The organism is Methylorubrum rhodesianum, from assembly GCF_014199985.1.
Lineage (GTDB): Bacteria > Pseudomonadota > Alphaproteobacteria > Rhizobiales > Beijerinckiaceae > Methylobacterium > Methylobacterium rhodesianum.
Map to the genome: position 1 here is coordinate 148,454 of NZ_JACHOS010000003.1, position 113,457 is coordinate 261,910.

Sequence of the window (113,457 nt, forward strand, 5' to 3'; positions counted from 1 at the left end):
TACAGCCTTGGAGCCCTTGGCCTTGGAGCCCTTGGCCTTGGAGCCCTTGGCCTTGGAGCCCTTGGCCTTGGAGCCCTTGGCCTTGGAGCCCTTGGCCTTGGAGCCCTTGGCCTTGGTGCCGGATGCCGTCTTCGCCACGGAAAGCCTCCCCCGATACGCGATGGTGCGTCGGACGATCCGGCCGCATCGTCGGCCCCGGGGCCCGCAATCGTCGGGTCGGTGTTCAGGCCCCCGCGTGCCGGACTGTCAACCGCTCGCGGTCTGGTTGACGTGTCAGGGCCGCCGCGCCGTCAGCCTGCACAGGGACGGTCCGGCGCCGCGGGAGGATCAGAAGAGGGGGCGGATCAGAAGAACAGCGTCGTGTTGAGGTAGCCGTAGAAGGTGTCGCCCGTGTCCGGCGCGTTGGGGGCGTTGCGCAGGAAGTCGCCCTTGGCGAGGTAGGCGAGCCCGGTGTCGAGGATCATCTCGTTGGGAATGATCCAGTAGCGCAGGCGTCCCTCGATCTGGTGGCCGGCGAAGGTGCCGGAGCGGCCGGAGCGGTCGCGGATCAGGGTCGCGGCGAAGGTGTCGGTGGCGCTCTCGAGCCAGAGCGGGCGGTAGGCGACGAAGGCGTCCCACACCTTGCTCGGGGTGATCTCGGCGCGAATCGAGGGCGAGATCAGGTTGGCGCGCTGCACCGGGCCGTAGAGGCCGGTCGGGCCGTACTCGAAGCGCCGGGCACCGAACAGGGTGTCGAAGCGGGTGAACTTGCCGTCGTTGTTCCGGTCGCCGCTGGCGTGGTCGTAGTGCAGCGACAGCCTCGGCTTCCACGCGTGGTCGAGGGTGTAGCCGACCTCGGCATGGACGAAATAGGCTGAGACCGTGAGGTCGCGCAGGTCGGTGGCCGCCGCGGTCTCGCGGGCCAGACCGGTCTGGTAGATCGCCTCGAAATCGTAGTCGAACGCGCCGACCTGCGGCCGGCGGGCGAGGCGCATGCCGGGGGTGAACAGGCGCCGGTCGCGGGTCTGGACCGAGCGCAGGCCGGTGCCCGAATCCTGCTCGTAGAGGCCGTAGCCGTAGAGCTCGAACGTGCCGCCGAGGATGTCCGCGAAGGTGTAGGAGGCGCCGAACAGTTGCAGGTTCAGGCTCTCGCGGTCGAACTCGATGCCGTTGTCGAGGATGCCGTTGACGTCGTCGGGCAGGCGGGTGTGCGGCATCACCCACAGGGCGGTGAACTTGTCCCGGTTCGCGCCCTGCCAGTCATAGGTCAGGCCGGTATAGGCGTTGATGGTGTTGCGGAACTGCTGGCGCGAGACGAGGCGGCGCGAGCCGATGTTCTTGGTGAAGCGGCCGACCGTGAGGCTGCTCTTCGAGCCGTCGCCGCCGAGATCGCCCGTGTCGAAGTTCAGATAGGCCTGGCCCGGTTCGAGGGCGTTGATCTCCGTGGTGAAGGCGGAGGAGTTGCGCTGCTGGAAATAGCCGCGGCTGTCGAACAGCTCGACGCCGAGGCGCACCGGGCCCTTGATCCCGTACTCCACGTACAGGGTGGTGAGATACGAGTTCAGGATGTCGTTGGCGGCGAAGGTCGGCACCGGGCGGAACTGGTTGGCGATGCCCTCCACCCGCGGCCGGAACGAGCCGCTGATGCGCCAGTTCTCCGGCTCGCCGAGCGCCTTGTAGAGGACGTTCGGCGGCTGGGCCGGGGCGGCTGCGAAATACGGCCAAGATTGCGCCTTGGCCTTCGCGGCCGATGCCCGGGCGGTCTCCTTTTCCGTCGGGGCGGCGGGCACGGTTTGGGCACGGGCCGGGCCGGAGGGAACGGCGAGGAAGATTCCGGACAGCAGAGACGCGTACAGAACCGATCGTTTCACGGCGGTGCCCCTTGTTTTTGCGGAAATTCTTTCCGTTGAAGGATAAAAATCGCCCAATCTGGTATACAAGTGCAAGAAGGGCGGCAGTTGTTCGTGCGCTTTCTTGGCGGATGGTGAGGCCGTTCGGGCGGTCCGGGTTGGTTTTCCACATCGCGACCTGCGCTGAAAACGGCGTTTTATCAGAGGTTTGGCCGCCAATCGGTGCGGGCTTCGGCCGCCCCGGTCTTGTCCCTCCGCGGCAACGCCGGCGTAAATTATCAAGTATTGATGCCTCGGGCGGGATTAAAAGCGCCTCACTCAGCACCCGATCGCCGACGGGTCTCGCTCTGGCGGCGCCGTGCGGTTCGTGAGGCGCGACGCCGGAACGCCCCGCGCGACCGCTGCGAGCCGGGACGCGCCCTCTCTCGCGTCGAGTTGCCCCGTCCGCACGGTCGATGCGGCCGCGGCATCCCGACCGGCCGCATCGAGGGAGCGGACTGCGACCGAAAAGTCACAGGACGGCGCAGATCTGCGGCCGCGCGAGTTGACGCGTGACTTATCAAATGCAGGGCTTTATGATTTCAATATTGATGCCGATTTATCCAGGATTGCCTGAAGATAAATCAGATCCGCACAGCAGATATGCAAGTCTTTTCCGGGGCGACAGGCCGGGCCGCTTGGCGTTGCGAGGGGCCGGGACTGATGACGGAGGTCTGGTGGATGGGGCGGGTTGCGACGTCACTCCTCGCAGGAGCCACGGCCGCGGTCTCTGCCGCGATGGCCGTCGACGCCGCCCGGGCGGCTGACCTGCCCGTCAAGAAGGCGGTGCCCGTCGAGTACGTCCGGGTCTGCAGCGCGAGCGGTGCGGGCTTCTTCTATATCCCCGGTACCGATACCTGCCTGCGCGTTTCGGGCCGCGCCCGCTTCGAGGCCGGCTACATTCCGGTCCAGAACCGCGCCAACAGCTCGGGCGACCTGTCGCAGTACCGCGGGCTGATGCGCATGAACTTCGATGCGCGCACGCAGACCGGCTACGGGACCCTGCGCGCCTTCCTGCGCCTGGAGGCCGCGAGCCGCACCGGCGTGTTCATGGCCTCGGGCACGCAGCAGCGCGTCGGCAACGCCTTCCCGGCGCTCGGCCAGGACGCGTTCGGCCGGGTCCAGAACTTCATCGTGACCGAGAAGGCCTTCGTTCAGTTCGCCGGGCTGACCGCGGGCCGCGCCTCCTCGTTCTTCGACTTCTACGCCCACGATTACGAGCTGATCAGCTCGACGGCGGGCTCGGACGTGCCCTCCACCAACCTCCTCGCCTACACCCACAAGATCGGCGAGGGCTGGTCCGCGACGCTGTCGATGGAGGACCCGAACTTCCGCAAGAACCCGTTCTACGCCGCCGCGGTCGGCGCCACGGGGACCCTCCCCGGCCAGTCCGGCCTGAACACCGTCCTCGTCACGGCTCCCAGTCCCGTCATCCTCGGCACCAACGCCAGCGGCACCGCCAGCTCGGTCGTCTTCGTCGACACGGTGCAGCGCTCGCGCATGCCGGACTTCGTCGGCGCGCTGCGCCACGACGCCGCCTGGGGCTCGGCCCAGCTCTCGGCCGCCGTCAAGGACGTCAATCTCGGCGGCTTCATCGCCAATTCGGGCCTCTCCGCCCTGACGCCGGTGCCGGGCTCCGCCAGCGGGCCGGTGGGGGCCGGCACCGCCGCAGCGCTGCTCGCCGCCCGCGGCCTCACCTCCGGGTCGCAGACGGCCTATGGCTGGGCCGTGCAGGGCGGGCTCAAGCTCAACCTGCCCTGGATCGCCGCGGGCGACGGGCTCTACCTGCAGGGCGCCTACGGCGAGGGCGCGCTGATCTATACCGGCTTCTCGTACTTCACCGGTACCTATGCCAGCCAGCTCAACCCGGTTCAGGGCGCGCCCTTCGTGCACGCGCTCGCCGACGCGGTGGTCAACCCGCTGTCCGGCCGGATCGAGCTGTCGACGAGCTTCACGGCGACCGCCTCCCTCCTTCACTACTGGACGCCCGAATGGCGCTCCGCCTTCTTCGGGAGCTACGGCGAGATCGGGTTCAGGCGCGGCACCCGCGAGGCGTTCAGCCTCGTCAACGGTCTCGTGGGCGCCGCGGCGCCGCCGACCGGCGCCGCCTTCGCCTTCAGCCCGATCCTGCGCGACAATTACCAGATCATCGCCGGCACCAGCCTGATCTGGTCGCCGGTCAAGGATCTCGATATCGGCATCGAGGGAACCTATATCGGCACCGGCCCGCTCGGCGGGCGCGTCACGGACGCGAGCCGCCCCGTCACGGTGAACGGCCTGCCGGCCTATACCGAGAAGCGCTACGACACGACCCAGATCCGCATGCGGGTCCAGCGCGACTTCTGATCGGTCGCCTTTCTCTGCGCGAGGACGTCCCCGGCTTTCCGTCCCGCGGACGCACCCGCCGGCGGGCCCCGCGGAGAGTAACGCTTTGCGCCGATGGTACGGGCTTTGCCTCGGCGGGCCCGTCCGGATCGGATGACAAGCGCTTCTCTCGGCATCACTATGCGGTTCACGTCGCGTGCACGTCACGCGTGTCGTCCCGGCTGCAACGAGGCGGCCGTCATCAGAAGAAGGTCCGCCGTATGCACCTGAGCCACGCGCTTCTCCTCGCTGCCCTCGCGATTCCGGCGGCCACGGCACCGGTCGGCGCGCAGGAGTTGAGCGGAACCCTCAAGAAGGTGAAGGACACCGGCGCGATCACGATCGGCTATCGCGATTCCTCGGTGCCGTTCTCCTATCTCGACGGCAACCAGAAGCCGGTGGGCTACGCCTACGAGATCTGCCTCAAGATCGCCGATGCGGTCAAAGCGCAGCTGAAGCTCGACAAGCTGGAGGTGAAGCTCAATCCGGTCACCTCGGCGACACGCATCCCGCTGATCGCCAACGGCACGATCGACCTCGAATGCGGCTCGACCACCAACAACGCCGACCGCCAGAAGCAGGCCGCCTTCACCAACACCCACTTCCTCACCGCGACCCGCTACGTCGCTAAGAAGGAGAAGGGCCTCGACAAGACCGACGATCTCAAAGGCCGCACCGTGGTCTCGACCTCGGGCACGACCAACATCCGCCAGATCAACGAAATCAACGCGGCCCGCGGCCTCGGCATGCGGATCCTGCCGGCCAAGGACCATGCGGAGGCCTTCCTGATGGTCGAGACGGGCCGTGCCGATGCCTTCGTGATGGACGACGTGCTGCTCGCCGCCCTGGTGGCCGGGTCGAAGACGCCGGACGCCTACGCCATCTCCTCGGAGGCTCAGTCGAAGCCCGAGCCCTACGGGATCATGCTGCGCAAGGACGATGCGCCCTTCAAGGCGGTGGCCGACGCGGCGACTGCGGCGCTCTACAAGAGCCCGGAGGGCAAGGCGCTCTACGAGAAGTGGTTCACGCAAGCCATCCCGCCGCGGGGCATCAACCTCAAGCTCCCGCTGAGCGAGCCGATGCAGAAGGCTCTCGCCCATCCCAGCGACAGCGCGGACCCGGCCGCCTATTGATCCCTGACGCCAGGGGGCGGCCATGAACTACACCTGGAACTGGGGCATCTTCCAAGAGCCCTCGCCGGAGGGCGCCGGCACCTACGCCGACATGCTGCTCTCGGGCCTGTCCTGGACCATCGCCACGGCGCTCGCCTCCTGGGTCATCGCCTTCTCCCTCGGCTCGGTGATCGGGGTGATGCGCACGCTGCCCTCGCGCGCCGCCAACGCGGTCGGCGCCGCCTATGTCGAGCTGTTCCGCAACGTGCCGCTGCTGGTGCAGATGTTCCTCTGGTACTTCGTGCTGCCGGAACTCCTGCCCGCCGGCCTCGGCACGGCGGTGAAGCAGTTGCCCGACGCGCCGTTCTACACGGCGGTGCTGTGTCTCGGGTTCTTCACCGCCTCGCGGGTGGCCGAGCAGGTGCGGGCGGGCATCCAGTCGCTGCCGCGAGGCCAGCGGATGGCCGGCACGGCCATGGGCTTCACCACGGTCCAGACCTACCGCTACGTGCTGCTCCCCAACGCCTACCGGATCATCCTGCCGCCGCTCACCTCGGAATTTCTCAACAACCTCAAGAACACCTCGGTGGCGCTGACCATCGGCCTGCTCGAACTGACGGCCCGGGCGCGCTCGATGCAGGAATTCTCGTTCCAGGTGTTCGAGGCCTTCACGGCGGCCACGATCCTCTACCTCCTCCTCAACCTGGTTGTGATCGCGGGGGCGACCCTGCTGGAGCGGACCGTCGCCGTGCCGGGGGCGCGCTAGATGTTCGCGAATTTCGACTTCTCGGTCATCGGCGCCTCGCTGCCCTACCTGTTCGGGCAGGGCATGGTGTTCACGCTGACGCTGACCGCGCTCGCCGCCACCGGGGGCATCGTGTTCGGCACGCTTCTCGCCATGATGCGGCTGTCGAGCATCCCCGGCCTGACGCACGCGGCCAAGCTCTACGTCGAGCTGATGCGCTCGCTGCCGCTCGTGCTCGTCATCTTCTGGTTCTACTTCCTCGTCCCCTATATCGGCGCCTGGGCGACGGGCTCGGCCACGCCGATCCAGGTCGGCGCCTTCTCCTCGGCGCTGATCACCTTCACCCTGTTCGAGGCGGCCTACTTCGCCGAGATCATGCGCGCCGGGATCCAGTCGATCCCCAGGGGCCAGACCGCGGCGGCCCGGGCGCTCGGCATGAGCTACGCGCAGACCATGCGGCTCGTGGTGCTGCCGCAGGCGTTGCGCAACATGCTGCCGCTGCTGCTGACCCAGACGATCGTGCTCTTCCAAGACACCTCCCTCGTCTACGTGCTCTCGCTGACCGATTTCCTGGGCGCGGCCTCCAAGGTCGCACAGCGCGACGGGCGGCTCGTGGAAATGTATCTGTTCGCCGCGCTCGTCTACTTCGCCGTCTGCTTCACGGCCTCGCTGCTGGTGCGCCGGCTCCAAGCCCGTACGGCGATCGTCCGGTGAGGGGGAAACGCGATGAGGATGGGCCCATGACGACAGACCCCATGACTTCGGCGCCCATGACTTCGGCGCCCGTAACCTCGGCCCCGCAGCCGGCCGCCGCGGGCGGGTCGATGATCGCCATCGAGGCGGTGTCGAAGTGGTACGGCGAATTCCGTGTCCTGTCCGGCTGCTCCACCGCGGTGAGCCGGGGCGAGGTGGTGGTGGTCTGCGGCCCCTCGGGCTCGGGCAAGTCGACGCTGCTGAAATGCGTCAACGCCCTGGAGACGTTCCAGGAGGGGCAGATCACCGTCGACGGCACGCGGGTGCGGGACAGGGCCACCAACCTGCCGCGGCTGCGCGCGCGGGTCGGCATGGTGTTCCAGCATTTCGAGCTGTTCCCGCATCTGAGCGTCATCGACAACCTGACGCTCGCCCCGCGTAAGGTGCTCGGGCGCTCCAAGGAGGCGGCGACCAAGCGCGGCCTCGACCTCCTGGCGCGGGTCGGGCTCTCGGCCCATGCGCAGAAGCATCCCGGCCAACTCTCGGGCGGGCAGCAGCAGCGGGTGGCAATCGCCCGGGCGCTTGCCATGGACCCGGTGGTGATGCTGTTCGACGAGCCGACCTCGGCGCTCGACCCCGAGATGGTCGGCGAGGTGCTCGACGTGATGGTGGAACTGGCCCGCGACGGCATGACCATGATGGTCGTGACCCACGAGATGGGCTTCGCCCGCAAGGTGGCCGACCGGGTGGTCTTCATGGATCGCGGCGAGATTGTCGAGGACGTCGCCAAGGACACCTTCTTCGACCGGCCCCGCAGCGAGCGGGCCCAGCAATTCCTGTCGAAGATCCTCGCTCATTGAGCGGGATTGATTGGACGGGAATTGGTTGGACGCGGATTGATCGAAGCGAAATCGCGGTTCCGGCTCTCCCCGATCGCACGTCCCGGCTGTATGCTGGCGGCGCGGGCCGCTGAAACCGGCGCTGTTTCCTTCACGCTGCAGCGGCGTGGGGGCTCTGTCCGGCTCGGTTTCGAGAGGCACCGTCCGTGGGGCCGGTCCCGAGCTTGATCGAGACGGGTCCCGGTTATTTCACGCAACTTTCCTCGGATGCCGCGTTATTATTTCGACATCAACGACGGCACGTCCCTGAGGGACGAGGTGGGTCGCGAGATCCAAGACCCGCTCGCCCTGCGCCGCGAGGCTCTGCGGGTGATGACGACCCTGATGGCCGCGGAGGCCGAGGACAGCCAGGATTGCACGCTGGTCCTGACCGTCCGCAACGGCGACGGCGATGGCGTCATGACGATCCGCCTCGTCTGCCAGATCGACGACGGCTGATCCCGAGTCCACCCCGGCCGAAGCGGAGACCGGATCGGCCGGCCCGCGCGGCGCGCGGGTGAGGGCGGCCGTGATCACGGCCCATCCGCGCGCGCCGCCCGGGACCCGTCAACGGGCAGCCCTGCAGACGCCGCATCCGGCCGGAGATCCAGTGCGGGCCCTTCCGGAGGCGCTGCCGCGTGGCCGAGGTCGATCAGGAGCATGTCGAGGAGAACGCGGAGCCGGCGGAAGCCCGAGGCCGGAAGCTTCGCGCGGGCGGCCGCACACAGAGCGGCAATCTCAGCGGTGGCCTGGGCGTTGTCGGCCGGCATCGTCCTTCCCTGGCTGGTGCGTATTCGATGAAGTTGTGAGTCTGGTACGGTGAAGAGGCTAATCAATTCGCCGCATTTAGGCTTGAATATGCTCAATCGAAAACCAAATCAATAATACATCACCTTTAGTTATTGGATGCGACCGAATTTTCGGATCAAAATACCGTGTACTCGCCGGTGGTTGGCGAGACGGTGGGGCTTCAAGTCTATCGGAAAAGCATTGGCGGACTTGACGCGGTTCGCGACGCGTGTGCCGAGCTTTCGCAGGACATGATTTACCTCGATGTGGTCGTCGTCTCGCAGCGGTGCAAGTCTATCGAAAGATTTTCCCCAAGGCGCGGTGGTTCCATCGCGATCGGTCGGTCGGACGACCGGTCATGTCCTGGAATCGGATCCGACTGGATTGTGTGAGGTTGGCGTCTCCCGGTCCCCGTCTGGGGCGCATTCTTTCGTCCACTTTCGCCGAACCGAAATCCGCTTCGGTGGAGAGTGCTCCGGGAAGGGCGGCGCGCGGGCGAGGGGACGGGATAGTGCGCGAGCCCCGCCCTCTCCCGCCCGCCTCCGGCCGCGTCAGAACAGCGAGATGAGGACGATACCGGCCACCATCAGGGCGGCTCCGCCCAGCCGCGACGCGCCGGCCCGCACCCGCTTCATGCCGACCCAGCCGAAGTGATCCAGTGCCACCGAGGTCAGCAGGTTGGCGGTGATCAGCAGGCCGTTGAAGGCGCCGGCCCCGACCTTGTCGACGAACAGCAGGCCGGCGAACACGGCCACGGCCCCGGTGAGGCCGGCCAGCGGCATCCACCAGCGCACCCCTTCCAGGTCGGTCCGCCGCGGCAGCGGCTTCGGCCGCAGCAGGAAGACCAGCACGAAGACGAACACCACCGGCAGGAACGAGACCAGGGCCGCGAGCCAGGGGTTGACCAGGGCCCCGCGCAGCTGTGCGTTCCAGACCACGCCGACCGCCTGCAGCGCGCCCGCGACGACGATGAAGGGATAGAGCAGCCTTGGATTGAGGCCGTGGCCGGTCTCCTGGCTCGCGCCATCCCCGCTCGCGCCCTCCCTGCTCGCGTCCTGGCCGGGCGTGACGCGGGCGATGAACGTCACGCCGACGGCCATGAGCAGGCCGCCGAGCCAGGGCATCGGCTTGAATCCGCCGCCCGGCAGCCCGAACAGGCCCAGCGAATCCATCGCCAGCGAGGTCAGGATGTTGGCGGTCAGCGTCAGGCCGTTGAAGGGGCCGGCGCCGACCTTGTCGACGAAGGCGAGGCCGCCGAACACCGCCACCGCGCCGGCCACGCCCCCCAGGGGCGCGTACCAGGGCATGCCGCCGAGCGTGTCGAGGCCCGGCAGCGGCGTCGGCATCACGAGGAACAGCGTGGCGAAGACGAAGACGATCGGCAGGAAGGAGACCGACGCCGCCAGGAACGGGTTGACGAGCTGCCCGCGCAGCTGCGCGTTCATGGAATTGCCGAGCGCTTGGAGCGCGCCCGCCACGATGATGAAAGGGTAGAGCAGGGCGGCACTCACGCGGGTCGGCCTCCGGATCGACGAGGGGCGGGGGTCAGGCGAGGATCAGGGCCGCGAGCGCGAGCGCGAGCGCCGGGGGCATGACGAGGGCGCCGAGCTTCAGGAACGCCCAGGCGGAGACGTTCTCGCCCTCGCGGCGAATCGCGGTGAGCCAGAGGATCGTGGCGAGCGAGCCCGTGACCGAGAGGTTCGGCCCGAGATCGACGCCGATCAGGACCGCGCCCGCGACCGTCTCCGGGACGTGCGCCGCCTGCACCGCGGCGCCCGCCAGGAGGCCCGCCGGCAGGTTGTTCACGAGATTCGATCCGAAGGCGACGAGGGCGCCGCCGGCCCAGGCCGCGGCGGCGGGATCGCCCTGCGCGGCCTGGCCCAGGAGGTCGGCGAGCCGCGTGAGCAGGCCGGTGTTCTCCAGGGCCTCGACCAGGACGAAGAGCCCGGCGACCAGCGGCAGCACGCCCCAGGAAACGTCCCGGGCGACCGCGACGAATCCGCCCCGGTTGATCGCGAGCACGACGAGGGTGGTGGCGAGGCCGGCGAGGAAGGTCGGCAGGCCGAGCTCGATCCCGGCGGCCGAGGCGCCGATGAGGGCCGCGCCGGTGGCGACGATGCCGAGGCCCGCGACCATACCGCCGAGGCCCAGGGCCGGCGTCTCGACCGCGGTCGCGACCGTCTCGGCCCTCAGCCGCGCGTTCTGGGTCAGGCGAAGGACGATGTAGGTCGCGACGATCGCCAGCAGGGAGGGCAGGGTGAAGGTCGCGAGCCACTGTCCCAGCGGCGGCATGTGCTCGGCGAACACGACGAGGTTGGCCGGGTTCGAGATCGGCAGCACGAAGCTCGCCGCGTTGGCGATGAAGGCGCAGATGAACAGGTAGGGCAGGGGCTGCTTCACGCCGGCCGCCTTCGTCGCGGCGAAGACGGCCGGCGTCAGCACCACCGCGCAGGCATCGTTCGAGAGGAAGACCGTAACCACCGTGCCGACGAGGTAGACGAGTAGAAACAGCCGCGTCGCCGAGCCCTTCGCGGCCCTCACCGCGTGGGCGGCGAGCCAGTCGAACAGCCCTTCCTTCCGGGCGATTTCGGAGAGCAGCATCATCCCGACGAGGAAGAGGTAGACGTCCGTGCCCTTGGCCGTGCCCTCCAGGGCGGTCTGCCAGGGGATCAGGCCGAGAACGACGAGGAGCGCCGCACCGGCCACCGCCCAGACCGCCTCCGGCCAAGCGAAGGGGCGCAGGATCACGCCGAGCGTCGCCAGCGCGGCGATGCCCCAGGTCGCCGCGTTCGGGTTCTGGATCAGCGCGCCCATCGGCGTCGGGCTTCCTTCTGTCGGAGAACGTGACCGGGTTCGGATCGGAGCCGGGCCACCATTGCGGACCGCCGCCGGCATGGGCAGGGCGCGGATCGGGCTCCAGGACTCAAGCCCGAAGGCCCGAGGATCAAGACCCAATACCAAAGCCCTGCGATCCGCATCGACGCCGATCCTCGACGACCGCCGCTCAAGTTCCCTCGAGCGGCACCGTTCCAGCCTGATCCATCACAACAGCGCGATTTTCGAGTGGGGTGTGCGGGCGGGGCCGGCGTGGAGGGCGGCCGGACGCTTCGGACGAGGCGAGCCCCGGTGCGTCGGTGCTCCGTCCTGCCGGGCGCCGGAAAGGGAGGGGCGGAACAGCCTCCTGAAGCGCCGGTTTCCCGAGGGCACAGAGAACCGCCACTGGGAGATCCGCCATGAAGGCCCTGACCCTCGCTCTCGCGAGCACCCTCCTGCTCACGCCCGCCGCCTTCGCCGCCGAAGGTTCGGGCACCAGCCGCTCCGGTACCGCCAACAGCACGGGGCCGAACGATGCCGGGTCCGGCGCGTCGCCCGGGGCGGCCGGCAGCGGACCGACCTCCGGCGACAAGAGCCGCTCCGGCACCGCCAACAGCACGGGGGCCAACGATGCCGGGTCCGGCGCCTCACCCGGTGCCCAGGGCAAGGGCCACGACGCCCGCTAGGGCGCTGTCCGACGACCTGGATGCCGGTTCGTCGTGAGTACACGCGTTGAGACAAGAACCTGGAGTCGACGGTCTGGCGCGATCAGGTCGGACACGGCTCTAGCGTCTTTCGTCAAGGATGCCCGCGCCGCCGTCTGGCCCGGTGGCGGCCTTCGAAGGTGGGGAGGGGCGGGCCCGAAGGCCCATCCTCCGGGCCGCTCGCCCCGCGGCTCGGATGGGCACAAGAGATCGTCCGGATTCCGCACGGCTCCCGGACGATGCTTAGCGGCACCCGCCCGACCGCCTCCCATCACAGAAGGGGAGGCGGCCGAACCGTATCAGTCGTTCTTCACTGTGCCGTCCGGACCGACCTTGACCTCCTGCTCGCGGTCGGTGGCCGCCAGCTTGATCTCGTACTCGACCGAATTGCCCTCACGCTCGACCTCGGCCTCGTAGGCCTTGCTGCCGGGGACCTTCTGCTCGGCCAGGGCGATCGCGTCCTTCAGCGAGACCTTGGCGTTCTGGAAGTCGCTCGCCTTCAGGCGGGTGAAGTAGCGCTCGATCGGCTGGTTCTCGCTCTTGAAGAGTTCCCCCGTGTCGGCGTTGACGCCGTGCTCGACGAGCTTGCCGCTCGGGTACACGACCTTGATCGCGTAGCGCGCCGGGTTCTTGCCGTCGGCCTTCTCGAAATCGGCGTCGATCGCCCGGCCGCCCTTCTCCTCGCCCTCGGCCTTGCCCTCGGCGGTGGCGATGGCCTGGGCGAGGCCGACCTTGGCCGATTTGGCGACCTGCCACTCCTTGAGGTCGCTGTTGGACTTGGCGGCCTCCGTCGCGCTGGGCGCGCGGCCGGTGGTTTCCGGATTCTTGGTCAGGTCGGGGTTCTGGGCCGCAGCGACGCCCGTCATCAGGGCGAGGAGGCCGGTGGCGGCGGTCAGGCGCAGGATGTTCGTCTTCATGGCGGTCGTCTTCATGGCGGGTCTCCCGTTTTCGGGCTTGAGGACCCTCTGAACGGCCCTGACCGCCGCTTGGTTGCGGCGCGGCATGACGTTCGAGGCGCGATGGTACCCGCCGTCTCGCGCCTGCGGTCGCGCGCGCCGATGGCGGCCGCCGAACGGAACGGCGCGGGGCGTGTCATCTTCCGCCTTGACATATATCTAATATGAAAATAACTAATTCGCACTTCGGATATAAGGTGAGTCGGGAGCGCCCCATGAGTTCAGCCGAATCCGAGGCCGCCTTCCTGGCGCGCTACGATCCCGCCGATTACGCGCGGCCCGCCGTCGCCGTCGATCTGGTGCTGCTGGGGCTGTCCGGCGCCCGGCCCGCCATCCTGCTGCTGCAGCGCGATCGCCACCCGCATGCGGGGCGCCACGCGCTGCCCGGCGGCTTCGTCGGGATCGACGAGGCGCTGGAGGACGCCGCCGCGCGTGTCCTGCGCGAGAAGGCGGGGGGCGCGCGGGCGCATCTGGAGCAGCTCTACACCTTCGGCGCCGTGGAGCGCGATCCGCGCATGCGCATCATCACGGTCGCCTATCTCGCGCTCCTGACCGAGGCGGCCTTCGCCGAGGCGCTGGCCCGGGCTCCGGCCCTGCGTCTCGGCACGGTCGTGACGTCCGCAGGAGAGGAATCCGCGGGGGAGGAGCCCGTGACGGTCCGCGCGACCGACGGGGCGGCGCTTCCTCTCGCCTTCGACCACGCCGAGATCGTCGCCCTCGCCCTGCGGCGGCTGCGGGGCAAACTCGATTATTCGGAGGTCGGCTTCGCCCTGCTGCCGGAGCTGTTCACCCTGCGCCAGCTCCAGGACGTGCACGAGGCGATCCTCGGCACGCGCCTGAACAAGCCCGCCTTCCGCCGCCGGATGCTCGACCGCGGCTGGCTCGATCCCACCGGCCGGTTCGAGACGGGCACCTCCTACCGCCCGGCCGAGCTGTACCGCTTCCGTCCGGCGCCCTCGCAATCCCCCTCATAATTCCTCCTGCAATTCCCCTCCCCAATCCCCTCGAAAGGAGACTGACATGGCCACGATCCGCCGCTTCGGCGTCCTGTCCCAGCTTCGGAGCGAGGCGAGCCACTACGTCGTCCGCTTCCGCAACGGCCGCCCGCGCCAGAGCGGGCGCGGCCTCGTCTTCTGGTTCCGCCCGGAGACCGCGAGCATCAGCGAGCTGCCGATGGACGACCGCGAGATGACGCTGTTCGTCCGCGGCCGCAGCGCGGATTTCCAGGCGGTCGCGGTGCAGGGCAGCATCGGCTGGCACGTCGCCGATCCCGAGCGGCTCGCCGCCCGCGTCGACTTCTCCCTCGACCTGCGCACCGGGCGGCTCCAGGGCGAGCCGATCGAGCGGATCGAGGCGCGCATCGCCGGGCTCGCCAACCAGACCGTTCTGCAATTCCTCGGCAGCGCCCCCGTGCGCGCCCTGCTCGATGCCGGGCCGGAGGCCCTGCGGGCACAGGTGCAGGCGGCGCTCGGCACCGAGCCGTCGCTTGCCGAGATCGGCATCGCCGTGGTCTCGGTGCGGCTCACCAATCTCGCCCCGTCGAGCGAGCTGGAGCGCGCCTTGCAGACGCCGACCTACGAGGCGCTGCAGCAGAAGGCGGACGAGGCCACCTTCGCCCGCCGGGCGGTTGCCGTGGAGAAGGAGCGGGCGATCGCCGAGAACGAACTCGCCACCAGGACCGAACTCGCCCGGCGGGAGGCGCTGCTGATCGCCGAGGAGGCGCAGAACGCCCGCAACCGGGCGCAGGCCCGGGCCGAGGCGGAGGGGATCGAGGCCGGCGCGGAGGCCGAGCGCATCCGCGTGGTCGACGGGGCGCGCACCGAGGCCGAGCGGGCACGCGTGGCGATCTACCGCGACGTGGCGCCGGGCACCCTGCTCGGCCTCGCCGCCCAGTCGCTGGCGGGCAAGCTCGACACGATCGAGCACGTCAACGTCACGCCGGACCTCCTCGCCACCCTCCTCGGCGAATTCCGCCGGCCGACCGGCCTCCCGGCCCGCTGAGGGAGGGATTGATGGCCGCGCTCACCCCCCGGGCGGTCTTCGTCACCCGCGAGACCGATTACGAGCTCCTGATCGCCCGGCATGCCACCAGGGGCCAGGCCCGCTTCTTCCTGGAGAGCCGCGGCCAGGGGCTGGCGCAGGTCGAGGCGCGCCACGAGCGCTTCCACGCGGTGCTGGCCCGGGCCCGGGCCGCGGTGCCGGGCGCGTGGCGCCAGACCCTGGTGCGGCGGGCCGACCTCGACCGCTTCCTGTTCGCCGCGGACGACGTGGTCGTCGCCGTCGGGCAGGACGGGCTGATCGCCAATGTCGCGAAGTATCTGGGGGCGCAGCCGGTGATCGGGGTGAACCCGGACCCCGACCTCTACGACGGCGTGCTGGTCCGCAATCCCGTCGAGCGGCTCCCCCGGCTGCTGCCGGCGAGCGCCGCCGGGGCGGCCGGAATCGAGCGGCGCACCATGGTCGAGGCGGTGATCGACGGGGCCGAGCGCCTGTTCGCCCTCAACGAGATCTTCGTCGGGCACCGCAGCCACCAATCCGCCCGCTACCGGATCGAGGCCGGGGAGGAGGGGGAGGAGCATTCCTCCAGCGGTCTCATCGTCGCCTCCGGCACCGGGGCCACCGGCTGGGCCCGCTCCATCGCCGAGGCGACCCGGCTCGGCCTGTCGCTCGCCCCCGAGGAGCGGGCGGTGGGCTACTGGGTGCGCGAGCCGTTCCCGAGCGTCGCTACCGCCACGCGGCTGCGGGCCGGCAAGCTCACCGATGCACCGCTCCGCGTCACCTCGCGGATGAACGAGGGCGGCGTGGTCTTCGCCGACGGGATCGAGCAGGATTTCCTGGGCTTCGGCTGGGGCCGGCAGGTGCGGATCGCGCCGGCCGACCGGGCCCTGCACCTCGTGACTGGCTGAGACGGGCGGCGGGGTGCTCAGGAACACCGGTTTCCCGGCCGCCCATCCCGTATATGGAAGGCGGGCGGGACGTCCGGGCGGATGGCCGGACCACAATCATTTGTAGGGCGCGATCCTGTCGCAAAACCGCCAAGGGTGCCGATCATGGGGCTGGTGATCGCGCGCCGTGAGCGTCGGCGCGCGATTCGACCGATCCGGGAATGGGCAGCACGTGGAATCGGCAGCAGAGCATCGGATGGGCGGTCTCGTCGCGGCGGGGCACCACGACGAGGGGCCGGGCGGAAGCCTCGCCGGCCGGGCCGTCCTGCGCGGGCCCGCCCGCCCCGACCTGATCCGCCGGGAGACCCTGGCCGCCCTGTTCCGGGCGAGCGCGCGGGCGCGCGCCGACGCTCCCTGCCTGATCGATGCCGCCGAGCCCGCCTCGGACGGGCGCCGTCCGGTCCTGACCTACGCTGAGGTCGACGCCCGCTCCGACGCCCTCGCCGCTGGGCTTTCCGCCCGCGGCATCGGCCCCGGCGACGTCGTCGGCCTCTGGATGGCCCGCGGCACCGAGCTGCTGATCGCGCAGATCGGCATCACCAAGTCGGGCGCCGCCTGGCTCCCCTTCGACGCCGAGGCGCCCGCCGACCGGGTCGCGGTCTGCCTCGGCGATGCGGAGGCCCGGGCGCTCCTCGTCTCGGACGCCCTGCACCCGCAGGCGCCGGAGGGCACGCCCGCGCTCACGACCGCCGCGGTGTTGGCGGCGGGGCAGGGGGCCGCCGCCCCCGATCTCGATGCGGCCGGTCTCACCCCCGAGCACCCGGCCTACCTGATCTACACCTCGGGCTCGACCGGCGTGCCGAAGGGCATCGTCATCAGCCACGCCAACATCTGCCACTTCCTGCGCTCGGGCAACGCCGTCTACGGCATGCGCGCCGACGACGTGGTGTTCCAGGGCGCCTCCGTCGCCTTCGATCTCTCGATGGAGGAGATCTGGGTCCCCTATCTCGTCGGCGCCTGCCTGTTCGTGGCGAGCCCCGCCATGATGGGCGACGTGGAATCGCTGCCCGCGATCATCGCGGAAGCGGGCGTCACCGTGCTCGACACGGTGCCGACCCTGCTCGCGATGATCCCCGGCGACCTGCCGAGTGTCCGCCTCGTCCTGCTCGGGGGCGAGGCCCTGCCCGAGCCGCTGGTGGCGCGCTGGGCGACCGGCGAGCGGCGCCTGTTCAACACCTACGGCCCGACCGAGGCGACCGTGGTGGCGACCGCCGCCGAGATGCGGCCGGGCCGGCCCGTCACCATCGGCGGCCCGATCCCGAATTATTCGGTCTACGTCGCCGACGAGGCGCTGAACCTGCTCGGGCCCGGCGAGCCCGGCGAGTTGCTGATCGGCGGCCCCGGCGTGGCGGGCGGCTATCTCAAGCGACCCGAACTGACGGCGGAGAAATTCGTCGCCAATCCCTACCCGTCCGACGGGACCGATCCGGTGCTCTACCGCTCGGGCGATGCGGTCTCGATGACCGAGGCCGGCGACATCGCCTTCCACGGCCGCATCGACGATCAGGTCAAGATCCGCGGGTTCCGCGTGGAGCTCGGCGAGATCGAGGCTCGCATCCGGGGCGAGGCGGGCATCAATCAGGCGGCGGTGGTGCTGCGCCGCGACGACGAGGTCGACCGCCTCGTGGCCTTCCTCGTGCCCGAGCGCGGCGCCGAGTTCGACCGGGCGGCCTTGCGAAAGACTCTGGCGGCGCAGATGCCGCCCTACATGGTGCCCGGTCATTTCGAGACGGTCGAGACCCTGCCCCGTCTTACCTCGGGCAAGGTCGACCGCAAGGCCCTGCGGATCGCGCCGCTGACGGTCGCCGCGGCGGACGGCGAGCAGGAGATGCCCGACAACGAGACCGAGGCCGCCTTGCTGGCGGCGGCGAAGCGGGTGTTCGGCGACGGGCCGATCGGGCTCGAGGCCGACTTCTTCTCCGAACTCGGCGGCCACTCGCTCCTCGCCGCCCGCTTCGTCGGCGCGGTGCGCGAGACGCCGGCGCTCGCCGGCATCACCCTGCAGGACGTCTATGCCGGCCGCACGCTCCGGGCGATGGCCGCGGGTCTGATCGAGCGCTCCGGCGGCGTCGGCGCGCAGACCGCGATCCGGGATCTCGGCTTCACCCCGCCGCCGCTCCTGCGCCGGGCGCTGTGTGGGCTCGCCCAGGCGGCGGCCCTCCCCTTCGTGATCGCGCTCGCCACGGCGCAATGGCTCGGCATCTTCGTCACCTACCTGCTGCTCACCGGCGGCGGGCTCGGCTTCTGGGGCGAACTCGGCGTCCTCCTGCTCGTCTATATCGGCATCAATGCCGTGACGGCGTCGATCGCGATCGCCGCCAAGTGGCTGATCCTCGGGCGGACCAAGCCCGGCCGCTACCCGCTCTGGGGCGTCTACTATTACCGCTGGTGGCTGGCGCAGCGGCTGACGCCGCTGGTGCACATCAAGTGGCTCCAGGGCTCGCCCGCCATCGTCGCCTATCTGCGGCTGCTCGGCGCCAAGATCGGCGACGACGTGCTGGTCTCCGACCTCGACGTGGGGGCGGCCGATCTTCTCACCATCGGCCGCGGCTCCTCGCTCGGCGGTCGCCTCGTCATCGCCAATGCCGAGGTCGTCGGCAACGAACTCGTCATCGGCCGCGTCGAGATCGGCGAGGACGTCGCCATCGGCACCTCCTGCGTCATCGGCCCCGATACGGTCATCGGCGATCACGCCGAGATCGCCGATCTCACCACCGTGCCGGCCGGCACCGAGGTCGGCCCGGCCGAAGCCTGGGACGGCTCGCCCGGCCGCCGGGTCGGCACCGTGGACTTCTCCGCCCTGCCCGAGCCCGCCACCGCCTCGCCCGCCCGCCGGGCGGCCTTCGGCGCGGTCTACGCCTTCCTGCTCGCGGCGGTGCCGGCGGTCGGCCTGCTGCCGATCTTCCCGGCCTTCTACATCTTCGATCAGATCTCGGATCACCTCTCGGAGATCACCGACGTCGATTACCACGCCTACCTGCCGCTGCTGACCTGGCCCACCGCCATGCTGATGACGGCGGGCACGGTGCTGCTCATCGCCGCGATCCGCTGGGCGGTGCTGCCGCGGGCGACATCCGGCACCTACTCGATCTGGTCGGGCTTCTACCTGCGCAAATGGCTGGTGGCGCTCGCCTCCGAGGTGACGCTGGAGACGCTCTCCTCGCTGTTCGCCACCGTCTACATGCGGGCATGGTACCGGCTGATGGGCGCGCGGATGGGGCGCGGCGCCGAGATCTCGACCAATCTCGGCTCGCGTCACGACCTCGTCTCGGTCGGCGCCAACAACTTCATCGCCGACGAGGTGGTGGTCGGCGAGGAGGAGATCCGCCGCGGCTGGATGCACCTTCACACCGTCGAGACCGGTGCCCGCGTCTTCGTCGGCAATGACGGCGTGCTGCCGCCGGGCACGCGACTGCCCGACGACGTCCTGATCGGCATCAAGTCGAAGCCCCCGGCCAACGCGCAGATGGGACCGGGCGAGACGTGGTTCGGCTCGCCGCCGATCCGCCTGCCGGTGCGGCAGAAGGTCGATCTCGGTTCGCACGCGCAGACCTTCGAGCCGAGCGTGTGGGCCAAGCTGCGGCGCGGCCTGTTCGAGGCCTTCGCCACCTCGTTCTCGCCGATGCTCTACATCTCGCTCGCCATCTGCGCGATCGACTGGGTGTTCTACCCCGAGATCCTCGAGGGAGACTGGCTCGGGCTCGCCGTGGCCTTCGTGCTCGCGAGCGTCGTCATCGCCCTGATCCAGACGAGCAGCGTCATCGCCCTGAAATGGCTGCTGATGGGGATCTACCGCCCCGGCATGCGGCCGATGTGGTCGTGGTGGGCGATGCGCACCGAGGCGATCGCGGTGGCCTATTGGGGGCTGGCCGGCAAGGTGCTCCTGGAGCACCTGATGGGCACGCCCTTCCTGCCCTGGGTGCTGCGGCTGTTCGGCGTGAAGGTCGGCAAGGGCGCCTGCCTGCTGATGACCGACATCACCGAGTTCGACTGCGTCGAGATCGGCGACTACGCGGCCATCAACCGCTCGGCGGCGCTCCAGACCCACCTCTACGAGGATCGCATCATGAAGGTCGGCCGGGTCGTGGTCGGGCGCGGCGTCTCGGTCGGGGCGTTCTCGACGGTGCTCTACGACAGCCATGTCGGCGACTACGCGCGGCTGCGCCCGCTCACCATCGTGATGAAGGGCGAGTCGATCCCGGCCCATTCCGAGTGGGAGGGCGCGCCCGCCGTGCCGGTGGTGCACGCGGTCGCCGAGCCGGCGGCGAAGGCGGCGTGAAAGGCTTCGCAGTACTTGTGAATCGTACCAATAATGGTACGTTTTGCGGATGGCCGCTGCGACAGCCATCCCTCTGCTTTTCTATCGAAGTGCTCTCGGCCACGAGCCGGTTCGCGAGTGGCTGAGGGAATTGCCGCCGGAGGACAAGCGCGTCGTCGGCTTTGATGTTCGTCGGGTCCAACTGGGTTGGCCGATCGGGCTACCGGTCTGCCGACCGATGGCAGGCGGCTTGTTCGAGGTGCGTTCGACGCTGCCAAGCCGCCGCGAAGCCCGCCTTCTGTTCGGGTTCCATGAAGGTCGGCTGATCGCCCTGCATGCCTTCATCAAGAAGGCGCAGCGGACGCCAGCATCAGAGCTTGAATTGGCACGGAGGCGCTTGAAGGAGGTGATGAGATGAATGCGGACAACCCCCATATTGGATCGAGCTTCGAGAGCTGGCTGGAGGCCGAGGGCATCGCTGAAGAGGTCAAGGCAGCGGCGGCCAAGAGCATCATTGCCGAGCAGATCGCCCTGGAGATGAAGCGTCAGAAGATCAGCAAGGTTCGGATGGCCGAACTCATGCAGACGAGCCGCGCTCAGGTCGATCGCCTCCTCGATCCGTCGAATGGCGCCGCGACGTTGGAATCCCTGGTTCGCGCCGCCCGCGCGGTCGGGCGGGATTTGCGGGTCGAACTCGTATGACGATCGCCCGCTGGTCGAGCCAGCGGGCCGATGCCTGTCACGCCGCCTCGGTCTTCGCCCCGAGGCGCTTGTCGAGATAGGTGTCGACGGTCTGGGTCAGCTCGTCGACCTTGCCGTCGAAGAAGTGGTTGGCGCCCTCGACCATCTGGTGCTCGATGATGACGCCCTTCTGCGTCTTCACCTTCTCGATCACCGGGATCACCTCGCGGGCCGGCGCCACCCGGTCCTCCGAGCCGTGCACGAAAAGGCCGGAGGAAGGGCAGGGGGCCAGGAAGGTGAAGTCGTAGCGGTTGGCCATCGCGGCGATCGAGATGAAGCCCTCGATCTCCGGACGGCGCATCAGCAGCTGCATCCCGATCCACGAGCCGAACGACACGCCCGCGATCCAGCAGGATTTCGCCTCCGGGTTGACCGACTGCACCCAGTCGAGGGCGGCGGCCGCGTCCGAGAGCTCGCCCGAACCGTGATCGAACGCGCCCTGGCTGCGGCCGACCCCGCGGAAATTGAAACGCAGGGCTGCGAATCCGCGATTAGCGAAGGTGTAGAAAAGATTGTACACAATCTGATTGTTCATCGTGCCCCCGAACTGGGGGTGCGGGTGCAGCACGATCGCGATCGGCGCCCCCTTCTTCTTGGGAGCCTGGTAGCGGCCTTCCAGGCGGCCGGCGGGGCCGGAGAAAATGACTTCGGGCATGATGTCCTCGAGATGATCCGGCCCTCGCCCCCGATGCCCCCGCGAAGGCAGGGGGAGGCGAACCGGTCACGGCTTGACTCGTTGCGCGCGCCACCTACAAGCGCTCTTAGAATAATTCTAGGCGATTAGAACTATTCTAAACTGTTCGTCGGGCTTCGACCTGCGATGCAAGGGCGCGTTTCGCGCGGCTTAGCACGGGGGAGGGGGGCGAAATCAAGAAAATCAGGATTGGCAGGATGATACGGAGCGAAACGGCAGGATGACGTCAGGCGGGCGCAGCTATCTCGATCACAACGCGACATCTCCGGTGCGTCCGGAAGTCGCGGCGGCGGTCGCGCGCGCGCTCACGCTGCCGGGCAACCCGTCCTCGATCCATCAGGAGGGCCGCGCGGCGCGCCACGCGCTGCAGACGGCGCGGGCGCGGCTCGCCGCCCTGCTCGGCGCGAATGCTGAGCGCGTCACCTTCACCAGCGGCGGCACGGAAGCCGCCAATGCCGTGCTCTCCGGCGCGCTGCGGAAGACCGGCCTGCCTGCCCCGACCCGGCTGATGATCTCGGCCACCGAGCATTCCTGCGTCACGGCGGGTCACCGCTTCGCGCCGGAAGCGGTCGAGGTGCTGCCGGTGGACGCGGCCGGTCTGCTCAGGCTCGACAGCCTCGCGGCCCGGCTCGACGCCTGCCGGGACGAGACCGTGCTGATCTCGGTCCACGCGGCCAACAACGAGACCGGCGTGGTGCAGCCGCTGGCCGAGGTCGTGCGGCTCGCCCGCGCCCACGGACGGGTCCTGGTCCACAGCGACGCGGTCCAGGCGATCGGGAAGATCCCGCTCGACTTTTCCGCCCTCGGCCTCGACGCTCTGACGCTCTCCGGCCACAAGTTCGCCGCGCCGAAGGGGGTCGGCGCGATGGTGCTGGCCGAGGGCGTGAGCCTGGAGACGGCCCTCCTGCGCGGCGGCGGCCAGGAGGCGCGCCTGCGCTGCGGCACCGAGAATGTCTCAGGGATCGTCGGCATGGGCGAGGCTGCGGCGATCGCTCAGAGCGCCCTGGAGGTCGAGGCGGTGCGGCTCGCAGGGTTGCGCGACCTCCTCGAAGCGCGCCTGCGGTTGCTCGCTCCGGACCTGGTGGTGTTCGGCGAGGGCGCGCCGCGCCTGCCCAACACGTCGAGCTTCGCCGTGCCGGGCCTCGAAGCCTCCACGGCGCTGATCGCCCTCGATCTCGCCGGCCTGTCCGTCTCGTCGGGCTCGGCCTGCGCCTCGGGCAAGGTGGCCCGCTCCCCCGTGCTCGCGGCGATGGGCGTGAGCCCTGCGCTCGCTGCGGGGGCGCTGCGCGTCAGCTTCGGCTGGAATTCGTGCGCGGATGACCTGTCACGCTTCGCGACGGGGTTCGAACGGGTCGTTTCGTCCCTATATCAGCGGCGAGGGCAGGCAGCCTGAGCGCCGCCCGCCCAAGCCATTTTTTCGGCGGAACGCCCGCCGTGTCGTTGGAAACCCCCGGTCCTTGAAGCCGGAGTAGGTCAGGAGACGCTGAATGCCTGCAGTGCAGGAGACCATCGATCGGGTCCGTTCGATCGATATCGATCAGTACAAGTACGGTTTCGAGACCGTGATCGAGATGGAGAAGTCCGAGAAGGGCCTCTCCGAGGACGTGATCCGCTTCATCTCGGCCAAGAAGAACGAGCCGGAATGGATGCTCGAATGGCGCCTCGACGCCTACAAGCGCTGGCTCACCATGAAGGAGCCGGAATGGGCCCGCGTCGCCTACGACAAGGTCGACTATAACGACATCTACTACTACGCCGCGCCCAAGCGTAAGGGCCCTGAATCGCTCGACGAGATCGATCCCGAGATCCTGAAGACCTACGAGAAGCTCGGCATCCCGCTGCGCGAGGTCGAGGCGCTGGAGGGCATCGCCCCCGAGCGCCGCGTCGCGGTCGATGCGGTGTTCGACTCGGTTTCGGTGGCCACCACCTTCCGGAAGGAGCTGGAGAAGGCCGGCGTGATCTTCATGCCGATCTCAGAGGCGATCCGCGAGTACCCGGACCTCGTGAGGCAGTATCTCGGCTCGGTCGTGCCGGTGACCGACAACTTCTTCGCGACGCTCAACTCGGCCGTCTTCTCCGACGGCTCGTTCGTCTACATCCCGCCGGGCGTGCGCTGCCCGATGGAGCTGTCGACCTACTTCCGCATCAACGAGCGCGATACGGGGCAGTTCGAGCGCACCTTGATCATCGCCGACAAGGGGTCCTACGTCTCCTATCTCGAGGGCTGCACCGCGCCGAAGCGCGACGACAACCAGCTCCACGCTGCGGTGGTCGAGCTCGTCGCCCTGGAGGATGCCGAGATCAAGTACTCGACCGTCCAAAACTGGTATCCCGGCGACAACGAGGGGAAGGGCGGCATCTACAACTTCGTGACCAAGCGCGGCGATTGCCGCGGCGCCCGCTCGAAGATTTCGTGGACGCAGGTCGAGACCGGCTCGGCGATCACCTGGAAGTATCCGTCCTGCATCCTGCGCGGCGACGATTCCCGTGGCGAGTTCTACTCGATCGCGGTGTCGAACGGCATGCAGCAGGTCGATTCCGGCACCAAGATGATCCATCTCGGCAAGAACACGACCAGCCGGATCATCTCGAAGGGGATTTCCGCGGGCCGCTCGCAGAACACCTACCGGGGTCTCGTCTCGGCCCACAAGAAGGCCAAGGGCGCGCGCAACTTCACCAACTGCGACAGCTTGCTGATCGGCGATCAGTGCGGGGCGCACACCGTGCCCTACATCGAGTCGAAGAACGCGAGCGCGGTGTTCGAGCACGAGGCCACCACCTCGAAGATTTCCGAGGACCAGAAGTTCTACTGCCAGCAGCGCGGTCTCTCCGAGGAGGAGGCGACGGCGCTGATCGTCAACGGCTTCGTCCGCGACGTGCTGCAGCAGCTGCCGATGGAGTTCGCGGTGGAAGCCCAGAAGCTGATCTCGATCAGCCTCGAGGGCTCGGTGGGCTGACGACCTTCGACGCAGACGTGCCGCGCGCCGCCCACCGGCACAGCGCGCGGCACGCCGACGAGGTGAGAAGCAGCCCGCGCTGTGGCGGCTTCTATTGCCTGGAAATCTTCGCGCCGGACGAGATCGCGGAGTGGGTCGATAGGAACGCGACCGCTCTGTGCCCCCGGTGCGGCGTCGACGCAGGGATCGGTGAAATGTCCGGATATCCGGTTCAGAGCGCCGCCTTCCTGCAAGCGATGCATCAGGAATGGTTTTGAAGGACTTGGACGAACATGCTTGAGATCAAAAACCTCGTCGTGCAGATCGAGGACAACCGCATCCTCAACGGCCTGAACCTCACCGTGAACGACGGCGAGGTCGCCGCGATCATGGGCCCGAACGGGTCCGGCAAGTCGACGCTCTCCTACGTCATCGCCGGCAAGGAGGACTACGAGGTCCTCGACGGCGAGATCCTGCTCGACGGGCAGAACGTGCTGGAGATGGCAGCCGACGAGCGCGCCGCCGCCGGCATCTTCCTCGCCTTCCAGTACCCGCTGGAGATCCCGGGCGTGGGCACCATGACCTTCCTCAAGGCCTGCCTCAACGCGCAGCGCAAGGCGCGCGGCGAGGACGAGCTCTCGACCCCCGACTTCATCCGCGCGGTGAACGCGGCGGCCGACAAGCTCGAGATCAACAAGGAGATGCTCAAGCGCGCCCTCAACGTCGGCTTCTCCGGCGGTGAGAAGAAGCGCATGGAGATCCTCCAGATGGCGCTGCTGCAGCCGAAGTTCTGCGTCCTCGACGAGACCGATTCCGGTCTCGACATCGACGCGCTGCGCATCGTCTCCGAGGGCGTGAACGCGCTGCGCGCGCAGGGGCGCTCGTTCCTCGTCATCACCCACTACCAGCGGCTCCTCAACCACATCGTGCCCGACACCGTGCACGTCATGTCGAAGGGCCAGATCGTGAAGACCGGCGGCAAGGAGCTGGCCCTGGAGCTCGAGGCCTCCGGCTATGCCGAGTACCGCACGAGCGAGGCTGCGTAATGGCCGACGTGACCAATCTCCGCTCCCCCGCCGAGGCCGGCCTCTCGAAGCTGTTCGAGTCCTCGCGCAAGGCCTTCGCCAGCGACCAAGCGATCAGCCGCGAGGAGGCATTCCGCTTCTTCGAGGCGACCGGCCTGCCGAGCCGCCGGGTCGAGGCGTTCAAGTACACGGACCTGCGCGCCGCCATCACGGAAGCCGCCCCGCCCGCCGAGGCGCCGTCCGAGGACGCGGCCCGGGCCGCCGTCGCCGGGGTCAAGGGCTTCGCCGAGGTCGAGGCCGCGCGCCTCACCTTCGTCAACGGCCATCTCGTGGCGGCCCTGTCGGATCTCGACCGGATCCCCGAGGGCGTGACGGTAGCCCCGCTCAACGAGGCTCTGGCGCAGGGCGATGCCCGCCTGAAGCTGCTCGCCCCCGTCGAGCAGGTGCGCGAGAACCCGATCTACCAGCTCAACACCGCCTTCCTGGCGGACGGCGCGCTGATCTCGGTCGCTCCCGGCGCCAAGCCGCGGACGCCCGTGCATCTGCGCTTCGTCGGCACGGGCGCGACCGCGTTCTCGACCGCGACCCGCGTGCTGGTCGAGGTGGGGGCCGGGGCGGAGTTCTTCCTGCTGGAGAGCCACGAGGGTCCGGCCGGCCTCACCTACCAGCCCAACGATGCGCTGGACGTGCACATCGGCGAGGAGGCCGCCTTCCGCCACACCCGGCTCAACCGGGAAGGCGATGCAGCCATCGCCCTCTCGACCCTCTCGGTGCGGCTCGACGCCCGGGCGCAGCTCGAGACGGTCAACCTCGTCACCGGCGCCAAGCTCTCGCGCCACCAGATCTACCTGCACGTCGCGGGCGCGGACGCCAACGCGGTCGTCAACGGCGCGACGCTGCTCGGTCACGGCCAGCTCGCGGATTCGACCCTGCTCGCCGACCACGCGGCGACGGGCGGTGTCGGCCGCGAGATGTTCAAGACGGTGATCGACGGTGATTCCACAGGCGTGTTCCAGGGCAAGATCATCGTCCGCCAAGTCGCGCAGCAGACCGACGGCAAGATGAAGTCCGACTGTCTGCTCCTGACCGACGACGGTCAGATGATGAACAAGCCGGAACTGGAGATCTTCGCCGACGACGTCGCCTGCGGCCACGGTGCCACCTGCGGCGCGCCGGACGAGGACCTGCTGTTCTACCTCATGGCCCGCGGCCTGCCGCGCGCCACCGCCGAGAGCCTGCTGGTCCAGGCCTTCATCGGCGAGGCGGTGGAGACGGTCACGCACGAGGGCGCCCGCGACGCGCTGATCGGCGGGATCGAGGCTTGGCTGGCGGCGCGCGGCTGACCCTTCTGGCCGGTTCCCCCTGAGGGAGCCGGCCAAGCTCAGTGACGCCGAACCTGTTCCGGCGGGCGGCGATGGACCCGGACAGCACAGGATCCAAGGTCGCGAACATGAACGCACCCGTCCCCGCCACCCCCTACGACGTCGAGGCGATCCGGAAGCAATTCCCGATCCTCTCGGAAAAGGTCTACGGCAAGCCGCTGGTCTATCTCGACAACGCCGCCTCGACGCAGAAGCCGCGGGCGGTGATCGACGCGATGGTCTCCTGCATGGAGACCGGCTACGCCAACGTCCATCGCGGTCTGCACTACATGGCCAACGCCGCGACCGAAGGGTTCGAGGGCGCGCGCGAGACCACGCGCCAGTTCCTCAACGCGGCCTCCACAGACGAGATCATCTTCACCCGCAACGCGACCGAGGCCTACAACCTCGTGGCCTCCTCCATGGGCTGGGCGGGCCTGATCGGGGAGGGGGACGAGATCATCCTCTCGATCATGGAGCACCACTCCAACATCGTGCCCTGGCATTTTCTGCGCGAGCGGCGCGGAGCCGTCATCAAGTGGGCGCCGGTGGACGACGACGGCAACTTCCTGGTCGAGGACTACGAAAAGCTGTTCAGCCCGCGCACCAAGATGGTGGCGATCACCCACATGTCGAACGTGCTCGGCACGGTGACGCCGGCGGAAGAGATCGTACGCATCGCCCACGCACACGGCGTGCCGGTACTGCTCGACGGAGCGCAGAGCGCGGTGCATCGCCCGGTCGACGTGCGGGCGCTCGATTGCGACTTCTTCGTCTTCACCGGTCACAAGGTCTACGGTCCGACCGGCATCGGCGTGCTCTACGGCAAGAAGGAATGGCTCGACCGGCTGCCCCCCTATCAGGGCGGCGGCGAGATGATCCGCACGGTGAGCCAGGACGCGATCACCTACAACGATCCGCCCCACCGCTTCGAAGCGGGCACGCCGGCGATCATCGAGGCGGTCGGCCTCGGCGCGGCGCTGGAATTCATGATGAAGCTCGGCCGCGAGAACATCGCCGCGCACGAGGCGATGCTGACGGCCTACGCGCAGGAGCGCCTCGGCGCGATGAACGCGATCCGCCAGATCGGCAATTCCCGCGACAAGGGCGGCGTCATCGCCTTCGAGGTGAAGGGCGCGCATGCCCACGACATCGCGACCGTGATCGACCGCCAGGGCGTGGCCGTTCGGGCGGGCACGCACTGCGCCATGCCGCTTCTGACCCGCTTCGGCGTGACCTCGACCTGTCGCGCCTCGTTCGGCCTGTATAATACGACCCACGAGATCGACGTGCTCGCCGAGGCCCTGGCCAAGGCCGAGATGCTGTTCAGTTGAGTTTTCTGGAAAGAAGTTTCGGCTGTCGGATGCGGCGGCCGGAAGGAGTGATCCGATGAGCACCGACGCCACCATCACCGGCGGCACCAACACCCCCGCCCTCGCGGCGGCCTCCGCGATCCCGGCGGAGGAGATCGACCGGCTCACCGACGACATCGTCGCCGCGCTGAAGACCGTCTACGATCCGGAGATCCCCGCCGACATCTACGAACTCGGCCTGATCTACCGGGTGCAGATCGAGGACGACCGGCGGGTGCTGATCGACATGACGCTGACCGCCCCGGGCTGCCCCGTGGCCGGCGAGATGCCGGGCTGGGTCGAGAACGCGGTCTCGGCGGTCCCGGGCGTGCAGTCTTGCCAGGTCACGATGGTGTTCGACCCGCCATGGGATCAGAGCCGGATGTCCGACGAGGCCCGCGTCGCGCTCGACATGTGGTGAGGAACGGTTGCGTCAGCCGGTCCAGCGATCTTCGCAGAGTCGGCCTGACGCAGACGGTTTCCGGTTGATCGCCTCATTTGTCCTCTCGTCATCGCGAGGCGAGGCGCTCGCAATCCAGGGCTTCGCACCGTCCGGAAAGGTCGCGCCCTGGATCGGCTTCGCCTTGCGATGACAGAGAGACGCAAGACCCGAAGCGATCAAGCGGATGCCGTATCAGTCCCCCGGCGGAGTGTCGGCTGGATCCCATCGCGGTCCGAACGTCAATCCGTCGTAGATATCCGCTAGCGTCAACTGCGCGGCGATCTCGGGCAGATCGATGATCGCATCGAGGCCGTCGAACGCCTCGATCGCCCAGCCCTCGTCGTTGCGGCGATAGAGAAGAACCTGCGGCAGGACGGTCTCGACGAGGAGAATGCAGCGCAGGGTCGGATGGCGTTTGTACTCCTCCAGCTTGCGCGTTCGATCGACGGCGCTCGTCGAGGGGGAGGCGACCTCTACGACCAGCCGCGGTTCGCGGGCCTCGTAGGTGTCACGGACGAGTTCGGCACACTCGACCATCACATCGGGGCGTCGCAGGCCGTGAATGCCGGTTCGGATCGCGATGTCCGCCGTCATGGGCCGGCAGCCCGAGCCGCGTAGCTGCGTATGCAGCGAGGCGATGATGTTGACGGAGACCCGGTCGTGCTGCGTGCTGCTGCCGGTCATCATCCGGTGGCGACGAATCGGTAGACCGTCAACGAGTTCGTAGCGCTCCTCCTGATGGAGCTGCCATGCAAAGAATTCTTCCGGCGTCATCAGGCGCCGCGCGGGATCGGCCATCGCACCCTCCGTCACCGATTCAGCATAGCACGGCTGCAATCCGCGGGCGCGGCGGGCGCACCGGTGGACCCCTGCCCCGGGAGTGCTTATCTCTTGGATGACCCGAAAAGACTCACCCGCCCGGGCCTTGAACCCGGCCGCAGGAGAGAGACCACGATGTCAGGTTTCAAGGTGATCACGCTGACCGACCGCGCGGCGGATCGGCTGAAGGCGATCATGGCCGATGCGGACAAGCCGATCGCCGGTTTGCGCGTCGGCGTGAAGAACGGCGGCTGCGCCGGCATGTCCTACACGATGGAATATGCCGAGGCGCGCAAACCCGGCGAGGACGCGGTCGAGGACCGGGGCGTGACCGTGTTCATCGACCCCAAGGCGGTGCTGTTCCTGCTCGGCACCGAGATGGACTTCCAGACGACCAAGCTGTCGTCGCAGTTCGTGTTCAACAACCCGAACCAGACCTCGGCCTGCGGTTGCGGCGAGTCGGTGGCGATCACGCCCGCCAACCCGGAACTCCTGGCGGCCGGCGCTCCGGCCTGACGGGGCGGGCGGCGGACCGCCCGTCCGATCCTATGCCACGTCGCGCAGGGCCGCCGCCTCGGTCTCGTCGAGGGAGCGATTGCGGCCGGCGCGCTTGGCCGCGAACAGACAGGCATCCGCCCGCTCCAGCAACGAGACGGCATTGTCGTCCCCGCGGCGGGTCGCGACGCCGAGGGAGACGGTGACCTTGCCGAGCGATTCTCCCGTCGAGCGCTTGACGAGCTCGCGGCCGGTCACGCTGGTGCGCACCCGTTCTGCGACGGCGCGGGCCTCGGCCAAGTCCGTCTCCGGCAGGACGATGCCGAATTCCTCGCCGCCGAAGCGGGCGAGCGTCGCGCCCGGCTGTTCCACATGCTCGCGCATGACGACGGCGACGAGGCGCAGCACCTGATCTCCGGTCAGGTGGCCGTAGAGGTCGTTGAAGCGCTTGAAGTAGTCGATGTCGAGGACGATCAGGCTCGTCGGCCGGCGCCCGGCCTCCGGCGCGTCGCAGGCGCGGTGCAGCGCCGTCTCGAAGCTCTTGCGGTTGCCGAGGCCGGTCAGGGCATCGGTCAGGCTCTCCAGGCGGGCCGCCTCGAGCGTCTCGCGCAGACCCTCGATCTCGCTGCGGCTCTCGCGCATCCGCGCTTCGAGGGTGCGGTTGTTGGCGGTCACGTCGCGGGTGTTGGCGATGATCGTCGTGACGATCTCGCGCAGGCGGGTCCGGGTCGTGGCCGTGTTGGCGATGTCCTGGGACAGGGCCTGGAGAGACTCGCCGTACTGGGCGGTGGAGCGGATCGAGACCTCGATCATCTCCATGATGCCCTCGACTTCGGCGATCAGGCTCGAATTCATCCGGTCCACCTCGACGGCGAGCCGGCGCCCGTCGATATAGGTGTCGTACAATCCTTCGATGTCGGCGCTCGTCAGCGTGCCGTTCTGCGTCGTGAGCCGCTTGATCGCGTCGTTCATCAGCGGCTGCGTGCCCGACACGTAGAGGTACCACACCGCGTAGGCACGCGGAGTGGCGCAGGCGCAGTAGTCGCGCATCAGCTCGAAGCTGCGCTGCGCGAGCACGAAACTGCGATCACGGTCGAGATCGGGGCCGTGGCTCATCCGGTGACGTAGGCTCCTGCGGACGGGGCACGCCGCCCGGATCGTCCACTCCGCCGGAGTGTCGCCTCAGAACCTCGCCAGGACGTTAAGAGCGCCTCACAAAACGGCCGGCCGCGAGGCGCTCCCGCGACCGAAGCGCCGCGGGCCTTCCTCGCGAGCGGTCCGGGCGGGCCCGGGATGCGCCCGCCGCAGTCGCCGACCGAGGCCGGCTACTTGCTCTTCCCGAACCCGGTCGGCTTCAGCAGGAAGGCCGGCACGTGCGAGCCGAGGCCGACCGGCGTGTCGTCGTCCTCGTCGCGGCGCGGGGGGCGGCGCTCGGAGCGGGAGCGCTCGGGAGCGCTGCGGGCGGGCTCGCGGGCCGGGGAAACCGGCTCCGGCTCGCGGATCGACTCGCGACGGGTCTCCTCGCCGCGGCCACGGTCGGACGCCGCACGGCGCCCCCCGCGCGAGCGGCTCTCGCTCGACCGCTCCGATGTCCGCTCCGATGGCCGCTCACTCCCCTTCTCGGCTCCCCTCTCGCTCCCCTTGGCCCGGCGGGTGCCGCGGCGACGGCGCGGCTCGTCGCCCTCCGCGTCGTCGGGCAGGGAGGCGAGATCGCCGTCGAGCCACTCGATCGGCCGGCCGATCAGGCTCTCGATCGCCGAGAGCGAGCGCTCGTCGGCCCGGCTCGCCAGGGTGAAGGCCGCACCCGAGCGTCCGGCGCGGCCGGTGCGGCCGATCCGGTGGACGTAGTCCTCCGGATGATGCGGCACGTCGAAGTTGAAGACGTGGCTCACCGCCGGGATGTCGAGGCCGCGGGCGGCGACGTCGGAGGCCACGAGCAGCGGAACCTCGCCGCTGCGGAAGCCGTCGAGGGCGGCCATGCGGGCGCGCTGGTCCATGTCGCCGTGCAAAGCCGCCGCGTTGAAGCCGTGGCTGGTCAGCGAGCGCTGGAGCTGGGCGACGTCGCGCTTGCGGTTGCAGAAGATGATGCCGTTCTGCAGCTCGCTCGCCGAGCGGATGAGCTGGCGCAGCACCTTGCGCTTCTCATGGCCCTCGGCGCCCGTCGCCACGAGGCGCTGCTCGATGGTCGTGGCGGTGGAGGCGGGCCGCGCCACCTCGACCCGCTGCGGGTTGTGCAGGAACATGTCCGCCAGCCGCTCGATCTCCGGCGGCATGGTGGCGGAGAAGAACAGGGTCTGACGCGTGAACGGCACCATCTTCACGATGCGCTCGATGTCGGGGATGAAGCCCATGTCGAGCATGCGGTCGGCCTCGTCGATGACGAGGAGCTCGACGCCGGTGAGCAAGAGCTTGCCGCGCTCGAAATGGTCGAGCAGGCGCCCCGGCGTCGCGATCAGCACGTCGGTGCCGCGGGTGAGCTTGGCGTCCTGGTCGGCGAAGGAGACGCCGCCGATGATCAGCGCCACGTTGAGCTTGTGGTTGGTGCCGTAGCGCTCGAAGTTCTCCTCGACCTGCGCCGCGAGTTCGCGGGTCGGCTCAAGGATCAGCGTGCGCGGCATGCGCGCGCGCGCCCGGCCGGTCTCCAGCATGGTCAGCATCGGCAGGGTGAAGGCGGCGGTCTTGCCGGTGCCGGTTTGGGCGATGCCGAGCACGTCGCGCCGGGCGAGCACGTGCGGGATCGCCTGGGCCTGGATCGGCGTCGGCTCGGTGTAGCCGGCCGCGGAGACGGCTTGGAGTACCTTGTCACTCAGTCCAAGATCGGCGAAAGACATCGGGTGTGGGAAACCATTTGCGCGCGTGGAGTGGGCCGATCTGGGGCTCAGAACTCGCGCCGGCGGATGATCGCGAGAGCCGTGCGCGGTACGCCGTCACGCGTCCGAACGCGCGCGACACTTAGACCCCTCTGCCTGCTTGTCAATCGACCGTGCCCGCGCAGCCGCCTCCCGCACGGGCCGGGTACGGTTGTGCCGCAAGCATCCCGCGATCCGCCCGAGCGTGTCGGCGGCGGCGTTTTCGTGCCGTCGAGGGACCGGCTGCCGCCGGAGCGCTGCCGCCGGAGCGCTGCCGCGAAAGGACGCGTCAGTTCGCGAGGTTTCCGCGCAGCGTGCAGGGATCGAGACGCGTCGTCCGCGCGCTGGTTCCGATCGAGCCGGTGACCTCGGGGTCGATCACGTGCAAGCCCGGTTTGGCGACGTGGTGGGCGAGGGCCGTGGCGCCGAGGCCGACGATCAGCGACATCTTGATCGTCCAGGCAAGGGGACCGCGCGGTCGGGGCGAGCCGGAATCGAGGGACATGAACAGCGCAATCCGTCGGGGCGGCTCCGGAATCGGGCGCCGGCGGGCGGAAGATGGCCCGAACAGGGTTAACGCAGACTTGCGATGATGGTGCAACGAGTCGTTAACCGTATTCTTTGCAGGTTTCGTCCGAAAATTTGACTGTTGCCGATTTTCGACAAGTCAAGCCATCGATGTGCGCAACGACACATCGGGTCTGATCAAGCGCTCACGGCCGGGTAAGCTTCACCTTTCGTTGACGGGTTCGGGTGCATTGAACGCTTCATCGCAGGAGGGCGACGGATACCGGGGAGGATCCCCGGGCCACTTCACACCAACACCGGCTCCCGCCAAACCAGGACACGACACGATGAAAAGCCTGCTTCTCGCTTCGAGCGCGCTCGTTGCCGCCACGGTCGCCGCCTCGGCCGCCGACCTGCCGCGCCGCGCCGCCCCGCCGCCGGTGTTCCAGCCGGTGCCGGTCTTCACCTGGACGGGCTTCTATGCCGGTTTCAACGCCGGCTACGGCTTCGGCACCCAGGACGACCGCGCCCCGACCGTGATCGGCGTCGGCCCGGCCTCCCTCCTCGTGCCCCCGGGCACCACCGCCGTGGTGGCCTTCAACAACCGCGAGTCCAACGAGGGCTTCGTCGGCGGTGGCCAGATCGGCTACAACTACCAGTTCACCCCGGGCTCGGGCGTCGTGATCGGTGTCGAGGCGGACGCCCAGTACGCCGATTTCGGCCGTAACCGGAACCGCTTCCTCACCACCAGCCCGCTGGCGGCGCAGCAGGTGTTCAACCCGGGCGGCCTCTCCGGCCTCGACTTCTTCGGCACCGTCCGCGGTCGCCTCGGCTACGCCTTCGACCGCACCCTCGTGTACGGCACCGGCGGCTTCGCCTACGGCTCGGGCGGCGGTCGCGAGTTCGGCACCGGCGTGTCGAGCGACGACTTCCAGACCGGCTGGGTCGCGGGTGGCGGTATCGAGTACGCTCTTCCGACCGACTCGTTCCTGAACTTCTTCAAGTCCTCGGCCGTCACGCTCAAGGTCGAAGGTCTCTACGTGAACCTCGACCGCAACGCCGGCGGCCGCGGCGCCTTCGCGGTGGACAACCAGGGCCGCACGGTCACCGTGGCCAGCCCGGGCGTCGTGCTGGTCAGCGGCGGCCAGCAGGTCCGCGACACCGAGTTCGCCGTCGTTCGCGCCGGCCTGAACTACAAGTTCGGCTCGTACTAAGATCCGGATCCCCCGGCGGTCCCACCGGACCGCCGGGCCTCCCCGAAAGAGCCCGGCCCCGCGCCGGGCTTTTTCGCGTTGGATGCCTCGCCTCCGACGGAGGCTGCGGTTAAGGTCTTGTTGACCATCCCGGCCGATTCTGGACGGCCCGGACGCCCCGATGCGGGGACCGGCGCCCGCAACCGCCACGGCGAGACCCGCGCATCCGCATGACAACCGGCATGAGATCGACCCGTACGGCAGGACGCGCCGCGCGGTGGAGAGCCTCGGTGCGCTCCTCGGCCTATCCGGGGCAGAGCGCGGTCCGCGCAGCCGCCCTGCTCGGGATCCTCTGCGGTTCGATCCCCGCTGTGCGGGCGCAGGAGCCGCTCTACCTGCGGATCCGCGCGAACCCGGAGGCCCGGCTCGACGGGGCCGCGGCGGCCGGGCCGGCGGGCGCCCCCCTCGCCGCTGGAGCCGCACGCAGGGAATCGGCCTGGGAGCGCAGCGACCGGCGTGCCCGGATCGCGATCGCGTCGGTCTGCACCGGATGCCTCGCCGGGCGTTCCGTCCTGCAGGCGTTCATGCCGTCCTCCGTGGCGGAAGCTCCGGCCTCCGACATGCCTTCGCCGCTTTCGTCACCCTCTCCCTTGCCCTTTGCACCGACAGCAGGTGACCCATGACCCAGGCCCACCCGACCACCGGCGCGACCGTCGATCCGGAATGCCCGGTCTCGCTCGAACTGCTCGGCGAGGTCTATCGCGCCGACGAGTACGACCTGCCCTACATTCTCGAGACGATTCCGGCCCTGACCCGGGCCAAGCTCGCGGCCTATCTCTACGGCAAGAGCCACATGCACCAGCTCGGCCTGAAGGTCGCCCGCGCTTGCGAGCGCGAAGACCTGATCCGGGCCGTGGGCGAGATCGGCGCGGTCATCTACGGCCAGTCCCGGCTGAAGCCGACACAGGCGGCGCCGGAGGCCGAGGTGCCGGTCGGACGCGGCCGGGGCGCCCAGGCGGCCCAGCCGAAGAAGGTCAAGATCAGCCTCGGCGGCTCCGCTGCCAAGGGCCGCAGCTTCGATTGAGGGTCGATGCCCTGTCCAGCCGTCGCGACCATTGGCGATGGCCGGGCAGGGGCTCTCGATCTCGTGTCTCGATTCGTGTCTTTGCGGCGCTCGCGAGCGCGGCCATGGGCAGGCGCGGCTTGCTTCCGTCTGTTCGGACGGCCGTTCGGAGCGAGGCCGTGGGGTGACCAGAGGATTCCTTCGATGTTCGCGACGTGGTGGAAGCTCGGCCTCGACACGACCCTGCTCGCCTTCGAGGCCCAGTCGGTGATCGCCCTGCGGATGGCCAAGCTCGCGGCCGGCGGCACCGCCGCGCAGGCGGAGGCGCAGCGCATGGTGAGCGAAAAGGTGCTCGCGGCCGGCGAGGCGGCGATGCAGCTCGCCACCGGCGCCTCCCACGGGGCGGTGGTGGCCGGCTACCGCCGCAAGGTGCGGGCGAACCACCGCCGCCTCTCCCGCGCTGCGAAACGCGATTAACCGGCCCTTAACCATGAACTTCCATCGTTCGAACTCACGACGGACGATTCCGGGAGAGCTTCATGGTGGTGTGCGAGAACAGCGTGCGCGAGCGCGCCTACTATATCTGGGAAGGCGAGGGCCGGGTGTTCGGCCGGGCCGAGGCCCACTGGCTGCAGGCCGAGGCCGAGCTGCGGCAGGCCGTGGCGGCGGTCGAAGCTGAGGCGGGCGCTGCCCCGGCCAAGGTCGCCAAGCCCCGCGCCAGCCGCGCGAAGGTTGCGGAGAAGGCGCCGGCCGAGGTGCTGGCGGGCATCGCCAGCGCCGCCAAGGCCAAGACATCTGTCAAGGCCAAGACCTCTGTCAAGGCTCCTGCCAAAGCCGCCGAGAAGCCCGCCGCCAAGGCGGTCAAGGCCGCTCCCAAGGCCAAGCCGGCCGCCGGCCGCACCAAGCCCCGTGCCGGCGCGGAGGCGGTCGTCCTGCACTGAGCCGCGCCACCGAACGGAACGCGGCTCGAGAGCCCGCCGTCCTCCGGGGATGGCGGGCTTCGCTTTTCAGGGCGTCCTTCCCGAGATCGGCGCCGGCCTCCGGGGCGGGACGAGGCCAGCACGGGAGGCGAGCGTCGAAGCAGGGAACGTCGGTGAGGCTCGACCGTTTTCCTTCGCGCTCCGCAGGCGGGGCGCTTCCAGGATCGAGGAAGGACGAGCGATGCGCGCGCTGATGGGACGAGGAGCCGTGGCCGTCCTCCTCGGTACGATGCTCGCCTCCGCCGCCGTTGCAGGGCCGATGCGGGCCGGAGATTCGTTCTATGCCGGTCCCGCCGTGCCGGCGGTGGGCGGCCAGGCGCCGTGGAGCGCACCCTGGGAATACGATTCCGGCAGCGGCAACGATCGCCGTCCCGAACTGCCCTACTACCAGCAGGGCCGCGGCCAGCAGACCGGCGGGCCGGCCCGCAACCTCTTGCCCGACGACGGCCTCCACCTCTTCCCGCGCTGACGGCGGCGTCGGATGTCCACCCGCATCAAGGCCGTCGTGTTCGATATCGACGGTACGCTGCTCGACAGCGTCGATCTGCACGCCCGCGCCTGGGTCGAGGCCTTCGCGCATTTCGGGATCGAGACGAAGGAAGCGGAGGTCCGCCGCCAGATCGGCAAGGGCGGCGACCAGTTGCTGCCGGTCTTCGTGGACGCGGAGCGGCTGGCCCGCGAGGGCGAGGCGATCGAAACCTACCGCTCGGATCTGTTCAAGCGGGCCTACCTTTCGCAGGCCAAGCCGTTCCCCGCGGTGAAGGCGCTGCTCAGCCATGTCCGCGATGCAGGCCAGACCGTCGCGCTCGCTTCCTCCGGCAAGGCGGACGAGGTCGAGAACTACCAGAAGATCCTCGGCATCACCGATCTCGTCGACGTGGTCACGACCTCGGACGACGCCGACCGCTCGAAGCCGCATCCCGACATCTTCGAGGCGGTGCTGGGCAAGCTCCCCGGCTTGCCGAAGGAGGCGGTGATGGTGGTCGGCGATACGCCCTACGATGCGCAAGCCGCTGCCCGCGCTGGGCTTTCGACGATCGGCGTCCTCTGTGGCGGATTCCCCGAGGCCGAGCTTTCGGCGGCCGGCTGCGTCGCGATCTACCGCGATCCGCAGGACCTGCTCGACGGCTACGCGCGCTCGCCCCTCGCCTGATTCCGCACCTGAGATGAGCCGGCGTCAAAAAGCTGTGAGGCGCGATATGCGACGACCAAGGAAACGCTAACTGCGAGCCGGCAAACCTATGGCCATGCGATTTGGAACCGTTTAAGAGCGCGCCCCGCGGGGGGCGAGCCCGCGTTCGGATGCGACTCATGCACACCACGGCCGAGACGTTCGTGACGACTTCGAAATCCCTCCAGCAGCAGGTCGCCGAGGCCATCGAGGACCGGGCGCTGCCGATCAGCCGGCTCCTGCGCCTGATGTGGGCGCTCGATGCCGACCGCAGCGCCGCCAACCAGAATCTGCGGGCCCAGCTCCGCGCCCGGATCGGTGCCCCGCTGAGCGCCTGAGTCTTTGCAAGTCCGACGGCGCGGCTTCAGGTCGCGCACGAACGGACGGCCTCAACATCCGACACGTCTTTGCCTTTCGGCGCTCGCGCGGCACCGGAAGGCATCTTTTTTCAACGGTCCTTTACCGATCCGGCTGATCGCTCCACCGGGGCTCGCGATGCCGCCAAGCGGCAGGCCCGAAGCCATCGACCAGACGGGATTCACGCCGCGGCCGGTGCCTCGATCCGCCCGGCGCGCAGGCGCACGGTGCGGTCGCACAGCCGGGCGAGGCCGGGATCGTGCGTCACCAGAACCAGGGTCGCGCCGCGGTCGCGCTTGAGCCCGAACAGCAGATCGACGATCTGCCGCCCCGTCGCCTCGTCGAGGTTGCCGGTCGGCTCGTCGGCGACCAGGATCGCCGGGTCGGGGGCGAGCGCGCGGGCGATCGCCACCCGCTGCTGCTCGCCGCCGGAGAGCTGCGCCGGATAGTGGCGCAGGCGGTGGCCGAGCCCCACCGCCTCCAGTTCCGCCGCCGCCCGCCCGTGCGGGTCGGGCGCCCCCGCGAGTTCGAGGGGCAGCGCCACGTTCTCCTGCGCGGTCATGGTCGGCACGAGGTGGAACGCCTGGAACACGATGCCGATGTTGCGGCCGCGAAAGCGCGCGAGCCCGTCCTCGTCGAGCGGCCCGAGATCGGTGCCGGCGATGGTGACGCGGCCGGAATCGGGCCGCTCCAGCCCCGCCATCACGGTGAGCAGGGTCGATTTGCCCGAGCCCGACGGTCCGACGAGCCCCACCGCCTCGCCGCGCTCGACATCGAGCGAGATGCCGCGCAGGACATGCACCCGCGCGGGGCCGCGGCCGAGGCTCAGCTCGATCTGCGACAGGGAGACGGCCTTGTTCGACATCCGGCACCGACCGATCTGGGCTAAGGGCTCGCGAGCCGCGCGGGCTGTTTCGAGCGAAAGGACACGGTCTTGCACCACGCGAACGAGGCGGAAGCCGGATCCGGCAGTCTTGTGTCACGCCTTATGTCAGGCACGGGCGCCCGGCGCGAGGCGGACGGACCCGATGTGGGGCGGCAGCGCCCCGGGCGCAGGGCCGCGCTGATGCTCCTCTTCGCCGCAGCCACGCTCGTCGGCGCCGGCCTGCCGCCCGGCGCCGCGCGGGCCGAACAGCCGACTCTCAAGCTCGTGGCCCTGGGCGACAGCCTCACCGCGGGCTACCGCCTCCCCGCCGACGCCGCCTTCCCCGCGGTGCTGGAGCGGGCGCTGAAGGCCAAGGGTTACCGGGTCGAGATCGCCAATGCCGGAGTCTCGGGCGACACCAGCACCGGCGGGCTCGACCGGCTCGATTGGTCCGTGCCGGACGGCACGCAGGGCGTGATCCTCGAACTCGGCGCCAACGACATGCTGCGCGGCACCGATCCGGCGGTGACCCGCAAGGCGCTGGAGACGATCATCGTGCGGCTGAAGGAGCGCGGCATCCCGGTGCTGCTCGCCGGCATGCTGGCGGCCCCCAATCTCGGCGCCGAGTACCGCGCCCGGTTCGACGCGATCTATCCCGATCTCGCGAAGGCGCACGACCTCGTGCTCTACCCGTTCTTCCTCGACGGTGTTGCGGGCCAGCGCGCCAACACCATGGATGACGGGCTGCACCCCACCGCCAAGGGCGTCGAGCGGGTGGTCGAGGGCATCCTGCCCACCGTCGAGACCTTCCTCGGCCGCCTCGGGCAGGCGCCGGAGCCGAAGGGACAGTAGCGATGCCGCGCCTGTTCACCGGGCTGGAGATCCCGCCGGAGATCGCCGAGCGGCTGTCGTTCTTCCGCGGCGGCCTGCCCGGCGCGCGCTGGATCGAGCCGTCGGATTACCACATCACCCTGCGCTTCCTCGGCGAGATCGACGACGTGGTCGCCGCCGATCTCGATGCGGGGCTGGCGGAGGCGCGGGCGCGTCCGGCCTTCAGCGTGACCCTCGACGGATTGGCAAGCTTCGGCGGCGACCGGCCGCGGGCGATCTACGCCTCCGTCGTGCCGAGTCCGGATCTCATCGAGCTGCAGGAGGAGCACGAGCGCATCGCCCGCCGGGCCGGCGCCGCGCCGGAGCGGCGCAAGTTCACGCCCCACGTGACGCTCGCCCGGCTCAACCGCGAGGCCGGGCCGGAGGCGGTGGCGCGCACCCTCACGCAGGCCGGCGTGTTTCCCCGCCTCACCTTCACGGCGCGGCGCGCCGCCCTGTTCTCCGCCCGCACCTCGCGGGGCGGCGGCCCCTACCTCGTCGAGGCGGCCTATCCTTTCCTGGGCGGAAATTTCGAGCCGGAGGAGGGGGAGGACGCGTAGGCCCTGGGAAGCCCGCCGCGTTCCGCCCTTGCTTTGGGCGTCCGGTTGCGGCATGACGCGAGCCGCGCCGCGCGCGCCGTAGGAGTGTAGCTCAACTGGTCAGAGCACCGGTCTCCAAAACCGGGGGTTGGGGGTTCGAGTCCCTCCACTCCTGCCACGGCGCAGCCTAACTGCTCCTCGCGGCGGCCCTCTTCCGAACCCATCGACAAGCCGGATCACTTGCGCTAGAGCGGGCGCATTCCGAGATCCTCAGATACCGTCGGTGTGGGACGCTTCGTCCTCGCACCGCGATCGGCGGTTCCCGGAGCCCTGTCCGGTTTCAGTTGCGCCATGGCATCGAACGAAGCGACCAAGAAAGCCGACGCGGCGCGCGGACCCAATCGCGGCGCGGCGCCCGTACCGCCCCAGCGCGCGACGCCGCCCGCGCGCCCGGCCCCGAAGCGCGTCGGCCCGGCCGAGTTCCTGGGCCAGGTGCGCGACGAGGCCCGCAAGGTCACGTGGCCGACCCGCAAGGAGACCACCGTCACCACGATGATGGTGTTCATCATGGTGGTGGTCGCGAGCCTGTTCTTCGTCGCCGTCGATCAGGTGCTGCGCGTCGGCGTCGGCTTCATCCTGGGCATCGGCGCCTAACGATCGTTTCGGGCGTTCCCGGACGCCGAGGAGTTGAGAAGACCCGTGTCGAAGCGCTGGTACATCGTCCACGCCTACTCGAACTTCGAGAACAAGGTCGCCCAGTCCATCAAGGACCAGGCGGCCCAGCGCGGGCTGACCGAGCTGTTCGACGAGGTCATGGTGCCGACCGAGAAGGTCACCGAGGTGCGCCGCGGCCGCAAGGTCGATGCCGAGCGCAAGTTCTTCCCCGGCTACGTGCTGGTGAAGTGCGACCTCACCGACGAGGTCTATCACCTCATCAAGAACACCCCGAAGGTCACCGGCTTCCTCGGTGCCGACAAGGCCAAGCCGGTGCCGATTCCGGACGCCGAGGCCGAGCGCATCAAGGGACAGGTGCAGGAGGGCGTCGACCGCCCGAAGCACACGGTCTCCTTCGAGATCGGCGAGACGGTGCGCGTCTCCGACGGGCCCTTCGCCTCCTTCAACGGCACCGTCGAGGAAATCGACGATGCCCGCTCGCGCCTCAAGGTGGCCGTGTCGATCTTCGGCCGCGCCACCCCGGTCGAGCTGGAATACGGTCAGGTCGAGAAGGTCTGATTTTTTCGCATTTCGCGATCGGTCGGCTCTGACCTGACCGATCGCCGATTTTCCCGGCCGGCGGCCCTGCCGCGGCCCGGAAACGGCGGCGCTTCGCTGAGAGCGTCGCCACAACCCGCGGGAGATCCGCCCGGCTTCGCCTCCGGGATCCACGGATCGCACCGCGACCTGCAACCGCCCGTCCGTCCGTGCCTCGGCAGCCCGGCGACGCGCAATATTTGGGAGCAGTCCCATGGCGAAGAAGATCACGGGCTACGTGAAGCTTCAGGTCCCGGCCGGCGCCGCCAACCCGTCGCCGCCGATCGGCCCCGCGCTCGGTCAGCGCGGCCTCAACATCATGGAATTCTGCAAGGCCTTCAACGCGAAGACCGCGCAGATGGAGAAGGGCACCCCGATCCCGGTGATCATCACCGCGTATCAGGACCGCTCCTTCACCTTCGAGATGAAGCAGCCCCCGGTCACCTTCTTCCTGAAGAAGGCGGTGGGCCTGAAGATCGGCAAGAAGCCGGCCTCCGGCTCCAAGACCCCGGGCAAGGGCCCGACCGTCGGCAAGATCACCGAAGCCCAGCTTCGCGAGATCGCCGAGAAGAAGATGCCCGACCTGAACTGCGACTCCGTCGATGCGGCGGTCGCGATGATCCGTGGCTCCGCAAGAGCCATGGGCCTCGAAGTCGTCGCGTAAGGGAGGGCGATATGGCACGCGAAGGAAAGCGCATCCGCGCTGCCCGCGAGGGTCTGGAGCCGATGAAGCTCTACGCCATCGACGAGGCGATCAAGCTGGTGAAGTCGAAGGCTTCGGCCAAGTTCGACGAGACCGTCGAGATCTCGATGAATCTCGGCGTCGATCCGCGCCACGCCGACCAGATGGTCCGCGGCGTCTGCAACCTGCCGAACGGCTCCGGCCGTACGGTCCGCGTGGCGGTCTTCGCCCGCGGCGCCAAGGCGGACGACGCCAAGGCGGCGGGTGCCGACATCGTCGGTGCCGAGGATCTCCTCGAGATCGTCCAGGGCGGCAAGATCGAGTTCGATCGCTGCATCGCGACCCCGGACCTGATGCCGCTGGTCGGCCGTCTCGGTAAGGTGCTGGGCCCGCGCGGCCTGATGCCGAACCCGAAGGTCGGCACCGTCACCATGGACGTGAAGGGCGCGGTCGCCGCCGCCAAGGGCGGCGCGGTCGAATTCCGCGTCGAGAAGGCCGGCATCGTGCACGCCGGCGTCGGCAAGGTGTCCTTCGACGAGCAGAAGCTCGTCGAGAACATCAAGGCCTTCGCCGACGCGGTCGCCAAGGCGAAGCCCGCCGGCGCCAAGGGCACCTACATCCAGCGCATCGCCGTCACCTCGACGATGGGCCCGGGCGTGAAGGTCGAGCCCTCCACGGTGCTCACCGCGTAAGACAGGTCCGCAGGGACTTTTCGGGAAGCGCCCGGCCGAAAGGCCGGGCGTTTTTTGTTTGGCGATTAGACCGTTCGCGCATACAGAACACTCAGCGACGGCAGCGACTTCAATCCAATTCAAAGATCTGTATGGATCGCACTGTCCTGCTTGAACTGCTTGCCTTGGCCGAACGGCACGTTGTTCAAGGCGAGCGTCACCTCAACCGGCAGCGAGAAATCGTTGCCGAGACGGAAGCGGCCGGCCGCGATGGTGCGCTGGCGCGAGAGGTGCTGCGCACCTTCGAGGCGACGCAGGCCACGTGTGTCGCCGACCGAGACCGGCTTCTAAAAGAGCTCGAGCAAGCGTCAGGCTGACATCCGAGGGGCGCAAGCGCCGCTTCGTCGAGGCGGCGCGTGAGGCTGGCGCGAGCGGGAGCGAGGCCGACTCCGAAGCGGCGTTGAAGCCGATCGCGAAGAAGTAGCCCTCGGAGGCCGAGGGCTGATTCCGGCTCATCCGGCACGTGATGCCTTTGCGCGCGTGTCGGCCAAAACGTTCACAAGTTCTTGTGCATCGAACGGTTTTTGAATCCTCGACACGAGCGCGAATTTCTCCGGTATACCGTCGAAATCGTAGCCGGTTGCGAATATGAAGGGGACGCCACGCTCGCGCAGAACATCGGCAAGCGGATAGCTCATCTTTCCCCGGATGTTGATGTCGATAATGGCGATGTCCGAGCTGATCGCGGAGCGCTCGAAGACATCATCGTCGAGGTTGCCGTGCGCACCCACTACGATACCGCCAGCAGCTTCGACAATGCGCTTGAGTTCGTCCATGATGAGATATTCATCTTCAACGATGAGAACTCTAGTGTCTAACAATTGTTGATGCTCTTCCAAGGCTAAGTTTCCTCATCACCTAGACTCGGTTTGATATCGATTGACGCAAGTGCTTAAATTTACATAAATCACAAATCCTCGATCCGTGCGGCACCCGACGCTCCGTGCGCGCGATCGGATCGCCTTTCGTTTGGCCGGTCGCCGGCATCCCGAGGCGAGGCGGAAGCGATCCTGCGGCGCGACGTTTTCGGAGAGGGCGATGCCCTGGGCTGCTTCGCTCCGCCCGCAGTAACGGCACGCGATCACCCCTCCGCGACGCCCTCCAAGGCGAGCGGCAGATGCCGCGGCCCGCGCAGCGAGGCGCCCGGCCGGTAGGGCGGGGGATCCTCGACCAGGGTGAGGCCCTTCAGCCGCCGCACGAGGCTGACCAAGGCCACCTCCGCCTCGATCCGTGCGAGCGGTGCGCCGACGCAGTAGTGCAGGCCGCCGCCGAAGCCGAGATGGCGGTTGTCGGTCCGGTCGGGATCGAAGCGGTCGGGATCGGGAAAGCGGGTCGGGTCGCGGTTGGCGGCGGCCAGCAGAAAGATCACCGGCGCGTCCTTGGGGATGGTGATCCCGGCGACCGGGATGTCGGCGAGCGCCAGCCGCGTGCGGTAATGGACCGGTGGTTCGTAGCGCAGCAATTCCTCGATCAGCCGCGGGGCGATCTCCGGCTCGGCGCGCAGACGCTCCCCATGTTCGGGGAAGCGCAGCAGCGTCAGCATGCCGTTGGTAATCAGGTTCACCGTGGTCTCGTGGCCCGCCACCAGCAGCAGCACCGCGGTGGCGACGAGATCGAAATCGTTCATCCCGTCCCGGTCGTTGGCGAGATCCGAGAGAATGTCTTCCTGCGGATCCTTGCGCTTCTCCTTGATCAGCCCCTGCAGGTAATCGGCGATTTCATTGAAGCAGACCTCGTTCTTGGCCTGCGTCTCCTCGTCGCCGCGCTGGTTGGGCTCGAGCGCGGTGGCGAGCTGCGTGGCCCAGCCGTGGAACTGCGCCTCGTCCTCCGGCGGCACGCCGAGCAGCTCGCAGATCACGGTGACGGGCAGCGGGTAGGAGAAGTCGTCGACGAGATCGATGCGGGTCTTGCCCCGCATCTTGCCGATCAGGTCGTCGGTGATCCGTTGGGTCTTGGTCCGCATGCCGCGCACCCGCTCCGGCGTGAAGCAGCGCATCACCTGGCCCCGCAGCCGGTCGTGGTCGGGGGGATCGCGGAAGATGAAGGGGCGGTGGCGCTTGCGGATCTCGGCGCGCACCGGCCGCACCAGCAGGTCGGTGACGGGGTGCCCGGTCCAGCGGAATTTCTGGGGATCGGGCAGGTCGTCCGAGCTGATCCGCGGGTCGGAGATCAGCCGTGCCAGATCGGCATGGGTGCTGACGACGTAGGTGCCGTCCTCCTGCCGCGCGACGGGCACCTTCCGCATCTCCGCGTAGAGCGGATAGGGGTTCGCCCGGTTGGCGGGATCGAGGATCTGCTCGAACAGCGTGCTTCCGCTCACGGGACTATGGCTCCTGCACAAGGAGGCGGGGCTGATCGACGGCGTCCGCGATCGGCGGGAAGGGCGCGCGCTCGCGGATCGCCGCTTTGTAGGCGGGCAGCCAGCGGGCGCTGTCGATCGAGGCGGCCGCGATCGTGCGGCCATCCTTGCCGAAGGCGGCCACGAGCCGGCGCTCCTCCAGCGCGCCGTGCATCAAGGCAAAGCTGTCGGCGCCATCCGCCAGACCGACGAGCTTGATCGTCAGGCCGAATTGCTGCGACCAGAAGTCGGGCAGGTGGTCGTGGCGGCGCATCGCCGAGGCGTCGCCCGCCAGCATGTTCACGGCTGCGGTTTCGGCTTGCGCCCGGGCGTTGCCCCAGTGCTCCACCGCCACCAGGGCGTCGTCGTCGTGCGGATTCGGCCAGCGCGCCACGTCGCCGGCGGCGAAGACGCCCTCGGCGACGCGGCCGTCCTCGCGCAGGACGCGGCAGAAGGCATCGCAGCGCAGGCCCTTGGCATCGGCCTGCACGCCGGAGCCGGCGAGCCATTCCACGTTGCGCAGGGTGCCGATCGCCGCGACGAGGCAATCGGTCTCGATCCGCTCGCCGTCCTTCAGGGTCACGGCGACGAGACGCCCGTTCTCCGCCTCCATCCGCTCGATCTCCGATTCGAGGCGCAGGTCGACGCCCCGTTCGCGGGCGACCTCGCCGATCAGGCCGCCGAGGCGGGCCCCGAGCGCGGCGGCAAGCGGCACCGCGTCGCGCACCAGCAGGGTGACGGGGATGTCGAGATCGCGGCAGGTCGAGGCGACCTCGAAGCCGATGAAGCCGCCGCCGACGAGGACAACGCGGCGTGGCTTGGCCTGCAGGCAGGCGCCGAGACGCTGCGCGTCGTCCCGGCCGCGCAGGGTGAAGACGCCGGTAAGCGCCGCCTCCTCCGGGTTGGGCCAGGGCCGCGCCCGGGTGCCGGTGGCGATCAGCAGGCGGTCGTAGGGGAGGCGGCTGCCATCGCCGAGTTCGACCACACGCTCCGACAGGTCGAGCCGGGTCGCCGGCCGGCCGAGGCGGAATTCCGCGCGCAGACCGGGAGGACGGGGCAGGGTGGTGTCGGCGGAGTAGAGCCCGCGCAGGACCTGCTTGGAGAGCGGCGGCCGGTCGTAGGGCGGGTGGGGCTCGTCGCCGACCAGGGTGAGGGCGCCGGAGAAGCCCCGCTCCCGTAAGCGCTGCGCCGCGGCGAGGCCCGCCAGCGAGGCGCCGACGACGACGATGCGCTCAGGCTGCGCCGTCACGCGACCTCTCCGGCGGCGGTGTCGTCGGGATAGGCGGTGATCGCCCGCACCGGGCAGGCATGGACGGCCCGCTCGATCTCGGCCCGGGCGGCCTCGTCGGGGGAGGGGTCGTAGACCAGCGCCTCGCGCCCGTGCAGGGCGAAGTGGTGCGGCGCGGCGTAGAGGCACTGCGCGTAGCCCTGGCAGCGGTTGAGATCCACGACGACCTTCATGAGGAGAGTTTCGCTTCGCCTGTGCCGAGGGAGGGGAGCCGCCGAAGGGGCGACCGGCATGGATAGGTAGGGCGGGGAAGCCCGCTCACCACGGCGGCGGCCTGACGCCCCTCCCGACGGTCGCATCCGGGGGCCTGGCTGGTTCCTTGGCCGGTCCCCTGGAGCGGGAAACGCTCCAGGGGACCGGGATCAATGCCCGCGTCGGGGTGATGCAGGGCAATCGCTCGAAGCCGCGTGAACGGACGCACGGCGCGCAAGCCCGACCCCGCGGAGGCGGGCGCCCGCGATCGAGATCGGCGAAAGGCCAGGATGATCGCTCTCGAGCGGTGGCCCTGGGGCTTCCGTCAGGGCGCGGCGGGTTCGATGGTGCCCAGCGTCCGCCGTCCGAGTGCCCGCGCCTTCAGGCGCAGGGCCGGTTTCTCGACGGCGTACCAGGAGAGCGCCGCGGCGAGAAGGGCGAGAAGAAGTGCGGGCGGCAGCAGCGCGAGGGCCGGGGCGGTGGGGAACCCTGCGTGCAGGCTCTGCTGGATCGGCCAGCCGTAGAGATAGACCCCGTAGGAGAGATCGGCCGGCGGATCGAGGGCCGGGCGGGCGAGCGCAGGCAGGAAGGCGAGCCAGATCGCGGCGTAGCTCTCGGAGAGGAACAGCAGCGTCCGGGCGGGCGCGTGGCCCTGGAGCAGGAGGGCGGCGGCGAGGCCGAGCAGGGGCCAGGGCCCGAGCCGCACCCGATCCCGCCACAGGTAGAGGCAGGCGCCGAAGGCGAAGATCAGCGGGAGCCGCAGGGCCGTCTCGGTTCCCTTCGACATCTCCGGCCGGACGACTTCCAGCGTCGCCAGGGCCAGGGCGAGGGCCGTGGTGAGCGCCGGCACGGCCCAGCGGCGGCGCAGCAGCCCGCACAGCCCGACCACGAGGACGCCGACGTAGCAGATCGTCTCGTATTTCAGGGTCCAGACCGTGCCGAGCGGGCTGCGCAGCGGATTCGCCTCGAACAGGCCGGGCAGGCTGGCATTGCTCTTGAAGGACAGGAGCGTGCCGCGCACGAAGCGCCACAGCTCCGGTGCGGCATAGTACTCGGCGAGCGGCAGCCGGGTGAGGGCGCCGCCGAGTAGCAGCGAGACGGCCAGGGTCGCGGCCACCAATCCCGGCAGGATGCGGAGACTACGGGCGATGACGTAGTCGCGCCAGCCGCGCCGGTCGTAGCTCATGGTGACGAGGAAGCCGGAGACGGCGAAGAAGCCGTTCACCGCGTGCTCGCCGAGCGAGAAGCCGGTGGTCCGGGCGAGCGGCTCGTCGAGCCCGTTGCCCGAAACGACGCTGAAGGCGTGGGAGACCACCACCATCAGGGCCAGCGCCAGCCTCAAGGAGGAGAACCCGTTATGCGGGCGCGCCAGCGCTTGCCCGACGGTCGGGCCCGAGAGCCAATTCACGGCACCAATCCTTCGCGGGCCAGCGCGCTCCGACCCCGCAGGGCGGCCAGCGCGCCTGCCGCCGAGCCGCCGTAGCGCTCCAGTCCCGCGCGGCGGAAGGCGAGGGCGGCGAGCGCCGCCTTCGGCGCGTTGGTGGCCAGCATCCCCGGGCTCGGATCGGGCAGGCCGTACTTCTTCGAGACGTAGGCCCGCGACCACGCCTGGTGCCAGCGGGTGCGAAAGGTCCGGCCCGGCGCCGGGGCCGAGGAGCGCCCGCGCCCGTGGAGCGCCACCGCGCCGTGGACATGGACCAGGGCGCGGCCGGCATCGGCCACCCGGCGGCAGAGATCGTCGTCCTCGTAGAACAGGAAAATGTTCTCGTCGAACCCGCCGAGCTCGAGGAAGAGCGCGCGCTCGATCATCAGGCAGGCGCCGGACAGGAACGGGGCGCAGGCGTCGCCCTCGGGCAGAACCAGCCGGCCCCTCGGATTGGTGAGGTAGGGGGCCAGCAGCGAGCGCGGCTGGTAGAAGTAGCGCCCGTCCGGCTCGTGGATGCGCGGCGCCAGGAGGCCGGCATCGGGCCACGCCTCGGCGGCCGCCAGCAGCGCGGCGGCGGCGCCCGGCTGCAGCACGAGATCCGGGTTGAGGATGAGAACGTGGGAAGCGGCCTCGGCGGCGCGCACGCCGATGTTGTTGGCCCGCCCGTAGCCCTCGTTGCGGGGATGGGCGATCACCCGCGCGCCGTGGGCGCGGGCCACCGCGACCGAGGCGTCGCGGCTCGCGTTGTCGACCACGATCGCCGGGACGCCTTCGCGGGCCAGAGCCGTGAGGCAGGCGGGCAGGGCGTCCGCGCTGTCGTGGCTGACGACGATGGCGGTGAGGTCGGGCAACATCAGGTCCCGCGCGACTTCCCTCTCCCCTCCGCGGGAGAGGGTGGCCCGCGAAGCGGGTCGGGTGAGGGGAGCGACGTTTCCGGAGAGAGCGTTCCCCTCTCCCGCCTGCTCCGCAGGCACCCTCCCCCGCAGAGGGGGGAGGGTTCGAGCATCTGCCTCACCCCTTCTTCTCGGGCAGGTTGAGGCGGATGTGCAGCTCGCGCAGCTGCTTCGGGGTCGCCTCGGCGGGCGCGCCCATCATCAGGTCCTCGGCGCGCTGGTTCATCGGGAACAGCACGACCTCGCGGATGTTCGGCTCCTCGCACAGCAGCATGACGATGCGGTCCACACCCGGCGCGATGCCGCCGTGCGGCGGGGCGCCGAGGCGCAGGGCGTTCAGCATGCCGCCGAACTTCTCCTCCAGCACGTCCCGCCCGTAGCCGGCGATGGCGAACGCCTTCTCCATCACGTCGGGGCGATGGTTCCGGATCGCGCCCGAGGACAGCTCGATGCCGTTGCAGACGATGTCGTACTGGAACGCCTTGATCCCGAGGATCTTTTCGGAATCCGCTTCGCCCAGGGCGAGGAATTCGTCTCGGTCGAAGTTCGGCATCGAGAACGGGTTGTGGGAGAAGTCGATCCGCTTCTCCTCCTCGTTCCACTCGTACATCGGGAAGTCGACGACCCAGCAGAAGGCGAACTGGTCCGTGTCGGAGAGCTTCAGCTCGTCGCCGATGCGGATGCGCGCCTTGCCGGCGAGCGCGGCGGCCTTCGCCTCGGCGCCGGCGGCGAAGAACACCGCATCGCCGGCCCCGGCGCCGGCCTTCTCGGCGATGCGCGCCTGGATCGCGGCGGGGATGAACTTGGCGATCGGCCCCTTGCCGGTGAGCGCCCCGCCCTCCTCCTCGAACACGATGTAGCCGAGGCCCGGCGCGCCCTCCGAGCGAGCCCAGTCGTTCAGCTTGTCGAAGAACGAGCGCGGCTGGCCCGCCGCCCCGGTGGCGGGGATGGCGCGCACCACGCCGCCCGACTTGATGACGCCCTTGAACGCCTTGAACTCCACCGCGTCGTTGGCGAACTCGTCGGTGACGTCGGCGATGATCAGCGGGTTGCGCAGGTCCGGCTTGTCGACGCCGTATTTCAGCATCGCGTCGGCGTAGGTGATGCGCGGAAACTTCTCCGTGACGCGCTTGCCGCCCGCGAATTCCTCGAACACGCCGCGCAGCACCGGCTCGACCGCCTGGAACACGTCCTCCTGCGTGACGAAGCTCATCTCGATATCGAGCTGGTAGAACTCGCCCGGGGAGCGGTCGGCCCGCGCGTCCTCATCGCGAAAACAGGGCGCGATCTGGAAGTAGCGGTCGAAGCCCGCGATCATCGTCAGCTGCTTGAACTGCTGCGGCGCCTGCGGCAGCGCGTAGAACTTGCCCGGGTGGACGCGGGACGGCACGAGGTAGTCGCGCGCGCCCTCGGGGCTCGAAGCGGTCAGGATCGGCGTCTGGAACTCGAAGAAGCCGCCCTCGCGCATGCGGCGGCGGAGCGAGTCGATGATTGCGCCGCGCTTCATGATGTTGGCGTGCAGCTTCTCCCGGCGCAGGTCGAGGAAGCGGTACTTGAGCCGGGTCTCCTCCGGGTATTCCTGATCGCCGAAGACGGGCAGCGGCAACTCGCCCGCGGGGCCGAGCACCTCGAGATCGTCGATATAGACCTCGACCGCACCCGTCGGCAGTTCGGCGTTCTCGGTGCCACCGGGCCGCGTGCGCACCCGGCCGTCGATGCGGATCACCCACTCGGAGCGCGCGGTCTCGGCGGCCTTGAAGGCGGGCGAGTCGGAATCGACCACGCATTGCGTCAGGCCGTAATGGTCGCGCAGGTCGATGAAGAGCACGCCGCCGTGGTCGCGGATGCGGTGGCACCAGCCGGACAGGCGCACGGTCTGCCCGACGTCGGACGGGCGGAGCGCCCCGCAGGTGTGGGTACGGTAACGGTGCATGGCGGGCTCTTGAAAAGGAGCCGGCACCATTCACGGGAGGCGGGTGAAGTCAAGGTAAAGCGGCCATGTGGGCCGCTCCCGCCTACTCGGCCGCGGCGAGCGTCACCTCGGGCACCGGCACGCCGATGTCGCGCAGCAACTCGGCGTCGGCGTCGGCCTCGTTGTTGGCGGTGGTGAGCAGGCGCTCGCCGTAGAAGATCGAGTTGGCGCCGGCCAGGAAGCACAGGATCTGCGCCTCGCGGGTCAGGCTCTTGCGGCCGGCGCTGAGGCGCACCCGGGCCTTCGGCATGACGATGCGGGCGGTGGCGCACATCCGCACGAGGTCGAGCGGATCGATCGGCGGACGGTCCTCCAGCGGCGTGCCCTTGACGGCGACCAGCGCATTGATCGGCACGCTCTCCGGGTGCGGCGCGTGGTTGGCGAGCACCAGCAGCATCTCGGCCCGGTCGCGTACCCGCTCACCCATGCCGACGATGCCGCCGCAGCAGACGCCGATGCCGGCCTGCCGGACATGCTCCAGGGTCTGGAGCCGGTCGTCGTAGGTGCGGGTCGAGATGATGTCGCCGTAGAAGTCCGGGCCGGTGTCGAGGTTGTGGTTGTAGGAGGTGAGCCCGGCCTCCGCGAGGCGCTGCGCCTGGCTCTGGGTCAGCATGCCCAGCGTGACGCAGGCCTCCATGCCCAGCCCGCGCACGCCGCGCACCATCTCCAGCACCGCATCGAAGTCCGGCCCGTCCTTGGGCTTGCGCCACGCCGCGCCCATGCAGAAGCGATGCGCCCCGTTGGCCTTGGCGGCGGCGGCCTCCTTCAGCACGGCCTCGACCGGCATCAGCCGCTCGCGCGGCAGGTTGGCGCCCTTGTGATGGGCCGATTGCGGGCAGTAGGCGCAATCCTCGGGGCAGCCGCCGGTCTTGATCGACAGGAGCGCCGCCCGCTGGATGTCGGCGGGGTCGTTGTGCGCCCGGTGCACGACGCCCGCCCGGTGGACGAGATCGAGCAGCGGCATGTCGTGGATCGCCTGGATCTCGGCGAGCGTCCAGTCATGCCGGATGGGCGCCGGGGGCGCGGAGGGGGTGAGGAAGACCACGGAGTCGCTCATGTGTTTCTTTGAGAGCGAAGGCGCGGGAAAAATCAAGCCTGGCTATTCGAACGGCACCCCGGCCCGCCGCATCCCCTCCACGAACCGGTCCTTGCCGACGGACGGCCGATAGAGGCGCATGGCACGGGCGATCCGGTAGCTCGGTTCGAGCGCCATGAAGCGCGCGGCGGCGGCCTCTGCCTCCACCTGCCGGCCGAGCCAGGCGAGGCTGGCGGCGCGGACGCGGTGGGTGCTGGTCCAGCCCGGATCCTCGGCCATCGAGCGGTCGAGCCAGGCCAGGGCCTCCTCGTGCGCGCCCGCCATGCACAGGGCGAGCCCGAGGCCGGACTCGAAGCGGAAGGTGGTGGGGTCGAGCGGGCTCTGCCGCTTGGCCGCCCGGAAATGATCCGCGGCGAGTTCCGGCTCGCCGACGTAGCAGCGCACCCAGCCGCTGCGCTCGTAGGCGGCGGCGCTGTTGGGGTTGAGGACGAGCGAGCGGTCGAGCAGGTCGAGGGCCGCGTCGTAGTCCTGCGCCAGGAAGGCGAGGGTGTGCCCGGCCATCATCAGCACCGCCGGATCGCCGGCGTCCCGCTCCAGGGCGAGGCGGGCAAGCCGTGCGCCCTCGGCGCAGTCGGCGGCCGCATCGGCGCTCCAGCCCTGCACCACGAGGTTGGTGTAGCACTGCGCGAGCAGCGCGCAGGGCAGGGCGTGCTCCGGCACGAGGCGGCGGACCGCCTCGATCGAGGCGATGCGCAGGCGCACGCTCTCGGCGCTCGGCATGGCGTGGTTCGAGTAGGCCGACAGGAACGGCGCGTAGACGCCCGCATCGAGCGGCGGCTCCACCCGCTCCGGCGCGCCGCCGCGGGGGAGGCCGGGCGCCATCGCCGCCACCGTGCCGGCGACGATCCGGTTCCGCAGGACGTGGACGGCCCCCTCATCCTCGTCGAGATCCTGGCTCCAGACCGGCCGCTCGGCCGCCGTTCGGTGCAGCCGGGCCTGAACCCGCAGGCGCGTGCCCGCCCGCGACAGGGTCCCCGTGAGGATATGCGCGACCCCGAGCCGCCCGGCCGCCTCGTCCGGGGGCACGGCGCGGCCCTTGAAGGTGAAGGCGGAGTTGCGCGCGCTGACGAACAGGCCGGGGGTGCAGGCGAGCGCGTCGGTGACGTGCTCCGACAGTCCGTCGGCGAGCGCCTGCGTGTCGAAATCGCCCGCCGGATCCGCGAAGGGCAGCACGGCGACGGAGGGCCGGTCCGGCAGCGACAGGGAGGAGCGCGCCATGGCGGGAGGCTAGATCACGCCCCGCCGGCGCAGGATGGCCTCGAAGCCGGCCACGTCCTCGAGGAAGCCGAAATGACCGCCGGGCAGGGTGGCGACGTCGAGGCCGGCCGGCACGCCGCCGTGCTGCGCGTAGAGATCGTGCGAGAAGACGTCGGCCTCGCCGAAGACGAGGGTGAGGCGGCCTGCATGGGCCGCCAAGATTCCGCGCTGGTCGTCGTCGCCGAGGCTGGCCGAGACGCCGTGATAGACCGGCGGGACCAGGGCGAGGTCGAGATCCGGCAGGTCGGTCGGCCGGCCGCAATAGGCCGGCAGCAGGATCGCCATGATCGCCCGACCGGCCTCGGCATCGGTTCGCGCCATCAGCGGCGCGGCCCGACCCATCGCCTCGGGCGAGAGCCGGGCGAACAGGGCGGCGACGCCCGCGTCGCGCCCGGCGCGGGTCGGCGGGGCGGGATGGAGCAGCACGGCGCGGGCGATCCTGCCCGGCGGCAGACGGTCGAGGAGGGCCAGCGCGAGCCACGCTCCCCAGGAATGCGCGACGAGACTCACCGCGCCCTCCTCCGCCCGCTCGGCGACGAGGGTGGCGGCCGCGTCGAGCACGGTCTGGGCGGTGACGGGATCGGGCGGGGCGGAATCGCCGCATCCGGGCTGTTCGAAGAAGGCCCAGCCTTCGGCAAAACCCGCGCGCCGCAGCGGATCCGCGGCGTAGGCGACGGCCAGGCCGGGGCCGCCGCCGAGGAAGACGACCGGGCCGGGCCGGTCCTGCGGGGAGACGGTCATCGTCGGCGGGCGGCTCGTCAGTTCGTCGGCTCGCCGGCCGCGACCTTCGCGGTCCAGTCGTCGAAGGCCACGACCCGCTGGCGCTGCTCGCCCAGGCCGTCGATGCGCAGCACCATCTCGTCGTCGCTCTTGAGGTAGCGCGGCGGCTTCATGCCGAGGCCGACGCCCGGCGGGGTGCCGGTGGTGATGACGTCGCCGGGTTCCAGCATCATGAAGTGCGAGACGTAGGCGACGAGCTGGGCGACGTCGAAGATCATCGTCGCCGTCGAGCCCGTCTGCATCCGCTGACCGTTGAGGTCGAGGCTCATCGAGAGCTTCTTGAGGTCCGGGATCTCGTCGAGGGTGACGAGCCAGGGGCCGAGCGGGCCGAAGGTCGGGCAGCCCTTGCCCTTGGTCCAGGTGCCGCCGCGCTCCATCTGGAATTCGCGCTCGGACAGGTCGTTGCAGATGCAGACGCCCGCCACGTAGCGCAGGGCCTCGTTGGCGTGGACGTAGGAAGCGCGGGCACCGATCACCACGGCGAGCTCCACCTCCCAATCGGTCTTGGCCGAGGCCTTGGGCAGGATCACCGTGTCGTTGGGGCCGACGATGCAGGAGGGCGCCTTGTTGAAGATGATCGGCTCGGCCGGGATCGCGGCGCCGGTCTCGGCGGCATGGTCGGCGTAGTTCAGGCCGATCGCCACGAAGTTGCGGGTGCCGCCGACGCAGGGGCCGAGGCGGGTGCCGGGCGGCAGGAGCGGCAGGCTCTCGGGATCGATGCGCGCGAGGCGGTCGAGCGATTCCCGCGACAGGCCTGCTCCGGCGATGTCGCGCAGGGTGCCCGACAGGTCGCGCAAGCCGCCCTTCGCGTCCACGAGGCCCGGCTTCTCGTCACCGCTCGCTCCGTGCCGGATCAGCTTCATCGTCGGCGTCTCCATCCTGCTTGAGGCTCGCCCAGAGGGGCGGAACCATGGCCGCGGCCGGTCCAGGGTGCAAGCGGCGCCTCGAGCTCATGCTCGAGCGCGCCTCGGACCCGCGTCTGAGCCCACATCCTGGACCGTACCGTTCATACAGGGGCAGGGGCGCCCCGGTTCCGTGACATAAATTCCTCAATTGATATATAATTCTATTTTCGGTTTTCCTCCTCTGGACCGGACGCGTGCGATCCTCTTCCATCACGGATGGGACTTGGGTCTGCAAGAAACGCTTCGGAGAACAAGAATGACTGGGGGGACGATCCGCGCGCTCGGGCTCGCGGGGGCCGTCGCGGCCGCTTCGGTGGCGGGCGCAACGGGAGCGCAGGCCGGTGCCTTCGGCCTGCGCGAGCAGAGTGCGCAGGGACTGGGCGTCGCCTTCGCGGGCGCGGCCTCGGGCGGGGCGGGCGTCTCGTCGATCTTCTGGAACCCGGCGACCGTGACGATGCGGCCGGGCTTCGCCAGCGAGCAGAGCCTGAGCTTCATCAATCTCTCGGGTGAGATCACGCCGACGGTGGGCACCGCGCCGGGCCTTCTGCCCTTCGGCTCCTCCGGCGAGGTCGGCCAGGGCGCCGTGGTGCCCTCGGGGGCGACCTCCTACCAGCTCACCGACCGGCTCTGGATCGGCATCCAGACCGGGGCGCCGTACGGCCTCGTCACCAAGCCGCGCCAGGATTGGGCGGGCTCGGTCTATGCCCGTTCCTCGCGGATCTTCTCGCTGGCCTTCAACCCGGTGGTCGGCTTCAAGGTGAACGACTGGCTCTCCGTCGCCGCCGGCCCGAGCATCGAGTATTTCCGCCTGACCCTGCGCGCGGCCGTGCCGGTGCCCGGCACCTTCCCCGGCCTCTACCCGTCGGGCTTCGTCAAGGGCGAGTCCTGGGGCGTCGGCTTCACCGCCGGTGTCCTGGTCACCCCCGCCGCCGGTACGACGATCGGCGTCGGCTACCGCTCCTCGGTCCACCACGACATCGAGGGCTCGATCGGCTTCCCCGATCCGCGGCAGGCGCTCGCCCTGGGGCAGGTGCGGGCCAACCTCAACACGCCCGAGAAGGTCAGCGTCGGCCTGACCCAGGCGATCAATCCGGTCACCCGGATCAATCTCGGCTTCGAGTGGGACAACTGGTCGAGGCTCGGCAACGTCGGCATCGTGTCGAGGACGCTCGGCGTGCCGGTGAACAACCTGCCGCTCAACTTCAAGGACTCGTTCTTCTACTCGATCGGTGCCGAGTACGACTGGTCGCCGAACCTGACCCTGCGGGCCGGCTTCGGCTACGACAACGTGCCGATCGACGTCACGAACCGCTCGGCGCGCCTGCCCGACAGCGACCGCTACGTCGTCTCGATCGGCGGCAGCTATCGCTGGAGCGAGAAGGTGCTGCTGACGGCGAGCTACGCCCACGCCTTCTTCGACCGCGGCCTTCTCCTGGCGGGCCCCGGCCGCGACTACAACATCGGCAACATCCCGCTCGCCGCCTCGACCGACGTCAGCGCCGACGTCGTGTCGGTCGGCTTCCGCTACCAGTGGGACGCCCCCGCCGCCGTCGCCCCGGCCCCGCTTGTGCGCAAGTACTGATCGCCTGATCCTCGCGGCATCCTTGCGGCCCGCCCGGCACCAGACCTGAAACGGTCCGGCGCCGGGCGGGCCGTTTCTACGAGGCGAGCCGGTCCGGCCCTGCGTGAACCGGTTCTGCGGAAAACTCCGCCTCTGCGGAGAGTTCGGCGTCGAGCCGGCGCGCCAGCGCGAAGAAGCGCTGCCGCACCGCCGCCGCGTGCGGGTTCGCGCGCTCGATGGCGTGGAACACCTCGGGCGCGTCGTGCCGCACCATGCCGACCGCCTGCATCAGCAGGTCGAAGCTGCGCGTCGTCATCCGCGTCGGCAGCGGCTCCATCGCCACCAGCACCTTGGCGATGAGGTGGGTCAGCCCCTGAACCGAGGCCATGGCCCGATCGTGCGCCTCCGGCGTCGTCAGGATGACGTCGAGGCCGAGCCCGCGCCGCAGGAAGGCCGCCGCCCTCAAGGCCCGCCGTCCGCGGAGCGGGCAGACGGCGATCTTGAGGCCCCGGATGCCGTCGGCGCTCTCTCCGGCGCTCTGCGGCCCGAACAGCGGATGGGTCGCCAGGATCTCGACATCGACCGGCAATTCCGCCTGCAGGATCGCGGCCGGTCCCGTCTTCACCGACCCGACATCGACCACCAGCGTGCCCGGCCGCAGATGCGGGGCCAGGCCGCGCACCGCCTCGGCGAGACTCGCCACCGGCGTGGCGAGGATCACCAAGGGGCAGTCCGCCGCAGCCGCAAGATCGGCGGCGACCGCGTGCGGTCCCGCATCGGCGGCGAGGCGCGCCGCGAGCGTCGCGGCGGGCAGGTACGGGTCGTGGACCGTCAGCCCGGCATGCGGGGCGAGATGGCGGGCGATCAGGCGTCCGAAGGCGCCGAAGCCGACGCGCGGACGAGAGGGAAATGGCGGCGGAGCAGACACGGGGTGACCTCGGAAGGGGGCGAGGCCGGCGGTCCGTTGCGGGATGTCTTTCCACGATCCTCAGGCCGCCGACGACGCAGCGGCTGAAGACATGACGAGTCCGGGGCCGCTTAGGGGAGCGGCGCGCGATACGATCCGGAGAGGAGGAGGAGGCCCGTCATGATGGCGCGCCTCTAGACAGGGGGCGCTCCAGCGTCAAGATCCTGCGGCACGGACCGGCCGTGCGCCCGAATGCGTTCAGGGCGGTTCCCGCCGGCTCGCCCAGGACGACCGGCCATCGTCCGGAAGCGGAGCGTGCCGTCTCTGATCCCGAGTCCAGGAGGAGGCTCTAACGCAGAGATTGTGCTGCGGAATACGGGCCATCCAAAGCGTTATGAAAGACAACCTACGTTTATTTTTACTGATTTGCGGCCATGCGAATGTGAAAACTGAAAATAGTTCTAGAAACGGCGCCTTAAGAGGCAGGGCCTAAACCGGATTTGGGTTGTCGGGCTTGCCATCCATCATGTTCAAAATCATTGCCTGTGTCACGCAACAGCATGATCTCGGCCTTGTTGCCATCTCAGCGGGTATTTGCCTGCTCGGCTGCTTCTCGACGGTGACCCTGATGGCCGAGGCCGAGCAGGCCGAGCGCCGTGCCCTACTCCCCTGGCTGCTCGCGGCGGCGGCGGTGTTCGGCTGCAGCGTCTGGTCGCTCCACTTCGTCGCGATGCTGGCCTTCCATCCCGGCGGGCAGGCGGCCTACGACCTCCTGCCTACGGCGGCCTCGATCGCGATCGCGGTGGCGGGAGCCCTGGTCGCCCTGCTGATCCGGGCCCAGGCGGGCCACGTCCCGCTCAAGGTGGCCGCGGCCGGCGTGGCTCTGGCCGCGGCGATCGCGGGGATGCACTACACGGGCGTGGGCGCGATGGCGGCGAGCAGCGTGCTCGTGTTCGAGGGCGCCTATGTCCACGCCTCGCTCGGCCTCTGCGCGGCCCTGGCGGTGATCGCCCTCGCCCGCGCCGGCGACCTTACCGGACTCGGCCGCCGGATCGAGGTCACGCTCTGGCTGGCGCTGGCGATCTGCGGGTTGCACTTCACCGGTATGACGGCGCTCACGCTCGCTCCCGTCGCCATGCAGGAGGAGGGCGGGTCGGCCCTCGGCTCGACGCAGCTCGGCCTCGCGGTCGGGCTCGTGAGCCTCGTCGTCCTCGCTGCCGGCCTCGCCGCCCTGCTGATGCAGCGGCACCTGATGCGCCGCCGCATGGACGAGCTGAGCCGCATGCGGCTGCTCGGCAACCTCGCCCACGAGGTGCTGCTCATCCACCGCAGCGGCCGGGTGGTCGAGATCAACCAGGCGGGCCTGCGCCTGTTCGAGACCACCACGGGGGAGATCGTCGGCCGGCCGGTGCTGGACCTGTTCAGCGAGGCCGACGCGCCGGCCGTGATGCGGCGCAGCCGCTGCCGCCCGGAGGATCTGCGCCCGGAGGAGTTCGAGATCCGCACGGCGAGCGGCCTCCTCGTGCCGGTGGAGCTCTCCTGCCGCCCCATCGAGTATCTCGGCCGGCCGGCCACGGCGGTGGCCCTGCGCGATCTCAGCCAGCGCCGCCGCGACGAGGCGCGGATCCGCCACCTCGCCCTGCACGACGCCCTCACCGACCTGCCCAACCGCACCCTTCTGGAGGAGCGCCTGACCCTCGCCCTGGAGAATGCGGCCGAGAACGGGACGAGCGTGGCGCTGGTCTATCTCGACCTCGACCGCTTCAAGCCGGTCAACGATTTCCACGGCCACGCCGCGGGGGATGCCCTGCTCGTGCAGGCGGCCAAGCGCATGCTGGCCGAGCTGCGTCCGACCGACACGCTCGCGCGGATCGGCGGCGACGAGTTCGTGATCGTCCTGGCCCATACCCGCACTCTCGCGCAGGTCGCCGAGACCGCGGAGCGGCTGGTCGCGGCGCTCGGTCGCGCGTTCCAGATCGAGGGCCGGATCGAGGACGGCAGCCGGGGCCGGAGTGAAACCCTGCGCATCGAGATCGGCGCCTCGGCGGGCATCGCCCTGTATCCCAGCGACGGGAGCACGTCCGAGAGCCTGAAGCGCGCCGCCGACACCGCCCTGTACCGGGTCAAGGACGAGGGGCGCGGCACGGTGCGCTTCTTCGAGGCCGCGATGGACGAGCAGCTCCAGGCGCGCCGCCGGATCGAGCACGAGCTGAGCGGCGCGATCCCGCGCGGCGAGCTGCAGCTCTACTACCAGCCGATCGTCAACGGCCGCACCGGCGAGATCGAAACCTTCGAGGCGCTGATCCGCTGGCACCATCCGGAGCGGGGCTGCGTGTCGCCGGCCGAGTTCATCCCGCTGGCCGAGCAGACCGACCAGATCGCGCGGATCGGCGCCTGGGTGCTCGACACCGCCTGCGCCGCCGCCGCCGCGTGGTCCCATCCCTGGCGGGTCTCGGTCAACGTCTCGCCCAAGCAGTTCCGTCAGCCGGGCTTCGCCGCCGGCGTGGCGGCGGTGCTCGGCCGCCACGGGCTTCCGCCGGGGCGGCTGGTCCTGGAGATCACCGAGGGCGTGTTCATCCAGGACGCGGCGATGGCGGTGGAGGTGCTGACCGCCTTGCGCACCCTCGGCGTGCGCCTCGCGCTCGACGATTTCGGAACGGGCTACTCGTCCTTGAGCTACCTGCAGCGGTTCAAGTTCGACAAGATCAAGGTCGATCAGTCCTTCGTGCGCCGTCTCGGACAGCACGCGGACTCGCTGACGATCGTGCGCGCGATCACCCATCTCGGGCACAATCTCGGCCTTCAGGTCACGGTCGAGGGTGTGGAGACGCAAGAGCAGCTCGCCGTGCTGCGCGAACTCGGCTGCGACCAGATGCAGGGCTATCTGTTCGCCCGGCCGACGCCGATGACGGATCCGATGACGACGCCGATAGCGGGATCCCCGGATCTGGAGCGGGCGCGGCTGCGCTCCCTGTTCGACGGGCCGCAGGCCAAGGCCTACGCCTGACGGCGGGGCCTCGGCCGGAGGGGCGGACGGAGCGCCGCCCCCTCGCTCCATCCGGCGCCGTCGGAACCCGGACGGGTCAGGCCGCCTCGCGCTCCGGGGCGAGGCGGCGCCGGGCGTTCTCCCACCAGCTGCGCTGGCGCTGCGCCTCGGCCTCCGCCGCCTTGGCGGCGTAGAACGACGCGTTGTGCTCGCCCCGCAGCGCCTCGCGGGTGAAGCGGATCAGGTGGTGGGCGACGAAGCCCATGTTGAACACCGCCTCGATCTGGCCACGCTTCAGGGCGTGACCGGCCGCGCGCCAGAACGGCCGGCGGTAGTCGGAGAGAAGACCCACCCGGGTGATGATGTTGAAGCCGAGGATCAGCCCGCGGCGCAGGTTGGTGAAGGTGAGCTTGCCCTTCGTCGGCGTGACGATGCGGTTGCCGTAGGTCACGTCGCACTGGTGCTTGAAGCGCTCGAACAGGTGCTCGGGCGCGTAGGCGTGAGCGATGGCGCGCCGCCAGGAGTTCACCACGGTGTCGTGGGGGCGCTTGAACAGCACGTTCGATTCGAGCGCCGCGTCATGGACGAGGCGGCCCTCCCGCTCCAGCCGGTCCCAGAGCGGGGTCTTGGGCAGCGCCTGGAGCAGGTTGATCGTCAGCACGGGGATGCCGGAGCGATCGATGAAGTCGATCAGGTTCTGCTCGGACTGGTCGGTGTCGGAGTCGAGGCCGAGAATGATCCCGGAGGTGACCTCCAATCCGTAGGAATTGAGCGTCTGGATCGCCTCGTACATCGGCACGGCGGCGTTGTGGGTCTTGTCGATCCCTTTCAGCGCGTCCGCTTCCGGCGTCTCGATGCCGACGAACACCGTCATGAAGTTGGCCTGCCGCATCAGCTCGAGGATTTCGGGCTGCTTGGCCATGTTGAGCGTCGCCTCGCAGGCGAACTGGAGCGGATAGTTGTTCCGCTTCTGCCACTCCACGAGGTGGGGCAGCATCTCGCGGGTGGCCTTGCGGTTGCCGATGAAGTTGTCGTCGACGAAGTAGACCACCGCCGGATGGCCCGGCTGGCTGATGATCGCGTCGAGTTCGGCGCACATCTGCTCCGGGCTCTTCAGCCGCGGCTGGCGCCCGTAGAGCTGCGGGATGTCGCAGAACTCGCAGCGATAGGGGCAGCCCGACGAGAATTGCAGGGAGCCGATCAGGTAGCGCTTGAGCGGCACGGCCTCGTAGGCCGGGGCGGGGAAATCGCCGAGTGCCAGCCGGTCCTTGGTGTCGAGCACCACCTGCGCCGCCGGCCGCGCGAGGTCGCGGTCGAGGATCTCGATGAGGCGGTCGGTGGCGTCGCCGATCTCGCCGACATGGAGATAGTCGAAATCCGGGTACTTCTCCGGCGCGCCCGAGACCGAGGGGCCGCCGAGAACCGCGACCTTGCCGGCCTCGTGCGCCCGCCGGCCGATGTCGTGGATCTGACCCTCCTGGATGTGCATGCCCGACACGAACACCGCGTCGGCCCAGGCGAAGTCCTGCAGCGAGGCCGGCCGGATGTTCTCATCGACGAAGCGGCACTCCCAGGTCTCGGGCATGTAGGCCGCGATCACCAGGAGCCCCTGGGGCGGCATGAACGCCTTCACGCCGCCCATGAGCGGGTAGGCGTGGGAGAACGTGCCGAAGGACGGCGTGTAGGCGGGGAAGACGCACAGGATGCGCCGGCGGGACGAGACGGGGAGGGTGCAACGCATGGCAGCCAATCTAGCACAGCGAGGTGGTTTGGCGTCCCCTCTTTGGCGCGACTCGTAATTCAAATCGCGGTGGGAGGGCGATCCCGGCCGGATCCGGTCCGATTCCGGGAACCCGCGAAGGCCGGTGCGGCGTGCCCCGGCAGAGGGCCGGCCGCGTGGCGGATCGGCGACGCCCGGCGGACGGATCCGAGGACGACGACCGGATCGGCGGCGCGCCGGAACGAAAGCCGCGGCATGCGGCTGGCGCATAGGCCTCCGCCGATCCGGCGGGGCGTGTTTCCACGGGGGAGGGGCCCGCAGATCCTTCACCCATCCCGCGCCCGCCCCTCGCACCAAGGGCTTCGGACGATCGGGGAGTGAGCAGGCGCCGTACGGATGGGTAAGCGTAATTGTTCAATAAACCAGATTCAGACGTCACTTTTATGACGATAAATACTTCAGATTTTTCCGGATTAAAGAGGGGTCGCGAGCGTTATTGAAGTAAAGAGCGGAGATATCGCAGCTATATTATTCTATAATACTTTTCATCCTCAGGCCGCGATGCTATCGGCCAAGCCTGGGTGCCGGCGCACCGGGATCGCTAAACGACTGAGCTGACTAAAGACTTTGCCGGTCGTCGCGGGTTCCGCGACGTCTTGCATCGCAGCGGCTTCGTTCGCCGATCCAGGCCCGCTCCGTGCCCGAATGCGCACAACCGGTGGCTGAGCGCGCTCCAGCACAACACGGCGAACGGCATCACGCCGGCCTGGAGCGCGACAAGGGGTTCGAGAAATGAAACGACGCCTTCTGACCGCACTGCTCTTGTCGGGCGCCCTGGCGCTCCCCGCGGCTCGCGCTCAAGCGCAGACGGTTGCGGAGCTTCAGCGCCAGATCAATGAGCTCAAGGCGATGATCCGGGCGCAGGCTGAGGCGAAGGAGCCGGGAAGGGCGCGGCGCGGCGGTCCGGTCGCCGCCCGGGACCTTGCGCGGCCGGCCAGTGCCCGCACCACCGATGCCGGCACCTTTCCGGCGGCGGGCCGGCCGGTCGAGTCGGCGGTCGCACAGCCGGCGGCGCCCGCCCCGGTGCCGCACCGCTTCGCCCTCGACGAGCCGGAGACGTGGTACGACGCGCTGGTGCCGCCGGCGCCGCAGCTGCTCGCGGACGGGCCGAACCACGGCGCCCGGCCGAAGACGTGGTTCGAACGGCTGTCGCTGCGCGGCTACACGCAGCTGCGCTGGAACGAGTTCCTGTCCGGCGACGACACCGCGCCGGCGGGCCGTTCGCGGCTGCGCTCCGTCCACGACAGCGGCATCTCGGATCGCAACAACTTCACCTTCCGGCGCGTGCGCCTCGTGCTGCAGGGCGACATCCACGAGCGGGTGTTCATCTACCTGCAGCCCGATTTCGCGGTGAACGTGTCCAACCAGTCGGGTCCCGAGGGGCGCCAGCACTACACCCAGCTGCGCGACGCCTACGCCGACGTGTTCCTCGACGACGAGCGCCGGACCAAGCTGCGCTTCGGCCAGCAGAAGGTGCCCTACGGCTGGGAGAACCTGCAATCCTCGCAGAACCGCCTGACCCTCGACCGTTCCGACGCGATCAACAGCGGCGTGCCCGGTGAGCGCGATATCGGCATCTCCTTCTACTACACGCCCTGGCACGTGCAGCGGATCTGGGACCGGCTCGCCAAGGGCGGCCAGAAGCTGTTCGGCAATTACGGCGCCTTCGGCCTCGGCATCTACAACGGCCAGACCATCAACCGGATCGAGGCCAACGAGGACCTGATGACGGTCATGATGGTGACCTGGCCGTTCGAGCTCGACGGGCTCGGGGAGGCGTTCCGGGGGCAGGTGCTGGAGGTCGGCGGCTCGGCCTACCGCAACCGGTTCCGGCCCGAGCTCGGCAGCCCCGGTCTCGGAAACGGCTACGACGACGAGCGCGTCGGCCTGCACGCGATCCTGTACCCGCAGCCCTTCGGCCTCCAGGCGGAGTGGAACTGGGGCCGCGGCCCCGAATACGATCCCGTCACCCGGGCGATCCAGACCAAGCCGCTGCAGGGCGGCTACGTCCAGGCGATGTACCGGGTCGACCACTCGCCGGTCGGTCCGTTCATGCCCTATGCCCGCTGGCAGACCTACGACGGCGGCTGGAAGGTGGGGACGAGCGCGCCGCGGCTCGACACCGACGAGTTCGAGCTCGGCGTCGAGTTCCAGCCGATCAAGGCGGTCGAGCTGACGCTCGCCTACGCCAACATGAACCGGCGCGAGGCCAGCATCAGCCGCTTCGGCCGGGCCAAGGGCGATCTTTTCCGCGCCCAGCTGCAGATCAACTACTGATACGCGGCGACGGATTGCCGTCGGGTCTCGGGCGGGGATCCCGAGGCCGCCTCCGGCTCAGGCCTCGGGCCGCTTCGACAGCAGTGAGGCCCGGCCCGCGCCCTTGCCCCCCTCGGCGTCCGGGTTGCGCAGCTCGCGCATCCCGGGCAGGTGGCCGTCCAGAACGAAGACGAGCACCACCACCGCCAGCAACACCTTCGAGGCCATCGCCCGAGACTTTCCCTGCCTTTTGTGCGCTGCGGTGTAAGGCCGCTGCGGCCGGGTGCGGGATGCGCTGGCGCACACGGATCCCCCGGCGCGGCAGGGCCCGGGCGAACAGAGTCAACATCGGGTAAAAGCCGGGCCGAGACCGGTCTCGACGCGCGCCCCGGCGTTCGGGAGATGGCGATGCCGGGCCGGGGGCGGCTTCGCCGGTGACGCGTCCGCGCGGCTCCCGAGATGCTTGCCAGCCGACTTGCCAGCCGACTTGCCGGCCCACTTGCAGACCCATTTGCCTGCGCGCTTGCCTGCGACGGAAAAGTCGCGTTGCGGGACTTGGCAGGGAGCTTGCACGCCGCTATAGACCGCGCTCCACGAATTCACCCATTGGAAGGGATCGGCCAATCGGTCGGTTTCCATTCGAGATGCCGCCCGGGCGACCGGGTGGTGATGGCCGGAAGGGACTTGGAGCAGCCGCTCCGAGCGCCGTTTCCGGCTATGTCCTGTCCGAGACTGCAGGCGCCGGGCGACCGGCTTAATCGGAGACAGCCTGCACAGACGGGGAAGACCGAATTTTTGACACCTCGCTTCGGGGCCGGCAGGCACCGGGGGGAGGCATCGGTTTGAACCAATCTCACCCGCGAGGGGCCGCTTCGGCGCTTCAAGGGGACAGGGCCGTGAGACGTCGCCCGGGCGACGGTTCCGGCTTCTCAGCCGAGTTCCGTTCCGGGCGGCAAGTGCAACCGGCGGGCCTGTCTCAGGTTCCGCCAACCGGAGAGAGCACCAGTGGACCGGACAGCTAAAGCTGATCTCGTCTCGACGCTCAACGGCGTGTTCACCACGAACGCCGTCGTCGTCGTGGCCCACTACAAGGGCCTCACGGTCGCCGACATGCAGAAGCTGCGCTCGCAGATGAAGCAGGCCGGCGCCACCGTGAAGGTCGCCAAGAACCGGCTCGCCAGCATCGCTCTCGATGGCACGGACGTCGCCTCCATCAAGCCCCTCCTGAAGGGCCCGACCCTGCTCGCCTATTCGAGCGACCCGGTCGCGGCCGCCAAGGTTGCGGTGGACTTCGCCAAGACGAACGACAAGCTCGTGATTCTCGGCGGCGCCATGGGAACGACTGCCCTGAACCCGGACGGCGTGAAGGCACTCGCCACGCTCCCGTCCCTCGACGAACTGCGCGCCAAGCTCGTGGGCCTCATCCAGGCTCCCGCGACCAAGGTCGCCCAGGTCGTCAACGCGCCGGCGGCCAAGCTCGCCCGCGTGTTCGGGGCCTATGCCAAGAAGGACGAAGCGGCCTGAGCCGTTCGCCCCTAGCGAAACCATCCGTTCAAACCGATATACGCAAGGAACATTCACATGGCTGATCTCGCCAAGATCGTCGACGACCTCTCCTCGCTGACCGTTCTCGAGGCCGCTGAGCTCGCCAAGCTCCTCGAGGAGAAGTGGGGCGTCTCGGCCGCTGCTGCCGTCGCCGTTGCCGGCCCGGCCGCTGGCGGTGGCGCCGCCGCCCCGGCTGCCGAGGAGCAGACCGAGTTCACGATCGTCCTGGCCTCGGCCGGCGACAAGAAGATCGAGGTCATCAAGGAGGTCCGCGCGATCACCGGCCTCGGCCTCAAGGAAGCCAAGGACCTCGTCGAGGGCGCCCCGAAGCCGGTCAAGGAGTCGGTGGCCAAGGAAGAGGCCGAGAAGATCAAGGCCCAGCTCGAGAAGGCCGGCGCCAAGGTCGAGCTCAAGTAATCCGTCGATGGGCCCTGACCGGCCCATCGCATCCGGCGCATTCCCCTCGGGGATGCGCCGGCCAGACGCCCGCGGGCTCCGGCTCGCGGGCTAACGCCGCTTCGGGCGGCCGTCGTTCCCCGCGGGCGGGAGCGCGCGGCGAACGGAAGACGAATTCGGTTCGGGTGGGCTGATCGTCCGGCGGGGCGGCCCTTCTTGGTCCGGTGACGGGAGGCGTTTCGCCTTCCCCGGGCACCCTACGCTGAGGTGGTGGAGCGAGGTCTCATGGCCAATACGCTGGTCGGTCGCAAGCGCATTCGCAAGTTCTTCGGGAAGATCCGGGAAGTCGCCGAGATGCCGAACCTCATCGAGGTTCAGAAGGCGTCCTACGACCAGTTCCTGATGGTGGACGAGCCGGAAGGCGGGCGCGCCGACGAGGGGCTGCAGAGCGTCTTCAAGTCGGTCTTCCCGATCTCCGATTTCGCCTCGACGGCGCTCCTGGAGTTCGTGCGCTACACCTTCGAGCAGCCGAAATACGACGTCGACGAGTGCCGCCAGCGCGGCATCACCTTCGCGGCCCCGCTCAAGGTGACGCTGCGCCTGATCGTGTTCGACGTGGATCCCGACACCGGCGCCAAGTCGGTCAAGGACATCAAGGAGCAGGACGTCTACATGGGCGACATGCCGCTCATGACGGACAACGGCACCTTCATCGTCAACGGCACCGAGCGCGTCATCGTCTCGCAGATGCACCGCTCGCCGGGCGTGTTCTTCGACCACGACAAGAGCAAGACGCACTCCTCCGGCAAGCTGCTGTTCGCCGCCCGCATCATCCCGTATCGCGGCTCCTGGCTCGACGTCGAGTTCGACGCCAAGGACATCGTGCACGTGCGCATCGACCGCAAGCGCAAGCTGCCGGTCACCTCGCTGCTGTTCGCGCTCGGCCTCGACGGTGAAGAAATCCTCTCGACCTTCTACAACCGCGTCTCCTACGAGCGGGACGGGGCGGATTGGCGCGTGCCGTTCGACGCCGAGCGGCTGAAGGGCTTCAAGGCCTCCGTCGACCTCATCGACGCCGATTCCGGCGAGGTGGTGCTGGAAGCCGGCAAGAAGCTCAACGCCCGCAACGCGCGCCTCATCGCCGAGAAGGGCACCAAGTTCCTCAAGGCGACCGACGAGGACCTCGTCGGCCAGTACATCGCCGAGGACCTCGTCAACGTGAACACCGGCGAGATCTGGGCCGAGGCCGGCGACGAGATCTCCGAGAAGCTCCTCAAGAGCCTCGACGAGGTCGGCGTCACCGAGATCCCGGTGCTCGACATCGACCACGTCAATGTCGGTCCCTACATCCGCAACACCCTCGCCGTGGACAAGAATTCCGGCCGCGAGGGCGCGCTGTTCGACATCTACCGCGTCATGCGTCCCGGCGAGCCGCCGACGCTCGACACCGCGGAGGCGATGTTCCACTCGCTGTTCTTCGACGCCGAGCGCTACGATCTCTCCGCGGTCGGCCGCGTGAAGATGAACATGCGCCTCGACCTCGACGCCGCCGACACCGTGCGCACGCTGCGCCGCGAGGACATGCTCGCGGTCGTCAAGGCGCTCGTCGACCTGCGCGACGGCAAGGGCGAGATCGACGACATCGACCACCTCGGCAACCGCCGGGTCCGCTCGGTCGGCGAGCTGATGGAGAACCAGTACCGTCTGGGCCTCCTGCGGATGGAGCGCGCCATCAAGGAGCGCATGTCCTCGGTCGATATCGACACGGTGATGCCGCAGGACCTCATCAACGCGAAGCCCGCCGCGGCGGCCGTGCGCGAGTTCTTCGGCTCGTCGCAGCTCTCGCAGTTCATGGACCAGACCAACCCGCTCTCGGAAGTGACGCACAAGCGCCGCCTCTCGGCGCTCGGCCCGGGCGGTCTGACCCGCGAGCGCGCCGGCTTCGAGGTGCGCGACGTGCACCCGACCCATTACGGCCGCATCTGCCCGATCGAGACGCCGGAAGGCCCGAATATCGGCCTGATCAACTCGCTGGCGACGTTTGCCCGCGTGAACAAGTACGGCTTCATCGAGACGCCGTTCCGCCGGGTGAAGGACGGCGTGGTGACCGACGAGGTCGCCTACCTCTCCGCCATGGAGGAGGCGAAGTACTACGTCGCCCAGGCCAATGCCGGCATGGACGAGAACCGCAAGCTGACGGACGACCTCGTCGTCTGCCGCCGCGCGGGTGAGGTCATCGTGGTCGCCCCCGACCGCGTCGATCTCATGGACGTGAGCCCGAAGCAGCTCGTCTCGGTCGCCGCGGCGCTGATCCCGTTCCTCGAGAACGACGACGCCAACCGCGCGCTGATGGGCTCGAACATGCAGCGCCAGGCGGTGCCGCTGGTTCGCGCCGACGCGCCCTTCGTCGGCACCGGCATGGAGGCCGTGGTCGCCCGCGATTCCGGCGCCGCCATCGCCGCCCGTCGCTCCGGCATCGTCGATCAGGTGGACGCCACCCGTATCGTCATCCGCGCCACGGAAGAGACCGACCCGACCAAGCCCGGCGTCGACATCTACCGCCTGCAGAAGTTCCAGCGCTCCAACCAGTCGACCTGCATCACGCAGAAGCCGCTGGTGCGCGTCGGCGAGCCGGTGAAGAAGGGCGAGATCATCGCCGATGGGCCGTCCACGGAGTTCGGCGAGCTGGCGCTCGGCCGCAACGTGCTCGTCGCGTTCATGCCCTGGAACGGCTACAACTTCGAGGACTCGATCCTGCTCTCCGAGCGGATCGTGAAGGATGACGTGTTCACCTCGATCCATATCGAGGAATTCGAGGTGATGGCCCGCGACACCAAGCTGGGTCCGGAGGAGATCACCCGCGACATCCCGAACGTCTCGGAGGAGGCGCTCAAGAACCTCGACGAGGCCGGCATTGTCTATATCGGCGCCGAGGTTCATGCCGGCGACATCCTCGTCGGCAAGATCACGCCGAAGGGCGAGAGCCCGATGACGCCGGAGGAGAAGCTCCTGCGCGCCATCTTCGGCGAGAAGGCGTCCGACGTGCGCGACACCTCGCTTCGGGTTCCCCCGGGCGTGACCGGCACGATCGTCGAGGTCCGGGTGTTCAACCGCCACGGCGTCGACAAGGACGAGCGCGCCCAGGCGATCGAGCGCGAGGAGATCGAGCGTCTCGCCAAGGACCGCGACGACGAGCAGACCATCCTCGACCGCAACACCTATGCGCGTCTCGCCGAGGTTCTGATCGGCCAGTCGCCGATCGCCGGACCGAAGGGCTTCCGCAAGGACACCACGCTGACCCGCGAGATCATCAGCGAGTATCCCCGCTCGCAATGGTGGCAGTTCGCCGTCGTCGACGACCGTCTGATGACGGAGATCGAGGCGATGCAGAAGCAGTACGACGAGTCGAAGAAGCGCCTCGAGCAGCGCTTCCTCGACAAGGTCGAGAAGCTGCAGCGCGGCGACGAGCTTCCGCCCGGCGTCATGAAGATGGTCAAGGTCTTCGTGGCGGTGAAGCGCAAGATCCAGCCCGGCGACAAGATGGCCGGCCGCCACGGCAACAAGGGTGTCGTGTCGCGCATCGTGCCGATCGAGGACATGCCGTTCCTCGAGGATGGCACGCATGCCGACATCGTGCTCAACCCGCTCGGCGTGCCCTCGCGCATGAACGTCGGTCAGATCCTCGAGACCCACCTCGGCTGGGCGGCTGCGGGCTTGGGTCGCAAGGTCTCGAAGGCGGTCGATGCCTATCTGAAGACGCAGGACATCGGCCCGCTGAAGGAGGAGATGAAGGCGATCTACTCCCCCGCCGAGCTGGAAGGCCTGTCGGACGAGGATCTGGCGGAGGCCGGCAACAACGTCCGCCGCGGCGTGCCGATGGCGACCCCGGTGTTCAACGGCGCCAAGGAAGCCGACATCGAGACGATGCTGGAGATGGCCGGGCTCGACCGCTCGGCGCAGTCGACGCTCTACGACGGGCGGACCGGCGAGCCCTTCGACCGCAAGGTCACCATGGGCTACATCTACATGCTGAAGCTGCACCACCTCGTGGACGACAAGATCCACGCGCGCTCGATCGGCCCGTACTCGCTCGTCACCCAGCAGCCCCTGGGCGGCAAGGCGCAGTTCGGCGGCCAGCGCTTCGGTGAGATGGAGGTCTGGGCGCTGGAGGCCTACGGTGCGGCCTACACGCTGCAGGAGATGCTCACGGTGAAGTCGGACGACGTGGCCGGCCGCACCAAGGTCTACGAGGCGATCGTCCGCGGCGACGACACCTTCGAGGCCGGCATCCCCGAATCCTTCAACGTGCTCGTCAAGGAGATGCGCTCGCTCGGCCTCAACGTCGAGCTGACGAACTCCAAGCAGCAGCAGGCGGCCAACGACCAGATCGAGCCGCCGGCCGACGCCGCCGAGTAACGACCGGTATCACCTCCCGCGGCGGCGCCTTTCCCGAGGCGCCGCCGCGGTCGAGCGGGAAGGGGCGGGGCCTTCCGACGACCCACGACGGCCAGCGGCGCTCCGGCAGAGCGCGGCGCCATGAGGATGAAGCCGGGACGGCCCAGGCGCGGGGCAGCCGGCGAGCAAGGAGCGGATCATGAACCAAGAGGTCATGAACCTTTTCAATCAGCAGGCCCAGCCGCAGAGCTTCGACCAGATCAAGATCTCGATCTCGTCGCCGGAAAAAATTCTCTCGTGGTCCTACGGCGAGATCAAGAAGCCGGAGACGATCAACTACCGCACCTTCAAGCCCGAGCGTGACGGCCTGTTCTGCGCGCGCATCTTCGGGCCGATCAAGGACTACGAGTGCTTGTGCGGCAAGTACAAGCGCATGAAGTACAAGGGCGTCATCTGCGAGAAGTGCGGCGTCGAGGTCACCCTCGCGCGCGTCCGGCGCGACCGCATGGGCCATATCGAGCTGGCGGCGCCCGTCGCCCACATCTGGTTCCTGAAGTCGCTGCCCTCGCGCATCGGCCTGCTGCTCGACATGGCGCTCAAGGACCTTGAGCGGATCCTGTACTTCGAATCCTACGTCGTCATCGAGCCGGGCCTCACCCCCCTCAAGGAGCGTCAGCTCCTGTCGGAGGAGGAGTACCTGCGCGCGCAGGAGGAGTACGGCGAGGATTCGTTCACGGCGATGATCGGCGCCGAGGCGATCCGGCGTATCCTGCAGGAACTCGACCTCGAAGGCATCGCGACCTCGCTCAAGGAGGAGATCGCGACGACGACCTCCGAGCTGAAGCCGAAGAAGCTGATGAAGCGCCTCAAGATCATCGAGGCGTTCCAGCTCTCCGGCAACCGCCCCGAGTGGATGATCCTAACGGTTGTGCCCGTCATCCCGCCGGACCTGCGCCCCCTGGTCCCGCTGGATGGTGGCCGCTTCGCCACCTCCGACCTCAACGACCTCTATCGCCGCGTCATCAACCGCAACAACCGCCTCAAGCGGCTGATCGAGCTGCGCGCGCCGGATATCATCATCCGCAACGAGAAGCGCATGCTTCAGGAAGCGGTGGATGCGCTGTTCGACAACGGCCGCCGCGGCCGCGTCATCACGGGTGCCAACAAGCGCCCGCTGAAGTCGCTCGCCGACATGCTGAAGGGCAAGCAGGGCCGGTTCCGCCAGAACCTGCTCGGCAAGCGCGTCGACTACTCGGGCCGCTCGGTCATCGTGGTTGGTCCCGAGCTGAAGCTGCACCAGTGCGGCCTGCCGAAGAAGATGGCGCTGGAGCTGTTCAAGCCGTTCATCTACGCGCGCCTCGACGCCAAGGGTTTCTCCGCGACCGTCAAGCAGGCGAAGAAACTCGTCGAGAAGGAGAAGCCCGAAGTTTGGGATATCCTCGATGAGGTCATCCGCGAGCATCCCGTGATGCTCAACCGCGCGCCGACGCTGCACCGCCTCGGAATCCAGGCCTTCGAGCCGAAGCTGATCGAGGGCAAGGCGATCCAGCTCCACCCGCTGGTCTGCGCCGCGTTCAACGCCGACTTCGACGGCGACCAGATGGCCGTGCACGTCCCCCTGAGCCTCGAGGCTCAGCTGGAAGCGCGCGTCCTGATGATGTCGACCAACAACATCCTGCACCCGGCCAACGGTCAGCCGATCATCGTGCCGTCGCAGGACATCGTCCTCGGCCTCTACTACCTCTCGATCGTCGCCGACGGCGCGGTCGGCGAGCACAAGGCCGACGACAAGAACAACCCGATGCAGGGTGTGTTCGGCGATATCGGTCAGCTCGAGCACGCGCTCGCGGCCAAGACCGTCTCGCTGCACTCGAAGATCAAGTGGCGCTGGCGCGGCCTCGGGCCGGACGGCGAGCCCGTGTCGAAGATCTACGACACGACGCCCGGCCGCGTGATCCTGTCCGGCGTGCTGCCGCTGCACCCGAAGGTGCCCTTCGACGTCGTCAACAAGCTGATGACCAAGAAGGAAATCTCGGCGATGATCGACACCGTCTACCGCCACTGCGGTCAGAAGGAGTCGGTGATCTTCTGCGACCGCATCATGGCGCTCGGCTTCAGCCACGCCTTCCGCGCCGGCATCTCGTTCGGCAAGGACGACATGGTCGTGCCGGAGAACAAGTGGTCGATCGTCGACGACACCCGCGCGCTCGTGAAGGATTACGAGCAGCAGTACAACGACGGCCTGATCACCCAGGGCGAGAAGTACAACAAGGTCGTCGATGCCTGGGCCAAGTGCTCGGACAAGCTCGCCGCCGAGATGATGGGCCGGATCTCCGCCGTCCAGAAGGACGACAAGGGAGCCGACAAGCAGGTCAACTCGATCTACATGATGAGCCACTCGGGCGCCCGTGGTTCGCCCGCGCAGATGAAGCAGCTCGCGGCGATGCGCGGCCTCATGGCCAAGCCGTCGGGCGAGATCATCGAGACCCCGATCATCTCGAACTTCAAGGAAGGCCTCGACGTTCTCGAGTACTTCAACTCCACCCACGGCGCCCGTAAGGGCCTCGCGGACACGGCGCTGAAGACCGCGAACTCGGGCTACCTGACCCGCCGCCTCGTCGACGTGGCGCAGGATGCCGTCATCCGCGAGACGGATTGCGGCACGACGAACGGCATCAAGATGCGCGCCATCATCGATGCCGGCCAGGTCGTCGCCCCGCTCGCCATCCGCATCCTGGGCCGCGCCACAGCCGAGGATCTGGTGGCCCAGGACGGGACCGTCATCGTCAAGACCGGCGAGACGATCGAGGAGAAGCATCTGCCGGCGATCAACGCCGCCGGCATCCAGGAGGTGAAGATCCGCTCGGTGCTGGTCTGCCAGACCAAGAGCGGCGTCTGCGCCACCTGCTACGGGCGCGACCTCGCCCGCGGCACGCCCGTCAACATGGGCGAGGCTGTCGGCGTCATCGCGGCGCAGTCGATCGGCGAGCCGGGCACCCAGCTCACCATGCGCACCTTCCACATCGGCGGCGCGGCGCAGATCGCGGACTCCTCCTTCATCGAGTCGAGCTTCGAGGGCACGATCCGGATCCGCAACCGGTCGCTGGCCAAGAACTCGGACGGCGACCTCATCGCCACCGGCCGCTCGGTCGCGGTGGTGATCGTCGGGCCGGACGGCACCGAGCGGGCGGTCCACCGCCTGCAGTACGGCGCCAAGGTTCGCGTGGACGAGGGCGACACGATCAAGCGCGGGCAGCGGATCGCCGAGTGGGATCCCTATACCCGTCCGATCGTCGCCGAGGTGGACGGCATCGTCGGCTACGAGGATCTCTACGATGGCCAGTCCATCACGGAGACCACCGACGAGTCGACCGGTATCGCCAAGCGCGTCGTCATCGACTGGCGCGGCTCGGCCCGCACCTCCGACCTGAAGCCGGCCATGCTCGTGCTGGATCAGGACGGCAAGCCGGTGAAGCTCGCCCGCGGCTCGGATGCCCGCTACTTCCTGCCGGTCGATGCCATCATCGGTCTCGATCCGGGGGCGAAGGTGAAGGCCGGCGACGTGCTGGCCCGCGTCTCGACGGAGTCCGCCAAGACCCGCGACATCACCGGCGGTCTGCCGCGGGTGGCGGAGCTGTTCGAGGCGCGTCGTCCGAAGGACGCGGCGATCATCGCCGAGAAGTCGGGCACGATCGCCTTCGGCCGCGACTACAAGAACAAGCGTCGCCTGACGCTGACGCCGCACGACGGTTCGGAGGCGGTCGAGTACCTGATCCCCAAGGGCAAGCACATCCACTTGCAGGACGGGGACGTGGTGGAACTCGGCGACTACATTGTCGACGGCAATCCGGCGCCGCACGACATCCTGGCGATCAAGGGCGTGGAGGAGCTTGCCGCCTACCTCGTCAACGAGATCCAAGAGGTCTACCGGCTCCAGGGCGTGTCGATCAACGACAAGCACATCGAGGTCATCGTCCGGCAGATGCTGCAGAAGGTGGAGATCACCGACGGCGGCGATTCGGACATCCTCACGGGCGACCAGATCGACCGGACGGAGCTCGCCGAGTACAACGAGAAGCTGCTCGCCGAGGGCAAGAAGCCGATCCAGGGCGTTCCGGTCCTGCTCGGCATCACCAAGGCGTCGCTGCAGACCAAGTCGTTCATCTCGGCCGCTTCGTTCCAGGAGACCACCCGCGTCCTCACCGAGGCCGCGGTCAACGGCAAGGTCGACACCCTGGAAGGGCTGAAGGAGAACGTCATCGTCGGCTCGCTGATCCCGGCCGGCACCGGCTCGCTCGCGGCGGATATCCGCTCGATCGCGCGCCGCCGCGACAGCCTGATCCTGCAGCAGCGCTCCGCCGAGAACGCGGCCAACGCCGCCGAACTCAGCGAACTGCCCGCGGCCGAGTAAGGCCTCCGGCGACGATCGCCCGTCCGCGGTTCACGGACGGGGGAAGGTGGACGAGAAAAGCCCCGGCTCGCGAGAGCCGGGGCTTTTTCGTTGAGTCCGGGCGTGCCCGATCCTTTCGCGATCGCGGGTTTGGATGTCCCGCAAGCGCCGCGATCGCGAGGCGCGGGGAGGGGGCGACGAAGCGATCGGCCTCGAAGCGGGCGCGGGCGTGACCTGCGATCCGCCCTCCGGGGCCGCCAGGCACCCGGCCCGTCCGATCCGTCCGGCGCATCGGATCAGACGAGCAACGGCGCCTTCGTCTGGGGTGCTTCGCCCGACATTTGAATTGGCGCGGGCGAAAATTTGAAACCTGGGAAAATTACAGTATTAGCCGGCTTGTTTTGACTTGTTTGTCATGCGCTTGTCATCGGTCTCAGCGCATTCCAGCGAAGGGCCGTAGGCGTGTCGCGCTTGCCCGAAAGACACGTCTCGGACTGCAGGCATCGGGTTGTCTGCACGAATGACAATAAAATCTTTGGAGATGAAAATGGCCTCGACTGCCGGTCCCATCAAGAATGTGATCGTGATGATCGCAGACGGTGCGGGCTTCAATACACTCGAGGCAACCCGTCTTTACCTGAACGGTCTCGCGAACGGCGATCCGCGGGCGGGCGCGGCCGGCAAGGTGCTGGTTGCCGACGGACCCAGCTTCACCGCCACCGCGCAGTCGGTCTACCCGCTCGACAACCGCACCACACCCGTTCCCGGCGAGACCGGCCTCGCCCAGAACCCGACTGTGGTCTACGACCCGGCCAAGAACTACGATTTCACCCGCGTCGCGGGCCTCGACCCGAATGGCCAGCCCCGCGCCTTCGCGGGCTACGAGTGGAACCGCAATACCTATCCCGATTCGGGCAACACCGCCTCGTCCATCGCCACCGGCGGCAAGACCTACAACAACGCCATCGACGTCGACGGCAACGGCTCGGACCTGTTCTCGATCGCGGAACTCGCCAAGCAGCAGGGCAAGGCGACCGGTGTCGTCACCACCGTGCAGTTCAGCGACGCGACGCCCTCGGCGACGGGCGGCGCCCACAACATCGCCCGCTCGAACGCCAACCAGATCGCCCGGGAGATGTTCGGGAGCGGCACGCTCGACGTGATCGCCGGCACCGGCAACCCGGATTACGACGATAACGGGCGCCTGCGCACCGCGCCGGACAACACCTGGATCGGCGCCGACCTCTGGAACGGCCTGAAGGCCGACACCTACCGCTCGCAGGACGGGGCGAGCTGGAACCTGCTGCAGGACCGCGCCGCGATCCAGGCCGCGGGCACCGGCACACCGACGGCCGAGCGCCTGGCGATGATCTCGAAGGCGTTCACCAGCAGCAACTTCAACCGCTCGGGGGAGGCGCCGCCGAACGGCACCGAGATCCCCTTCAGCGTGCCGCGCCTCGAATCCTCGGCCACGCTGTCCGAGCTGTCGCTCGCCGCCCTCAACAAGCTGAACGCCGATCCGGACGGTCTCTACCTGATGATCGAGGGCGGCGCCGTCGATCGCGCCATGCACGCGAACAATCGCGGTCGGATGATCGAGGAATACATCGACTTCAACAACGCGGTGAAGACGGTCGTCGACTACATCAACTCGCCGACGAGCCGGGCGACCTTCGAGGACACCCTGCTCATCGTCACCGCCGACCACGACCACCTGTTCTTCGGCCCCGAAGGTGCCACCATTCCCTACCAGCCGGTCCAGCCCGACCGGAACGGCGACGGCGTGCCGGAGGGCCTGTTCTTCTCGGGCAGCCACTCGAACCAGATTATTCCGCTCTTCGCCGCGGGCGCCGGATCGGCCCAGATCAAGCAGCTCGCCGACCAGACCGACTCCTTCACCAACGCGCAGGGTCAGGTGGTCGGCAGCGGGCGCGCCTACACGGACGAGGCCGAGCTCGGCAACTACCTGCTGGGGGCCACCCGCCTCGGCGCCACGGCGGTGACCACCGGCAACGACAACCTGATCGGCACCGATGCCGGCGAGACGCTGGACGGGCTCGCGGGCAACGACGTCATCGACGGGCGCGGCGGCAACGACACCCTGATCGGCGGCCTCGGCAACGACGTGCTGCGCGGCGGTCTCGGCAACGACACCGTCACCGGCGGCGCGGGCAACGACACCGCCCTGTTCAACGTCAGCACCGACGGTGCCGACCAGATCAATCTCGGCGAGGGCAGCGACCGCGTCGATGTCTCGGCGGCCGCCGCCGGGCAGGTGCGCCTGACCTTCACCTCCGCCGAGGTCGGCAACGGCAGCGCCAACGACGGACGCGCGAGCGCCAACCAGGATGGCGGCCTCGCCGTGCGGCTGCAGGCCGAGGGGGCCGACGGTGCCCTGACCGGCTCCGTCAGCCGCATCGACGACGAGGGCATCACCCTGGTCGCGACGACGGACGGCCTCACCTTCGACGTGCGCGACCTCGTCGCCGGGACGGAGCGGGGCGACACCTTCCGGGTCGTGGCGCTGGGGACCTCGGCCGCCGATACGCTCACGCCGCTCACCGGCCGCACGGCCGAGAGCCACTACATCAATGCCGGCCAGGGCGACGACAGGGTCACCGGCGGCAGCGCTGCCGACTTCCTCGTCGGCGGCGCCGGCAACGACACGCTGGACGGCCTCGCCGGCAACGACAGCTTCATCGGCGGCGCGGGCAACGACCGCATCAATGGCGGCGCGGGCACCGACCGCGCCATCTTCTCCTACGCCCTCGGCAGCCTCGCCCTGGGGCGCGACGCGAGCGGGTTCCTCGCCCTCACGGGCAGCGAGGGCACCGATACGGTGACGGGAATCGAGCAGTTCCAGTTCAGCGACCGGGTTGTCGACCGCGCCGACGGCACGCCCCTCGTTGACGACCTGTTCTACCTTACCCGGTACAAGGACGTGCTCGCCTCCGGGCAGGATGCCGACGCGCACTACGCCGCCTACGGCGCGAGCGAGGGCCGCGATCCCAACGCCTTCTTCTCCGCCAAGGGCTATGCCGGCATCAACGCCGACGCCGTCCGCTCGGGCGCCAACGCCCTGAGCCATTACGAGACCACCGGCTACAAGGAGGGCCGCGATCCGGGCGTCGGCTTCGACAACGAGTTCTACCTCGCCCGCAACAAGGACGTCGCCGCCGCCGGGCTCAACCCGCTCAAGCACTATCTCGAATACGGCCAGTCCGAGGGCCGCGCCATCTTCGAGGCGGTCGGCAAGGCGGACACCATCAAGGGCGGGTTCGACGCCGAGTTCTACCTGCTCGGCAATGCCGACGTCCTTCAGGCGGCCCAGGCCTCAGGCCGGACCGACACCTTCGCCTACGCCCGCCAGCATTTCGATACCTATGGCTGGAAGGAGGGCCGGGATCCGAACGCGGTGTTCGACACCAAGGGCTATCTCGCCGCCTACAGGGACGTGGCGCAGGCCGGCATCAACCCGCTGAACCACTACGACACCTACGGCTGGAAGGAGGGTCGCGACCCCGCCCGCGACTTCGACAGCTCGGCCTATCTGCAGGCCAATGCCGACGTGGCTCAGGCCGGTCTCAACCCCCTGCAGCACTACCTCCAGTACGGCCTCGTCGAGAACCGGACCGTCCTCAACGACGGACGCTTCGATTTCGGCCTGATCGGCTGAGATCCCATCCGGCCGGGCCTTCCAGGATCGGGGATCACCGCCTCGCCCGGGCGCTGCGCGGACCGGTCGAGGCGGTGTCGGCGTCGATCACGCCGACACCCGTGGGCGGCGGCCGGCCACCTCGGTGCGGACCGGGCCCACGGGTTGTGGGAGAGCCGTGATGCGCGCCCGCGGGGGCGCCGCGTCACGGTTCCGGCGTCTCCGCCCCGCGCCTCACCGCCCCGTGCGCACCCGGGTCCAGGCGCGCGTCACGAAGCGCTGGGTCGAGTCGTTCCAGGCGGTGTTGACTGAGAGCCGCTGCATCACCGCCTCGTCCGGGTAGATGCCGGGATTGTTGCGGATCTCCGGCTTCACGAATTTCTGCGAGGCGAGATTGCCGTTGGCGAAGGAGACGAAGTTGGTGTTGGCCGCGGCCACCTCGGGGCGCATCATGTAGTCGATGAAGGCGTGGGCCTCGGCCGGGTGGGCGGCGTCCTTCGGGATCGCGAAGGCGTCGAACCACATCAGCGCGCCCTCCTTCGGGATGAAGTAGGCGACCTCGACGCCGTTCTTCGATTCCTCGGCGCGCTTCCTGGCCTGCATCACGTCGCCGGAATAGCCGACCGCGAGGCAGACATCGCCGTTGGCGAGCCCGTTGATGTATTCCGAGGAGTGAAACTTCCGAACCGAGCCGCGGACCTTGTAGAGCGCGTCGGTCACGGCCGTGATGTCGTCCCAGCGCTTCGAATCGGACTTGTAGCCGTAGAAGGGCAGGATCGAGGGGATCAGGTCCTCGGGGGAGTCGAGGAGCATGACTCCGCAATCCTTGAGCTTCGAGATGAAGCCCGGATTGAGCACGAGGCTCCAGCTGTTGAGGGGCGCGTTGGCGCCCAGCCGCTCGCGCACGGCGGCGACGTTCACGCCGATGCCGGTGGTGCCCCACATGTAATCGACGGCGTAGGTGTTGCCGGGATCATAGGCCTGCAGCCGGCCCGTGATCTCCGGCCACGCGTTCTTGAGGTTCGGGATCTTCGCCTTGTCGAGGGGCTGGAACACCCCGGCCTTGATCAGGCGCTGCAGGAACGGGCCGGAGGGCACGACGATGTCGTAGCCGGACTTGCCGGCCAGGAGCTTCGTCTCGAGGATCTCGTTGTTGTCATAGGTGTCGTAGACGACCTTGATCCCCGTCTCCTTGGTGAAGTCGTCGAGCACCTTCGGGTCGATGTAGTCCGACCAGTTGTAGATGTTGACGACCCGCTCCTCGGCCCGCACGCTGCCGGCCGCCCAGAGCAGAAGGGGGAGGGCGGCGAGCCCTCCCAGCAGGCGCCGCCGGATCACGATTTACCCCGCGCGGCGGTGACGGCGATCTCGACGCGGTATTCGGGGGCGACGAGCCGGGCTTCCACGGTGGCGCGGGCGGGCGGGTTGTCCCGGTCGACCCAGGCGTCCCAGGCGGCGTTCATCTCGGCGAAGCCGCCGATGTCGGCGAGGTAGATCGTCGCCGACAGGATGCGGGACTTGTCGCTGCCCGCCGCCAGCAGCAACCGGTCGATCTGCTCCAGGATCTGCTGGGTCTGCGCGGTGACGCCGGTGCCGACGACGTCGGCGGCCACCTGACCGGCCAGGAAGACGAGGTCGCCGTGGGCCACCGCTTGGCTCATGCGGGGGCCGGTCTCGTAGCGTTCGATGGTCATGGGGCGCCGGTCTCGATTCGTTGGAAGGCGGACCCTTCTGCCGTCGCGGACGGTTCCCCGTAAAGGGGGCCGGCCCAGACCCCTGAAGCCCGGCCCCTGATGCGGATCGTGAGGGGCCTGCCCGCGCCGCCCGCATTTTTTGCGCTACGGCGCGCGTCGCGAGGCAACCGGCATCGTCATTCGCGCGTTTGTCCCATGAATACGGCCAAGTCTTCGGGTCGGATCTTCAGGCCTAGGACGCTTTTCGGGGTTGGAGCCAAATGGAAATTCTGTGGACCATCATCATCGGCTTCGTGGCCGGCGTCATCGCCAAGTTCATCATGCCTGGTGACAAGGAGCCCGCGGGCTTCATCATGACGACGATCCTCGGCATCGTCGGCGCCTTCGTCGCGACCTTCATCGGACAGGCGGTCGGCTGGTATGGACCCAACGAGGGGGCCCGCTTCATCGGCTCGATCGTCGGCGCCTGCGTCGTTCTGGCGATCTACGGCTTCATCGCCGGCCGCACCAGCAGCCGCTCGCTCTGACGCCCGGGCTTCAAAGAGCCCAAACGGAAAAGGGGCGCTCCTCGGGAGCGCCCCTTTTCCGTTCGCGGTCGCATCGGCCCGCGGCGCTGAAGCGGGCGCGCTGGCCGGTCGGGTGCGCGAAGCCCGTCAGCCGGTCAGGTCGCGCCCGCCCGCGGCGGCGGCCTTGACGGCGCAGTGGCCGGTGGCGCCGCGCACGGCGAGCCCGACGCCGACCACCAGGGCGGCGAGACTCAGGAGCTTGTTGGGTCGGGGCTGGGCCGCCGCCGCGGCGATCCCGAGCCCGAGCGCGACGGAGACCGCCCGCTCGGTCATGCTCAGGTTCGGCTCGCCCGAAAAAATGTCTTCGATCATCTCGTTCACGATGGATTCGCTCCTGTTGGCGCTATCGCGGGGCGAACGCGGGGCGGGCGGTGCCGTTCCGTCGGAGGACGGTTACGAGGCCCTCTGCGCCTCGGCGAGCCGTTCGTCGTCGATCGCCCGCGCCCGCACCGCCGCTTCCCGCGCGAGGTGACGCCCGGCATAGGCCTCGAAGGCGGGGCGCTTCGGGATCGTGCCGAACTGCATCCCCCACCCGAGATGCGAGGCGACGTAGAGGTCGGCGGCGCTGAACCGGTCGCCCGCCACGAACTCGACGTCGGAGACGGCGCCTTCCAGGGTGTCGAGGGCCGTCTCCAGGCTGCCGTAGCCGACCATGCCCTGCACGCGCGGGTCGTCGGGCAGACTGACCTTGAGCACTCCGTTCGTCACCGCCGCCTCGAGCGGGCCGGCGCAGAAGAACAGCCAGCGGTAATAGGGACCGCGGTCGCGGTGATCCGGCGCGGGAGCAAGCCCCGCCTGCGGGAAGGCGTCGGCGAGATAGGCGAGGATCGCGGGGCATTCGGTCACGACCGTGCCGCCGTGGCACAGCGCCGGCACCTTCCCCATCGGGTTGATCGCCCGGTAGGCCGGCGCCTTCATGGAGGCGCCGTAGCCGAGGATCTCGGTGCGGTAGGGCGCGCCGACCTCCTCCAGCATCCAGCGGACGATCCGGCCGCGGGACATCGGGTGGGTGTAGAAGACGAGGTCGTCGGACATCGGCGGGCTCCGGGGCGCATCACCCGCGCGGCGGGCGTGATCCCGGTGTTAGGCGAGGGCGCGCGACCGAGGAAGTCGCGACCGCGCGATCCTCAAAGCCGTACGATCTCAGAACCGGGCGATGACCTGGAAGCGCACGGTCCGCGGCGCGCCGGGCAGGATGTTGTTGTTGTGCGCGGAGACGGTGTAGCGCCGGTCGAACAGGTTCCTCGATATCGACCTGAGTGCACGGTTTCGCTGAACGCGTAGAACACGCCGGCATCGAAGCGGGAGAAGCTCGGCAGGCGCACCGTGCTGTCCGACGATGCGAGGCTGGCGTTCTGCTGGAGGTAGCCCAGGCCGACGGAGAAAGAAGTCGGCCGTTGTGCGCCAGGCAACGGAGCCGAGCAGCATCGGCCGCACCAGAGCACGGCTCTCACGCGCCTTCTTCACAAAACGCCCCCTTACTTATTGAAATAGGTAGGGGAGTCTTTGCAATAATCCAGCTCATTTTGAGAAAAGGTGGTTCGTTCCAGATCTTCCATTGTCTTATGGAAATCAGGCGATCGGAACTGTTCTTTTATGCAGCCCGCCCGCGCGGCGGGGTGCCGCTCTAACCGCTCGGGCCACAAGCCTTGGGCCAAAAGCAAAGAGCGCGGCCCCCGGAGGGACCGCGCTCTTCAAGCATTCGATGGGACGGTGAGGGAGGGCTTACTCGCCCGACGACTCCCGGCGGCGCTCGCCGCGGTCGCGGCGGGGGCCGCGGTCGCCGCGATCACCTCGGTCGCTGCGCTCCTCGCGCTCCGGCTCGCCGCGCTCCGCGCGCTCGGCCTTGAGCTTCTCGGTGATGTCCTCGCCGGTCTCCTGATCGACGACCTTCATCGACAGGCGGATCTTGCCGCGCTCGTCGGCGCCGAGGAACTTCACCTTGACCTTCTGGCCCTCCTTCACGACGTCGCCGACCTTGGCGACGCGCTGCGGGGCGAGCTCCGAGATGTGGACGAGGCCGTCCTTGGCGCCGAAGAAGTTCACGAAGGCGCCGAACTCCATGATCTTGACGATCGTGCCGTCGTAGATCGTGCCGGCCTCGGGCTCGGCGACGATGGAGCGGATCCAGTTATAGGCCGCCTTGATCGCCTTGCCGTCGGAGGAGGCGATCTTCACGACGCCGGTATCCTCGATGTTGATCTTGGCGCCGGTCTTCTCGACGATCTCGCGGATGATCTTGCCGCCGGTGCCGATCACGTCGCGGATCTTGTCGGTGGGGATCTGCATCGTCTCGATGCGCGGCGCGTACTCGCCGAGCTCCGGACGGGCCGCGGTCAGGGCGTGCGCCATCTCGCCGAGGATGTGGGCGCGGCCGTCCTTCGCCTGGGCGAGGGCGACGCGCATGATCTCCTCGGTGATGCCGGCGATCTTGATGTCCATCTGGAGCGAGGTGATGCCCTCGTCCGTGCCGGCCACCTTGAAGTCCATGTCGCCGAGGTGATCCTCGTCGCCGAGGATGTCGGAGAGCACCGCGAAGCGCTCGCCTTCGAGGATGAGGCCCATGGCGATGCCGGCCACCGGACGGCGCAGGGGCACGCCCGCATCCATCAGCGACAGCGAGCCGCCGCAGACGGAGGCCATGGAGGAGGAGCCGTTCGACTCGGTGATCTCGGAGACCACGCGGATCGTGTACGGGAACTCGTGGGCCGGCGGCAGAACGGGCCGGATCGCGCGCCAGGCGAGCTTGCCGTGGCCGATCTCGCGGCGGCCGGGCGAACCCATGCGGCCGGTCTCACCGACGGAGTAGGGAGGGAAGTTGTAGTGGAGCAGGAACCGCTCCTTGTAGGTTCCCTCCAGCGCGTCGATGAACTGCTCGTCCTCGCCGGTGCCCAGCGTGGCGACGACCAGCGCCTGGGTCTCGCCGCGGGTGAACAGCGAGGAGCCGTGGGCACGCGGCAGCACGCCGACTTCCGAGACGATCGGACGGACCGTCTTCACGTCACGACCATCGATCCGGCTTCCGGTGTCGAGGATGTTCCAGCGGACCACCTTCGACTGCGCCTCCTTGAAGGCGGCCTTGACCTTCTCAGGCGAGAACTTCTGCTCGCCCTCGGCCGGGCAGAGGGCGGCGACCACCTTCGCCTTCACGGCGTCGACGGCGGCATAGCGCTCCTGCTTGACCGTCTTCTTGTAGGCCTCGCGCAGCTCCGCCTCGCAGATGTCGAGGACGGCGGTCTCCACGTCGGCGTTCTCCGGCGGGGAGAAGTCGCGCGGCTCCTTGGCGGCCTTCTCGGCGAGACGAATGATCGCCTCGATGACCGGCTGGAAGTGCTTGTGGCCGAACATCACGGCCCCGAGCATCACGTCCTCGGAGAGCTCCTTGGCCTCGGACTCGACCATCAGCACGGCGTCCTGGGTGCCGGCGACGACGAGGTCGAGGGTGGACTCGGCGATCTCGGTCACCAGCGGGTTCAGCTTGTAGCCGCCGTTGAGGTAGCCGACACGGGCCGCGCCGATCGGGCCCATGAACGGCACGCCGGACAGCGTCAGCGCGGCGGAGGCCGCCACCATCGAGACGATGTCGGGATCGTTCTCGAGGTCGTGGGAGAGGACGGTGACGACGACCTGGGTGTCGTTGCGCCAGCCCTCGACGAAGAGCGGACGGATCGGACGGTCGATCAGACGGGAGACCAGCGTCTCCTTCTCGGAGGGACGGCCCTCGCGCTTGAAGTAGCCGCCCGGGATGCGGCCGGCGGCGTAGGCGCGCTCCTGGTAGTTCACGGTCAGCGGCATGAAGTCGATGCCGGCCTTGGGCTCCTTGGCCGCGACCACGGTCGCGAGCACGGTGGTCTCGCCGTAGGTGGCGACCACGGCGCCGTCGGCCTGACGGGCGGTCTTGCCGGTCTCGAGAACGAGCTTGCGGTCGCCCCAGATCAGCTCTTCACGTTGTACGTCGAACATGTGTGTCTTCTGCCTTCGAACATGCGGTGGGCTGAGCCCGGCGCCGCCAGAGGCAAGACGGCGAGACGCTTCATCGGAGAAGAAGCGTCTCGCGATCCTGCCCTGGCGCCCTTTGCCTTCAAGCCGCCCGGTGGTGGACCGGCCGGGCCCCATGCCCGGACAATCCTTCTTGGTATGCCGCGCTCTCTTTAGCGCCGAACCGGAATCCCCTTCGGCTGAAGAGCGCTTTCTGCGAAAACGCGGTCCCGAGGGACTGCGCGGAGGGCCTTAGCGGCGGATGCCGAGGCGCTCGATGAGGGTGCGGTAGCGCGCCTCTTCCTTGCGCTTCAGGTAGTCGAGCAGCGAGCGGCGCTGCGACACCAGCTTCAGGAGGCCGCGGCGGGAGTGGTTGTCCTTGCCGTGGGTCTTGAAGTGGGCGGTCAGGTTGGTGATCCGCTCGGTGAGGATGGCGATCTGGACCTCCGGCGAGCCGGTGTCCTTGTTGCCCTTGGCGTATTCCTTGATGAGCGCGGTCTTGCGCTCTGCCGTGATCGACATCGCAGGCCTTTCAGATGGAAGTTTGATCGGAGGCGCCGCCCGGAGGGCGGGTCGCTTGAAGCTTGCGGTCGGGCCGGTGCCGGGATGTCGTCCAGCACGGTCAGCCGCAAGCGGCACAAGCCCCGCCCGTCAGCCGGGTCGAGGCGGCGCGGACCATACACGAAATCGCGGGAAGTGCCAGTGCAGCCGCCCGCTCGGGCGACACCCGCTTCGGCGTGCCTCACAACCGGCGCGGATTTCGCGTTGTCGGACGCGACCCGCTCAAGGCACGCGAGACCTCATGCCGCCTCCCGCCCCCGGCACCCGCAAACCCGTGGCCGCCCTCCTCGCCGCAGAGACCGGGGCGGACGGTCCCTCGCTCGCGAGAAACCTCTCCGCCTTCAGCCTCGTCTGCCTCGGCGTCGGCGCGACGGTCGGGGCGGGGATCTTCGTGCTCACCGGCACGGCGGCGGCCCACTTCGCCGGGCCGGGGCTGATGCTGTCCTTCGTGCTCGGCGCGGTGGCGAGCGGGCTGGTGGCTCTGTGCTACGCGGAGCTTGCCGCGATGATGCCGGTCGCCGGCTCGACCTATTCCTACACCTACGCCACGCTCGGCGCGCTGCCGGCCTGGATCATCGGCTGGGATCTCGTGCTCGAATTCGCCATGGCCGCGGCGACCATCGCCGTCGGCTGGTCGGGCTACGCCCAGAGCCTCATGGCCGATGCGGGTCTGCGGCTGCCGGCGTGGCTCGCCGCGGCGCCGGGGGACGGCGGCCTCGTGAACGGGCCGGCGGCCCTCGTCACGCTGGCCCTGACCGCGCTCCTGATGCGCGACAACCGGCGGGCCGCCCGCACCAACGCCGTGCTGGTGGCGCTGAAGGTGGCGATCATCCTCGCCTTCCTCGGGATCGGTCTGGCGCATGTCCGGCCCGAGCTGTGGCGGCCGCTGGTGCCGGAGAACGAGGGTGCCTTCGGCGCCTTCGGCTGGAGCGGCGTCTTCCGCGGGGCCGGCGTGGTGTTCTTCGCCTATGTCGGCTTCGAGACGATCTCGACCGCCGCCGGCGAGACCCGCAATCCGCAGCGGGACGCGCCGGTGGGTCTGCTCGGCTCCCTCGTCGTCACCGCGGCCCTCTACGTGGCGGTGGCCGCGATGCTCACCGGCCTCGTGCCCTATCGCGAGCTCGACGTGGCCGACCCGATCGCGAAGGCGATGGCGGTGACGGGGCTGACCGGCGTCTCGGCGGCGATCAAGCTCGGCGCCCTGATCGGGCTGACGACGGCGGCGCTCACCGCGCTCTACGGGCAGGCGCGGATCGGCTACGCCATGGCCCGCGACCGCATGCTGCCGGACGTTTTTTCGCGGATCGGTGCGCGGAGCCGGACGCCGATCGTCGCGCAAGGGGTGATCGGGCTCGCCACCGCTCTCGTGGCCGCCCTGGTGCCGATCGACATCCTCGGCGAACTCGTCAGCATCGGCACGCTGTTCGCCTTCATTCTCGTCTGCGCCAGCGTTCTGATCCTGCGCCGCACGGAGCCGGACTTGGCGCGGCCCTTCCGGGTGCCGGGCGGCGCGACCGTGCCGGTGCTCGGCATCCTCGCCTGTCTCGCCCTGATGGCGAGCCTGCCCGGCGACACCTGGCTGCGTCTCCTGGCCTGGCTCGGCCTCGGGCTGGCGATCTGGTTCGGCTACGGCCGCCGGCGCGTCGAGGCGGATCCAGGTTTCGAAAGGACGCGTCCTTCCGCGGGTCCGGGACAGAGCCCGGGTTGAAGGGAGGCCGGGGCTCTGCCCCGGCTCCCCGCCGAAGGGATGATCCCTTCGCTCAGTAGGAGCGGTGCTGGCCCGCGGCGCGGCCGCCGCCGTAGCGGCGGCGCAGGTACGAGATGGCCTTGGGTAGGAGGAAGACGACGAGGATCTGGCGCAGGATCGAGCGCATCCGGTGGGACTCCGTGTCAGAGACTGAGGTCGGAGAGCAAATGCCCGGAGGGGCGCCCGCGTTCCCGGCTACAGTTCCAGCGAGAGCGTGACCGGGACGTGGTCGGACGGCTTCTCCCAGCCGCGCGCCGCGCGGAACACCTCGACCCGGCGGACCGTGCCGGCGAGATCGGGCGAGACCCAGGCGTGATCGAGGCGCCGACCCTTGTTGGCGAGTTCCCAGTTCGGCGAGCGGTAGCTCCACCACGTGTAGATCTTCTCCGGCTCCGGGGTGAGGAGGCGGGCCGCGTCGATCCAGCCGGCCTCGCCCCGCAGGGTCTCCAGGGCCTCGGTCTCGACGGGGGTGTGGCTCACCACGTCGAGAAGCTGCTTGTGCGACCAGACATCGTGCTCCAGCGGCGCGACGTTGAGGTCGCCGACCAGGATCGCCGGGCCCGAGACGCGCCGTCCGCCCCAGGCGCGCAGCTCGGACAGGAAGTCGAGCTTGTGCGCGAATTTCGGGTTGAGGTCGCGGTGGGGCACGTCGCCGCCGGCCGGCACGTAGAAATCGTGCAGCACGATCCCCGCCGCCGGGCCCGCCTCGGGCCCGAGCACCGCCGAGATGTGGCGCGCATCGGCCCGCTCGCAGAAGCTCATCACGTCGCGGGTGAGCAGGGGAAAGCGCGAGACGATCGCGACGCCGTTATAGCCCTTCTGCCCGGCGAAGACGATGTTCTCGTAGCCCGACCCCTTGAACGCCTTGAGCGGGAACAGCTCGTCAGGGCACTTGGTCTCCTGCAGGCAGAGCACGTCCGGTTGCGCCTCCCGCAGGAAGCGCAGCACGGATTCGATGCGCAGGCGCACCGAGTTGATGTTCCAGGTCGTGACGGTGAGGCGCACGGGGCTTGCCTGAGGAGCGTGGCGTCGGGTGCCGCCCCGTTAGCCCAACCCGCGCGGCTCGTAAAACCGTCACGCCGCGGCGGCTTCCTCCTCGAGAGCGAGGCCGTGCAGCACGGCGCAGAGCCGGTCCCCCGTCATCCGCGAGAGATCGAAGCCGCTCTCGCCCGCCATGTCGCCGTAGAGCGCCGCGTCGGCCTGCGAGGCGCCGACGAAGGCCATCGACCAGTCGGTGAAGAGCCGCTCCTCCACCGCCTCGAAGGCCAGCAGCGAGACCTCGCCGTGGCGCTCGTCCTGCTGGATGCGCTCGAAGGTCGTCTCGACCGCCTCGCCCGGTCCTTCCAGCACCTGCGCGAAGCAGCCGGCGTTGAACATCAGCGCGCCGGTGACGCCGACGCGGGCGTTGTTGGTGCGGCTCGTGGCGAGGATGCCGCGGATCGTCTCGTGCATCGCGGCCGGTTCGCCGGCGACCCGGTTGCGGCTGTAATAGACGAGGCGGCGCAGGTTTCCGCTCGTCGCGTCGTTCCGCGCGTTCTGGCTCATCGGGGGCTCCTGGATCAGGCGAGGGGGGCGGGAGAGGGGACGGACGGCGACAGCAGGGCGGCGGCCTGGGCGGCCGGCATCGGGCGCCCGGTCAGGTAGCCCTGGACCTCGGTGCAGCCCTCCGCGCGGATGGCGTCGAGCTGCGTCGCGGTCTCGACCCCTTCCGCGGTGGTGCGCATGCCGAGGCTGGCGCCGAGCCGGGCGATCGCCCGCACGATCGCCCCGCACTCGGCGTTGCCCTCCATGCCGCGCACGAAGGACTGGTCGATCTTGATCTTGTCGAAGGGGAATTTCTGCAGGTAGCTCAGGGACGAGTAGCCGGTGCCGAAATCGTCCATCGAGATCTTCACGCCGAGCGCGCGCAGGCCGTTGAGCACGTCGAGCACACTGTCGGTGTTCTCGAGCAGTGCCCCCTCGGTGATCTCCAGCTCCAGCCGGGTCGGATCGAGGCCGGTCTGGGCCAGCACGTTCATCACGGTCTCGACCAGCTTGCCGCCGCGGAACTGCACGGGGGAGAGGTTCACGGCGATCGAGGCCGGCTGCGCCCAGGACGCCGCCTCACGGCAGGCGGCGCGTAGCGCCCACTCGCCGATGCCGACGATGATGCCGATTTCCTCGGCCAGGGGAATGAACAGGGCCGGCGAGACCGGGCCGCGCTCGGGATGGTTCCAGCGCAGCAGCGCCTCGAAGCCGGTGACCTGCCCCGTCTCCAGCTGGATCTGCGGCTGGAAGGCGAGGTCGAACTGCTTGAGGGCGAGCGCCCGGCGCAGGTCGATCTCCAGGCTGCGGCGCGCCTGCATCTGCGCGTTCATCGCCGGCTCGAAGAAGCGGTAGGTGCCCCGGCCCTCGGCCTTGGCCCGGTAGAGGGCGAGGTCGGCGTGCTTCAGGAGGTCGTCGGCATCGCTTCCGTCGGCGGGGCTGAGCGCCACGCCGACGCTGACGCCGACATTGAGCATGTGGCCGTCGACGACGTAGGTGCGCCCGACCAGATCGACGAGGCGGCGCGCCAGGGCCTCGGCGGCCTGCGGCTGTTCGGCACCGGGGCGGGGATCGACCTGAAGGATGGCGAACTCGTCGCCGCCGAGCCGCGCCACCACGTCGCCGGCGCGGGTGGCCTTGCGCAGGCGCTCGGCGACCTTGCGCAGGAGCGCGTCGCCGACCGGGTGGCCGAGGGTGTCGTTGACGGATTTGAACCGGTCGAGGTCGAGCATCAGCACCGCGAGCGGCGTGCCGGTCCGGCCTGCCTCGGCGAGCGCCGCATCGAGGCGGTCGTGCAGGCCGACGCGGTTGCACAGGCCGGTCAGCGGTTCCTGCCGGGCCAGAGCCGCGCCGCGGAGATGCTCGGTCACGTCCTCGAAGGTGAGGGCGAAGCCGCCGACCGAGAGCGGGGCCAGCGCCGCCTCGACGCGGCGGTCGGCGGCGAGCGTGAGGCGCGTCCGGGCCGGGCGGGCCGCGCGCACGGCGTCGAGCACGAGCGCGCCCTCCGGTTCCGCGGCGCCGCAGGATGCCAGAAGGGCGGGGAGCGAGAGGCCGGCCGGCTCCGCGCAGGACAGCAGCGCCGCCGCGCGGGCATTGGCGAAGAGGACGGTGCCGTCCGCGTCGAGCAGGAGGAGCGGGGCGGCCATCTCGGCGAGCGCCGCCTCGAACGGAGGAGAGGCCGGAAGCGACGGAGCGGCGAGAGCGGACAGGAAGGCGGACATGCGGCCGGACGGCGTCCCAGGGAGGCCGCCCCTCGTGGACGGCCTGCCCATTGACCCATCCGCTTCTCAACAGATGCTTAAAGCCGGCATCCGTCGCAGCGTAATCACGCCGTTATTCCAAGAATTCCCCTGATCACAACATAGGATGTGCTGGCTAGTTGCGGCCGGGAGGCCGAAATCAACCCAGGTTGTTCCCTCGCGCCCGGCTCACGGATTGCGGCTGTCGATCTGCTGCTGCATCGCCTTGTCCTCGGACCGGCCGTAATTGATGAAGAACAGCGATCCGTCGACCGCCTTGCCCTTCTGCAGGTTCGAGAGCTGCACCGTGGTGAGGTAGCCCTGCGGATCGGTGATCCGCCACTGCGACAGGGTCTTCATCTCGGCGTCGAAGAAGAGCTGGATCTTCGAGGTGCCGCCGAGTGTCGAGCGATCCTCCAGCCCGATGCGCACGCCGCCCGGATCGTTGGTGACCTCGCTCACGGTCAGGTCGCGGGCGAGATCGATTTTTTCGCGAAGGAGGAATTTGAGGGGCGTCTGCGAGATGAAGTAGAGATCCTGGGTGTTGAGCTTGCGGTCGCGCACCGCCACCGAGGTGCCGTCGGCGATCACCTCGAGCGGGGAGGGCTGGTCGTACTCGAAGCGCAGGCGGCCGGGCTTGGCGAGTGTGAGCCGGCCGCCGATGCGGCGCCCGTCGGCGCCGATCTGGATGAACGAGCCCGTCAGCGTCTGGAAACCGTTGAAATAGGCGTTGGCCGCCGCGACCACGGTCGCCGGGTCGGCGTCCTGCAGCGAGGCGCCGAGACTGGGCGCCCCCACCGCCGCGACCCGCGTGCCGGAAGCGACGGCCGGCGTCGCCGGGGCGGCCGCCCCGGGCTTGGCCGCGGCCTTGAGGCTGCCGGTCTTCTCGGCGGGTTTTTCGGCACTCTTCTCGGCGCCCTTGTCCGCGCCCTTGTCCGCGCCCTTGCCGGACTTCTGCGCCGCCTTCTTGGCCGGGGCCGGCGCGGCTTCCGGTGCGGGCGCCGCGGCCGTAGGCGGCGCCGGCTCTTCCTTGCGGCCGAACAGCCCGTCGAGGAAGGAGGAGACCTGGGCGTTCGCCGGAAGCGGCTGGAGCGCCAGCGCGGCGACCACGAGCAGCGGGCCGGCGGCGGGGCGGAGGCGTCGGCCTGTCATCGTGTGGGCTTCTCCGAAAGCTTGCGGGCGCGCGGGGCTCTTGCCGTCCCCGCAGGACTCTTGCCGTCCCGGTGCGGACGCGCGGCGGCGCGTCCGGATGTCGTGCCTAGCGATAGAGCCGGCCCCTGTGGCGAATATGCGACGGGGGCCGGATCCAAGCTCACTCGTCGTCGTAGCCGCCGGCCGGGGCGCCCGCGAGGCCCTCGACCAGGATCTCGCGCTTCCCGGCGTGGTTGGCCGGTCCGACGATCCCCTCGATCTCCATCCGCTCCATGATCGAGGCGGCGCGGTTGTAGCCGATCTGCAGGCGGCGCTGGATGTAGCTCGTCGAGGCCTTGCGGTCGCGCAGGACCACGGCGATGGCCTGCTCGTAGAGCTCGCCGCCCTCCGCTCCGGCGGTCGCCGCGAAGGCGCCGATGTCGAAGACCGGGGCGTCGGCCTCCTCCGCGTCGGCGAAGTCGTCCTTCTCCGCCTTGGCCGCGGCGCGCGAGCCCTTGGCCGGCTTCTCCGGCTGGTCGGAGGAGCCGTCGTCGGCCGTCACCGCCTCCAGGTAGGAGGGCCGGCCCTGGCGCTTGAGGTGGGCGACCACGGTCTCGACCTCGGAGTCGGAGCAGAACGGCCCGTGCACGCGCGTCGTGCGCCCGCCGCCGGCCATGAACAGCATGTCGCCCTGGCCCAGCAGCTGCTCGGCGCCCATCTCGCCCAGGATCGTGCGGCTGTCGATCTTGCTCGTCACTTGGAAGGAGATCCGGGTCGGGAAGTTCGCCTTGATCGTGCCGGTGATGACGTCCACGCTCGGACGCTGCGTCGCCATGATCAGGTGGATGCCCGCCGCGCGCGCCATCTGGGCCAGCCGCTGGATCGCGCCCTCGATGTCCTTGCCCGCCACCATCATCAGGTCGGCCATCTCGTCGACCACGATCACGATGTAGGGCAGGGCCGAAAGGTCCATCTCCTGCTCTTCGAACACCGCCTCGCCGGTGGTGCGGTCGAAGCCGGTCTGTACCGTGCGGGTGATGATCTCGCCCCGCTCGCGCGCCTCCTTCATCCGGGCATTGTACCCGTCGATGTTGCGCACGCTGATCTTCGACATCTTCTTGTAGCGCTCCTCCATCTCGCGCACGGCCCATTTGAGGGCGATGACCGCCTTCTTCGGGTCGATGACGACGGGGGAGAGCAGGTGCGGGATGCCGTCGTAGACCGACAGTTCCAGCATCTTGGGATCGACCATGATCAGGCGGCACTCCTCCGGCTTGAGCCGGTAGAGCAGGCTGAGGATCATGGTGTTGATGGCCACCGACTTGCCCGAGCCGGTGGTGCCGGCGACCAGCAGGTGCGGCATGCGGGCGAGGTCGGCGATGATCGGCTCACCGCCGATGTTCTTGCCGAGGCACAGGGCGAGCTTGTGCTTGGTCTCGACGAAATCGACCGAGGCCAGCAGCTCGCGCAGGTACACGGTCTCGCGCACCGGGTTCGGCAGCTCGATGCCGATCACGTTGCGGCCGGGCACGACGGCGACGCGGGCGGAGACGGCGGACATCGAGCGGGCGATGTCGTCCGACAGGCCGATGACGCGGCTCGACTTGGTGCCGGGGGCCGGTTCCAGCTCATAGAGGGTGACGACGGGGCCGGGGCGAACCGCCAGGATGTCGCCGCGCACGCCGAAATCCTGCACGGTCTGCTGGAGGTTGAGGGCGTTCTGCTCCAGCTCGTCCGCATCGACCTCCTCGCCGTCGGGCAGCGGCGGCTCGGCCAGCAACTCGAGCGAGGGCAGCTCGTAATCGGCGTTGCCGACGAACGACGCCTCCAGATGACGGCCGGCGGGGATCAGCATCGGGCGCTCGGGCAGGATCGCCCGCGGACGGTTCTCGGGCTCGGGCTCGAGTCCGGGCTCGTTTGCGATCAGGAACTCGGCGTCGGCCTCCTCGAACGTGTCGGCGGCCTCCGCGGCGCTCTCCTGAGCAGCCTCCTGGATCGTCTCCTGGATCGTCGCCTGGATCGTCTCCTGGGCAACCTCCGGCACCGTCTCGAGGACCGGCTCCTCGACCGCCTCGGCCCCAGATTTGGTGCGCAGCAGGACCGGCCGGGCCGGGATCGTCAGCGGCGCCGCCTGCGGGGCAGGGGAGGGGAGCTGCGGAGCCGGCGGCGTCGGGATGGGCGACGGAGCCGCCTGTGCCGTGACCGGTCGTGCGGCGAAGGGCGCGGGCGCCGGGGCGGCTGGAACAGACGTCACGGCGGGCGGCGCGGACTCGGCGAGGGTCGAGCGGGCCGGGCGGATCGCGGCGCGGGCGGCCATGGCGTTCAGCGCCGGGCGCGGCGCGGCGGGCGCGACCGGCTCGGCGACCTCGACCATCGCCTCGGCCGGGCCGAACCAGCCGTGCAGGGCCGACCAGTCCGGCACGTCCGACCAGTCGGACGGCTCGGCCGGGACCGGCGGGATGAAGGGCGCGTAGAGCGGGGCGGCGGAGGCGGCCGCCTCCGCCGCTTCCGCCGCGACGGGGACGGCGGCCGGCAGGCTCTCGGGCGCGGCGTTGTCGAGGCGCGGCGCCTCGATCTGAGCCGCTTCGGTCGCGAGCGCAGGCTGCGGCGCGACACCGGTCCCCTGCATCGGAACGACGGGCTTCGGCCGGCGGTCGGGCGTGCGGAAGAAGCTCACGCCCGGCGGCGGCACGAACGGGCGGCGCCAGCTCGGGACCTCGGAGACGGCCTGCTCGGCGCGCAGCCGGGCGGCCTCCGCCTCCTCGGCGGCGAGTTGCGCCGCGCGCTCGGCGGCCTCGCGCTCCGCCGCCTCGCGGGCCCGCTGGGCCTCCAGAGCCGCGGCCTGGGCGGCGGCCTGGGCGTCGAGCAGGGCCTGGGCCCGGGCCTGCGCCTCGCGCTCGGCCTCCAGGGCTTGGCGGCGGCGCTCCATCAGAACGGTATCGGGGGTGCGGGTGAAGCGCACCGCCTCGGGCAGGGGGGGCTGCGGAGCACCGTGGGACCCGGCCGGGGCGGGGAGGGCGGCAGGCAGAGCGGGCGGGACCGGAACGACGCCGGCCTCCGGGGCGATCGCCGCCGGGCGGCGCGGCGTGCGGACCAGGACGCCGGGGCCGGAGGCGCGGGGATCGATGCGGCTCTCGAACGGCAGCTCCGAGCCGCCGTCGCCGTAGGTCTGGCCGGGGTGAGCAGGGGCGGGCATCTCGAACGGCCCCTCCCCCGTCGCGGGCGCCCAAGCGTCCGAAGCCCAAGCGTCCGAAGTCCATGCCTCCTGTGCGGCCGGCGCACGGCCGAGCATCGTCCCGGGCGGCACCAGCCAGCTCGGCACGCTGCCCGCGTCGAATCCCTCGGCGCCGGGCTGCGGCAGGGTCGGGTGCGGCAAGGGATGGGGCAAGGCGTGCGGGAGCGCCCGCGGCGGGGCCGGAGGGGCGCCCGCGATGCGCCGGGCGAGGTTGGAGCGCAGGCTCATCAGCCGATGGGCGATGCCGCCGATCGACCGATCCAGGCGGTCGCCGCCGCGGCTCGGCCGCGACGGATCACGATGGGAATGGGGAGGCCGTCCCGATGCGCGCATGATCTGTGAGATGACTCGAAACAAGGTCCGGCTCCTGCGGAGCGGTTCGAGCCCCAAGCTAGGCGGATCGTCGTTAACGAACGCTTGCCCTCCCCTCCGCCGAGCCGTCCCGGCGCGCCGGTGCAAGCGTGGCGCGAACCGGATATCATCGAGCGCGGTTGGCGCTTTGCGGTGATGTTTCGAGACCCGGTGCGAGACCCGGCGGCGGGCGGCGCCCCGGTCGCGGTCGTGTCACGGTTCTATCTTGAGAAACAACGATCCCAGAGACACTTGGCAGAGTATCCTGCCATATCAGGTGAGCTTCGAGACCCGGTGACGATGGCGAGCCAAGAACCCGTGACACCGACGACCTTCCGCTCCCTCTACCGGCACGGCTTCGCCCGCGTGGCGGCCTGCACCGGGCGCAGCCATCCGGGCGATCCGGCGGCCAATGTCGCCGACATCCTGGGGCTCGCGCGTCAGGCGCACGGGGCCGGCGCGGCGCTCGCGGTCTTCCCCGAACTCTGCGTCTCCTCCTACGCCATCGAGGATCTGCTGCTGCAGGCGACGCTCCTCGACGCGGTGGAAGCCGGCGTCGCACGCCTGGTCGCCGAGAGCGCCGGGTTGACGCCGCTCCTCGTCGTCGGCGCGCCCCTCCGCTGGCGCAACCGGCTCTACAATTGCGCCGTGGCGATCCGGGGCGGGCGGCTGCTCGGCGTCGTGCCGAAGAGCTACCTGCCGAACTACCGAGAATTCTACGAGAAGCGCCACTTCGCCTCGGGCGCCGGGATCGCTGGCGAGACGATCCGCCTGACCGAACTCGAGGCGCCCTTCGGTACCGACCTGATCTTTTCCGCCGACGATCTGCCGGGCTTCCGCCTCGCCATCGAGGTCTGCGAGGATCTCTGGGTGCCGCAGACGCCGGGCATGGAGGCGGTGCTGGCCGGAGCGACCGTGATCGCCAACCCCTCGGGCAGCCCGATCACCGTGGGCCGGGCCGATTCCCGCGCGCTGCTGACCCGTGCCGCCTCGATGCGGGGCCTGTGCGCCTACGTCTACGCCGCCGCCGGCACCGGCGAATCCACCACCGACCTGTCCTGGGACGGGCAGACCAGCATCGACGAGAACGGCGTGCGGCTGGCCGAAGGCGCGCGCTTTCCTCAGGCGCCGGTGGTGACGATCGCCGATATCGACCTCGACCTGATCGTCCAGGAGCGGCTCCAGGCCGGCAGCCTCGACGACAACGCCCGCAGCCGGAGCCTCCGGCCCTGGCGCACGGTCGCCTTCCGGCTCGATCCGCCGCAGGGCGATCTCGGCCTGGAGCGCCGGGTCGAGCGCTTCCCCTTCGTGCCCTCCGATCCGGCCCGCCTCGCGCAGGATTGCTACGAGGCCTACAACATCCAGGTCGCCGGTCTCGCCCAGCGTCTCGCGGCGACCGGCACGAAGCGGGCGGTGATCGGCGTGTCCGGCGGCCTCGACTCGACCCATGCCCTGATCGTCGTGGCCAAGGCCTTCGACCGCCTCGGGCTGCCGCGGAAAGACATCCTGGCCTACACCCTGCCGGGTTTCGCCACCTCCGACGCCACCAAGACCAATGCCCACGCCCTGATGCGGGCGCTCGGCACGACACCGGAGGAAATCGACATCCGCCCGGCCGCCCGGCAGATGCTGAGCGACATGGGCCACCCGTTCGGGCGGGGCGAGGCGGTCTACGACGTCACCTTCGAGAACGTGCAGGCGGGACTTCGCACCGACTACCTGTTCCGGCTCGCCAACCAGCACGGCGGGATCGTCATCGGCACCGGCGATCTCTCGGAGCTGGCGCTCGGCTGGAGCACCTACGGCGTCGGCGACCAGATGAGCCATTACGGCGTCAACGCCGGCGTGCCCAAGACGCTGATTCAGCACCTGATCCGCTGGGTGATCTCGTCCGGGCAACTCGGGGCTGAGGAGAACCGCACCCTCCAGGCGGTGCTCGACACCGAGATCTCCCCCGAACTGGTGCCGGCCTCGGAGGGCGAGGGGCCGCAGAGCACGGAAGCCAAGATCGGCCCCTACGCCCTGCAGGATTTCAACCTCTGGTTCACCCTGCGCCACGGTTTCCGGCCGTCGAAGATCGCCTTCCTCGCGCTCCACGCCTGGGGGGATGCGCGGAGCGGCGACTGGCCGCCGGACTTCCCGGTGCCGAAGCGCGTCGCCTACGATCTGCCGGAGATCCGGCGCTGGCTCGGCGTCTTCCTCGACCGCTTCTTCCGCTTCAGCCAGTTCAAGCGCTCGGCGCTCCCCAACGGCCCGAAAGTCTCGGCCGGCGGCTCCCTCTCGCCCCGCGGCGACTGGCGCGCCCCGTCGGATGCCAGCGCCAGGGCGTGGCTCGACGAGCTGGAGCGCAACGTCCCGAAGGCGTGACGGCAGCCGGACCGCCCTCGCCCTCAGGGTGCCTCCCGTTTCCAGCTCCCGCCGGTCCACGGCCCGCCGCCCGCGTCCGGGGCGGGCTGGAAGCCGTCGAGCGTCGCGACGGAGGGCGTCCGCCCGGCCCGGCGCTGGGCGACGTAGTCGAGCACGCCCGCCACGGCGCGCTCGGAATAGGGCTTGGCGATCACGCCCAGCGCGCCGGCGAAATCCGGCGGGATGCGCTTGGCGTTGGCGGTCATGAACACCACCGTGACCCGCGGGTCGCCGCTCAAGGCGCGGGCCACCTCCACGCCGGTCGGGCCGTCGACGAGGTGGATGTCCACGAGCGCCACGTCCGGCCGGGCGGTGCGGCCGAGCGCGATCGCATCCGCCGCGCACCCCGCCACGCCGACGCTGACATGGCCGAGGTCTTCCAGGAGACATTCCAGTTCGAGGGCGATCAGCACCTCGTCCTCGACCACGAGGATGCGCAGGGGCGCCTCCGTCACCGCTGCCATCGCGGCGCTCCCGCTCCCGTGCCTGACTTCGAACCGGCGTGATCCCGCCGATTCCTGCGGCGCGGAAGCGCCGCCACCCGCGGCGCGAGCCGACCGTGGTGAGAGGGAACCGGCTGGCGAGCGGACGGGCGGGTCACGGCGCGTCGGCCCCGGTGAGCGGGATGGTGATCACGATCCGGGTGCCGGGGCCGGCATCCGCCCATTCGAGGGATCCGCGCAGCTGGCGCACCACCATCTCGACGAGGGTTCGGCCGAAACCGGCGGGATCGGGAGGCGCCGAGGCCATGCCGACGCCGTCGTCCTGGATGACGAGGCGCATCCCCGCCTCGCAGCGCCGCGCCTCGATGGAGACCCGTCCGCGGCGCTCGCCCGGGAAGGCGTGGCGCAGGGCGTTCGTCGCCAGCTCGTGGATCAGCAGCGCCAGCGGCGCGGCCATGGCGGCGGAGAGCGCCAGCGCCTCGGTCTCGGTCTCGATCCGGATGCGGTCCTCGTCGAGGCCGGCGGCGAGGTCGGCGATCAGGTCGGTGGTGAACTCTTGGAAGTCGAACCGGGAGACGTCTCCCTCCGAGTAGAGCATCCGGTGGGCGGTCGAGAGGGCGCCGATCCGGTCGGCCATGGCCTGGAGCGCGTCGCGGGCCTCGCCCTCGGGCGTGCGGCGGGCCTTCAGCAGCATCAGCGAGGAGATGACCTGGAGGTTGTTCTTGACCCGATGGTCGACCTCGTGGAGCAGCGCGGTCTTCTGCTCGAGGGCCGAACGCAGATCGGCGGTGCGCTCGTTCACCTCGCGCTCCAGCGCGTCGTTGGCATCGCGCATGGCCAGTTCCAGGCGGTGCTTGTCGGTCATGTCGGCCTGGGCCGAGAAGAAGAACACCACCTCGCCCGCCGCGTCGCGGACGGGGTTGATCGTCATCCCGTTCCAGAACGGGGTGCCGTCCTTGCGGTAGTTGAGCAGCTCGCCCTCGAAGGGCCGACCGGCCCGGAGCGCCGCGCGCATCGTCTGCAGCACGCCGGCATCGGTGAGGGGGCCCTGCAGCCGGCGGCAATTGTGGCCGTAGAGCTCCTCGCGGTCGTAGCCCGTGAGCGTGAGAAAGGCGGCGTTGGCCCACACGACCGGGTTGTCGCCGCGCCGCGGATCGGTGACCACCATGGGCGTCGGGCTCGCCTCGAAGGCCGCCGCGAAGACGTCCACCGTAACGCCCGAGGGCAGACTCGCTCCTTTGGGGAAACCCGTCATCTCTACGCCGGCACAGGCGCGCCGCGAGGGACCGCGGCGCGTGAAACGGAGTCTCCGGGCGCATTCCGCAGCGTCCGGCTCCGCGACTGAAACGAGCCCGGCCCTCCCCCGTTCCGTGCGGCCAAGCACGGAACGCCCCCTGACCCTGACACGGGACGGGGGCTGTGATTACGCTTTCGTCAACCATGTCCGGCCCATAGGAGAGGCAGGATTCCGAAGTCGCGCGCTCTCCGCAGGGGAGGCGGACGGGGGCAGACGGCCGCAGGACGGTCATGTTTCCCGCCGTCATGTTTTCTGCGGAGTCGGCATCGACAATAGGCGCGTGTCCGGGCGCGCGCGTTTCGCGGCGTCCCCAGATCCATGAAACCCCGCCCCGTCCGGGGCCCCAGGGAGTTTGACGCGATGGCGACGGATGCGGCGGATTCCAGGATGCCTCCGAAGCAGACGCCCCCGAAGCCGCGCAAGCTGCGCCTGCGCGACATCACCGATGACAAGCGCGTCGCGCAGATGCTGGCGCTCGGCTTCTCCTCCGGCCTGCCGCTGCTGCTCGTGCTCGGCACCTTCACCCTGCGGCTCGCCGATTCCGGCATCGACATCAAGACGATCGGCCTGTTCAGCTACGTCGCGCTGCCCTACTCGCTGAAATTCCTCTGGGCGCCCTCGATCGACCGGGTCGACGTGCCGTTCCTCGCCGCCCGCCTCGGCCGCAAGCGCGCCTGGATGGTAACGACGCAGATCGCCACCGCCCTGGCGCTGGTGCTGATGGCCTTCGCCGACCCGAAGGACCAGCTCGCGCTCCTCGGGGTCGGCGCCTTCCTCGTCGCCTTCTGCGCCGCCACCCAGGACGTGGTGATCGACGGCTGGCGCATCGAGGCGGCGGGCACCGACATGCAGGGCATCATGGCCGCCACCTCGAACCTCGGCTACCGGTTCGGGCTGATCCTGGCCGGTGCCGGCGCGCTCTACGTCGCCGCCTATGGCGGCTGGACCCTGGCCTATCTCTCGATGGCCGCGCTGATGGGGGTCGGCCTGATCGCGGCGCTCCTGGCCACGCCCTACGACCGGCCGCGGGAGGCGGCACCGGCCAAGCGCGACCTTCCGACCGCGGTCCGCCGCGCGGTGCTGGAGCCGCTGACCGACCTCCACGCCCGGATGGGCAACGCCCTGTTCGCGGTGCTGGCGCTGGTCGCGCTCTACCGGATGCCGGACTTCGTCTCCGGCGTGATGGCCAACCCGCTCTACATCACACTCGGCTACGGCAAGGCGGAGATCGCCACCATCGTCAAGCTGTTCGGCATCTGGGTCGGGATCGCCGGCGGCTTCGCCGGCGGCTGGTCGATCGCCCGGTTCGGCATGTTCCCGACGCTGGTGACCGGTGCCTTCATCGCCGCCGCCTCGCACCTGTCGCTCGCCTGGCTGGCGCTGGGCGAGCCCGAGCAGTGGCGGCTCGCCATCGCGGTGTCGATCGAGAGTCTGTGCGGCTCCTTCGCTGGGATCGCGCTGATCGCCTACATGTCGAGCCTGACCACGCCGGGCTTCGCCGCCACGCAATACGCGCTGTTCTCCTCGCTCTACGCCCTGCCGGGCAAGCTGGTCGCCGGCACCTCCGGCTTCGTGGTGGCGGCCTACGGCTTTCCGACCTTCTTCGCGATGACGGCGGCGGTCGGCATTCCCGTGGTCGCCCTGTGCTTCGCCGTCGGCCGCATCCCGCAGCGCACGGCGCCCGAGGAGGCCGTGACGGAGGCTCCGCTCGAGGCCGCCCCCGTCACCGCCCCCGACACCGTGCCGGGGAACCCAACCGGCCCCGTCGGTCTTGCCTCAGCCGAAGCCAGCCCCGAGATTTCGCCAAAAGCCGCGAGGGCGCAGACGTGAACGACCTTGCCGTTGTCGGAGAAACCCTGCCGGTCCCGATCGATCCGCCGGTCGGACGGCCCCTGTCGGAGGAGGACCGCGCCGCCCTGCGGCGCGCGGTGACCGTGCTGGAGAAGCCGGGCCTCGCCGCGCGGCTCTCGGCGGCGGCGGGCGCCCCCCTCGACATGATCGGCCGCGCCCTGCCGGCCCCCGTCACCGAGACCGTGGCCAGCGCCACGGAAGGCGCGATGCGCACGGCCCTGCGGGTCGCGCTCGCGACCCTGCCCGACAAGGACGTGAAGCCCGCAGGCACCGCGCTGGAACGCGTCGAGACCGAAGCGGGCGGGCGCCTGAGCCGCCTGCTCGGGTCGAGCGATGCCCGCCACAAGGCGCTCGCCGCGGTGACCGGCGCCGTCGGCGGCGTGCTCGGCCTCGCCACGCTGGCGGTGGAATTGCCGGTCTCCACGACGATCATGCTGCGGGCCATCGCCGAGATCGCCCGGCAGGAGGGCGAGGACCTGAACGATCCCGAGACCGCGCTCGCCTGCGTGCAGGTCTTCGCCCTCGGCGGACGCGCCGGCGCCGAGACGGCGGTCGCCGACAGCGGCTATTTCGCGGTGCGCGCGGCGCTCGCCAAGACCATGTCGGAGGCCGCCCGCTACGCCGCTCACCGCTCGCTGCTCGATGCCGGCGCCCCGCCGCTGGTGCGGCTCACGGCGCAGATCGCCGCCCGCTTCGGCCTCGTCGTCTCGCAGAAGGTCGCGGCCCAGGCCGTGCCGGTGATCGGCGCGCTCGGGGGCGCGGCCGTCAACGCCGCCTTCATGGACCACTTCCAGTCCATGGGCCGCGCCCACTTCACCGTACGCCGGCTGGAGCGCGCCTACGGCAAGGAGGCCGTGCGCGCGGCCTATCTGGAGGAGAAGGCGGCGCTGGGTCTGGGCTGAGCGGGGACCGGCATCACGGCCAGACCTTGATCGCCACCGGCCGGCGCACGAGGTCGCGATCGGAGGTGATGGTGCAGCCCTCAAGGCGCAGGGTCGCGAAGGTGAGAAACGCGCCCTCGCCGACATCGTCGAAGTTGCGGCCCTTCGCCCCCGGATCGAGCAGGGAGGGGTAGGCGATCAGCCGTGCCCCGGCCTTGCACGGGTCGTCGTAGAGCGTGGCGCCGGCGATCAGCAGCCGCGGCACGTCCCAGACGAGCAGGTCGCGCGACGTGCTCCAGTAGAAGCCCGATTCCGCGAAGGCCCCGCCCTTGGCCGCCATGAACACGGCGATCCAGGCGCCGCTGCCGCGGTGGCGCACCACCGCGCCGACGGGGGCGGGAAACGGCGCGACCGGCTTGCAGGTCTCGGCGATCTTGAACGTCCTGCGATACGGATCCGGGAAGGCGGCGGTGAAGCCGGTGCCGGTCCAGGCGCGCCAGCTCGCCGGTTCGTCCGGCCGCTCGGTGCGGAACAGGCAGACGCCCGCCGCCTGGTCGCTGCCGGGCCGGTCCCAGCCCGTGGTCGAGGCGAGGAAGTAGCGGTAGCGCCCCTCGCCAAAGATGTTGGAGGGATTGAAGAAGCCGCGGTGGCGGCCCTGGCCCTCCTCCTGACGGAACGGGGGGGCCGCCACCACCGCGGGCGGCGCCGCGCGGGAGAAGTGCAGGCCGCCGTCGCGGGAGGCGGCGGCGGTGATCGTGTTGTACCAGCACTCCATGTAGGCCTTGGAGCGGCAGCGGCCCTCGTGCTCGTTGGCCTGGTACTCGTGGTGCAGGAGTGCGGCGACATTCGTGCCGTCCTCGGTCCAGGTCGCGGTGATCCACGACCGGTCGTCGTAGAGCGCCGGATCGGGCTTTTCGCCCGAATCGAGCACGACGCGGCAATCGATCCTGAGGTGCTCGAAGTCGGGGCCGCGCAGGGCCCGGTTGCGGTAGTGCAGCCCGTAGAGGGCGATTCCGCCCGAGGCGTCGCGGAAGGCGCGGGCGGGCGCGTCGGGCACGTCGGCGCCGTCGCAGGCGTCGCGGCTGGCGGAGAACAGCGTCCGCTCCGGTCCGGTCAGGATCAGCGCCGAGAGCGGCGGCTCCGGGGCGGCGCGGACCGGCGGTACGGCGCCGCACGAGAGCGCGAGTGCTGCGACGAGAAGGCGAGACCGTCTGGACATCGCCAGAAGATTGCGTTTTGAACCGTTACAGGGAGCTTGTCCGCATCCGCCGGAGCGAGCGCCGTCCACAGGCTGCCCCATGCTGGTTCTGATCCTCGGCCTCGTGCTGTTCCTCGGCACGCACGCCTTCTCCATGGCGCGCACCAAGCGCGCGGAGGTGATCGGCCGGATCGGCGAGGGGCGGTTCAAGCTCGGCTACACCCTGCTCTCGGCGCTCGGCCTGATCCTGACCGTCTATGGTTACGGGCTCTACCGTCAGGAGGGCATGATCCCGGTCTGGTCGCCGCCGCTCTGGACGCGCCACCTCGCCGTTCTGCTGACCTTGTTCGCCTTCATCAGCCTCGCGGCGACCTACCTGCCCGGTCATCTCCGCACCCGGCTCAAGCACCCCATGCTGCTGGCCGTGAAGATCTGGGCGACGGCCCACCTGCTCGCCAACGGCGATCTCGGCTCGATCCTGCTATTCGGCTCCTTCCTCGCCTGGGCGGTGGCCGCCCGCATCAGCGCCAAGCGCCGGACGTTGACCGCGGGGCAGGTGGCGCAGCAGCACGGCGGGCAGGCCGCCCCGGCCGGCTGGCGCAACGACGCCATCGCCGTGGTGATCGGCATCGTAGCGTGGTTCGTGTTCGGCAAGTACCTTCACCCGCTGCTCATCGGCGTCGCCGCCTGGCCGGGACAGGCCTGACCCGGCAATCGCTTGAAGCGATCGCCGTGGTTTTTTGCGGGCCTCAGTCGCCGGCGCCCGCCTCCGTGGGCTCAGGCTTTCGCTCCGCTCGATGCCTTCCGGGGCTCAAGCCCCGAAAAGCCCGCTGCGCGCGGCGCTCTTCGCGCCGCGAAGCTGCTCGAGCGGCTTCGAGCGAAGGCCCTGACAGGTTGAGCTCTCCATTCGCCAAAGCGGGGGCGCTGTGCTAGGCGCCCACGATACGACGACAGGCGAGGCGAGCGCGCTTCCGCGAGGGGCGCCCGGATTTTTTCGAAGATGGCCGAGAACAACGAGTTCATCCGCGAGGTCGACGAGGATTACCGCCGCGACCAGATCGCCAAGATCTGGAAGCGCTACAACGCGCTGATCATCACCGGGGCGATCCTCCTCGTGGCCGGCGTCGGCGGCTACAATTACTGGCGCCACGCCGAGCGCGTCCGGGCAGAGGCGGCCTCCGAGCGCTACGATGTCGCCAACCGCCTCGCCAAGGACGGCAAGACCGAGGAGGCGGACCGCGACTTCGCGGCGATCCGGACCGACGGACCGGGGGGCTACGCGCTCCTCGCCCGCTTCCGCCTCGCCGCCGAGACGGCCAAGCGCGACCCGGCCGCCGGGGCCGCGGCCTATGACGGGCTCGCCGCCGATACCGGCATCGGCGATTCCCTGCGCGACCTCGCCCGCCTGCGCGCGGCCCTGCTGCGCCTGGACGGGTCCGATCCGAACGCGGCTCTGGCGAGCCTCCAGGGGCTGGCCGCCCCGACCAACGCCTTCCGCCACACCGCCCGCGAGATGCTCGGCCTGACCGCGCTCAAGCGCGGCGACGTCGAGGGCGCCGGCCGCTGGTTCGACCAGATCAGCGCCGACGCCGAGACGCCCCAGGGGCTGCGCCAGCGGGTCGAGGTCTACGAGGCGCTCGTGGCCGGCGGTCCCGTCACCGTGACGGAGGCCAAGCCCGAGAATGCCGCCCCGCCGCCGCCGATCACCCGCTGACGGCGCGGCCGGAACCGCCTATCTTCCGAAACGGATAACGCGCGTCGGGCCCCTCGCCCGCGCGCCTGACGAGACTGTTGTTTCCCATGGATCTGCCGACCGTCGCGATCGTCGGACGCCCGAATGTCGGCAAGTCGACCCTGTTCAACCGGCTGGTCGGGCGCAAGCTCGCCCTGGTCGACGACCGCCCCGGCGTGACCCGCGACCGCCGCGAGGGCGAGGGCTTCATCGGCGACGTCGCCTTCCGCGTCATCGACACCGCGGGCCTGGAGGAAGCGGACGCCGATTCGCTGCTCGGCCGGATGCGGGCGCAGACCGAGGCCGCGATCCTCGAGGCCGACGCGGTTCTGTTCGTCATCGACGCCCGCGCCGGGGTGCTGCCGGCCGACCGGCCCTTCGCCGAGCTGGTGCGCCGCTCCGGCTGCCCCGTGATCCTCATCGCCAACAAGGCCGAGGGCGGCGCCGGGATGTCCGGCGCCTACGAGGCGTTCTCGTTGGGGCTCGGCGACCCGATTCCCTTCTCCGCCGAGCACGGCGAGGGCCTCGGCTCGCTGCAGGATGCGCTCCGCGAGGTTCTGCCCGAGCCCGACGAGGAGGACGAGGACGAGGAGGGCGGCAAGGGCCTGCGCGTCGCCATCGTCGGGCGGCCGAACGCCGGCAAATCCACCCTCATCAACCGGATGATCGGCGAGGACCGGCTTCTCGTCGGGCCCGAGGCCGGCATCACCCGTGATTCGATCTCCCTCGACTGGGAGTGGCGCGGGCGCCGGATCAAGCTGCACGACACCGCCGGCATGCGACGCCGGGCGCGCATCGACGACAAGCTGGAAAAGCTCGCGGTCTCGGACGGCCTGCGCGCCGTGCGCTTCGCCGAGGTCGTGGTCGTGCTCCTCGACGCGACGATCCCGTTCGAGAAGCAGGATCTCACCATCGTCGATCTCGTCGAGAGCGAGGGCCGCGCCCTGGTGATCGGCCTCAACAAGTGGGATCTTGTCGCCGACCAGCCGGGGCTGCTCAAGAGCCTGCGCGAGGACTGCACCCGCTTGCTGCCGCAGGTGCGCGGCGTCTCGGTGGTGCCGCTCTCCGGGCTCGCCGGGGAGGGCATCGACAAGCTGATGCAGGCGGTGGTCGACGCCTCCGAGGTGTGGAGCCGGCGCGTCTCGACGGCGCGGATCAACGCGTGGCTCACCGACGCGCTCCAGCGCAACCCGCCGCCCGCCGTCTCGGGCCGGCGCATCAAGATCCGCTACGCCACCCAGGTGAAGAGCCGCCCGCCGCACTTCGCCCTGTTCGGCAACCAGCTCGACGCCTTGCCGAAATCCTACACCCGCTACCTCGTCAACGGTCTGCGCGAGGCCTTCGACCTGCCCGGCACACCGATCCGGCTGTCGCTGCGCACGTCCAAGAACCCGTTCGACAAGGGCTGACGGCCGCGGCGCCGCGGCCCGCCGTTCCGGAAACCGGCCGTCGTTCCAGAACCGACCTCGGCGTTCCACCGCCGAACGAGACATTGTCCTTGTAACCTCACGTTGCGGTCTTCAGAATTCGGCCAGTCACGCCGGAGGAGGACAGCGATGACTGCAAGGCCGCATCGTCGTCTCGTCCTGTTCCTGGACGGGACGTGGAACAAGGACGATGCGGATCATCCGCCCACGAACATCGTGCGGATGCGTGAGATCTTGAAGATCGGCGTCGATCAGGCGCTGGCCCAGGCACCGCCGAGACCATCGGCCACCAGCGGCTCCTCCGCCACCGGATCGTTCATCGAGGAGAACGACCGCCTCGTCGAATACGTCGTCTATTACGATCGCGGCGTCGGCACCGGAGCTTGGCTCGATCCGATCAAGGGCGGCGTGCTCGGGCGGGGTCTCGGCCGCAACATCCGGCAAGCCTATCGTTTTCTCAGCGAGCACTATGCCGAGGGCGACGAGATCTACGTCTTCGGATTCTCCCGCGGCGCCTTCACCGCCCGTAGCCTCGTGGGCTACCTCTACGCGATCGGGCTCCTGAAGCCGCGCTCCTGCACCCCGGAGAACGAGCGCCGCGCCTGGCGCCATTACCGGCGCAAGCCCCAGGACCGTTACTGCGCCGAGTGGTTTGCCCTCGAACCCTTCGTCTTCGACCGCAAGGCGCTCCGGATCGCCTGCCTCGGCGTCTTCGATACCGTCGGTGCGCTGGGCGTGCCGCTCAGCCCCTTCCGGATCGCGAATGCGGAGCGCTTCGCCTTCCACAACACCGAACTGTCCTCCATCGTCGATGTCAGCCTGCACGCCGTGGCCATCGACGAACGCCGTCGCCCCTTCGAGGCCGCTCTCTGGCAAAGGCCCAAATTCAAGCGCGACGAGCGGGCCACGGTCGAGCAGGTCTGGTTTCCCGGCGCCCACGCCGATATCGGCGGCGGCTACGCCGACTGGACCCGCGACGGGCCCGCGCGGACCGGCCGGGAGGAACTCGCCCTCGCCTGGATGATCGCCCGCGTGAACGCGCTGACGCCGGGCCTCCACTTCGCCCGCTTCGAGGATGCCGGCCACCGCCCCCTGCGGCTCGACCTGCACGCGGCGGTCGGGGCGACGATCCACCGGCCCTGGCGCAGCATCACCCGCTTCCGGCGGGCGGCCCGCTGCATCAACCAGATCCCGCCGCTATCCCAGAGGGGCACGCTGACGGTCGGCACGATGCCGCATGCCGATCCGATCCACGAGGCAGTGCATATCGGCGCCCTCGCGCTGCTGGCGCATCCGGACGGCGTGCCGTACGAGGGCGACGCCTGGTCGACTCCGTACCGGCCCGTCAACCTCGTCGCCGCGCTGCCGGCCATCGCCGCGACCTACCGCGCGGCCGGGCCCGCCATCTGGCAGGCCTGGGCGCCCTTCGCCCGCCGCTTGCCGGACGGCACCGTCTCCGAGCCGGAACTCTGCGTCGTCGATTGGGACGGGAGGCGCATTCCCCCCAGCCGGACCGCCGGCGACCCCCGCGGCCTCTCCGTGTTGAGGCTGCTGCCGGCCGAGCCCGCGACACTCGGCCTCCCCGACCGGAAGACTCCGCCGGCGGGACGATCGACCATGACGGCCCCTTGCTGATCCCGGTTCAGGCGCGCCGGAGAAGGACAGTCCTGCGCAGGCCGGCGGCGGAGAATTTTGACCTCGGCGCGTTGAACTTTGGAAAACCCGGAGCCTTGCCTGCCTCGGCCGAGTCCTTAGCTTGTCGGCTCCTTCTCGCACGGATCGTTTTCCGATGGCCGGATCCTCCGCCGCCGCGCGGCCGACGAGGTTCGGCGAGCCGCGCACGCTCGCCCTCCTCGGCCTTGCCGCCCTCGCCACCCTCGCCGTGATCGCGGCGGTCTGGGCCCTGCTCGCCCAGGGTGCGAGTGGCAGCGCCGTCCATGCGGTGACGGACGGCCTGACGAGCCGCGGCTTCTGGACCGCCGTCGCGGTCGGGCTCGCGGCGCAGACCGTCGATGGTGCGCTCGGCATGGCCTACGGCATCACCTCGACCACCTTCCTGCTCTCCACCGGAGTGCCGCCGGCCGCGGCCTCGGCCTCCGTGCACGTGGCCGAGATCTTCACCACCGCCTTCTCCGGCCTCTCGCACTGGCGGCTCGGCAACGTGGACGGAGCGCTGTTCCGGCGCCTGCTGATCCCCGGCGTGATCGGCGCGGTGGCGGGCGCGTATCTCCTCACCTCGGTCGACGGCGAGGCGATCAAGCCGTTCGTCTCGGTCTACCTGCTGGGGATGGGGCTCTACGTTCTGTCGAAGGCGTTCCGCACCCTGAAGACCCGCCGTGAGCCGCCCCGCGCCGTGGTGCCGCTGGCGCTCGGCGGCGGCTTCGTCGATGCGGTCGGCGGCGGCGGGTGGGGTCCGGTGGTGACGACGACGCTGGTCGGCGGCGGGCAGGACCCGCGCACCTCGATCGGCTCGGTCAACGCGGCGGAGTTCTTCGTCGCGCTGGCGAGCGGCCTCTCCTTCACCCTGCTCGGCGGGTTGACCCACTGGACCACCATCGCCGGCCTCATCCTCGGCGGGCTGTTCGCGGCGCCGATCGCCGCGCTGCTGGTGCGGGTGATCCCGGCGCGGGCGCTGATGGTCGTGGTCGGGCTGCTGATCGCGTCCTTGAGCCTCGTGAACCTCGCCGGGCTGTTCGGCTGAATCCTCGGCTCCTTACCTTTGGATCCTCACCCGGCCCGCGTCGTCTCGGCGAGCCAGTCCACCACCGCGTCGAGGGCCTGACGGTTGCTGGTGTCGCCGCCGCGGGTGGCCTCGAAGGCGGCGATCTGCCGGTCGGCGCTGGTGCCCTCGCGCAGGATGCGGCGGGCATCGGCGACCTCGTCGGTGCAGCCGAGCGCCTCCGCATCCTCCGCGATCAGCGAGAGCAGCGTGTCGAGGGCGGCCTCGAAGGGGAAGGCCTGCTCGGAGGCCTCGTCGATCAGCTCGGCCTCGATCCCGCTGCGCTGGGCCCGCCACAGATTCTCCGCCGCGATCGCCCGCGAGACACCGGTCAGGTCGGCGTTGATGTCGGGCCGGCGCTCCACCAGCCGCACGAGGCAGCGGAACAGGGCCGCCACCACGATGGCGTCGGCGAGCCGGGTGCAGGAATCGGCGATGCGCAGTTCGAGCGTCGGGAACTTGATCGAGGGGCGCAGGGACCACCACAGGAAGCTCGCATCCTGGATCGAGCCGGCATTGGTCATGATGCGCACGTAGCGCGCATAGGCCTCCGCATCGCCCATCAGGTCGGGCAGGCCGGTCCGGGGCAATTCGCCGAAGGCGCTGAGGCGGTAGGCGGAAAGCCCCGTCGGCTTGCCCTGCCAGAACGGCGAGGAGACCGACAGCGCGAACAGCAGCGGCTGGAACGGCAGCAGCCGGTCCATCAGCGCCACGCGCCGGTCGGGATCGGCGACCTCGACATGGACGTGCATGCCGCAGATCAGGCTGCGCCGCCCGGCGAGGCCGACGTCGCGCAGGATGCCGCGGTAGCGGTCGCCCTTGGTCGGCAATTGCCGCGCCCAGTCGGCGATGGGGTGGGTGCCGGCGGCGAAGACGAGGAGTCCGTGCTCGCGCCCCAGCTCCGCCAGCGCCTGCCGCTGCCGCATCAGCGACTCGCGGGCGGCGGCGAAGGCGATCGAGGGCGGGGTGCAGACCTCGACCTGGCATTGCAGCAGCTCGCGCCCGATCTCAGGCAGCCGCTCTCCGGCCGCCTGATGGAACGGCTTGACCGATCGGCGCGGCGTGCCGCGGGTTTCGGCATCGGCGAGGAAATACTCTTCCTCGATCCCGAACCGGTAGGGATGGGCGCTCATGCCGTGCTGACTCCGACGACCGGCCGGTGCGCTCTCTCACCGAAGGGGGACCGGTCCGGCGAGGGGAGCGCAGTGATAGGACCTTGGCCGGGAGCAAGCCGTTTGCAGGGTCTAGGGTTCCGCGCCGCTCCGCCGGGAGCGCGACACCGTGGACGCGCGGCGCCGCTCGCGCCGGGGGCGGGGAGGGCGCTACAGCATCCCGGTCCTCCTCTGCTTGCCGCCCGCGACCATGCCCGAACTGCCCGAAGTCGAGACCGTGCGCCGGGGGCTCGCCCCCGCGATGGTCGGCGCGCGTTTCGCCCGCGTCACCCTGCGCCGGCCGAACCTGCGCTTCCCGTTCCCCGAGCGCTTCGCCGAGCGGCTGGAGGGCACCACCGTGCTCGACCTCGCGCGCCGGGCCAAGTATCTGACGGCGCATCTCGATTCCGGCGAGAGCCTGATCCTGCATCTCGGCATGAGCGGGCGCTTCGACGTGCGGATGCCCGACGGCGCGAACCTTTCGCCGGGCGACTTCTACCTCGAAGGGGCGCTGGGCCAGCCCAAGCACGACCACGTGGTGATGGCCTTCGCCAACGGCGCCACGGTCACCTACAACGACACCCGCCGCTTCGGCTTCATGGACCTCGTGGCGACGCGCGACCTCGAGACCTGCCGGCACTTCGCCGGGATGGGCGTCGAGCCGCTCTCCGATGCCCTCGACGCCGCGGTGCTCGCGCGCCTGTTCGCCAAAAAGATCACGCCGCTGAAGGCGGCGCTGCTCGACCAGCGCCTGATCGCGGGACTGGGCAACATCTATGTCTGCGAGGCGCTGCACCGCTCGGGGCTCCATCCGGTCCTGCCGGCGGGGGCGCTGGCCAAGCCCGACGGGACGCCGACCGCGAAGGCGAAGACGCTCGTCAAGGAGATCAAGGCGGTGCTGACCGAGGCGGTGGCGGCCGGGGGCTCGACCTTGCGCGACTACGCACGGCCGGACGGGGAGCGCGGCGCCTTCCAGCACGGGTTCCGCGTCTACGACAGGGTGGGCCATGCCTGCCCGACCCGGGGCTGCACCGGGCGGATCGGCCGGATCGTGCAGGGCGGGCGCTCGACCTTCTTCTGCGAGACCTGCCAAGTTCTGCCGGCCCAGTAAGTTCTGCCGGTCCGCTTAGGGCTGCACGTCGGAAGCCGCGCTTTCATCCCGCTGATAATGTCCTGAAAAATGTCCGGTCTTCGCCCGTTCTCCACGTCGCGCATCGCGGGAATGTTGAACGGTTCGGGGCCGCAATGCGTTCTCAGCTTTGCCACAACACGGCAAAGCCCGTTTCCGCTCTTCCGGTGCCGACCGTCCGCGGCGGCGCTCGAAGGGTCCAACGACACGGAGGAACTCATGCGCGCCATCAAGCTGCTTCCCGTCCTCGGCCTCGTCGCCCTCGGCCTCGCCGCCTGCAAGGACGAGAAGAAGGACACCACCGGCACGACCACGCCTCCGGCCAACACCACCACCACGGCCCCCGCGACACCGCCGGCAACCCCGCCGGCCGCCGGCCAGACCACGGCCCCGACCAATCCGCCCGCCGCGAACAAGCCGGCCGGGCAGTAGTCGTTTCCGGATCGTCCGGCGCCGTCCTGCCGGGCGTCCGGCTCGGACCAACAAGGGGAAGGCCCGCCGGGAGGCGGGCCTTTTTGCATTCGTAAGGCTCGCCCTCTCCCGCGCTTGACAGGCGCCCTTTCATGAAACATGTAAAGTTACATGAGAAGGGACAGCAAGCTTTCGGGCGTTCTCCATGTGCTCCTGCACATGGCCGAGATCGAGGGACCGGTGACGTCCGAGTTCCTGGCCGGCGTGATGCAGACCAACCCCGTCGTGGTCCGGCGCATCATGGCGGGCCTGCGCGACCGGGGTTACGTCCGCTCGGAGAAGGGGCATGGCGGGGGCTGGCAGATCGCCTGCGATTTCGAGACCGTGACCCTGCGCGACATCTACGAGGCGCTCGGCGCTCCCGAACTCTTCGCCATGGGCAACCGGAGCGAGGCGCCCGGCTGCCTCGTCGAACAGGCGGTCAACGCCGCGATGAACCAGACCTTTCGCGAAGCCGAGGCGCTGCTGCTGGCCCAGCTCGGCCGGATCACCCTCGCCGCGCTCAGCGCCGACTTTCACGCCCGCCTCGCCGCGCGCGGCGGCGATTTCAACCCGGGGACGGCCCATGCGGTCTGATGCGATCATCCTCGGCGGCAGCTTCGCCGGATTGTCCGCCGCGCTCTACATCGCCCGCGCCCGCCGCAGGGTCTGCGTCATCGATGCCGGCGCCCCCCGCAACCGGTTCGCCGCCGCCTCGCACGGCTTCTTCGCGCAGGACGGCGAGAATCCGCTGGCGATGATCGCCACCGCCCGCGCGCAGCTCGCGGGCTATCCGAACGCCAGCTTCGTCGCGGGGGAGGCTGTGTCGGCGCGGGCCGCAGGCGACGGCTTCGCCGTCTCGCTCGCAGACGGTCAACGGCTCGAAGCCTCGAAACTCGTCCTCGCCTTCGGCATCAGCGACATCCTGCCCGATCTTCCCGGACTGGCCGAGCGCTGGGGGACGAGCGTGCTGCACTGTCCCTATTGCCACGGCTTCGAGTTTGCCGGGCGCGTCCTCGGCGTGCTGTTCGCCGGGCCGAAATCGATCCATCAGGCGGAGCTGATCGCGGAATGGGGCCCGACCACGCTCTTCCTGAACGGGCATCCGGGGCCGGATGCGCAGACAAGCGCGCGGCTCGCCGGGCGCGACATCCGGATCGAACCCGGTCCGGTCCGGGCC

General features: G+C 69.5%; 97 protein-coding genes, 1 tRNA gene and 1 pseudogene (1 of these 99 running past the window's edge). 59 read left to right on the forward strand and 40 right to left on the reverse strand.

Features of this window, described 5'->3' with window-relative positions; translation table 11 throughout:
- Positions 1-344 precede the first annotated feature (344 nt).
- A complete protein-coding gene (locus tag HNR01_RS05335) occupies positions 345-1,850 on the reverse strand; it encodes an alginate export family protein (RefSeq protein WP_183667028.1) in 1,506 nt (501 codons plus the stop codon).
- A 699-nt stretch (positions 1,851-2,549) separates the two neighbouring features.
- On the opposite strand from HNR01_RS05335, the gene HNR01_RS05340 reads away from it, so the two are divergent.
- The 7 genes from HNR01_RS05340 (at position 2,550) to HNR01_RS05370 (ending at position 8,469) form a co-directional block, all read left to right on the forward strand.
- A complete protein-coding gene (locus tag HNR01_RS05340; protein ID WP_026105476.1) occupies positions 2,550-4,214 on the forward strand; it encodes a porin in 1,665 nt (554 codons plus the stop codon).
- A 239-nt stretch (positions 4,215-4,453) separates the two neighbouring features.
- A complete protein-coding gene (locus HNR01_RS05345; protein ID WP_153874421.1) occupies positions 4,454-5,365 on the forward strand; it encodes an amino acid ABC transporter substrate-binding protein in 912 nt (303 codons plus the stop codon).
- Positions 5,366-5,387: 22 nt separating this feature from the next.
- The gene (locus HNR01_RS05350; RefSeq protein WP_183667029.1) at positions 5,388-6,110 is read left to right on the forward strand and encodes an amino acid ABC transporter permease; all 723 of its coding nucleotides are present in this window, start codon (positions 5,388-5,390) and stop codon (positions 6,108-6,110) included.
- A complete protein-coding gene (locus HNR01_RS05355; protein WP_153874420.1) occupies positions 6,111-6,803 on the forward strand; it encodes an amino acid ABC transporter permease in 693 nt (230 codons plus the stop codon).
- Between the two features lie 110 nt (positions 6,804-6,913).
- On the forward strand, positions 6,914-7,642 hold the full coding sequence (locus HNR01_RS05360) for an amino acid ABC transporter ATP-binding protein (RefSeq protein WP_026105475.1): 729 nt from the start codon (positions 6,914-6,916) through the stop codon (positions 7,640-7,642).
- 246 nt (positions 7,643-7,888) lie between these two features.
- Positions 7,889-8,119 (forward strand): DUF6894 family protein, encoded by a 231-nt coding sequence (locus HNR01_RS05365; protein ID WP_153874419.1) that lies wholly within the window; start codon positions 7,889-7,891, stop codon positions 8,117-8,119.
- A gap of 179 nt (positions 8,120-8,298) precedes the next feature.
- Complete coding sequence (locus HNR01_RS05370) at positions 8,299-8,469, forward strand: hypothetical protein (RefSeq protein ID WP_183667030.1); 171 nt, start codon at positions 8,299-8,301, stop codon at positions 8,467-8,469.
- Between the two features lie 531 nt (positions 8,470-9,000).
- Here HNR01_RS05370 and HNR01_RS05375 read toward each other — a convergent pair.
- Both HNR01_RS05375 and HNR01_RS05380 read right to left on the reverse strand, forming a co-directional pair.
- Positions 9,001-9,960: a DMT family transporter gene (locus HNR01_RS05375; protein WP_183667031.1), complete on the reverse strand. Its 960-nt coding sequence runs from the start codon at positions 9,958-9,960 to the stop codon at positions 9,001-9,003.
- Between the two features lie 34 nt (positions 9,961-9,994).
- Entirely contained in the window at positions 9,995-11,263 is a 1,269-nt protein-coding gene (locus HNR01_RS05380; protein WP_183667032.1) for an arsenic transporter, read from the reverse strand.
- Between the two features lie 419 nt (positions 11,264-11,682).
- On the opposite strand from HNR01_RS05380, the gene HNR01_RS05385 reads away from it, so the two are divergent.
- Positions 11,683-11,949: a hypothetical protein gene (locus HNR01_RS05385; RefSeq protein WP_017484196.1), complete on the forward strand. Its 267-nt coding sequence runs from the start codon at positions 11,683-11,685 to the stop codon at positions 11,947-11,949.
- 317 nt (positions 11,950-12,266) lie between these two features.
- Here the strand turns inward: HNR01_RS05385 and HNR01_RS05390 are convergent, their stop codons facing one another.
- Positions 12,267-12,884 carry a PepSY domain-containing protein gene (locus HNR01_RS05390; RefSeq protein WP_183667188.1) on the reverse strand — a complete coding sequence of 206 codons (618 nt, stop codon included), beginning with the start codon at positions 12,882-12,884 and terminating at the stop codon, positions 12,267-12,269.
- Between the two features lie 254 nt (positions 12,885-13,138).
- On the opposite strand from HNR01_RS05390, the gene HNR01_RS05395 reads away from it, so the two are divergent.
- The 6 genes from HNR01_RS05395 (at position 13,139) to HNR01_RS05420 (ending at position 20,828) form a co-directional block, all read left to right on the forward strand.
- Positions 13,139-13,897, forward strand: coding sequence for an NUDIX hydrolase (locus HNR01_RS05395; protein WP_183667033.1), 759 nt, complete (start codon positions 13,139-13,141; stop codon positions 13,895-13,897).
- A 46-nt stretch (positions 13,898-13,943) separates the two neighbouring features.
- Complete coding sequence (locus HNR01_RS05400) at positions 13,944-14,924, forward strand: SPFH domain-containing protein (RefSeq protein WP_153874415.1); 981 nt, start codon at positions 13,944-13,946, stop codon at positions 14,922-14,924.
- 11 nt (positions 14,925-14,935) lie between these two features.
- Positions 14,936-15,829, forward strand: a complete 894-nt coding sequence (locus HNR01_RS05405) for an NAD(+)/NADH kinase (protein ID WP_017484192.1) — start codon at positions 14,936-14,938, stop codon at positions 15,827-15,829.
- Positions 15,830-16,064: 235 nt separating this feature from the next.
- Positions 16,065-20,147: a Pls/PosA family non-ribosomal peptide synthetase gene (locus HNR01_RS05410; protein WP_183667034.1), complete on the forward strand. Its 4,083-nt coding sequence runs from the start codon at positions 16,065-16,067 to the stop codon at positions 20,145-20,147.
- 49 nt (positions 20,148-20,196) lie between these two features.
- On the forward strand, positions 20,197-20,544 hold the full coding sequence (locus HNR01_RS05415; protein ID WP_026105473.1) for a type II toxin-antitoxin system RelE/ParE family toxin: 348 nt from the start codon (positions 20,197-20,199) through the stop codon (positions 20,542-20,544).
- Complete coding sequence (locus HNR01_RS05420) at positions 20,541-20,828, forward strand: XRE family transcriptional regulator (protein ID WP_017484189.1); 288 nt, start codon at positions 20,541-20,543, stop codon at positions 20,826-20,828. Before HNR01_RS05415 ends, HNR01_RS05420 begins: the two co-directional genes overlap by 4 nt.
- Positions 20,829-20,865: 37 nt before the next feature.
- On the opposite strand, the gene HNR01_RS05425 is transcribed toward HNR01_RS05420, so the two are convergent.
- Positions 20,866-21,522: an alpha/beta hydrolase gene (locus tag HNR01_RS05425; protein WP_017484188.1), complete on the reverse strand. Its 657-nt coding sequence runs from the start codon at positions 21,520-21,522 to the stop codon at positions 20,866-20,868.
- A 259-nt stretch (positions 21,523-21,781) separates the two neighbouring features.
- Between HNR01_RS05425 and HNR01_RS05430 the strand changes: the two genes are divergently transcribed.
- The 7 genes from HNR01_RS05430 to HNR01_RS05460 all read left to right on the forward strand — a co-directional run bounded on the left by HNR01_RS05430 (position 21,782) and on the right by HNR01_RS05460 (position 28,656).
- Positions 21,782-22,954, forward strand: a complete 1,173-nt coding sequence (locus HNR01_RS05430) for a cysteine desulfurase family protein (RefSeq protein WP_183667035.1) — start codon at positions 21,782-21,784, stop codon at positions 22,952-22,954.
- 94 nt (positions 22,955-23,048) lie between these two features.
- Positions 23,049-24,518, forward strand: coding sequence for a Fe-S cluster assembly protein SufB (gene sufB, locus HNR01_RS05435; protein ID WP_026105472.1), 1,470 nt, complete (start codon positions 23,049-23,051; stop codon positions 24,516-24,518).
- Positions 24,519-24,535: 17 nt separating this feature from the next.
- Entirely contained in the window at positions 24,536-24,775 is a 240-nt protein-coding gene (locus tag HNR01_RS05440; protein WP_183667036.1) for a cytoplasmic protein, read from the forward strand.
- A 15-nt stretch (positions 24,776-24,790) separates the two neighbouring features.
- Entirely contained in the window at positions 24,791-25,543 is a 753-nt protein-coding gene (gene sufC / locus HNR01_RS05445; RefSeq protein ID WP_012456163.1) for a Fe-S cluster assembly ATPase SufC, read from the forward strand.
- The gene (locus HNR01_RS05450) at positions 25,543-26,865 is read left to right on the forward strand and encodes a SufB/SufD family protein (protein ID WP_153874411.1); all 1,323 of its coding nucleotides are present in this window, start codon (positions 25,543-25,545) and stop codon (positions 26,863-26,865) included. Before sufC ends, HNR01_RS05450 begins: the two co-directional genes overlap by 1 nt.
- A 107-nt stretch (positions 26,866-26,972) precedes the next feature.
- Positions 26,973-28,217, forward strand: a complete 1,245-nt coding sequence (locus HNR01_RS05455) for a cysteine desulfurase (protein ID WP_026105471.1) — start codon at positions 26,973-26,975, stop codon at positions 28,215-28,217.
- Between the two features lie 55 nt (positions 28,218-28,272).
- Positions 28,273-28,656 carry an SUF system Fe-S cluster assembly protein gene (locus HNR01_RS05460; RefSeq protein WP_026105470.1) on the forward strand — a complete coding sequence of 128 codons (384 nt, stop codon included), beginning with the start codon at positions 28,273-28,275 and terminating at the stop codon, positions 28,654-28,656.
- Between the two features lie 213 nt (positions 28,657-28,869).
- Here the strand turns inward: HNR01_RS05460 and HNR01_RS05465 are convergent, their stop codons facing one another.
- Positions 28,870-29,475 carry a Uma2 family endonuclease gene (locus tag HNR01_RS05465; RefSeq protein WP_183667037.1) on the reverse strand — a complete coding sequence of 202 codons (606 nt, stop codon included), beginning with the start codon at positions 29,473-29,475 and terminating at the stop codon, positions 28,870-28,872.
- A 156-nt stretch (positions 29,476-29,631) separates the two neighbouring features.
- Between HNR01_RS05465 and HNR01_RS05470 the strand changes: the two genes are divergently transcribed.
- The gene (locus HNR01_RS05470; protein ID WP_017484180.1) at positions 29,632-30,012 is read left to right on the forward strand and encodes a HesB/IscA family protein; all 381 of its coding nucleotides are present in this window, start codon (positions 29,632-29,634) and stop codon (positions 30,010-30,012) included.
- Between the two features lie 30 nt (positions 30,013-30,042).
- On the opposite strand, the gene HNR01_RS05475 is transcribed toward HNR01_RS05470, so the two are convergent.
- From HNR01_RS05475 to HNR01_RS05485, 3 genes are all read right to left on the reverse strand, one after another.
- Complete coding sequence (locus tag HNR01_RS05475) at positions 30,043-31,107, reverse strand: GGDEF domain-containing protein (protein WP_153874406.1); 1,065 nt, start codon at positions 31,105-31,107, stop codon at positions 30,043-30,045.
- Positions 31,108-31,316: 209 nt separating this feature from the next.
- Entirely contained in the window at positions 31,317-32,822 is a 1,506-nt protein-coding gene (locus HNR01_RS05480; protein ID WP_017484178.1) for a DEAD/DEAH box helicase, read from the reverse strand.
- Positions 32,823-33,129: 307 nt separating this feature from the next.
- Entirely contained in the window at positions 33,130-33,345 is a 216-nt protein-coding gene (locus tag HNR01_RS05485) for a hypothetical protein (RefSeq protein ID WP_183667038.1), read from the reverse strand.
- A 349-nt stretch (positions 33,346-33,694) separates the two neighbouring features.
- Between HNR01_RS05485 and HNR01_RS05490 the strand changes: the two genes are divergently transcribed.
- From HNR01_RS05490 to HNR01_RS05520, 7 genes are all read left to right on the forward strand, one after another.
- Positions 33,695-34,561 (forward strand): outer membrane protein, encoded by an 867-nt coding sequence (locus HNR01_RS05490; RefSeq protein ID WP_153874403.1) that lies wholly within the window; start codon positions 33,695-33,697, stop codon positions 34,559-34,561.
- 658 nt (positions 34,562-35,219) lie between these two features.
- A complete protein-coding gene (locus HNR01_RS05495; protein WP_017484174.1) occupies positions 35,220-35,624 on the forward strand; it encodes a hypothetical protein in 405 nt (134 codons plus the stop codon).
- Between the two features lie 183 nt (positions 35,625-35,807).
- A complete protein-coding gene (locus HNR01_RS05500) occupies positions 35,808-36,080 on the forward strand; it encodes a hypothetical protein (RefSeq protein WP_017484173.1) in 273 nt (90 codons plus the stop codon).
- 62 nt (positions 36,081-36,142) lie between these two features.
- Positions 36,143-36,544 carry a DUF2934 domain-containing protein gene (locus HNR01_RS05505; RefSeq protein ID WP_183667039.1) on the forward strand — a complete coding sequence of 134 codons (402 nt, stop codon included), beginning with the start codon at positions 36,143-36,145 and terminating at the stop codon, positions 36,542-36,544.
- Positions 36,545-36,764: 220 nt separating this feature from the next.
- Positions 36,765-37,052, forward strand: a complete 288-nt coding sequence (locus HNR01_RS05510) for a hypothetical protein (RefSeq protein ID WP_017484171.1) — start codon at positions 36,765-36,767, stop codon at positions 37,050-37,052.
- Positions 37,053-37,064: 12 nt separating this feature from the next.
- Positions 37,065-37,736, forward strand: a complete 672-nt coding sequence (locus tag HNR01_RS05515) for an HAD family hydrolase (protein WP_183667040.1) — start codon at positions 37,065-37,067, stop codon at positions 37,734-37,736.
- A gap of 158 nt (positions 37,737-37,894) precedes the next feature.
- Positions 37,895-38,092: a hypothetical protein gene (locus HNR01_RS05520; protein WP_017484169.1), complete on the forward strand. Its 198-nt coding sequence runs from the start codon at positions 37,895-37,897 to the stop codon at positions 38,090-38,092.
- Between the two features lie 200 nt (positions 38,093-38,292).
- Here the strand turns inward: HNR01_RS05520 and HNR01_RS05525 are convergent, their stop codons facing one another.
- Positions 38,293-38,976, reverse strand: a complete 684-nt coding sequence (locus tag HNR01_RS05525; protein ID WP_017484168.1) for an ABC transporter ATP-binding protein — start codon at positions 38,974-38,976, stop codon at positions 38,293-38,295.
- 201 nt (positions 38,977-39,177) lie between these two features.
- Between HNR01_RS05525 and HNR01_RS05530 the strand changes: the two genes are divergently transcribed.
- The 8 genes from HNR01_RS05530 to HNR01_RS05565 all read left to right on the forward strand — a co-directional run bounded on the left by HNR01_RS05530 (position 39,178) and on the right by HNR01_RS05565 (position 43,366).
- Positions 39,178-39,828 carry an arylesterase gene (locus HNR01_RS05530; protein WP_183667041.1) on the forward strand — a complete coding sequence of 217 codons (651 nt, stop codon included), beginning with the start codon at positions 39,178-39,180 and terminating at the stop codon, positions 39,826-39,828.
- Between the two features lie 2 nt (positions 39,829-39,830).
- On the forward strand, positions 39,831-40,406 hold the full coding sequence (gene thpR, locus HNR01_RS05535; protein ID WP_183667042.1) for an RNA 2',3'-cyclic phosphodiesterase: 576 nt from the start codon (positions 39,831-39,833) through the stop codon (positions 40,404-40,406).
- A gap of 80 nt (positions 40,407-40,486) precedes the next feature.
- Positions 40,487-40,563: transfer RNA gene (locus tag HNR01_RS05540), tRNA-Trp, on the forward strand.
- Between the two features lie 173 nt (positions 40,564-40,736).
- Entirely contained in the window at positions 40,737-41,039 is a 303-nt protein-coding gene (gene secE, locus HNR01_RS05545) for a preprotein translocase subunit SecE (RefSeq protein ID WP_096486781.1), read from the forward strand.
- A 45-nt stretch (positions 41,040-41,084) separates the two neighbouring features.
- The gene (gene nusG, locus HNR01_RS05550; protein ID WP_003597503.1) at positions 41,085-41,618 is read left to right on the forward strand and encodes a transcription termination/antitermination protein NusG; all 534 of its coding nucleotides are present in this window, start codon (positions 41,085-41,087) and stop codon (positions 41,616-41,618) included.
- Between the two features lie 232 nt (positions 41,619-41,850).
- Positions 41,851-42,300, forward strand: a complete 450-nt coding sequence (rplK, locus tag HNR01_RS05555) for a 50S ribosomal protein L11 (RefSeq protein ID WP_003597508.1) — start codon at positions 41,851-41,853, stop codon at positions 42,298-42,300.
- 11 nt (positions 42,301-42,311) lie between these two features.
- Positions 42,312-43,010 carry a 50S ribosomal protein L1 gene (rplA, locus tag HNR01_RS05560; RefSeq protein ID WP_183667043.1) on the forward strand — a complete coding sequence of 233 codons (699 nt, stop codon included), beginning with the start codon at positions 42,312-42,314 and terminating at the stop codon, positions 43,008-43,010.
- A gap of 131 nt (positions 43,011-43,141) precedes the next feature.
- Complete coding sequence (locus HNR01_RS05565; protein ID WP_183667044.1) at positions 43,142-43,366, forward strand: hypothetical protein; 225 nt, start codon at positions 43,142-43,144, stop codon at positions 43,364-43,366.
- Positions 43,367-43,501: 135 nt separating this feature from the next.
- Here HNR01_RS05565 and HNR01_RS05570 read toward each other — a convergent pair whose 3' ends face one another.
- From HNR01_RS05570 to HNR01_RS05620, 11 genes are all read right to left on the reverse strand, one after another.
- Positions 43,502-43,825 (reverse strand): response regulator, encoded by a 324-nt coding sequence (locus HNR01_RS05570; RefSeq protein WP_183667045.1) that lies wholly within the window; start codon positions 43,823-43,825, stop codon positions 43,502-43,504.
- 305 nt (positions 43,826-44,130) lie between these two features.
- Positions 44,131-45,369, reverse strand: a complete 1,239-nt coding sequence (locus HNR01_RS05575) for a cytochrome P450 (RefSeq protein WP_017484160.1) — start codon at positions 45,367-45,369, stop codon at positions 44,131-44,133.
- A gap of 4 nt (positions 45,370-45,373) precedes the next feature.
- Complete coding sequence (locus tag HNR01_RS05580; protein ID WP_183667046.1) at positions 45,374-46,636, reverse strand: NAD(P)/FAD-dependent oxidoreductase; 1,263 nt, start codon at positions 46,634-46,636, stop codon at positions 45,374-45,376.
- Positions 46,633-46,848, reverse strand: a complete 216-nt coding sequence (locus HNR01_RS05585; protein WP_017484158.1) for a ferredoxin — start codon at positions 46,846-46,848, stop codon at positions 46,633-46,635. Before HNR01_RS05585 ends, HNR01_RS05580 begins: the two co-directional genes overlap by 4 nt.
- Positions 46,849-47,192: 344 nt before the next feature.
- Complete coding sequence (locus HNR01_RS05590) at positions 47,193-48,275, reverse strand: acyltransferase family protein (protein ID WP_183667047.1); 1,083 nt, start codon at positions 48,273-48,275, stop codon at positions 47,193-47,195.
- Complete coding sequence (locus tag HNR01_RS05595; protein ID WP_183667048.1) at positions 48,272-49,147, reverse strand: glycosyltransferase family 2 protein; 876 nt, start codon at positions 49,145-49,147, stop codon at positions 48,272-48,274. Before HNR01_RS05595 ends, HNR01_RS05590 begins: the two co-directional genes overlap by 4 nt.
- Positions 49,148-49,304: 157 nt before the next feature.
- A complete protein-coding gene (gene aspS, locus HNR01_RS05600; RefSeq protein WP_183667049.1) occupies positions 49,305-51,119 on the reverse strand; it encodes an aspartate--tRNA ligase in 1,815 nt (604 codons plus the stop codon).
- Between the two features lie 82 nt (positions 51,120-51,201).
- Positions 51,202-52,215: a biotin synthase BioB gene (bioB, locus tag HNR01_RS05605; RefSeq protein WP_183667050.1), complete on the reverse strand. Its 1,014-nt coding sequence runs from the start codon at positions 52,213-52,215 to the stop codon at positions 51,202-51,204.
- Between the two features lie 42 nt (positions 52,216-52,257).
- Positions 52,258-53,472, reverse strand: coding sequence for a tetratricopeptide repeat protein (locus HNR01_RS05610; protein WP_183667051.1), 1,215 nt, complete (start codon positions 53,470-53,472; stop codon positions 52,258-52,260).
- Between the two features lie 9 nt (positions 53,473-53,481).
- The gene (locus HNR01_RS05615; RefSeq protein ID WP_183667052.1) at positions 53,482-54,252 is read right to left on the reverse strand and encodes an alpha/beta fold hydrolase; all 771 of its coding nucleotides are present in this window, start codon (positions 54,250-54,252) and stop codon (positions 53,482-53,484) included.
- A gap of 17 nt (positions 54,253-54,269) precedes the next feature.
- Positions 54,270-55,154 carry a fumarylacetoacetate hydrolase family protein gene (locus HNR01_RS05620; protein ID WP_026105468.1) on the reverse strand — a complete coding sequence of 295 codons (885 nt, stop codon included), beginning with the start codon at positions 55,152-55,154 and terminating at the stop codon, positions 54,270-54,272.
- Between the two features lie 298 nt (positions 55,155-55,452).
- Here HNR01_RS05620 and HNR01_RS05625 point away from each other — a divergent pair, with 298 nt between their 5' ends.
- Positions 55,453-56,778 (forward strand): OmpP1/FadL family transporter, encoded by a 1,326-nt coding sequence (locus HNR01_RS05625; protein WP_183667053.1) that lies wholly within the window; start codon positions 55,453-55,455, stop codon positions 56,776-56,778.
- A gap of 76 nt (positions 56,779-56,854) precedes the next feature.
- Here HNR01_RS05625 and HNR01_RS05630 read toward each other — a convergent pair whose 3' ends face one another.
- Positions 56,855-57,685, reverse strand: a complete 831-nt coding sequence (locus tag HNR01_RS05630; RefSeq protein WP_183667054.1) for a prephenate dehydrogenase/arogenate dehydrogenase family protein — start codon at positions 57,683-57,685, stop codon at positions 56,855-56,857.
- 505 nt (positions 57,686-58,190) lie between these two features.
- Here HNR01_RS05630 and HNR01_RS05635 point away from each other — a divergent pair.
- Positions 58,191-60,671, forward strand: coding sequence for a bifunctional diguanylate cyclase/phosphodiesterase (locus HNR01_RS05635; protein ID WP_183667055.1), 2,481 nt, complete (start codon positions 58,191-58,193; stop codon positions 60,669-60,671).
- A 76-nt stretch (positions 60,672-60,747) separates the two neighbouring features.
- Here HNR01_RS05635 and HNR01_RS05640 read toward each other — a convergent pair whose 3' ends face one another.
- Entirely contained in the window at positions 60,748-62,391 is a 1,644-nt protein-coding gene (locus HNR01_RS05640; RefSeq protein ID WP_183667056.1) for a B12-binding domain-containing radical SAM protein, read from the reverse strand.
- A gap of 771 nt (positions 62,392-63,162) precedes the next feature.
- Between HNR01_RS05640 and HNR01_RS05645 the strand changes: the two genes are divergently transcribed.
- Entirely contained in the window at positions 63,163-64,707 is a 1,545-nt protein-coding gene (locus HNR01_RS05645; protein WP_183667057.1) for a porin, read from the forward strand.
- 57 nt (positions 64,708-64,764) lie between these two features.
- Here HNR01_RS05645 and HNR01_RS05650 read toward each other — a convergent pair whose 3' ends face one another.
- Positions 64,765-64,914: a hypothetical protein gene (locus HNR01_RS05650; protein WP_183667058.1), complete on the reverse strand. Its 150-nt coding sequence runs from the start codon at positions 64,912-64,914 to the stop codon at positions 64,765-64,767.
- Between the two features lie 777 nt (positions 64,915-65,691).
- On the opposite strand from HNR01_RS05650, the gene rplJ reads away from it, so the two are divergent.
- From rplJ to HNR01_RS05675, 5 genes are all read left to right on the forward strand, one after another.
- The gene (gene rplJ / locus HNR01_RS05655) at positions 65,692-66,210 is read left to right on the forward strand and encodes a 50S ribosomal protein L10 (protein ID WP_012456200.1); all 519 of its coding nucleotides are present in this window, start codon (positions 65,692-65,694) and stop codon (positions 66,208-66,210) included.
- 57 nt (positions 66,211-66,267) lie between these two features.
- A complete protein-coding gene (gene rplL / locus HNR01_RS05660; protein WP_183667059.1) occupies positions 66,268-66,648 on the forward strand; it encodes a 50S ribosomal protein L7/L12 in 381 nt (126 codons plus the stop codon).
- Between the two features lie 264 nt (positions 66,649-66,912).
- Positions 66,913-71,043 carry a DNA-directed RNA polymerase subunit beta gene (gene rpoB, locus HNR01_RS05665; RefSeq protein ID WP_183667060.1) on the forward strand — a complete coding sequence of 1,377 codons (4,131 nt, stop codon included), beginning with the start codon at positions 66,913-66,915 and terminating at the stop codon, positions 71,041-71,043.
- Between the two features lie 178 nt (positions 71,044-71,221).
- The gene (gene rpoC, locus HNR01_RS05670; RefSeq protein WP_017484142.1) at positions 71,222-75,433 is read left to right on the forward strand and encodes a DNA-directed RNA polymerase subunit beta'; all 4,212 of its coding nucleotides are present in this window, start codon (positions 71,222-71,224) and stop codon (positions 75,431-75,433) included.
- 526 nt (positions 75,434-75,959) lie between these two features.
- Positions 75,960-79,088 (forward strand): alkaline phosphatase, encoded by a 3,129-nt coding sequence (locus tag HNR01_RS05675; protein WP_183667061.1) that lies wholly within the window; start codon positions 75,960-75,962, stop codon positions 79,086-79,088.
- A 213-nt stretch (positions 79,089-79,301) separates the two neighbouring features.
- Here the strand turns inward: HNR01_RS05675 and HNR01_RS05680 are convergent, their stop codons facing one another.
- Positions 79,302-80,405 carry a polyamine ABC transporter substrate-binding protein gene (locus HNR01_RS05680; protein ID WP_183667062.1) on the reverse strand — a complete coding sequence of 368 codons (1,104 nt, stop codon included), beginning with the start codon at positions 80,403-80,405 and terminating at the stop codon, positions 79,302-79,304.
- Positions 80,402-80,761 (reverse strand): RidA family protein, encoded by a 360-nt coding sequence (locus HNR01_RS05685; RefSeq protein ID WP_017484139.1) that lies wholly within the window; start codon positions 80,759-80,761, stop codon positions 80,402-80,404. Before HNR01_RS05685 ends, HNR01_RS05680 begins: the two co-directional genes overlap by 4 nt.
- A gap of 260 nt (positions 80,762-81,021) precedes the next feature.
- Here HNR01_RS05685 and HNR01_RS05690 point away from each other — a divergent pair, with 260 nt between their 5' ends.
- Positions 81,022-81,288 (forward strand): GlsB/YeaQ/YmgE family stress response membrane protein, encoded by a 267-nt coding sequence (locus tag HNR01_RS05690; protein WP_012456206.1) that lies wholly within the window; start codon positions 81,022-81,024, stop codon positions 81,286-81,288.
- 126 nt (positions 81,289-81,414) lie between these two features.
- Here the strand turns inward: HNR01_RS05690 and HNR01_RS05695 are convergent, their stop codons facing one another.
- The 5 genes and pseudogenes from HNR01_RS05695 to rpsO form a co-directional block, all read right to left on the reverse strand.
- Complete coding sequence (locus tag HNR01_RS05695; protein ID WP_153874480.1) at positions 81,415-81,639, reverse strand: YgaP-like transmembrane domain; 225 nt, start codon at positions 81,637-81,639, stop codon at positions 81,415-81,417.
- 81 nt (positions 81,640-81,720) lie between these two features.
- Positions 81,721-82,362 (reverse strand): glutathione S-transferase family protein, encoded by a 642-nt coding sequence (locus HNR01_RS05700; RefSeq protein ID WP_183667063.1) that lies wholly within the window; start codon positions 82,360-82,362, stop codon positions 81,721-81,723.
- Between the two features lie 108 nt (positions 82,363-82,470).
- A pseudogene (locus HNR01_RS27490) lies at positions 82,471-82,712 on the reverse strand (TonB-dependent receptor); the annotation flags it as partial.
- A gap of 340 nt (positions 82,713-83,052) precedes the next feature.
- On the reverse strand, positions 83,053-85,290 hold the full coding sequence (gene pnp, locus HNR01_RS05705; RefSeq protein ID WP_183667064.1) for a polyribonucleotide nucleotidyltransferase: 2,238 nt from the start codon (positions 85,288-85,290) through the stop codon (positions 83,053-83,055).
- A gap of 267 nt (positions 85,291-85,557) precedes the next feature.
- Positions 85,558-85,827: a 30S ribosomal protein S15 gene (gene rpsO / locus HNR01_RS05710; RefSeq protein WP_009864833.1), complete on the reverse strand. Its 270-nt coding sequence runs from the start codon at positions 85,825-85,827 to the stop codon at positions 85,558-85,560.
- 280 nt (positions 85,828-86,107) lie between these two features.
- Here rpsO and HNR01_RS05715 point away from each other — a divergent pair, with 280 nt between their 5' ends.
- The gene (locus tag HNR01_RS05715; RefSeq protein ID WP_183667065.1) at positions 86,108-87,574 is read left to right on the forward strand and encodes an amino acid permease; all 1,467 of its coding nucleotides are present in this window, start codon (positions 86,108-86,110) and stop codon (positions 87,572-87,574) included.
- Positions 87,575-87,808: 234 nt separating this feature from the next.
- Here HNR01_RS05715 and xth read toward each other — a convergent pair whose 3' ends face one another.
- The 5 genes from xth to HNR01_RS05740 form a co-directional block, all read right to left on the reverse strand.
- Positions 87,809-88,618, reverse strand: coding sequence for an exodeoxyribonuclease III (gene xth, locus HNR01_RS05720; RefSeq protein ID WP_017484132.1), 810 nt, complete (start codon positions 88,616-88,618; stop codon positions 87,809-87,811).
- 69 nt (positions 88,619-88,687) lie between these two features.
- Entirely contained in the window at positions 88,688-89,158 is a 471-nt protein-coding gene (locus HNR01_RS05725; protein ID WP_017484131.1) for a BLUF domain-containing protein, read from the reverse strand.
- Positions 89,159-89,172: 14 nt separating this feature from the next.
- Positions 89,173-90,858 carry a putative bifunctional diguanylate cyclase/phosphodiesterase gene (locus tag HNR01_RS05730; protein WP_246417397.1) on the reverse strand — a complete coding sequence of 562 codons (1,686 nt, stop codon included), beginning with the start codon at positions 90,856-90,858 and terminating at the stop codon, positions 89,173-89,175.
- Positions 90,859-91,065: 207 nt separating this feature from the next.
- The gene (locus tag HNR01_RS05735; RefSeq protein WP_183667066.1) at positions 91,066-92,028 is read right to left on the reverse strand and encodes a LolA family protein; all 963 of its coding nucleotides are present in this window, start codon (positions 92,026-92,028) and stop codon (positions 91,066-91,068) included.
- Between the two features lie 160 nt (positions 92,029-92,188).
- The gene (locus HNR01_RS05740) at positions 92,189-95,470 is read right to left on the reverse strand and encodes a DNA translocase FtsK (protein WP_183667067.1); all 3,282 of its coding nucleotides are present in this window, start codon (positions 95,468-95,470) and stop codon (positions 92,189-92,191) included.
- A 423-nt stretch (positions 95,471-95,893) separates the two neighbouring features.
- Here HNR01_RS05740 and HNR01_RS05745 point away from each other — a divergent pair, with 423 nt between their 5' ends.
- A complete protein-coding gene (locus HNR01_RS05745) occupies positions 95,894-97,960 on the forward strand; it encodes an NAD(+) synthase (protein ID WP_183667068.1) in 2,067 nt (688 codons plus the stop codon).
- 23 nt (positions 97,961-97,983) lie between these two features.
- Here HNR01_RS05745 and HNR01_RS05750 read toward each other — a convergent pair whose 3' ends face one another.
- The gene (locus tag HNR01_RS05750) at positions 97,984-98,463 is read right to left on the reverse strand and encodes a response regulator (protein WP_183667069.1); all 480 of its coding nucleotides are present in this window, start codon (positions 98,461-98,463) and stop codon (positions 97,984-97,986) included.
- Positions 98,464-98,596: 133 nt separating this feature from the next.
- Positions 98,597-99,697 carry a PAS domain-containing protein gene (locus tag HNR01_RS05755; RefSeq protein WP_183667070.1) on the reverse strand — a complete coding sequence of 367 codons (1,101 nt, stop codon included), beginning with the start codon at positions 99,695-99,697 and terminating at the stop codon, positions 98,597-98,599.
- Between the two features lie 429 nt (positions 99,698-100,126).
- Here HNR01_RS05755 and HNR01_RS05760 point away from each other — a divergent pair, with 429 nt between their 5' ends.
- Positions 100,127-101,569, forward strand: coding sequence for an AmpG family muropeptide MFS transporter (locus tag HNR01_RS05760; protein WP_246417398.1), 1,443 nt, complete (start codon positions 100,127-100,129; stop codon positions 101,567-101,569).
- Positions 101,566-102,492: an EcsC family protein gene (locus HNR01_RS05765; RefSeq protein ID WP_183667072.1), complete on the forward strand. Its 927-nt coding sequence runs from the start codon at positions 101,566-101,568 to the stop codon at positions 102,490-102,492. The genes HNR01_RS05760 and HNR01_RS05765 overlap by 4 nt, the downstream gene beginning before the upstream one ends.
- A 13-nt stretch (positions 102,493-102,505) precedes the next feature.
- On the opposite strand, the gene HNR01_RS05770 is transcribed toward HNR01_RS05765, so the two are convergent.
- Positions 102,506-103,690, reverse strand: a complete 1,185-nt coding sequence (locus tag HNR01_RS05770; RefSeq protein WP_183667073.1) for a hypothetical protein — start codon at positions 103,688-103,690, stop codon at positions 102,506-102,508.
- A 79-nt stretch (positions 103,691-103,769) separates the two neighbouring features.
- Here HNR01_RS05770 and HNR01_RS05775 point away from each other — a divergent pair, with 79 nt between their 5' ends.
- From HNR01_RS05775 to HNR01_RS05795, 5 genes are all read left to right on the forward strand, one after another.
- Positions 103,770-104,375: an NnrU family protein gene (locus HNR01_RS05775; protein WP_153874247.1), complete on the forward strand. Its 606-nt coding sequence runs from the start codon at positions 103,770-103,772 to the stop codon at positions 104,373-104,375.
- A 294-nt stretch (positions 104,376-104,669) separates the two neighbouring features.
- Positions 104,670-105,383, forward strand: coding sequence for a tetratricopeptide repeat protein (locus tag HNR01_RS05780; protein WP_183667074.1), 714 nt, complete (start codon positions 104,670-104,672; stop codon positions 105,381-105,383).
- Positions 105,384-105,469: 86 nt separating this feature from the next.
- Positions 105,470-106,810 (forward strand): ribosome biogenesis GTPase Der, encoded by a 1,341-nt coding sequence (gene der / locus HNR01_RS05785; RefSeq protein WP_183667075.1) that lies wholly within the window; start codon positions 105,470-105,472, stop codon positions 106,808-106,810.
- Between the two features lie 147 nt (positions 106,811-106,957).
- On the forward strand, positions 106,958-108,463 hold the full coding sequence (locus tag HNR01_RS05790; protein WP_183667076.1) for a T6SS phospholipase effector Tle1-like catalytic domain-containing protein: 1,506 nt from the start codon (positions 106,958-106,960) through the stop codon (positions 108,461-108,463).
- Between the two features lie 154 nt (positions 108,464-108,617).
- The gene (locus tag HNR01_RS05795; RefSeq protein WP_153874249.1) at positions 108,618-109,529 is read left to right on the forward strand and encodes a sulfite exporter TauE/SafE family protein; all 912 of its coding nucleotides are present in this window, start codon (positions 108,618-108,620) and stop codon (positions 109,527-109,529) included.
- Positions 109,530-109,555: 26 nt separating this feature from the next.
- On the opposite strand, the gene HNR01_RS05800 is transcribed toward HNR01_RS05795, so the two are convergent.
- The gene (locus HNR01_RS05800) at positions 109,556-110,680 is read right to left on the reverse strand and encodes a carboxylate-amine ligase (protein ID WP_183667077.1); all 1,125 of its coding nucleotides are present in this window, start codon (positions 110,678-110,680) and stop codon (positions 109,556-109,558) included.
- 229 nt (positions 110,681-110,909) lie between these two features.
- Between HNR01_RS05800 and mutM the strand changes: the two genes are divergently transcribed.
- From mutM to HNR01_RS05820, 4 genes are all read left to right on the forward strand, one after another.
- Positions 110,910-111,809, forward strand: a complete 900-nt coding sequence (gene mutM, locus HNR01_RS05805) for a bifunctional DNA-formamidopyrimidine glycosylase/DNA-(apurinic or apyrimidinic site) lyase (protein ID WP_183667190.1) — start codon at positions 110,910-110,912, stop codon at positions 111,807-111,809.
- Between the two features lie 237 nt (positions 111,810-112,046).
- On the forward strand, positions 112,047-112,259 hold the full coding sequence (locus HNR01_RS05810; RefSeq protein ID WP_153874251.1) for a hypothetical protein: 213 nt from the start codon (positions 112,047-112,049) through the stop codon (positions 112,257-112,259).
- 150 nt (positions 112,260-112,409) lie between these two features.
- Entirely contained in the window at positions 112,410-112,874 is a 465-nt protein-coding gene (locus HNR01_RS05815; protein ID WP_017484113.1) for an Rrf2 family transcriptional regulator, read from the forward strand.
- Positions 112,864-113,457, forward strand: partial view of an NAD(P)/FAD-dependent oxidoreductase gene (locus HNR01_RS05820; RefSeq protein WP_183667078.1) — the 5' portion only. Its footprint extends 315 nt past the window's final position; the window shows 594 of its 909 coding nt (coding positions 1-594); it begins with the start codon at positions 112,864-112,866; its stop codon lies off the right edge, out of view. Before HNR01_RS05815 ends, HNR01_RS05820 begins: the two co-directional genes overlap by 11 nt.

What these genes read in the sequence shown, in the direction of transcription:
- HNR01_RS05730 (WP_246417397.1), bottom strand. Translation starts at nt 90,858, where the DNA reads ATGTCCGCCTTCCTGTCCGCTCTCGCCGCTCCGTCGCTTCCGGCCTCT.
- HNR01_RS05350 (WP_183667029.1), top strand. Translation starts at nt 5,388, where the DNA reads ATGAACTACACCTGGAACTGGGGCATCTTCCAAGAGCCCTCGCCGGAG.
- HNR01_RS05410 (WP_183667034.1), top strand. Translation starts at nt 16,065, where the DNA reads ATGGGCGGTCTCGTCGCGGCGGGGCACCACGACGAGGGGCCGGGCGGA.
- HNR01_RS05695 (WP_153874480.1), bottom strand. Translation starts at nt 81,639, where the DNA reads ATGATCGAAGACATTTTTTCGGGCGAGCCGAACCTGAGCATGACCGAG.
- HNR01_RS05620 (WP_026105468.1), bottom strand. Translation starts at nt 55,154, where the DNA reads ATGAAGCTGATCCGGCACGGAGCGAGCGGTGACGAGAAGCCGGGCCTC.
- HNR01_RS05390 (WP_183667188.1), bottom strand. Translation starts at nt 12,884, where the DNA reads ATGAAGACGAACATCCTGCGCCTGACCGCCGCCACCGGCCTCCTCGCC.
- HNR01_RS05380 (WP_183667032.1), bottom strand. Translation starts at nt 11,263, where the DNA reads ATGGGCGCGCTGATCCAGAACCCGAACGCGGCGACCTGGGGCATCGCC.
- HNR01_RS05525 (WP_017484168.1), bottom strand. Translation starts at nt 38,976, where the DNA reads ATGTCGAACAAGGCCGTCTCCCTGTCGCAGATCGAGCTGAGCCTCGGC.
- HNR01_RS05490 (WP_153874403.1), top strand. Translation starts at nt 33,695, where the DNA reads ATGAAAAGCCTGCTTCTCGCTTCGAGCGCGCTCGTTGCCGCCACGGTC.
- HNR01_RS05510 (WP_017484171.1), top strand. Translation starts at nt 36,765, where the DNA reads ATGCGCGCGCTGATGGGACGAGGAGCCGTGGCCGTCCTCCTCGGTACG.
- HNR01_RS05645 (WP_183667057.1), top strand. Translation starts at nt 63,163, where the DNA reads ATGAAACGACGCCTTCTGACCGCACTGCTCTTGTCGGGCGCCCTGGCG.
- HNR01_RS05625 (WP_183667053.1), top strand. Translation starts at nt 55,453, where the DNA reads ATGACTGGGGGGACGATCCGCGCGCTCGGGCTCGCGGGGGCCGTCGCG.
- HNR01_RS05675 (WP_183667061.1), top strand. Translation starts at nt 75,960, where the DNA reads ATGGCCTCGACTGCCGGTCCCATCAAGAATGTGATCGTGATGATCGCA.
- HNR01_RS05420 (WP_017484189.1), top strand. Translation starts at nt 20,541, where the DNA reads ATGAATGCGGACAACCCCCATATTGGATCGAGCTTCGAGAGCTGGCTG.
- HNR01_RS05470 (WP_017484180.1), top strand. Translation starts at nt 29,632, where the DNA reads ATGTCAGGTTTCAAGGTGATCACGCTGACCGACCGCGCGGCGGATCGG.
- HNR01_RS05430 (WP_183667035.1), top strand. Translation starts at nt 21,782, where the DNA reads ATGACGTCAGGCGGGCGCAGCTATCTCGATCACAACGCGACATCTCCG.
- HNR01_RS05755 (WP_183667070.1), bottom strand. Translation starts at nt 99,697, where the DNA reads ATGACGGGTTTCCCCAAAGGAGCGAGTCTGCCCTCGGGCGTTACGGTG.
- HNR01_RS05515 (WP_183667040.1), top strand. Translation starts at nt 37,065, where the DNA reads ATGTCCACCCGCATCAAGGCCGTCGTGTTCGATATCGACGGTACGCTG.
- HNR01_RS05585 (WP_017484158.1), bottom strand. Translation starts at nt 46,848, where the DNA reads ATGAAGGTCGTCGTGGATCTCAACCGCTGCCAGGGCTACGCGCAGTGC.
- rpsO (WP_009864833.1), bottom strand. Translation starts at nt 85,827, where the DNA reads ATGTCGATCACGGCAGAGCGCAAGACCGCGCTCATCAAGGAATACGCC.
- rplL (WP_183667059.1), top strand. Translation starts at nt 66,268, where the DNA reads ATGGCTGATCTCGCCAAGATCGTCGACGACCTCTCCTCGCTGACCGTT.
- HNR01_RS05450 (WP_153874411.1), top strand. Translation starts at nt 25,543, where the DNA reads ATGGCCGACGTGACCAATCTCCGCTCCCCCGCCGAGGCCGGCCTCTCG.
- rpoB (WP_183667060.1), top strand. Translation starts at nt 66,913, where the DNA reads ATGGCCAATACGCTGGTCGGTCGCAAGCGCATTCGCAAGTTCTTCGGG.
- HNR01_RS05725 (WP_017484131.1), bottom strand. Translation starts at nt 89,158, where the DNA reads ATGAGCCAGAACGCGCGGAACGACGCGACGAGCGGAAACCTGCGCCGC.
- HNR01_RS05530 (WP_183667041.1), top strand. Translation starts at nt 39,178, where the DNA reads ATGCTCCTCTTCGCCGCAGCCACGCTCGTCGGCGCCGGCCTGCCGCCC.
- rplA (WP_183667043.1), top strand. Translation starts at nt 42,312, where the DNA reads ATGGCACGCGAAGGAAAGCGCATCCGCGCTGCCCGCGAGGGTCTGGAG.
- HNR01_RS05635 (WP_183667055.1), top strand. Translation starts at nt 58,191, where the DNA reads ATGTTCAAAATCATTGCCTGTGTCACGCAACAGCATGATCTCGGCCTT.
- HNR01_RS05455 (WP_026105471.1), top strand. Translation starts at nt 26,973, where the DNA reads ATGAACGCACCCGTCCCCGCCACCCCCTACGACGTCGAGGCGATCCGG.
- HNR01_RS05740 (WP_183667067.1), bottom strand. Translation starts at nt 95,470, where the DNA reads ATGAGCCTGCGCTCCAACCTCGCCCGGCGCATCGCGGGCGCCCCTCCG.
- HNR01_RS05715 (WP_183667065.1), top strand. Translation starts at nt 86,108, where the DNA reads ATGCCGCCTCCCGCCCCCGGCACCCGCAAACCCGTGGCCGCCCTCCTC.
- mutM (WP_183667190.1), top strand. Translation starts at nt 110,910, where the DNA reads ATGCCCGAACTGCCCGAAGTCGAGACCGTGCGCCGGGGGCTCGCCCCC.
- HNR01_RS05415 (WP_026105473.1), top strand. Translation starts at nt 20,197, where the DNA reads ATGGCCGCTGCGACAGCCATCCCTCTGCTTTTCTATCGAAGTGCTCTC.
- HNR01_RS05460 (WP_026105470.1), top strand. Translation starts at nt 28,273, where the DNA reads ATGAGCACCGACGCCACCATCACCGGCGGCACCAACACCCCCGCCCTC.
- HNR01_RS05360 (WP_026105475.1), top strand. Translation starts at nt 6,914, where the DNA reads ATGATCGCCATCGAGGCGGTGTCGAAGTGGTACGGCGAATTCCGTGTC.
- HNR01_RS05685 (WP_017484139.1), bottom strand. Translation starts at nt 80,761, where the DNA reads ATGACCATCGAACGCTACGAGACCGGCCCCCGCATGAGCCAAGCGGTG.
- HNR01_RS05385 (WP_017484196.1), top strand. Translation starts at nt 11,683, where the DNA reads ATGAAGGCCCTGACCCTCGCTCTCGCGAGCACCCTCCTGCTCACGCCC.
- HNR01_RS05815 (WP_017484113.1), top strand. Translation starts at nt 112,410, where the DNA reads ATGAGAAGGGACAGCAAGCTTTCGGGCGTTCTCCATGTGCTCCTGCAC.
- HNR01_RS05780 (WP_183667074.1), top strand. Translation starts at nt 104,670, where the DNA reads ATGGCCGAGAACAACGAGTTCATCCGCGAGGTCGACGAGGATTACCGC.
- secE (WP_096486781.1), top strand. Translation starts at nt 40,737, where the DNA reads ATGGCATCGAACGAAGCGACCAAGAAAGCCGACGCGGCGCGCGGACCC.
- HNR01_RS05405 (WP_017484192.1), top strand. Translation starts at nt 14,936, where the DNA reads ATGGCCGCGCTCACCCCCCGGGCGGTCTTCGTCACCCGCGAGACCGAT.
- HNR01_RS05750 (WP_183667069.1), bottom strand. Translation starts at nt 98,463, where the DNA reads ATGGCAGCGGTGACGGAGGCGCCCCTGCGCATCCTCGTGGTCGAGGAC.
- HNR01_RS05570 (WP_183667045.1), bottom strand. Translation starts at nt 43,825, where the DNA reads ATGGACGAACTCAAGCGCATTGTCGAAGCTGCTGGCGGTATCGTAGTG.
- HNR01_RS05795 (WP_153874249.1), top strand. Translation starts at nt 108,618, where the DNA reads ATGGCCGGATCCTCCGCCGCCGCGCGGCCGACGAGGTTCGGCGAGCCG.
- der (WP_183667075.1), top strand. Translation starts at nt 105,470, where the DNA reads ATGGATCTGCCGACCGTCGCGATCGTCGGACGCCCGAATGTCGGCAAG.
- sufC (WP_012456163.1), top strand. Translation starts at nt 24,791, where the DNA reads ATGCTTGAGATCAAAAACCTCGTCGTGCAGATCGAGGACAACCGCATC.
- HNR01_RS05690 (WP_012456206.1), top strand. Translation starts at nt 81,022, where the DNA reads ATGGAAATTCTGTGGACCATCATCATCGGCTTCGTGGCCGGCGTCATC.
- HNR01_RS05395 (WP_183667033.1), top strand. Translation starts at nt 13,139, where the DNA reads ATGAGTTCAGCCGAATCCGAGGCCGCCTTCCTGGCGCGCTACGATCCC.
- HNR01_RS05485 (WP_183667038.1), bottom strand. Translation starts at nt 33,345, where the DNA reads ATGTCCCTCGATTCCGGCTCGCCCCGACCGCGCGGTCCCCTTGCCTGG.
- HNR01_RS05595 (WP_183667048.1), bottom strand. Translation starts at nt 49,147, where the DNA reads ATGTTGCCCGACCTCACCGCCATCGTCGTCAGCCACGACAGCGCGGAC.
- HNR01_RS05505 (WP_183667039.1), top strand. Translation starts at nt 36,143, where the DNA reads ATGGTGGTGTGCGAGAACAGCGTGCGCGAGCGCGCCTACTATATCTGG.
- HNR01_RS05775 (WP_153874247.1), top strand. Translation starts at nt 103,770, where the DNA reads ATGCTGGTTCTGATCCTCGGCCTCGTGCTGTTCCTCGGCACGCACGCC.
- HNR01_RS05400 (WP_153874415.1), top strand. Translation starts at nt 13,944, where the DNA reads ATGGCCACGATCCGCCGCTTCGGCGTCCTGTCCCAGCTTCGGAGCGAG.
- HNR01_RS05760 (WP_246417398.1), top strand. Translation starts at nt 100,127, where the DNA reads ATGCCTCCGAAGCAGACGCCCCCGAAGCCGCGCAAGCTGCGCCTGCGC.
- rplK (WP_003597508.1), top strand. Translation starts at nt 41,851, where the DNA reads ATGGCGAAGAAGATCACGGGCTACGTGAAGCTTCAGGTCCCGGCCGGC.
- HNR01_RS05340 (WP_026105476.1), top strand. Translation starts at nt 2,550, where the DNA reads ATGGGGCGGGTTGCGACGTCACTCCTCGCAGGAGCCACGGCCGCGGTC.
- HNR01_RS05500 (WP_017484173.1), top strand. Translation starts at nt 35,808, where the DNA reads ATGTTCGCGACGTGGTGGAAGCTCGGCCTCGACACGACCCTGCTCGCC.
- sufB (WP_026105472.1), top strand. Translation starts at nt 23,049, where the DNA reads ATGCCTGCAGTGCAGGAGACCATCGATCGGGTCCGTTCGATCGATATC.
- HNR01_RS05495 (WP_017484174.1), top strand. Translation starts at nt 35,220, where the DNA reads ATGACCCAGGCCCACCCGACCACCGGCGCGACCGTCGATCCGGAATGC.
- HNR01_RS05480 (WP_017484178.1), bottom strand. Translation starts at nt 32,822, where the DNA reads ATGTCTTTCGCCGATCTTGGACTGAGTGACAAGGTACTCCAAGCCGTC.
- HNR01_RS05365 (WP_153874419.1), top strand. Translation starts at nt 7,889, where the DNA reads ATGCCGCGTTATTATTTCGACATCAACGACGGCACGTCCCTGAGGGAC.
- HNR01_RS05520 (WP_017484169.1), top strand. Translation starts at nt 37,895, where the DNA reads ATGCACACCACGGCCGAGACGTTCGTGACGACTTCGAAATCCCTCCAG.
- HNR01_RS05565 (WP_183667044.1), top strand. Translation starts at nt 43,142, where the DNA reads ATGGATCGCACTGTCCTGCTTGAACTGCTTGCCTTGGCCGAACGGCAC.
- rpoC (WP_017484142.1), top strand. Translation starts at nt 71,222, where the DNA reads ATGAACCAAGAGGTCATGAACCTTTTCAATCAGCAGGCCCAGCCGCAG.
- HNR01_RS05355 (WP_153874420.1), top strand. Translation starts at nt 6,111, where the DNA reads ATGTTCGCGAATTTCGACTTCTCGGTCATCGGCGCCTCGCTGCCCTAC.
- HNR01_RS05425 (WP_017484188.1), bottom strand. Translation starts at nt 21,522, where the DNA reads ATGCCCGAAGTCATTTTCTCCGGCCCCGCCGGCCGCCTGGAAGGCCGC.
- HNR01_RS05615 (WP_183667052.1), bottom strand. Translation starts at nt 54,252, where the DNA reads ATGACCGTCTCCCCGCAGGACCGGCCCGGCCCGGTCGTCTTCCTCGGC.
- HNR01_RS05610 (WP_183667051.1), bottom strand. Translation starts at nt 53,472, where the DNA reads ATGGCGCGCTCCTCCCTGTCGCTGCCGGACCGGCCCTCCGTCGCCGTG.
- HNR01_RS05650 (WP_183667058.1), bottom strand. Translation starts at nt 64,914, where the DNA reads ATGGCCTCGAAGGTGTTGCTGGCGGTGGTGGTGCTCGTCTTCGTTCTG.
- HNR01_RS05465 (WP_183667037.1), bottom strand. Translation starts at nt 29,475, where the DNA reads ATGGCCGATCCCGCGCGGCGCCTGATGACGCCGGAAGAATTCTTTGCA.
- HNR01_RS05700 (WP_183667063.1), bottom strand. Translation starts at nt 82,362, where the DNA reads ATGTCCGACGACCTCGTCTTCTACACCCACCCGATGTCCCGCGGCCGG.
- HNR01_RS05345 (WP_153874421.1), top strand. Translation starts at nt 4,454, where the DNA reads ATGCACCTGAGCCACGCGCTTCTCCTCGCTGCCCTCGCGATTCCGGCG.
- HNR01_RS05810 (WP_153874251.1), top strand. Translation starts at nt 112,047, where the DNA reads ATGCGCGCCATCAAGCTGCTTCCCGTCCTCGGCCTCGTCGCCCTCGGC.
- HNR01_RS05790 (WP_183667076.1), top strand. Translation starts at nt 106,958, where the DNA reads ATGACTGCAAGGCCGCATCGTCGTCTCGTCCTGTTCCTGGACGGGACG.
- aspS (WP_183667049.1), bottom strand. Translation starts at nt 51,119, where the DNA reads ATGCACCGTTACCGTACCCACACCTGCGGGGCGCTCCGCCCGTCCGAC.
- HNR01_RS05475 (WP_153874406.1), bottom strand. Translation starts at nt 31,107, where the DNA reads ATGAGCCACGGCCCCGATCTCGACCGTGATCGCAGTTTCGTGCTCGCG.
- thpR (WP_183667042.1), top strand. Translation starts at nt 39,831, where the DNA reads ATGCCGCGCCTGTTCACCGGGCTGGAGATCCCGCCGGAGATCGCCGAG.
- HNR01_RS05735 (WP_183667066.1), bottom strand. Translation starts at nt 92,028, where the DNA reads ATGACAGGCCGACGCCTCCGCCCCGCCGCCGGCCCGCTGCTCGTGGTC.
- HNR01_RS05745 (WP_183667068.1), top strand. Translation starts at nt 95,894, where the DNA reads ATGGCGAGCCAAGAACCCGTGACACCGACGACCTTCCGCTCCCTCTAC.
- pnp (WP_183667064.1), bottom strand. Translation starts at nt 85,290, where the DNA reads ATGTTCGACGTACAACGTGAAGAGCTGATCTGGGGCGACCGCAAGCTC.
- HNR01_RS05800 (WP_183667077.1), bottom strand. Translation starts at nt 110,680, where the DNA reads ATGAGCGCCCATCCCTACCGGTTCGGGATCGAGGAAGAGTATTTCCTC.
- HNR01_RS05640 (WP_183667056.1), bottom strand. Translation starts at nt 62,391, where the DNA reads ATGCGTTGCACCCTCCCCGTCTCGTCCCGCCGGCGCATCCTGTGCGTC.
- HNR01_RS05770 (WP_183667073.1), bottom strand. Translation starts at nt 103,690, where the DNA reads ATGTCCAGACGGTCTCGCCTTCTCGTCGCAGCACTCGCGCTCTCGTGC.
- bioB (WP_183667050.1), bottom strand. Translation starts at nt 52,215, where the DNA reads ATGAGCGACTCCGTGGTCTTCCTCACCCCCTCCGCGCCCCCGGCGCCC.